This window comes from Paenibacillus sp. LC231, from assembly GCF_001860525.1.
Taxonomy (GTDB): Bacteria; Bacillota; Bacilli; order Paenibacillales; family Paenibacillaceae; genus Paenibacillus_AQ.
In genome coordinates this window covers 1-85,681 of record NZ_JFOM01000020.1, presented here as the reverse complement: position 1 = coordinate 85,681, position 85,681 = coordinate 1, and the positions used below count along the sequence as shown (strand labels likewise).

The following is an 85,681-nucleotide window of genomic DNA, read 5'->3' as shown; positions in this document are numbered from 1 at the left end:
TCACTATATCGATTAAAAGTTTGACCTTTCTTCGCTGGCATAACAAAAATCCCCTCCGGTATCCAGTGTTTGAGTTCATTGTAACATGTCCTCTTTTTTCACTGTCTACCATCAGGGGATAATACCAGGATGGGGCATACAGCGCGCTTTTATTCAAGATATCAGAAAGTATAAACTTCGAAGCTAGTGACTTCCTGATATCGCAAGAAAAACCTCATCTAACCGCGGTCTGTCATCTGTGAAAGTACGTCGATCGACGTTTTTCTTATAGATAGCAGAAAGCATAAACTTCGAAGCTAGTGACTTCCTGATATCGCAAGAAAAACCTCATCTAACCGCGGTCTGTCATCTGTGAAAGTACGTCGATCGACGTTTTTCTTATGATTTACTTACCGCTGCTGCTTCGGCAGCATGCTTGCCTGCCGTATAACCGGTTGCAAAGGCGGCTGTAATATTGTAACCGCCGGTGTATCCGTGAATATCCAGAATTTCACCGCAGAAGAAGAGGCCGGGCATCAGCTTGGATTCCATGCTTTTGGGCTGGATTTCCTTGAGGCTGACGCCGCCGCCTGTCACGAAGGCCTCCTTCAGCGAACGGGTGCCCGACGCGCGGAACATGAACTTTTTTAGAATCGAGATAAAGGTTGTCAGCGCCGGTTTGGAGATACCGCTGCAGATCATGTCGCTGTCGATGGAGGATTTGGATAGCAGCAGGGGGATCATTCGTTCCGGCAGCATGCCCTTGAGCACGTTTTTGATGCTTTTTCTCGGCTCATCCTCCAGCCGTCCTTTGAGTTCGGCCTCAAGCTCCGCTTGGGAGCGATCGGGGAACATATCGATGGCAATGTCCACATTTACGATATCAAACTTCCGCTGCACCTGGCGGATGAATTGACTGCAACGCAGCGCGATCGGACCGGACACCCCGAAATGGGTGAACAGCATATCTCCCCGGTGGGCAATCACTTTTTTTCCTTTCGGATTCCAGACGGAGAGCTCAACATCCCGCAGTGACAAACCTTGCAGCTCTTTAGAGGCAATAAAAGGCTCGGTGGAGACGATAGGCACTTCGGTTGGATACAGCTCCGTAATCGTATGTCCTGCCGCCTCAGCCCAAGGATACCCGTCCCCCGTTGAACCGGTTTGCGGCACAGACTGCCCGCCGGTTGCAATGATCACGCAGGAAGACTTGATCACTTCCCCGGATTTCAGTTCGATCCCGGCCGTCCGGCCGTTCTCATAGAGAACTTTTTTCACCGGACTGTTTGTCCGGATGTCGGTACCGAGCTCCTTCACTTTACCAATCAAGGCATTCACGACACTGGAGGCTTTATCCGTCACAGGAAACATGCGCCCATTGTCTTCTTCTTTGAGGCGAATGCCAAGGCCCTCGAAAAAAGACATGATATCCTTATTGTTCCAATGCTGAAAAGCACTATATAGAAAACGGCCGTTTCCCGGGATGTTGGCAATCAATTCATCCTGTTCTTTGGCATTCGTCACATTGCATCTTCCGCCGCCCGATATGCCAAGTTTACGGCCTAGTTTATCTCCTTTGTCAATCAGCAGAACGGAAGCTCCTCTTTCCCCTGCAGCAACACAGGACATCAATCCGGAAGGTCCGCCGCCGACGACAATAATATCATATTCAAGCATGTTTGCTCATAGCTCCTTTGGGGGTATATCAATTAATAGATGAATCTTATTATATAGGATTTTTGCGAATTATCCCAAACCTCATGAATAGGACATAGGATGTAGTTTACCCGGGCTTCGAAAGAGAAATTACAAGATATTGTAATATGATGTCGCCTATGCTTTAATCAGAAATATTAGATGCGTCGTCCAATTGAGGTGATCGATCACTGTGCTGAGCCTATGGAAAGATATTTTGCTGCAAGTTTTGCTGTCTGGTACACTCATCTTTCATCTGCCGCTTCTCCTCGACAGACATCTAAAGTGCCTGAACAAGAAGAATCCGGATGATCTGCTTCGATTTCGCAAACATATTGTCATTGCATGCGGAATCAGCACTGTATTATGTGTTTTGATCTCGGCCATGAACGATTATTACGTACCGATCAACCTTGGCGTAATTCCGTTATTTTTAGGCATATTATATGGAGGTCGTCGTTCAGGGCTATTTCTTGCAGCTGTGTATATCACAGGCCAAGGGCTGATTAATGGCTGGTCCACGATCGGCCTCATTCTGAATATGCTGGTTCTGGGGTATTCGCTATTACCTTGGATCACCTCTAATTTCAGGAAAGGCTCCATGACCGAGAAGATTTGCTGGCTGTGGAGCGCGCTTATTCCGGCCATGCTGATTATTGTAGCCTCCCACGCGATTGAAGGAAAGGTTAAGAATGATGCTCTGAATCCGGATACGATATTGGTGACCATTTTGTATATGCTGATCGGCATTTTTTATTCTGGAATGATTGTGTATTGGATCGAATTAACCAATGAGCGTCTGGGCGCGGGCCAATATGATGTGAAGAACAGAGAGTGGTCATCGTTAACCAAAATGATGGAGATGATTCCTTTAGGGATGGTCGCGGTAGATCGAAGCGGCAATATCATCGCCTTTAATCAACCGCTTATCCGCAGCTTTCGAAATGTGTTTCCCAATCTGTCGACCAAGGATGTTATCGGCAGACCGTTGTTTGACTTATTGGATGGCATGATTCAAAAAGAACATCTGCGCAGTCGGTTTCATAGAGCGATAGATGGAATCGAAAGCACCGGTGAGATTATGCGAAGCGCTACCAGGGTGTATTCCACGGGCATTTATCCGCTTATACATAACGAGAACGGCGACATCTTGGGTGCGGTAGGTATTATGGAAGATATTACGGAGCTGGAGCGGCTTCGGACGGAATTTATTAATGTAGAGCGTTTAAGTTTGGTTGGCCAAATGGCGGCGAGCATTACCCATGAAATTCGCAATCCGATGGCTGTCGTGCGTGGATTCTTGCAGCTGATGCAGGAGAAGAGTCCGGATACGCTGGACCATTATTACCGGATTGTCATGGAGGAGCTCGATCGGGCCAACGGTATCATCAGCGATTTTTTATCCCTCGCCCAAAACCGGGTTGCAGAGAAAGAAGAGTGTCACCTACATGACATTATACATGAGCTCAGTCCCCTCTTGTGGGCTGACGCGAATTTGCGCGGCCAGAGCATTGAGCTGAAACTCGGAACCGAAATTCCCCATCTGCAACTGAATGCCAAGGAGATGAAACAGCTGATTCTGAACCTGTGCCGAAACGGGATGGAGGCTATGGACGACAAGGGGACGTTGACGTTCGAAACCAGGCTCGAAGGGGATCAGGTCCAGCTTTATGTTGCGGATACCGGGATTGGCATCTCCGAGAATGAGCTGGAGCGTTTGTTTGAGCCTTTCTTTACGACGAAGAGCAAGGGAACGGGGCTGGGACTTGCCCTGTGCATGAGCATTGTACAGCGTCATCACGGGACCATTGATGTGAAGTCGCGGCTAGGGGAAGGAACGGTTTTCATTATTTCCTTTCCTGTCCGCTCGTTCCCGCAAAGCTTACCGGAAACCGAGAGTGCTGCCGCTTCCGAATAAACGGATTGGTAATTAGGCATTCTAAGGTAGAGCTTAGGGTAAAGGAGGGATTCGGATGAGTAAAAATGATTCCAAACAACAGGAGCAGCAGGAGCGTGAAAACAAAGAGCGCCGTGGCGAGCCCATCGTTGACAAGAAAAAAGATGGGGTAAACTATCCTGCTACCTAGTTCAAAGAATGAAACAATGAAAGACGGGCGGTATCCTATTTTGTGATGCTGCTCGTTTTGTATTTTCTTGCTTTCACTCTTTAGGATTGTATAATATAGATATCGATGAGCTGTTATAATTCGAACAATCTTGTTTATATAAGGAGTGAAGCAGTTATGGGTATGTCTTTTGACCGATATATGCGCGATATGGTTCAACCGATGCGGGATGAGCTGACTAGCTTGGGAATCAAGGAGCTGACAACACCTGAAGAGGTGGAGGAAGTGCTTCCGGCAGCGAAAGGCACAACGCTGGTCGTTGTAAACTCCGTATGCGGATGCGCAGCTGGGCAAGCACGTCCTGGTGTAGCTATAGCGCTTGAGAACCAGGTGAAGCCGGATCATTTGTATACCGTGTTCGCAGGACAGGATAAGGAAGCAACGGCGAAAGCCCGCGAGTATTTTGCTCCGTATCCTCCATCCTCCCCATCGATTGCGCTGTTGAAGGACGGAGAATTAGTGCATTTTATTGAGCGCCATCAAGTGGAGAATCGTTCTGCAGAAGAAATCGCGGCGGATTTGACCGACGCATTCAATCGCTACTGCCAGTAATTCGGCAGTTACATAGGCCCCGAAGCATTCGGCATATTCCGAAGCCGCGGGGCTTTTGTTATAGAAGCACTTCATAAAAGAGAGAACATACTGAAAGGAGTCATCTATCATGAGCCTACAAGAACAAATTATCGCCGAACTGGGTGTCAAACCTACCATTAATGTGGAGGAAGAGGTGCGCAAGCGCGTTGATTTTCTGAAAACCTATGTGAAGAACTCGGGTACTTCCGGATTGCTGATCGCCATTAGCGGCGGGATTGATTCGGCGGTGGCTGCCGGTCTGTGCAAACGGGCTACTGACGAGCTTACGGAGGAGACCGGTAAGGAATACAAGACACTAGGGGTGTTCCAGCCATACGGCGAGCAGGCTGATATTTCCGACAGCTACGCCACGGCGAAGGCCTTCGATTTGAAATATACCGTCGAGACCAATATCGAGGAAGCCGTGAACGAGGTTGCACTGGAGGTAGAGCATGGCCTGAAGAATATCGGCGTCCATAAACATATGAGCATTCCCGGCAAAGGTAATGTGAAAGCAAGGGTGCGTATGGTGGTACAATATGCGCTGGCATTCGAACAGAATTTGATCGTTGTCGGCACGGATCATGCTTCCGAGGCGATTACCGGCTTCTATACCAAGTGGGGCGATGGAGCAGTGGACATTACGCCGCTGAGTTCCCTGAACAAGCGTCAGGTTCGTATGCTCGCATCCTATTTGGGGGTTCCGCAATCGATTCTGGACAAAGCGCCTTCTGCCGGCCTTTGGGAAGGTCAGACAGACGAGAAAGAGCTCGGAATCAGCTACGAGGATAACAGCGATTATCTGGAAGGCAAGACGATCAACCCTGATGTTCAGCAGAAGCTCGAGAGCTATTACAACAAAACCGCGCACAAGCGCAATACGATTCCAGGCATCTAACATACGAATACCCAGCAAATAGCCTTCCGGAGAAATACCCTCCGGAAGGCTATTTATTTAGCGAGGCACTAGGTTAGGTATACATGATGTTGTAGGTCGGTTTGAGAACGCCGTTGGCATATTGCTTCATATCGACCAGTTCGAGTCTTAGCCGGGGTTTGACACTGCCGAACAACGGAACGCCGTCGCCAACGATTACCGGGTTGACCTTTAATACAAGCTGATCGATCAGTTGATGCTGAAGCAGGCTTCCTGCCAATTCCCCGCCGCCGCACAGCCAGAGCTTACCGTCTGTCCGTTGTTTGAGATTATGGATGTACGGGATGGCGTCCTCCTTGACTAACTCAACTTCATCATTGGATTCGAATTCTAATGACCGTGAGAATATATAATGTTTGAGTCCTTTGTAACCAGGCTCACCCGGCTTAGCCCCCATCTTAAATCCAAACTGATAGGTTTTACCGCCCATCAGCACAGCCTCAAACTCCTGAATCTCTGCCAAGAAGTCCGGAACATGATCCCCATCGAATAAAAAGAGAGTGCGGTCGATCCTCCCATCCATCATGGCTTGATCTGCGATAAAATAGTCAAGCGAAACGGCAACGTGATAAATCAATGAGCCCATAATATGCTTCCCCCTCACATCATGCTATTTTGTACAGTCTATATGGATAAAATTTGAAACACAACAATTTTATTTAATTCATTTTGTTGTAACACCGTTGGTCTCGCGTTGAGGTACATCGACTGATACAATAAGTAGGAGTATATTTTTTTGGACAGGAAGACTGGATCCATGAAGGAGAGCGGACGATTGTGATCTACGGAATCGGACATGACGTGCTGGACATGAAGCGAATGGAGATGTTAATGACAGGCCCGCATGGAGAGAGGTTCATGCAGCGCGTGCTTACGCAGGGCGAGCAGGTCATTGCCGCCAGCAAGGGGGCGAAACGCACGGAGTTTGTTGCCGGGCGCTTTGCTGCCAAAGAGGCGATATCCAAAGCCTTTGGCTCCGGAATCGGGGGTGTAATCGGGTTTCGTGACATCGAAGTGCTGCCGGGTGCTCTTGGCAGGCCTGAGGCATGTTTATCCCGGGAAGCCTGGGACCGCCTTGGAATGGAGGAGTCCGCCCATTATGCGATTCATTTGACGATTTCGCATCAGGCCACGCTGGCTTCCGCTTTTGCCGTGGTTGAGAAGATAAAGTAAGGTTAACGAAGGAGATTACTTATAGATGTATAACAAGGAACACAAACAATACTTCAGCCACGAGCTGCTGGATTGGTATGAGATCAACAAAAGGGATTTGCCTTGGCGCAGGCACCGCGATCCCTACTATATATGGGTATCTGAGATCATGCTGCAGCAGACCCGGGTGGACACGGTAATTCCTTACTTCCACCGGTTTATCGAACGGTTTCCAACGATTCAGTCGCTTGCGGATGCGCCGGAGGACGATGTATTGAAATGCTGGGAGGGCCTCGGCTATTATTCCCGGGCACGCAACCTTCAGGCTGCCGCCAGGCAGGTGACAGAGCAGTATGGTGGCGTTATGCCGAGCGGCAAAGAAGAAGTGTCGGGACTTAAAGGCATTGGTCCATATACCTCGGGTGCCATTCGCAGCATTGCCTTCAACATTCCTGCCGCCGCAGTGGACGGTAACGTCATGCGTGTGCTGTCCCGCTATTTTTTGATTGAAGAAGATATTATGAAGGTGAAAACCCGGACCAAGATGGAGGAGCTGGTGCTGACGCTGGTTCCGGATGGGCGAGCATCGGATTTCACCCAGGCGCTGATGGAACTGGGGGCGTTGATCTGTACGCCGAAGTCTCCTAAATGTCTGGTATGTCCGGTGATGGAGCATTGTACAGCGCGGTTTGAGGGCAAAGAGGAGTCCCTTCCTATTAAGACGAAGGCCAAGCCGCCGCGTCCTGAATACCGCCTTACGGCGATTGTAGAGGGCACCGGCGTGCACGAAGGGAAGATTCTGATCCGCAAGCGTCCATCCACCGGTTTATTGGCAGGGATGTGGGAGCTGCCGCATGTAATTGTATCCACCGAGGGGAGCGGCTTACCTACCGCGATGTCCGAGGAGACAACGATGAGCCGATTGAGGGATGCCCTACTGGAAGAAGGGGTTCCGGTTCTGCCGATCGGCCATGTGATGGACGCTGAGCATACCTTTAGCCATATTCAATGGAATATGGGCGTGTACCGCTGTAAGTGGCACGAGGTGCCGCCAGCAGCCCTGCAAGCAGCAGAGAGTGCAGCGGCTTATGAGACAGGCGAAGAGAACTTTCGCTGGATTCACGTGCATGACATGGAACGCTACGCATTTCCGAATGTGTTCATTCGGATTTTGAACTCGTATTTCTCATCTTGAAGCCGAAAATACCCTTGGAATGTAACAGCATGATATCGATATAAAAAGGCTGCTTTCGCGGTAGACAGGGTCTACAGCTGAAAGCAGCCTTTTTTTGGTATGATATCGGTTTTTAGTTAAGCGATATTATTTCGCGTTATCGTAACGTTTGCCGACTTCTTCCCAGTTTACTACATTCCAGAATGCAGAAATGTAATCAGGGCGTTTGTTTTGATACTTCAGGTAATAAGCATGCTCCCAAACGTCCAGGCCGAGGAGAGGAGTTTGACCTTCCATGATCGGGCTGTCTTGGTTTGGTGTGCTGGTTACTGCCAGTTTGCCGTCTTTAACAACGAGCCAAGCCCAGCCGCTGCCAAAACGGGTTGTAGCCGCTTTTGCGAAATCTTCTTTGAATTTATCGAAGCCGCCGAGCTCGCTGTTGATGGCATCAGCCAATGCGCCAGTCGGTTGTCCGCCGCCGTTTGGTCCGATAACTTCCCAGAACAGGGAGTGGTTAGCATGGCCGCCGCCGTTGTTGCGAACCGCTGTGCGGATGCTTTCCGGTACAGCGTCAAGGTTAGCGATCAGTTCCTCAAGGGATTTGCCTTGAAGCTCAGGAGCGTTCTCAAGAGCAGCGTTCAAGTTGGTTACGTAGGTATTATGGTGGCGATCATGGTGGATCTCCATCGTTTGTGCGTCGATATGAGGCTCGAGCGCGTCGTTTGCGTAAGGAAGTGCTGGTAATTGAAATGCCATAGTAAAAACCTCCTGTAAATTTAGTTTTTGGTTATGATGAAAGGGTCTTCCTTCATCAGGAAGTCTTTATCATCCCGGAGAAACGTAATATGTAATCCGGCTACACTACATATATTAAACCGTTTTGGGTGATTAAATCAACTTTTATGTTTGAAAAGTCGACAGAGGGCTAATTTTTTGCACGATGGAACGTTGTTTCAGCGCAATGAATATTAATGGAAAACTTTTCTTTGAAATTTGTCGTTATATATATAGTCTTGAACAAATCTATGATTAAACGTCGATATAGAAGGGATATGTCGAGGTAGAAAGGGGTCGGTACATAACATGAATAGTACAAAGCTCAGAGTGACTGCCATTCTGATGGCTGCCATTCTGGCTGCGGCACCGCAAGTGGAAGCTGCAGCATCTAAGACGCAGCCATCGCAAATCACGAAGTCGACTGCGCAGAAGGGTGCAGCGCTCGCCTGGAGCGTGAAACTTGGCAACTACGTCACGGCAAAGCTTGACCATGCCGACGTATGGCAGCAAACCGGCACGAATGTGGCGGTATTTACACTGACTTATAAAAACGGAGGGAAAAGCGCAGCGCGCCTGGTATCTTATTTTCCCAAGGTGGTGCTTCCCGGCGGTTCGGTGACGGCAGCCAATCCCATTTCCAAGGATCTAACCAAGAAGAAGGTAGAACCTGGGCAAAGCCTGAGTGTAACCTACTATGCGAAGACCGATAGCAGCTCCTTGTCCGGCATGAAGCTGGTGATGGACGTATGGAATCCGCAGGTCAAAGGCTACCTGCAGCGTGTCGGAACGTACAGGATGCCGGCCAACTATTCAGCCGCCGTACCATCCGGTTCGAGCTCCAAGCTGCAACTGGGCGGCAGTCCGGTTACCGTACAGGCTGAATCACTGGAGATCATCAAGTACGACGGGAAAGTCATCGCCAAAGTCGGGATGTATATGACGAACCATGGCGGAAAGGTATGGAATGACCGCGGGTTCGAACCGTATTTGGTGACGGGAAGCGGCAGTTCATTCCTTCTGCGTCATGAGGCAGGGGCCGAGGGTGTGCCTGTTCAGCCGAAAGAAAAGAAACTGGTTTATTACATAACGGAAGTTCCCTCCTATCTTAAAACGACCGGTTTGCGTTTCTTGTGGACCGAAAACGATGAAACGCTGAAGCTGTCGTTGCCGGTCGCATCCTTCAAGCTGCCTGCGGCAACAGCTCCAAAGTGGGATGTCGCGGCTGGCGCGGCCAAGAAGTTGACCATCAAGGGTATTCCGGTCGATGCCAGAATCCGCCAGGCTTCGCTGCGCGCCGCCGGGGGACAGGGCATATGGAGTATCGAGATGGCCTTCAAGAACAAAGGAAAAAAATCGGTGGAGGTTCCGGCCTACGAGTATGCGATTAAAGCATCCGAAGGCTCCTTCCATCCTTACACTCCGGATAACAAGGCGGGTTTGACACTCCGTCCCGGGGAAGAGAAAACGATGGTGATGGAAATAACACTTCCGCTTGATCTCAAGCAGGACCGGTTGAAGCTGCAAATGATCGGGGCATCTGGCCCTGTCAGCTCATCCAATCCGCCGGCGGGCTCGGGTGAACCGGGCAGTGAGACGACCACCGAGGTCCAGGAGTCATTGACCCTGCCGATTGCATATTTTGCCATCCCTTACCAAACGGAACGCAAATCATCGATCGGCGTGGAGTACGACGCGCAGACGGCCAAAGGATTTGCGTACACGCTGGAATCCATGCAGCGTCTGCCATGGCAGGATCAGGATCTGATCGTTGCGAAGCTGCGTCTGCGGAATACCCAGGAATCCAAATCGCTGCCGCTGCCTGAGCTTAAAGTAAACGTCACAGCGGACGAAAAAACGACGCTGGCCGGTTCGGAGGTTATTGCGGAGGAGCAGGGTTCCCTGATTCCCCCGGGCTCATCAACCGAGGTATATGTCATGGCGCGAATCCCTTATACCAAGGATATCCGTTCGCTCCGCTTCGAGCTGTTCTCGCAGCAGGATACAGCCAAAACGTCGTTCCTTACCATGACCACGTCCGGCATGACGCAGTCGATCAGCACCTTGGAGAAAGGGAAGCCGTATACGGTTACCGCGATTGGTAAGCGCGCAGAGGCGCAGGAACGGCGGACGGTCATCTATGAAGGCGTGGACTCCGATATTGTCTATTCCGAGTTCTTGCTGACCAGCAATGAACAGCGCCGCGTTCAAGCAGCAGTGCTGAAGGGGTATTTCCAAAGCACGGATGGCAAGATCTACGAAGCGGAAACCATTCAGCCGGAAGCCTCGCTTCAGCCGGGATCCAAGCAATCGATCGTCTTTTGGGCCAGAGTGCCGAAGGGGGCTGCAAGCGAATTGGGGCTTGCTCTGGGTACGGCAATGACCGGAGGCAAGCTTGCGGAGACGGGGAAAGACGCTACCGGTGTCATGGGCGTGAAAAAATTGATGCTGAATCCGATCAGACCAGCCGTAAGCTCCGGACTGACGAATCTCGATTGGTATCCTTACCACGTTTCGGTTACGAAAGCGGTAGGACATCTGCAGGAGGGCAGTTCTTCCATTCCGCTGAATATCACGTTTGATGTAAAGCGCAGCGAGAGCATCGTTGCGGCGGACTCCGGCCACAAGCTGATTCTAATCATCAAAGACAGCCTCGGACAGACACAGGAGCGTACGCTCACGCCAGGTACCGATATCCAGGTGCCGGGCACCCGGTCGGTGTCGATGGAGCTGTCGGATGAGCAATACAAAAAACTTCGCGGCGGTTGGTTTAACTTAACCCTGGTGGACGAATTCCAGAATGAGCGGATCACGCTCGGCAGCCAAAGCTACAATCTGATATTCACGCCTACTGCAGTCCCCGACGAGGAGAGTTAAATTAAGAACCGGAAAGGAATAGCGAACATGTTGCGTTTGGAAAATGTATCGCACAGCTTTAAGAACGGTAACGAAGTGTTGAAGGTGCTCCATAATATCCAGTTCGAAGTCCAGAAGGGAGAGATGATTGCCCTGCTGGGCAGTTCCGGGTCGGGCAAGTCCACGCTGCTCAACTTAATGGCAGGACTGATGAAGCCGACGGAAGGCCATATTTATATTGCCGATCAGGATATTGTCAAATACGGGGAAAACAAGCTTGCTGTCTTCCGCCGCAAGCATATCGGATTTATTTTTCAGGCCTATGAGCTGATCCCGACGCTCACGGTTCGGGAGAACGTGGAGCTTCCACTGGTCTTTCAATCCGTTTCTCCGTCCAAGCGCCGCAAGAAAGCGATGGAGCTGCTGGAGATGACGGGGATCGGCGATAAGGCTTCGTTGTACCCGTCCCAGCTGTCAGGCGGACAGCAGCAGCGCGTCAGTATTGCGCGCTCGTTGATTACCGAGCCTTCCGTAATTTTTGCGGACGAGCCGACGGGCAACCTGGACACCAAGACGGAAGAAGAAATTATCCGAATCATGATGGCGTTGAATGAGTCCATGAAAACGACGTTTGTCATCGTTACCCATGAGATGGAAGTTGCTGCTCAAATGAAAAAAACGATTATGCTCCGTGACGGTTATTTGGTTCAGCCGGAGGACTATACAACGCCAGCAGCAGGTCAACGGGGGCCAAACGCCCCCTCGTCCCTGCCTGGGGTCCCGGTTCATGCGGAGGAGGCAGGTGAGGTCAGCTGATAATTTTAGACAGCATACGGCTGGCATGGGGACAGATCAAACGCCGTAAAGTGGTGACAGCCCTGTGCATGACCGGTATTTCGATTGGATGCGCGGCTATTATCGTAGCGATCAGCATTGGCAACGGCGCCCAGAATTATTTGGAGACGGAAATTATTGGCGGCATGAAGCTTGACGAAATTACGGTGACTCCGCAGGGCTCAAGCGGGCAAGGTGAAGGCAGCGGCCCCACGGTCGGAGCTGACCGGGGATTGCTTACGGATGATAAGGTTCAGGTGATTCAGGGCTTTGATCATGTCAAATCCGTTATAGCCACCAAGCAGCTCGGGTATTTTAGAGCCATTTCGTCCGACAACCTGATCAACGACGGCTTCAACGTTGTGGCCGTGGACCTGTCAAAGCTCAAAGAGCAGGGTAACAGGTTCAAGGAAGGCGGCCCGCTTGATCAGATCGGTGCTATGGTGCTCAATTACGGAGCAACAACCGGATGGAAGGATGCAGAGACGAGCGAAAGATTAATGAATATGATCAATAGCGATCCCAACAATCCGAAGATATGGGAAGAATATCAGATGTATGAGAGCACCGTATCGGAAATGAACGGGAAAAATATTCAGCTGGAGCAGATGGACGGTGACAAGAAACAGCTTAGCCCGCAGCTTTATGTTGGAGGCGTGCTGGACGTGCCTACGGGAAGAGATGCCCAGTTTGCGATCTACGATCGTCAGGCCTATATTTCCTTTGATACGGCGGAATGGCTAACAAACAGTTTGAAACTGCAAAATGGGACAGCTTCCAAACAGCGGGTATACGATAATCTAACCGTCAAAGTGGATGATCTGCAGCATATTAAACCGCTCGAGGATTTGATCTCAAAGCTTGCGCTGAATGCGAGCGACAATTTGGCTATGCGTGATCAGGTCGCTTCCCAATTGGATACATTCAAAGCGATCGCTCTCGGCATCGGCGTATTTATCCTGTTATTGGCCTCGATATCGATCATCGTAGCGATGACGATGTCTACGCATCAGCGCCGCAGACAAATCGGCATCATGAAGGTTCTGGGGGCGAATATGCCGCAAATCCGCAACATGTTCATCGTAGAAGCCAGCCTGCTCGGTTTGCTTGGCGGATTGCTTGGCATCGTATTCGCATTTTTGATCATCAAGGGACTAAATTCATTCATTATGGCTTCGGCGGGCATGTCTGGGCTGCAAATTGCGGTTACGCTGGAGACGCTGCCGATCGGCATTGCATTCGCCGTGATGACCGGAATCTTCTCGGGGATCTATCCGGCGATCAGTGCAGCAAGAACGAACGCACTTCTGGCCATCAAGCGGGATTAGGATAATGAGTTTCGGAAAGGAAGCTAAATCGGTATGATAAAAAAAATCATAAAATGGACGGTTATCGTTGCCGTGCTGGGCTTGGTGGGATATTGGGGATATGGACAGGTGAAACCGAAAGAACCCGAGATTCCCATGATGGAAGAGCCGCAGGTCATCTCATTTCCCGTAACCGAGGAAAGCATCGTCTCGACCGTGCAGGTCAAGGGAACGTCCGAATACGGGCGGGAGACCAATGTGTACGCACCTTTTGAAGCGAAAGTGGAGTCTTGGAACGTAGAGAACGGCCAGCAGATCAAGAAAGGCGATGCGCTTTTTAAATTGGAGCAAACGGCCATTCGCCAGCAGCTTCAGCAGAAGGAAGCCGAGCTGCAGAAGCGGAAGCTGGAGCAGGAGCTGAAGGAGTTCACGTTAAATCAGGACCTCGATAACGCCCCGGCGTTAGCAACGGAGGCCGAGCGCCTTAAAATGCTCGCAGACCAGGAAAATGCTCGGCTGAGCAGTCAGCTGGACGAGGTTACCAACGATATTGAACGCCAGACGCTGGCCGACTTGAATGACAGGCTGAAGAAAGCTACATATCTATCACCTGCAACAGGCCTGTTTCTGTTCGATCCGACGCAGCAGCGGCCGCAATCGGTGACGGCGAACCAGTATATCGGCAAAATCGTCGACCTGGATTCTCTTCGATTAGTGGCATATGTCGGGGAAAACGATATATTCAGCATTAAGCAGGACATGGCGGTTGAAGTAAAGCTGCCGTCCATCAAGGATCTAAAGCTGAAGGGAAAGGTGCTGGAAGTGGCCAAATTTGCCGAGACGACGGCTCAGGAGAAGCAAACCTCCCAGACACCACAGTTTAAGGTAATCATCTCGCTGCCGAAGGAAGATCGTTTGATCGGCGGGCTGACGCTAAACGGAGACATTGTAACCAAACGAAAGGATAAGGCGGTTGTGGTTCCTAAACTTGCCGTTATGACGGACGGAGGCACCTCCTATGTCATGGTGGACAAGGGAGGCAGTCAGATTGAACGGCAGGATATCGAGACCGGCTTGCAGACGCTGGATAAAGTCGAGGTTGTGTCAGGGCTGAAAGTGGGCGACACCGTCGTTCTCCAGTAAATATGATGAACGTAAACACAGCGTTGCTCAAAGGCACATAGCCTAGAGAACGCTGTTGTTTTTTTACTTGCCTATATCAACGATAGGACTGGGAAAGTCCGGTTATTTTATTAAAATATAGATCTCAATCAGAAAGAAAAGGCTTGGAAATTCATGGGTGTAATTTTAACAGTGAGCTAATGGTTTAACAGCAGGAAACAAACCTGTTATTCAACAAAAATATGGAATATTATCCAGCCAAAAAGATGAAAACGCTTCATATAAAGCGCTTTCAGAAGAAAACTCGTGAATTTACGAGAAAGATGTGGTTTAATGGACAAGGAAAGAGGATTTTCGGGTTTTTTGTAGTAACATAAATGTCAGGTTTGCGTTAACGGAATACTAGATTTTTGTAAACCGGGTAAACCGCATCATGCTAACGAAAAGGGAGATTTTGAAATGCATGTTCGTTCCTTTCAGTTGAGTGACTGTAACCCCGTAACCGAGCTTCTGCAGATTGCTTTATCGGAAGAATGCTACGAAAACACGATGGAGCCCTTCTCCAGACAGCTTGCTTGGGACTCCGATCTGATTATGGTGGCTGAAGAAAACGGTGAAATCGTTGGTGCCTTAATCGGTACGATCGAACGCAATCATGGTTGTTATTACCGCATTGCCATTCATCCCGACTACCGCAGAAAAGGGATTGGCAAAGCATTGATTTCGGCAATGGAACAGCGTTTTCAATCACGGAAAGTCAGTCGGATCATGGTAGCCGGAGACGAGCACAACGCCGCAGCCATGCCATTTTATGAAGCTATGGGATACGGTGCCAGCCAAATCCTGCGGTCGTTCCAGAAGCTCAGTATCCTTGGTCAATAGTAGTCATGACGAGAGCGGTACATACGAGCGGGCGCAAACGGCGGCCTTAAGCTTCGACAGAGATAAGAAACGACATTTTTTCGATATGAAGCATATCTTTCAGCCGTTGCAAATGGGTGGGAGATATGCTTTTCTATTAATGTACCTTTTTGAAGGTGCCGCCTTTGGTACCCGAAGGCGAAATCGAAGTAAAGTAGGTGTAGCATGGGACAAGTGATTTCTCCGGATTCAACTGAGCATGGCGAGAACAACGGACCTCAGAATCAACCTGGCAAGAAGAACAGCTGGGCTGCCGAGCTTTGGGATTGGGTAAAGACGATTGCGATTGCATTTGTTATTATGGTGCTTCTAAATATGTTTGTGTTCAACCTTTCTATGGTTAAAGGTGAATCTATGCAGCCGACACTGGTAGCATCGGAGCGGCTATTTATTAATAAAGTGGTATATCGCTTTGCCGAACCGAGCCATGGCGATGTCATTGTGCTTAAGGACCCGAGTGATGGCCCGGATAAGAAGGAGTTTCTTGTAAAGCGTGTCGTTGGCGTACCTGGGGACACCATTGAGGTAAAGGACCAGAAGCTGTACGTAAACGGAGTTGCACAGCAGGAAGGATATACCGATGTCCCGATCGAGGACCCGGGCTTTGAGCCTATAACCCTGGAAGAGGGCCGCTACTTCGTTATGGGAGATAACCGCCATCTTGGAAAGAGCAAGGACAGCCGCATGTTCGGCAGCGTGAAGGAAAGCGACATCGTGGGCAGGGCTGAATTTATTTTCTGGCCGTTGTCCGAGATCAAAAAGCTGTAGCTGAAAAGACAGAACATCATCCCAGGAAAGGAGGCGCTGGAGAATGACCTACACACTCGGCTCGTATGCTCCTCCGCCTTCGGTATGGGAGGAGCTTAAGCAGGAGCTTAAGACCGTTGCACCGGAGCTTGGCATTGATGATATCGGCTTTGCTTCGGCGGAGCCGTTCGAATCCTTGAAGGGAATATTGCAAAACCATCGGGATAAAGGGTATGAGTCGGGCTTTGAGGAGTCCGATCTGGATAAGCGGGTTACTCCAGCCCTTCCCGGTACGGAGCCGAAGTCCCTGATCGCCATTGCCATAACGTACCACTCCAAGATGGAGAACCCGCCTAAATCAGAGCCTGGCAAGTACAGGGGGATTATGGCGCGGTCTGCATGGGGAAGGGATTATCATCAGGTTCTCCGGGAGGCCATGAGCCGCCTGGAGGAATACATTAAAGAACGCGTGCCGGATGCAAAGCTTGAAAGCATGGTGGACACGGGCGCGCTTGTTGACCGGGCGGTTTCGCAGCGAGCCGGGATTGGCTTTAGCGCTAAGAACTGCGCCATCATCTCTCCGAAGTTCGGTTCCTGGATATTCCTCGGCGAAATGGTGACCAATATTCCGTTTCCGCCGGATACGCCGGTAACCGAGGACTGCGGGGAGTGCACCAAGTGCATTGACGCTTGCCCAACCGGCGCGCTTGTCGGTCCCGGGCAGCTGAATGCCCAGCGCTGCGTTTCTTTTCTAACCCAGACCAAAGGGTTTCTGGACGAAGAAGCCATGCGCAAGATCGGTAACCGGCTGTACGGCTGTGATACCTGTCAAATTGTTTGTCCGAAGAACCGGGGCAAGAATTGGACTCATCAAGAAGACTTTAAGCCCGATCCCGAAAAAGCCAAGCCGCTGCTCCTGCCCATCCTGGATATGACCAACCGGGAATTCAAGGAGGCATTTGGAGATACTTCGGCCGCTTGGCGCGGCCGAAAGCCGATTCAGCGCAATGCTGTCATCGCGCTTGGCAACTTTAAAGATATTTCAGCCGTACCGAAGCTGAGCGAGGTACTGCTGAAAGACCCGCGCCCGGAGCTGCGGGGAACCGCTGCATGGGCTCTGGGCCGCATTGGAGGCGAAGAAGCGTTGAACAACTTAGAGAAAAGCATGAAATCAGAAGGGGATTCCCAAGTACGAGATATGCTGCAGCAAGCCTTGAATAAACTGAATACACCGAGTGAGAAAGAAGCGCCTGCCGGAGCTGCGGCTGATGCTTCTTCCGCTGGCACTCCTGCTGCGGGTTCCTCTAATGGGGACAAGCCGGAACAGGAGAGTCCTGTTATTCAGGGAGTTGAGCCGATGGCCATCCCTGAAGGAGGACCGGAAATGTTGTATTACGATGAACTTCAATCTCCGATTGGACCGCTGACGGTCTGCGCAACGGAGAAGGGATTATGTCTTATTGAATTTGGCAGCTTCTATGTGAAGGAAGCGGTCATCCAGCAGTGGTCACGGACCTGGGCCGGTAACGGCGGCTACCAGCGTGACGAGGCAAGATTAGCTCCTGCGATCACGCAGTTGAAGCAGTATTTTGCAGGGGAGCTAAAGGCGTTCGACGTACAGCTGGACATGCGCGGAACTTCGTTCCAATTGCAGGTGTGGGAAGCGCTGAAGTCCATTCCTTATGGAACGGTGTGTTCCTATAAGGATGTGGCGGAATCCATCGGGCGTCCTAAAGCGGTTCGTGCCGTAGGCGGAGCGAACAACAAGAACCCGGTCCCGATCATCGTGCCATGCCATCGTGTGGTAGGTGCTGACGGAGCACTCATCGGATATGCCGGCGGGCCGGAGATCAAACGCACTCTGTTAACAATTGAAGGAGCTATGCCAGGCCGAAAAGGGTCGTAATGGATACAATATGCATGACTAGGGCCGCTTGCTGCCATGTATCCGTTATTTTCATTTGCTGTGGCGAAAAGGACATGCTATGATAGGTTCGTATATGCGCCATTAAATGGTAAATATTAGTATAGTAGAAGGTGGTCAAGTGATGGATATAGTCATTCCGATTATTACATTGATCGTGGGTCTGGTTGGCGGATTTTTTATCGGCGTATTCTATCTCCGCAAGCAATTGGAGAAGATGCAGAACGATCCGCAAATGCTGCAGAAGATGGCAAAACAAATGGGCTATAACATGAACAGCAAGCAAATGCAGCGCGCACAGCAAATGATGAAAAATCAGCCTATGCCGGGTAAAGGGCAAGGCCGTAAACGCAAATCATAATGAAAAAAAGCCCGCTCCCGTCTAAATGAAATGACGGAGGGGCATTTCTATTTAAAAAGGCCGCTAACAGCGGCTATAAGTTAACCGTTTGGTTTTTCTATGGAACGAAAAAGGGGGATGTACCGTGGCGGGTGTAAAGGATTATGTGAACAATAAAGTAGGCGATAACCGGGAGCAGATCGAGTATCATGTTGAGCAAATATTGAAACTGATCGGTGAAGATCCCCAGCGTGAGGGACTCCTTGAGACACCGGCCCGTGTAACGCGGATGTATGAGGAGATCTTTGCGGGATACGAAGTGGATCCCAAGGATGTCCTCGGGGTTACCTTTGACGAGAATCATGAGGAATTGGTTATTGTGAAGGATATCGTATATTACAGCCAGTGCGAGCATCATATGGCGCCGTTCTTTGGTAAAGTCCATATCGGTTATGTCCCTAGCGGCAAAATCGCCGGCTTGAGCAAGCTGGCGCGTCTGGTAGAGGCGGTTACCCGCCGTCTTCAGGTGCAGGAGCGCATCACCTCGCAAATCGCGGACATTATGGTGGAGGCGCTGCAGCCAAATGGCGTGATGGTCGTTGTAGAAGGCGAGCATCTGTGCATGTGCGCGCGCGGTGTGAAGAAGCCGGGCAGCAAAACGGTCACGTCAGCTGTACGCGGTACCTTCCAGAGTGATTCTGCACAGCGTTCAGAATTTCTGTCTTTGATTAAAGACTAAGCAGGATCCAGACAATTGCAAAAGGCTTCGCCCACGGAGGCGAAGCCTTTTTTTGTGCTCAGCAACGAATGTGAGCTCATATGTTAATCGATGCAAGGCAAGGGCTCCTCAAGAGGCCCCATCCACTTGTTTCATATACCGCACATATTGGATGAGTGCGTGTTTTTGCTCCTCGATATCCCGGATGCGGCGGGACATCTCCATGAAGAAGGTTTCAATCTGATCGCGCAGCACATTGGCGGATTGTCCCTTCCAATCCTGCAGACGGGCGTACATGACCCGTGCCTCCTGTTCGTCGGCCCGAATGGCTGCCAGCAGTCCTGACAGCTCGCGTTCGGCCTGAAGCAAATCATCCAGCTCCAGCAGAATCTCTCGACTCATCTCCATCCCTCCCGGTAGTTGTCGTATTGATGTTTACCCGCTGTTGTCTGTCCGTTCAAATAAATCCGCTTTGAATTTAATATACTGAACGATGTCGGTGGTATGCTGCAGATGCCATTGACTCATCGACATGATAGATGTATCCAGCTGCTGGACAATCGGCTGCAGACGTCTGCTGTGGCTGGAGAACATGTATTTGGAGAGACGCTGCCGGATTCCTTGGATTTCGGCATCACTTTGATGGGCGTGTGCTCTCCATTTCTCGGCTACGCTTCGCAGCTCGGCAGGGGTTACCTGGATGGTACCGGAGGAGCCTCCTGCGGAGCCGCCCAGGGCTCCCAGTGAGCCGCCCAAACCTAAGCCCAAATTGCTCAACGGCCCGCCAAGACCAAACAAGAGATTGCTGTGAGCAGGGATTCTAGGCGAATCCACAGCTTTATCGGTAGCACCGTCATAAAGACGGTTCGAAACGTAGCCATCCTCGAATCGATAGCGGTCAAGCTGATGATAATTGGGGCCGCCCAGTGTATTATCAATTTTTTCTTTTATACTGAGACCGTCATTGGCGTCTTTATAACTGGAGTCTATGTAATAGGTAGAACCGACGTGGCCATCGAAGCCGCCGAGCGCGCCGCTGGCAATAATGTCGCCTGGATGGGCGAAATTAATGATTTGGGAATCGAATTCCCCGTTCTCTGCCTTTCTTCTGGCTTCAGGGGAGAGGCTTCCGATGACCGACGGAGCGCTGAAGGTGACAGCCGACATGCCCGTATAGGCGGCAGCATATTGCGCGTTGGCTCCCCCTAGGGAGTGACCCGTGAGGGTGAAATCAACACCCTTGTATTTCTCCTTCATTTCCAGCGCATAATCCTCGGCTTGATACAACTGGTTGGTTCCCAATATATCCGTTTTTTTATCGATCTGCCGCGATTGTTCACCGAACCAATCCGTGACATCGTTAATCCCCGTGGCTTCTTTGACTTTGTCTACATGGTCCGCCCAAGGTGGCCGAAATTCCGGGATTTTTCTTTTGATCTCTTCAATGCCAATGTCCGCATCGGCCAAATAATCGGGGAGAGCATGGGATAAGTCTTTGCCTGCCTCGGTGCCCCGGTATGCGATAACGGCCTGATTCGTTTCCTTGTTGTAAAAAGTTACCGCATCAAAACCAGATATGCTGTTGCTCTTATAGTCCTCAAGGACCTCCCACCCAGGCAAGTCCTCAACGGTATCTTCTTTTTTCAGATCGAGATAAGCCGCTTCTGACATCAATCGGTACGTCTCGTCATCCACTTGCGGTGAACTCAAATATACTCCCTCCTTAACATGACTCAGCAGGATCAGAACCTTTAGTTACAGCCAAAAGGCAGCACAACCCATCACTCGCCCTTAATCGCTTTTCTGAGCTCCGGGTTCATTACGAAATTAGATGTCTCGCCTGTGTTGAAATCGACGGATATTTTAAAGGTTTGTTCCGGATGATCTACTACAAACCCTTCAAGGTTGACCTTGTCCGCTACAATAGAAGGCATCATCTCTTCTTTGGTAATCTCGACATCCAAGTTGTATTTCTCTTTAAAATGCTCAACGGCTGTGGTCTTAGCTTTCGTTATGACTTCGTCCGAGCTGTCGTCTGTATTGGCTTGGTTATTGTTCACTGGCTGGCATCCTCCAACAATTAAAATGATAAGCACAAAAGCAAAAATGAAAACACGTGATTTGAAACTACTGTTCACACTGACCCATCCCTTCAGTGGTGATGTTCTGCTCTTACAGGCATGCTGCATCTTGCAGTACTGGTTTGGAACGCATCGTTTCTCTTCGTTTCGCCTTAGGCAATGTAGTTGTGGCGCACCAAGCTTACTGTCATATCATAATCCAGCATATGGTAGCGTTCAACCGAATAAATAACCAGATATGTAGTAAAAAAGACCTAACAATAGGCTCGGATTATTCCTTAGTTTTAATAATCTTGTCCAATTCTGGACTCATGACCAAGTGCCCGGTTTCAAGGGTCTTGTAGTTTACAGATAAATTGAAAGTCTGATCGGGATGCCCTATGACAAAACCTCCAACATCAATTTCATCGGCGACATATGTAGGTAATTTATTTTGGCTCGTTATTTGGACCTCCATATCGTACGTTTCCTTAAAGTATTGAATTGCAGCATTGCTTGCTGCAACGATGGATTCATTGCCATGGCGATTGTTATTGTTGATGGAAGACGGATGGCCGCATCCTACGGATACAAAAAAAAGGATGAGTAAGGTAAGCAATCCCGACCCCTTTATCCAATGTGCTCCAGTGTACAGAGAATCACCCCTTTGAATAAGGATAAGCCCTCCTTAAACTCCATAATGAAGTAAGGAGGGCTATAGACAACATACCCAATATTAACCAATGTGAAGCAACCCAGCAAGGCTTTGAATTAAAAAGGCTTCCATTTCAGCTCACTGGCATGCTTGAAACGCTCCGCAACCGCCGGCCAGTAGACCACGTTCCACCAATCCTTGATGTAATCCTTGCGTTTACTTTGATGTTTGAGGTAGTAGGCGTGCTCCCATACATCCAGTGCCAGAAGAGGTACGACGTCCCACTGGGAGAGGTTCTGATGCTTCTCGGCTTGTAGAATTTCCAGTCGATGGCTGCGCGGACTCCAGACGAGGATCGCCCAGCCGCCGCCTTCCACTTTGTCTGCCGCTTCCGAGAAGTGCTTTTTAAAGCGATCGAAGCTTCCGAAATCCTTCTTGATCTGCTGGGCAAGCTCCCCGCCCGGTTCCCCACCGCCCTGCGGGTTCATAATGTCCCAGAAGATCGTGTGCAAATAGTGGCCGGCACCGTGAAAAGCCAGCTCGCGTTCCCAATGCTTCACCAGCTCGAAATCGCCGCTTTTTCTGGCCGCCTCCAGTTTTTTCTCTGCTTTGTTTAAACCGTCGACGTAGCTTTGGTGATGGATATCGTGATGAATCCGCATGGTTTTCTCGTCGATATGAGGCTCCAGCGCATTATATGCGTAAGGCAGCGGAGGAAGGCGATGTCCGCCAATCGGTACGGCCTTGCCGCTGTCTCCCATGCCTTGAATGGACAGATCAGCCTCAGAGCGAGATGGCGGTGGGGAGGAGGCCTCGTGAAGCTTCATGGATTGCACCGGCATCTCCACATCCATAAATCTCTCCAGCGCTCCAGCGGAGTTGAGCGTCTCCAGCGCGTTCAGGAAGTATTCGGACTCCCGAATCACATGGTGCAGCACCGTGCTGGCAAGCGGCACTTTCCGAACAGCCTCACTATGCTCCTTCAAGCCATGCAGTTGGCGGATGAGCTCTCTGGATTGCTCGCAGGAAGCGCGCAGCAGCTGTTCAACCTGGGCCAGCACCTGCTGCGAAGGAGGCCCGTCATAACGGAGAATGTGGCGCAGAAGTTCGTCTGCTGCTTTTTCCGTGTCGGAGAATACCACGGCCCATTGATCCAGCGTTTTGACATAGTCCGGCTCCAGCTCCGGCACAACGGCTTTGATAAGGCCAGTATGCTTCCTTTCCTGATGCTTCCAATAGCGAATCTCTTCGAGTAATCGTACCGGGAGCTTTGCTCCGTAAATAAATAACATGTCCGTTCCCTCCAGTATCAGGTTCACTAAACACACTATATTCACGTGGCAGCCTGTATTATGAGGGGGAAATAAAAATACCCCCGCCGCATCCAAGCAGCAGGGGGAGGTGGATCGTATGATCAATAAAGCATCAGGATCCATCCGGTGTTTCGAGTTTTCCTAGAAAGGTGGATACTCTGCGCAGATATTCTTTAGGGTGCTCACGGAAGATAAGCTCATGATGCGCATCCTCTACAATCCAGGAATCCGAATCCGTATGGGTTTGGTTGGAAGCAATCTTCTCGGCGATCGGGTAAGGTGCCTTGTCGTCTTTCGTTCCGTGGATGAACAAGGTCGGGAACGGATAATCGTGCTTCTTCACCTCATTGTACGGGATCTGATCCAGGCTGGTGCCATTGAGCACCGGGAAGAGCAGCTCCAGAATCTCCAGGGACGGATGACGAGGAAGATTGATCTGGTTGTGAATGTTGTGGTAAAGCGTGTCCGGCTCCAATAAAAAGGCGCTGTCCAGAATCATGGCATCTACATCCTTGGTCTCAAGCCCTGCCTGCAGCGCCGTACCGGCACCCATGGAGAAGCCCCAGACGACAATTTGCTTCGCGCCGCGCTGCTTCACATGCTCAATGGCTCCAAGAAGTTGGCGTTTCTCTTCCTTGCCCCCGGTTGCCACTTCCTTGCTGGTCTGTGAGGCAAAACCGTAATCAAACATCAGCACATTAAAATTCATGTTGTGCGCGTAATGGGCGATATCGTACATCGGTACCCAGGTTTCCTCCCGGTTAGCGCCGTATCCATGGCTGAGCACGATGGTTTTGGAGGAGTTCTCGGCCGGGATATACCATCCATTTATATTTCGTTTGCCGTCAATGGAGTGGAACGTGACATTCTCGTAATTCATCTCTTTAGCAAGCTTGGGATTGGAGTACAGCGGAGCAACCGTCGGATTCGACAAAACCCAAGCAATATAGGCATGAAGCGCAATAAAACAGAAAACAAGGAAAAAAACGACAGATAATAACAACGCTAATATAATATGCTTTAAACGAACCAAGCCCGTCGACAGCTCGGCTGGCGTGTCATTTAATTGGGAGAGTGGGGCATTACTACCAGTCGTTGTGCTCATAAGTGGCCCCTCCTTACCATATAGTCTGGATATGTTTCGTTAACATGAAAGAGTTGAAATTATAATAATCGTATGCCCGGATGCCTATAAAGTCAATGCAAATCCATAGATTGTAAGACAACTGTAAAGTCCCTGTCTCCATGGTTTACTTTTGAGAAGAATTCTCATATAATTCTTGTAACCAGGTTTCATAGAATGAAACAGGAGAGGAGCTGGTCGGGATGGAAGACCGTAAATTGACGGTGCGTGCTGTAGAGCGGGCGCTTGATATATTGATGTGTTTTACGAAAGACAGTGAACTTGCCCTCACAGAGATTTCTACCCTTATCGGATTACATAAAAGTACCGTTCATCGGCTGCTAACAACGCTGGAAGACAAAGGATTCGTTGTGCGTAACAAAGAGACGGAGAAATATCGGCTCGGCTTGAAGATATGGGAGCTGTCCATGCATCTGTCTCAAAGCGACGACCCGGCGATACGCCTTCTGCCCGCGATGGAGGCCTTACGGGATCGGCTTGGGGAAACGGTGAGCTTGTATTTAAGAGACGGTTCGGATCGTCTTCGGATTCAAGCGGTTCAGAGCAACCAGGGCATTCGGCGGGTCGCCCAGGTCGGAGTGCGACTTCCGTTGTCGGTTGGCGCTTCCAGCAAGGTACTGGTGGCCTTTGCGCCACCGGCCGATCAGGAGGAGCTGCTGAATGCGCCGGATTGGCCGGAATCTGTCGACCGGATCGTTTACCGGCAGCAGCTGGCCGAAATACTGGAGAAGGGATACGCGATCAGCATCGAAGAGCGCGAGCCTGGAGCCGCTGCGGTATCGGTACCCATCTTTGACCGGAATGGTCAAGTGGCGGCAGCACTGTCGATGTCAGGGCCAGTCACCCGCCTGTCAGCGGAAACGCTTCGCGAACATGCGCCAATCCTGATGGAGGCGGCACGGGAAATGGGAATGATGATTTAATTCATTCTATTGCGAGAGTGCGGACAGCATCACTATAAGTTATTGAATGACCGGGCGGCCCCATGTGATACAGCTGCCCGGTCATTTTTATGCGGGGACGAGTGTTCGATAACGAGCAAAAAGACCGGACCCATGATCTTGGTGATCGTAGGGACGGTCCTTTTGCCGTGACGGCATCGCTATGTACAGGCAAGGGCAGCTTAAGTCAGCTTCACGTTCTTTTCCTTCATTTTCTGATTAAGGATCTCTTGAAAGGTGAGGGCTTTATCCGTCGTTTCCTCTTTCTTAGGCGCTGCCACCGGCTGCGGCCGGTGGTATTGATATTGGAACGAAGCCATCGTATGTATTTTGATCATAGATACTTTCCTCCTGGGTATGGATTTCCGGAAATGTTTTTTACCAATTAACCTTATGGGCATCGTCCGAAACGGAAAATCCAATATTCAGGAAAAAAGTACCGAAAAATAACAAAATCCCCATCATCCATAAGCGGATGATGGGGATTTGTTCCTAAGGCTAAAGCGCCTATAGGGTGTGTCTTATTGGTTCGATGCGATCATTTGACGCAGTACCGTTTGGAGGATACCTCCATTGTGGTAGTAGTCCACGTCCACCATGCTGTCGAGGCGGGCGATAGCTTGGAACTCGAATTGGGTTCCGTCTTCACGCGTAACGACAACAGTCAATTCCTGGCCTGGCTTCACATCGTTGCTGAGGCCCAGGATATCGAATGTCTCGCGGCCGTTCAGACCAAGGCTCTTCCAGCCATGACCTTCCTGGAACTGGAGCGGAAGAACGCCCATGCCCACAAGGTTGGAGCGGTGAATACGCTCGAAGCTTTCAGCCAGCACGGCTTTGACGCCGAGGAGATACGTACCTTTTGCCGCCCAGTCACGGGAGCTTCCTGTACCGTATTCTTTACCGGCGATAACGACGAGGTTCTGTCCGCCTGCTTGATAATTCATCGAAGCATCATAGATGGACATCACTTCTTCCGTTGGCAGGTAAGTCGTAACGCCGCCTTCCGTACCCGGAGCTACCTGGTTACGGATCCGGATGTTAGCGAAGGTACCGCGCATCATAACTTCGTGGTTACCACGGCGGGAGCCGTAGGAGTTGAAGTCTTTGCGTTCCACGTTGCGGTCACTCAGATATTTACCGGCCGGGCTGTTCACTGCAATGTTACCCGCTGGGGAGATATGGTCCGTTGTAACGGAATCGCCCAAGAGAGCAAGCACGCGCGCTTCCTTGATGTCCTGGATGTCGTTCAGGCCGTTGCCCAGACCTTCAAAGAATGGCGGGTTCTGGATGTAAGTGGATTGATCGTCCCACTCGTACAGCTCGCCTTCAGGAACAGGAATCTTGTTCCAACGCTCATTGGCGGTAAACACATTCTCGTACTTCTCACGGAAAGCGTCAGGGCTAACGGCTTGACCGATCGCTTCGCGGATTTCCGCACTCGTTGGCCAGATGTCTTTCAGATAGACAGGCTCATTGTTCGGATCGTAGCCGATCGGTTCGTTCTGCAGGTCGATGTTCACTGTGCCTGCCAGAGCGTAAGCAACAACCAATGGCGGCGAAGCCAGGTAGTTGGCTTTGACTTGAGCATGCACGCGGCCTTCAAAGTTACGGTTACCCGACAATACGGCGGCTACCGTCATGTCGTTGTCGGCAATCGCTTCGCTCACTTCATCCGGCAATGGACCGGAGTTACCGATACAAGTTGCGCAGCCATAGCCTGCAACATAGAAGCCGAGAGCTTCAAGGTAGTGCAAGAGACCGGACTTCTCGAGGTAGTCGGTTACGACAAGGGAACCTGGGGTCAAGCTGCTCTTCACATAGCCAGGCTTCGTCAGGCCGCGTTCAACGGCTTTCTTCGCCAGGAGACCTGCACCGAGCATAACGCTTGGGTTGGACGTGTTCGTACAGCTGGTGATGGCTGCGATAACAACCGCACCCGTTCCCATTTCACTGGTAGAGCCGTCTTTATGATTGACTTTAACGGTTTCCGCAATTTTCTCATCGCTGAGGCCGTATCCGCCTTTGTCGATTGGCGTACGGATGATATCGTTAAAGTTTTGTTTCATGTTGGTAAGCTCGATACGGTCTTGCGGACGTTTCGGTCCAGCCAAGCTCGGTACAACCGAAGCGAGATCCAATTCGATCACATCGGAGAACTCAGGGTCCGGCGTATCTGCCGTACGGAACATGTTTTGCGCTTTATAGTAGCTCTCCACGAGCTCAACCTGCTCATCGGTACGGCCCGTATTACGGAGATAAGCCAGGGTTTCGCTATCAACCGGGAAGAAGCCGATGGTAGCGCCGTATTCCGGAGCCATGTTGGCTACCGTTGCGCGGTCAGCCAGACTGATGTTCGCGAGACCAGGGCCGTAGAATTCTACGAATTTACCTACAACGCCTTTCTTGCGGAGAAGCTCGGTTACCGTGAGGGCAAGGTCAGTCGCTGTTGCGCCTTCGGCCAGGCTGCCTGTCAGCTTGAAGCCGATAACTTCAGGCGTTACAAAATACAGCGGTTGGCCGAGCATGCCGGCTTCCGCCTCGATACCGCCTACGCCCCAGCCCACAACGCCAAGACCGTTGATCATGGTTGTATGGGAGTCCGTACCTACGAGGGAATCAGGGAAGACCAGCGTTTCGCCGTCAACCGTCTTCGTAGCCGCTACGGAAGCAAGGTATTCCAGGTTAACCTGGTGAACGATCCCCGTTCCAGGAGGAACTGCGCGGAAGTTGTTGAATGCCGTTTGAGCCCAGCGGAGGAAGCGGTAACGCTCTTCGTTACGCTCAAATTCAAGCTTCATATTCGTTTCCAGAGCTTGATCGGTACCAAAAGCGTCAACCATGACGGAGTGGTCGATAACGAGGTCAACCGGAACGAGAGGGTTGATCTGTTTAGGGTCGCCGCCGGATTTTTTAACGGTGTCGCGCATAGCTGCAAGGTCTACGACAACCGGAACACCGGTGAAGTCCTGCAATACGATACGGGCAGGAATGAACGGAATTTCCTTGTTGTTGTCGCGTCCTTCATTCCACTTGGACAAGAGTTTTACATGATCTTCGGTAATTGCGCGTCCGTCGAACTGACGCACGGCTGCTTCCAGCAGCACCCGAATGGAGAAAGGAAGCTTGGATACACTTCCGTATCCTTGCTCTTCGAGAGCCTGCAGGCTGAAATAACGGTAACTTTTACCGCCCACCTCCAGGTTGCGGGAGATGGAGAATTGATCCTTTGCTGGCATTGATGAACCTCCTTAAGTCATTTCATAAATCGAATAAAGACACCTTGAGATAAATCCTCTTTCGTTTCACTAGGTGAAACCTAATTTCATAAATTAACTACTTTAAGTATACCGTTTTCAACTCGCTGCGTAAAGCATTTTTTATAGAAGAAACGTATTTCAAAAAGGTGAAAACAAGCCTGTTTTTTACCCGAATACAGTCGCTGTGATCCCGGTGTTTCTGTATTCTCTTGACCGAAGTACATAGCCCGAACATTTTCTTCATATAGTTGTGATAGGGAACAGCGTGAAAGGCAAGGTTAGAGGAGGAGAGTAGATGAACAGTCTGAAGCAAGCAGAGAAGCCTTGGAAGCAAGCTCTATATATTTACGTCAATCAATATAACCAAAATCGCGTGGACTATTCTTCAGGCCTGAAAGAACAGATTGTAGCAGATCTGAATTTCCTGGTAGAGAGAGGAGAAAGGCAGTTTCGGCTGCAGTCGTGGTATGCGCAGCGGGAGGTTACGCCGCTTAAGAGCGAGACTCGTGCCCGCCTCCTGCGCATTCTGAGGGAGACGGAGGATGATGTGGTCGCGGACGTGCGGCTTCACAGCGTATTTTATTATGAAAAAAGAGGGATGACGCACCGGGAAGATACGGTTTTTAGAGAGCGGCTGACGCTGATCCGGGACGGGGATGCCTGGTTGATCGTAGGCATCGAACGTCTGCAGGATGAACGCCATCCCCTGCAAAGAGCCGATGTTCCGGCAGCAGGCGCGGATGGGGCTGGAAGAGAGCCGTCCATTCCCTTTATGAACGGCCGCGTATACGCCGCCGGCAGCAGCCCGCGGTCCGGCCGTTACGAGCGTGAAGCCGCAGCTGCATATGCCGACCGTTGGTGGGATTCCGGGAATCCGGAGTTTGAGGAATTTGACGTGGATTGCACGAATTATATCTCCCAGTGCCTCTTTGCAGGCAAAGCCCCAATCCACTATACTGGTAAAAGAGAAACGGGATGGTGGTACAAGGGGTACGTAAACCAACGGGAATGGTGGAGCTACAGCTGGGCGGTATCGAACAGCTTTGCGCATTATTTGAACGCCAGTACCTCGGGGCTGCGGGCCGAGCGGGTGGAACGTCCCGAACAGCTGATGCTGGGGGATGTCATCGTATACGACTGGGATGGTGACGGCGCGTTTCAGCACAGCACCATCGTGACGGCGTTTGACGCGGGCGGTATGCCGCTCGTCAATGCACATACGGTGTCCAGCCGCCATCGCTATTGGGACTACCGAGATTCCTACGCTTGGAATGATAATACCGAATACCGGTTTTACCATATCCCCGATTATTTTTAAGTGACAGCATGTCGTGCTGCAATACGGACAAGAGAGAGGTTAACATGGGACAGGATAAATTGACGGTAGGTTTAGTATACGGGGGGAAATCCGGCGAGCATGAGGTGTCGTTATCCACGGCATTCGCGGTCATGAACGCTTTTGATTTTGATAAATATGAGATTGTTCCATTTTATATTTCCAAGCAGGGTAGCTGGAGAATCGGCAGCAAGCTGTCGGCTCCTTTTGCCCAGCTGGAAGAATTGAAGCTGGCTGAAGGGGAAGGCACGCAAACCGCGCTGAACGCCGTGTTCAGCAGATTGTATGGCCAAGAGAGTCAGGCGGTGGATATTATGTTTCCGCTGCTTCACGGGACGTTCGGTGAGGACGGAACGATTCAGGGACTGTTCGAAATGGCGGACATTCCTTATGTGGGAACCGGTGTGCTTGCGTCGGCAGCGGGGATGGATAAAGTCGTCATGAAGAAGCTCTTCGCCCAAGCGGGATTGCCGCAATGCGAGTACTGTTATTTCAATCGTACCCAATGGGAGCGGAGCCAACATGAAGTGCTGAAGGATATCGAGGACAAACTCGGATACCCGAGCTTCGTCAAGCCGGCTAACCTGGGTTCAAGCGTCGGCATATCCAAGGCTAAGAACCGGGAGCAGCTTAAGGCGGCGATTGAATCCGCGCTCCGGTTCGATGACAAGATCATCGTTGAAGAGTTCGTGGATGCGCGCGAAGTGGAGGTCAGCGTGCTGGGCAATGATGAGCCGATGGCATCCGTTCCGGGTGAAATTGTCTCTTCCAGTGAATACTACGACTATGCGGCCAAATATACGGATGGACAATCACAGATGCAAATTCCGGCCGAAATCGAGCCGGATACGGCTGATCGTCTGCGCGACCTCGCCATTACCGCGTTCAAAGCGATTGAAGGCGGCGGCATTACTCGGGCCGACTTCTTTGTCCGCCGCTCGGACGGCGCGATTCTGATCAATGAAGTGAACACGATGCCTGGCTTTACGCCGTTCAGCATGTACCCGCTCTTGTGGCGGGAAACGGGCGTGTCCTACCGCGAGCTGCTTGACCGGATGATCGAGCTGGGCCTTGAGCGGTACAACCGCAAGCAATCCCTGATTTATGAGAACCAGGCGTAAGCCGTCACAATAGGATATGAAACACCAGGGGGAGTCCGCGCTATTTAATACGGCTCCCCTTGAGTCTAATATTATGGGATGAAAGGAAGATACGTAGTATGGGATTTCAAACCGAGTTCAATTCCGTTTGTAAGTTTAAGAGTGAGCAGGAGCTCTATGAGCTGCTGGAATACGGCCGCGGTAAAATGCTGAAGGACGGGCTTCGGGTATTTCCGACAGGACAGAAGGTTATTGCTTATACGCCGGATAACCAGGCGGTGGCCATCGTCCTGATCACTGCATGCGTATCGGAGATTAACTTCCAGGGCCGCGAGGTCACTTCGGTCGAACTGCAGCTGATCCGCAAATTGACGGATGAGGAAGCACGCGTACAAACAGCGCTGGCTCACGAAATGTTCTTTGGAGACCATGCATGATTGTCCGTTTCGGTTATGTGGCCATGTCCACGGTCGTGCAGAATGCTTCTCCTTCCAAGACGATGACCATGAAGAGTTTTATGAAGCTGAATGACCGTGAGGCCGGCTTACACAAACTGGAGCGGATTGCGAATGAGAATCTACATAATACCCTTCGGCTTCTAAAGCATAATGCGGCTCACGATATCAAGGTGTACCGCTTCTCGTCCAAGCTGATTCCGCTGGCCACGCATCAAGATATGCAGGATTGGAATCCGTTCCCGGCTTTGCGGGAAGGCTTTCAGGCCATTGGGGAATTCGTGAAAAAGCACGGGATGCGGGTCTCCTTTCATCCGGATCATTTCACGGTGCTGAGCACGCCGCGTCCCGAAGTGCTGGCCAACTCGATCCGTGATCTGGAGTCGCACGTCCATATGCTGCGGGCGATGGAGCTGCCTGCTTCGATGAAGAACAACATCCACATCGGGGGAGCTTATGGGGACAAGCCCTCGGCAGCGGCGCGATTCGTTGAACATTTTCATGAGCTTGAGCCGCACATCAAGGAACGATTGACCCTTGAAAATGACGATAAAACCTTTACCGCCCAGGAAACGTTGGACGTATGCAAGCAGACCGGGCTGCCGATGGTACTGGACATCCATCATCAGTGGGTCAATAACGACGGCGAGGCTCCCTGGGAGCTGTGGCCGGATATCCTTCGCACCTGGGAGACGCCGCTTGCGCAGGCCGATTCGGACCGGGCGCAGCCGCTGCCGCCCAAGATTCACGTATCCAGTCCCAAGAGCCCTACCGATATCCGCAGCCATGCGGATGGGGTGGATGTCGTGCCATTGCTGGCGTTTTTACGGAATATTGCGGGGGCTACGCCGAAGGTGGACGTCATGATTGAAGCGAAGATGAAGGACGGCGCCTTGTTTGATCTGATGAAGGATTTGGGAGATTATACGGAAGAGGGCGTAACCATTCTCGACGGTGCTTCCATCGAAGTAAACCCATAACCCGATAAGATGAGCTTGTTAAACACTTGCAAGTTGATGGATTTTGGGTTACGTTGGAAGTATCCAAACAGAGATTCCCCTTAACACATGACATCGGATAAAAAAGTTCGTTCTCGCCAAGCATTCAGGTGCACAGCATAGGACGGACTTTTATTGAAATAGGCGGAATTTTCCCTTGATTGCCCTTTCGATTACCGCCATGACTGAATAGGATGTAGGGATTGTCAATAATCACTAGATTTATATAGAAAGTAGAGTGAGTGCTTTGAACGAGAATGAAAAGATTCCTTATGTTGTCAGCAGTAAGAGCTACACCGCCGTTGCGATTAATTGCGCCGCCAAAGCGGGAGAGTGGATTAAGAGCAAACTCGGTACCGTCAAGCAGTTGAGCACCAAGTCTTCGGCACAGGATATCGTAACCGAGGTGGACAAAGGCGCGGAGCAGATGATCCGCAAACTGATTTTGACCCACTTTCCGGATCATGCGATCCTCGGAGAAGAAGGGGTTGCCCCGGGTACCGATGCCTACAATAAGGCACTCGAGGACGCCAAGGACGAAGAGTATCTCTGGATTATTGACCCTGTGGACGGAACGACGAACTATGTTCATGGATTTCCGTTTTATTCCGTGTCGATTGCACTGGCTCATCATGGAGAAGTCATTGTCGGCGTTATTTACGACCCTTCCCGGGACGAGTTGTTTGTTGCGGAAAAAGGAAAAGGGGCCTACGTTCACGGCAACCCTACCTATGTTTCCAAGGAAGATCAATTGTCGGACAGCTTGCTGGCCACGGGCTTCCCGCTGGACAGCACGGTCAACCTGCCGCTGAATATGGCGGAGCTGCAGGCGCTGCTGCCGATGGTCCGCAATGTAAGAGCAGGCGGCTCCGCTGCGCTTCATCTTGCTTATGTGGCTGCCGGCCGGCTAAGCGGATACTGGGAGCACGGCTTGAGCGCTTGGGATGTTGCTGCAGGCGCACTATTGGTTCAGGAATCCGGCGGTAAAGTAACCGATACGGAAGGAAAGCCATATGATCTGTCGGTGCGTCATTTGGCGGCTACCAACGGGCTGATTCATCAGCGTTTTCTGGATACACTAAAAGACGCCGGCGAAGCTTTGGTTCGCTAAACGGCCAGGGACGACAGAGAAATGCAGGTCACTTACAACCGCTTGATAAAGGAGTGTGCTTACGATGAATGAGAAGTCGGATCAGGATTTGGAGCGCCAGCTCAGCGAGATGTTAACGGACGGTGAAATGCAGAAGAAGGATCGGGAGAAGGAGGAGCGCAGGCTTCTCTCTCCGAAATACGAGATCCGAATTCAGACGCAGCTCGATCCTATTGTGGAAGAGACGCAGAAGTACCGCAGCATGGCGAAGGAAGTGGATGATCGCTATGACAAGTACATGGATAAGGCAGTTAAGAAGGATAAGCCTGAGGATTCAGGTGAAGAAGCTTGATAGCGCTTTAAGGGATGGGATGTTTAGAGAAGCGGGACATCTTCGTTAAAGGCCCGAACCAGGAATGGACAGCATAGAGCGTGCTGTCCATTTTTTTATGATGGCTGGCCAAGATAATACTGTTCAAGGCTAGATCAAGTTGGTGTGACTATGATTACCTTGTCCACATAGGGGGGGAGATCGGTGCGAGTTCGGCTTCAAATATGTCATGTCCTGGGAGCCGCATCAGGGGCAGCCTCCATGATGTTATGGTGCATCCTTATATTCTTCAACCCTTATTCCGATGAGACCAGCTGGAAACCAGCCTTAACTACGTATATTATGCTGTTTCTTCCAGCCAGCTTGGCGATGCTCGGGGTGCTTTATTCCTACCGGTTGCTGCTGCTGGTTGCTTTTGGATGGTCGATATTGCCAAGCCTGTATCTGGCAGCCACGCCTGGGATATTTGCTTGGTTTGGAGCTGCATCCCTTGGCTATTTATTCGCTTATCTTCTCATGAAACCTTATCGTCCTGGTTGAGTTCAGTACCATTCACAGATTGCTGGTGGTAAAATAAGGCTGTACTAAGATATTGACGTTGAGGGAGTGAAGGCATGTTCAAACAATGGAAGAAGGGGCTGGCGGCAGTAACCGGCACCTTGACGCTCGCGGTGGCACTGGTTGGACCAGGCGTTGCGCCGGCTTATGCCGATGAGGTTACAGCCAAGGATACATATCATATTGTAGCGTTGGGGGACTCGTTGACCGTCGGGTATGAGCCGGGAATGGATCTGAAAAGCAAGCTTTACGGTTTTGTTGACCGGCTGTATGAGCAAGGTTTGTTCCACGGCAGGACCGAGATAACGAATTTGGGGATCGGCGGCCTGAAAACCGATGGGCTGAACCATTACGTCAAGGCCGTCTTGGATGAACGCCCAATTACGGCGGAAGAGCTGCAACCAGGGCTAAGCGGCATCGATCCGCGCACGAAGCAGATTGGCGCTGAAGCAGCGAAAGCCAAGCCGATTATCGCGGGTGCGGATCTGATAACCATTACGATCGGCGGCAATGACATGATGAGTCTGGTCAGTACCGTTGAAACATTAAGCGATGAACAGTTGAAAGCAAAGATGCAGGAACTGTTCAAAATTTATACCGATAATGTCTCATCCGTCATTACCAACTTGCACGCCATCAATCCGGATGCCGCAATTGTGGTGGCGGACCAGTATAATCCGGTGCCCAAAGTCGCTGACGAGGTCGCATATGCTAAACTGCTGGCAGCATCCGGAGAGTTTACGAAGCTGGTGGAAGGCGTAGCTGACAGTTTTGCCACTCAGGGCGTGAATATTAAGGTAGCCCATGTGGCGAAGAAGTTCGTGGGCTCCGAGCTGACGATGACCCATATCCTGAAAGACGATATTCATCCGAACCAATATGGATATGAGACGATGGCCGGTGTGTTCGCAGAGACGATCTGGGGCAGCTACAAGAATCCCGCTGTTCAAGAACAGGGGCAGCCGATGCGCATCATCGTGAAGGGGCAGGAGCTGAACACGCCGTATAAGCCGATTCTTCGCGATAATCTGAATTACGTAGCGATACAGGATATCGTAGATGCAGTGGGGGCGACGACCACATGGGAAAATAAAACGTCCAGTGCAACGATTACGTTTGGAGATCAGACGGTGGTAGTGAAGATCGGTGCCAAAACCGTTCAAGTTAACGGAACGGCTGTACCGATCGATACGCCGGCTTTCCTGCAAAAAGTAGGAAAAGAGGATAAAACCTACGTCCCGCTCGCGGTGATTGCATCCGGTCTTGGTTTTGACGTTCAATACAGCACCAAATTGCGTACCGCATTCATTAATTTGTAATCCCATAAGCAAGCTGCATCGGCTGGAAGGAGCCGATGCAGCTTTTTTTGTCATTAGCGTTTTTGTGATGTTTTTAACATAAGTAACTCCAGGCAGATGGTACAATACGACATCATTTCCTTTCATGGGTGGTTTGACATCAGATCAGATTTTGAACCCCTTTCCTGACATATGGAAAGTGCAGATGCGTGAAAGCGGTAGGGAAAGGGTTGCCGAATGTCGAATCTTGGAAGAAACATAGATAGGGCATGATAGGGGGAACAAGGAATGAATGGACCGATGATCGTTACGTTGTCTGTTTTGGCCGTGGCATCCGCATTGTTCATGTCGGGAAAAGTGCGGTCGGATTTGGTCGCGATCGGCGTGTTGATGGTACTTATGTTAACGGACATTTTAAGTCCGGCTGAAGCCCTTTCGGGCTTTTCCAATTCGGTTGTCATCATGATGATCGGTTTGTTTGTTGTGGGCGGGGGGATTTTTCAGACCGGGCTGGCCAAGATGGCAAGCGGAAAGCTGCTGAAGCTTGGAGGGGGAAGCGAGACCCGGCTCTTGATTATGATCATGCTGGTAACGTCGCTCATTGGCGGATTCGTCAGCAATACCGGCACGGTAGCGGTCATGCTGCCCATTGTTGTCAGTCTGGCGTTCAGCGCCGAGATTAATCCGGGGCGGCTGCTGATGCCCCTTGCTTTTGCCAGCAGCTTGGGGGGCATGCTCACGTTAATTGGCACACCGCCAAATCTCGTGATTCAGGAGACGCTGATTAACGCAGGATACGAACGGCTGTCGTTCTTTGCTTTTTTGCCGATCGGACTTGTGTGTTTGGCAACGGGGATCATCGCGATATTGTTCCTTCGCCGTTTTCTTCCCAGCAATGAAGAAGGGGGCGCAGGTAAACAGGGCGGGCGCTCGCTTCGAGAGCTGGCCAAACAGTATCGGCTGACCCAGAACCTGTATCGGATTCAGGTTAGTGCCGATTCCTCCATTCGATCCAAAACATTGCGGGAGCTGGACATTCCGGCGAAGTTCGAAGTGAACGTCATTGAAATCCGCCGTAAAATGTCGGCCAAGAATCAATTCTTCAAAACGATTAACCAGGAAATCGCCGGTCCCGAGACCGTGATTGAGGAAGACGATATTCTGTATGTGAACGGCCCGTTCGAGCGGGCCTCGGAGTTTGCGGAGACGTATGGGCTTGTCATGCTGGACCAGCGTGTACCCGAGCATCGAAAACGTACGGAGGAGTCGCAATACGCCACGAGTGACGTCGGCATTGCCGAGGTGATGCTGACTCCGTCCTCGCGCCTGATTGGCCGGCTCGTCAAGCACTCGGGTTTCCGCGAGAAATATCGGGTGAACATATTGGGGATTCAGCGAAAAGAACAGTATCTTCTGCATCATCTGAAGGAAGAGAAAATGCGCTTTGGCGACGCACTGCTCGTTCAGGGAACATGGAAGGATATAGCCCTTCTGGCGGCCGAACAAACGGATGTCGTGGTGGTGGGGCAGCCCGTGGAGGAGTCGCGCAAAGTGACGATGGACCACAAAGCGCCGATTGCGGCCGGGATTATGCTCTTGATGGTGATCCTGCTGGTGACCGAATGGATTCCGGCGGTGGCCTCCGTGATGATTGCCGCGGTGTTGATGGTGGTGTTCGGATGCGTGCGCAACATGGAGGAGGCCTATAAGACGGTCAACTGGGAGAGCATCGTGCTCATTGGCGGCATGATACCGATGTCCATTGCTATCGAGAAAACGGGAGCCGCCACGCTGATCTCGGATATGCTGGTCCATTCGCTGGGCAGCTATGGATCGCTTGCCCTGCTGGCAGGGGTGTATTTCACCACTTCGCTACTGACCCTGTTTATCAGCAATACGGCTTGCGCCGTATTATTCGCGCCAATTGCGTTATCGGCTGCGATCCAGATGGGAGCCAGTCCGTATCCGTTTCTGTTCGCCGTCTCCATCGGAGCGAGTATGTGCTTTGCGTCACCGTTCTCCACGCCGCCGAACGCGCTCGTTATGTCGGCTGGCCGTTATAAATTCAGCCATTATGTGAAGGTCGGATTGCCGCTTCAACTGGTGATCGGCCTGGTCATGATGGCGGTACTGCCGCTGTTCTTTCCGTTCTAAAGGAGAACCGGCACATAACACCCGCATGTTCCATCCGATGAGGATTGCGCATGCGGGTGTTATTCCATTTTGGGGATAGCATATCGTGAAGACTTGTCCGATCAGTACCCCCTCACTCCTCGATCGATCGACTCCCGGGCCAGACACGCCCGCCGCTTTTGCAGGAAATCGCCTGTCGTAAGGCTAATACATCCACTTAGGACTTTCTGCCTGATCGTAAAAATACGCATCATTTCCGTAGAAATGACTACGCTGATGCCGCTGGATTGTTGCTATGCTTGAGAAAGCCGGAGGTGCAAGGGCCGATGAAGAACCGCTTCAAAAATCCGCTGGGCCGCATGAATATCAAGCAGCAGATGATTCTGCTGTTCCTGGTGCTGGTCATTCCGTTGTTTGCGCTGAACGCCTACGGGAATTCCATGGCCGGTCAAATCCTGAAGCGCCATGTGACCAATGCTTATATCGAACTGAACAAGCAGAACTTTAAGCTGATTAACCGTGATATTGAAACCGTTAACAAAGTGACCTCCACGGTCATTCAAAATTCGCAGATCCAGCAGCTGGATCCCTTTGCCGAGGACACCGTTCTCGCTCGCGTCAAAAACTACGAGCGGCTGGAAAAGATGCTGCTGTCCTTCTCCCAAGAGACGGATGAACGCGAACCGGTTTATTACTCGCTCTATGTCTATGATCCTGACAACAGCTACTTCTTTGCTCCCTATTACCCTGACCGCAGAAAAGCGGGGGTATATTTTTTCTCCGATGAGAAGGAGAAGCCGTCATGGTTCGATGAAGCCGTGGCGATGAAAGGGAACGGGTATCTCAAGCGCATAGCGAATCTGTCGCCGCCGGTACAAGGGCGGCAGGATCAAGAGACCTTAAGCTATGTGAGGGCCGTGAACAATATTTATAAGGGTGGGACCATCGGCGTTCTGGTGGTCACGAATTTAGACGCGCGGATCGGCGAGTCGTTATCGACGGTCTCGATTCCGGATGGGGAGCTGTATTTTACGGATGGGAACGACCATATCCTGACTTCGTCGGTACAAGGCATGGCAGGAAGGCTTGAATTGCCCCCTGAAGCGGATCCGGGCCAATCCACGATCGGCGTCATGGACGTGATCACGTCGGATTTTATCTATGTCATTGATTATAACTACGTGCTCAATCAGAAGCTGGTCTACAAGGTGCCCGTCAAAACGCTGCTCGCCCAGCAAAGCGAGATGAAGCGTGTTATCCAGGTCATCTCCATCGCTTACTTTGCCGTGGGTCTCATTATCGTTTTTTATTTCTGGCAGTCCCTGATGACGCCGCTCCAGAAGCTGGCGCATTTTGTGAGAAGGTATGAACCGGGGAACGTCGTGCCGGAAACCCCCTATCGGCGCAGAAAAGATGAAGTCAGTGTCCTCATCTCCACGATCTATGACATGGCCCGCCGATTGAATGATCTGATCCACTACAAATACCGTATGGATCTGAAGCAGAAGGAAGCGCAGCTGCAGCTGCTGTATCAGCAGATTAACCCCCATTTGCTGTATAACACCTTGGAAAGCATCTATTGGAAGAGCACGATGGAGGGCAATACCGAGTCCGCCGAGATGATCAAGGATTTGTCCAAATTGATGAAGATCAGTCTCAGTCGTGGGCGGGATCTCATCACGCTTGGGGAAGAGCTTGAGCACGCGGGGGCTTATATCAATCTGCAGCTGAACCGTTATGATTATCAGTTTACCGTCCACTGGGAAGTGCCCGAGTCCTTGCTGGTGAACCATGTGCCGAAGATTACGCTGCAGCCGCTGCTGGAGAACGCGATTATTCATGGCATTAAAAATATGGGCGAGGACGGAATCATCCGGATTTCAGGCCATCTGGAGGAGGGGCAATGCCGGATCGTCATTGAAGATAACGGCTTCCGCCCCGTAAACTACGAGTCCATCCACAGGCTGCTCCATGATGAAGCGCCGGACCCTTCGCTGGGCTACGGCATCCGCAATATCCAGGAGCGGCTCCAGCTGCATTTTGGAAGCGGCTGCGGTCTGCAATATAAACCAAGAGAAGAAGGGGGAACCTGCGTGACGATCACGATTCCCCGAATAGAAGAAACAACCATTACCGCAACCGGACAGGAGGTTTCCTGATGTATAACATTTTGGTGGTAGATGACGAGCCTTTGATCTGCAAGGGCTTGGCCGGGCTGTTAACGTCCTCGGGCCTAGCCATCGATGGGATTGCTACGGCATACAGCGGGCAGGAAGCGCTGGATTACATCCGGATGGGAGATATCGACCTGCTGGTCACCGATATCCAGATGGGCGAGATGAACGGCATCGAGCTGATGCAGCAGGCCAAGATCGTGAAGCCGTGGGTTCAGACGATCATTATTTCAGCCCATGAAACATTTCAATATGCGCAGCGGGCGCTCCAGCTCGGAGCCAAGGATTATTTGATCAAACCGCTGAACAGCGAGCAGTTTCTGGATTCGGTTCGCAGCGTTCTGCTCAAGATGGATCGACCGGCGCCTCAGATGGAGCCATTTCTCATGGCCGATAACGAGCATTTTCGGATGGAGGAGCCTCCCTCCGAACGAATAGAGCGGCTGAATCAGCGGCTCTCCACGGAGCGGGATCAGCCGCAACTGGCCGGCCTAGACGATTCGGAGCTGGGCTTGATCGGTCCTTATTTTGCCGTTATCAAGATGAAGCTGGGCTTAAGGGAAGACAGCAGCGCTTCTTTTTCCAGGCAAGATATAAACCTGATTCAATATGCCGCGCTGAATATCGCCAAGGAGCTGCTGGAGCAGGAGCCGCACGCCTTCGTATTCTATTCGCCGGAGCGGGACATCAACATCATCCTCCAATGGAGCGAGCAGGAGATGGAGGAGAATGCGAGCGGCAAGATCCATCATCTGGAGATGATCGGCCGGAGCCTGTACCACCATGTGGAGCTGTACTTGAAACGAAGCTGTACCGTTGGGATCAGCCAAATATTGAGGGGGCCCGAATTTTTGAGTGTGCTCAGCCGTCAGGCGGACAAAGCGATGCTGTGGAGCGAGCAGCTGCAGGACTTTCACGTGTTTTATTACGGGGATTTCAATTGGCACAACTATGCCCAGGAGACGTCGCATGAGGTGCTCTCGAGCCAGGGCAACCGGATCGTGGAGAATACGAGGCAATATATCGAGGAGCATTACCGCCAGAAGGGATTGACGATTCACGAGATAGCCAAGAACAATCACGTAAGCCCGAACTATTTGAGTTATCTGTTCAAAAAATATACAGGCAGCAGCCTGTGGGAGTATGTCGTGAAGCTGCGGATGGAGGAGAGCAGGTCCCTGATTCTGAGCACGGATCTCCGCCGCTACGAAATCGCGGAGCGAGTCGGCTATGAATCTCCGGAGCATTTCAGCAAAATCTTCAAAAAATACTACGGCGTCAGCCCCAGCGAGCTAAAGAAGTAAGAACGGCTATACTTCACATAGTTTTAGACATGTTCGAAGACTCCCTGTCTTTTTAAAATTAAAGCTGGACATTTAATTAAGGAATGAGGGAGTTTAGATGGAAGAAACGGCCATGCCGCAAGGCCAGGCTCGGATAGAGCCCGGTCATCGCACCCGACAGGAGCACAAGCGCAAGCCGCTGTGGAAGAAGTACATATGGGGGTATATGTTCCTCGTTCCGGCCATTGCGATCTTTATCGTCTTTTTGTGGGTACCGATCTTGAAAGGGATCTTTTACAGCTTTTTTCATATCGATTTCGTAAAAGGAAACACCTTCGTCGGGTTCGATAATTATGCCAAGGTTCTCAGCAATCCCGATCTGCTGCTTTCCGTTCGAAATACATTGTATTTCATGCTGTTAACGCTGGTCATCGGCTTCTGGGTGCCCATCGCGGCCTCTATCGCCATCTCGGAGCTGAAGCTGTTCCAGGGCTTTGCCCGGATTGCGGCGTATCTACCGTTTGTCGTACCCGGCGTCGTGCTTTACGGCATGTGGAGGTGGATGTATGACCCGGTAGGTCCGATCAACGCCCTGTTCGGCTTCTTTGGGGCAGAACCGGTATCCTTTATTTCGGATAGCCGTTTCTCCATGGTGTCGCTGGTCGTGATGGAGACATGGCAGCAATTCGGCTCGGCGATGCTAATCTATCTGGCCGGCGTGCTCAGCATACCGAAGGATTGGTATGAAGCCGCGGAGATCGACGGTGCGGGCGTATGGGCCCGGATTAAATACATTACGCTCCCCTCGATGCGCAATTTGATTATGCTCATGCTGATCCTGCAGCTGATCGGCACTTCGCAGGCGTATCAGTCGCAGCTTGCGATGCTGGACGGCGGACCGAACAAGGCCACGCTTACCTATGCGCTTCTAACCGTAAAATACGCGTTTAACCAGCTGGATTACGGGGCAGGAACCGCGATGGGCATCTTGATGTTTCTGGTGCTGAGTTTGCTGGGCATCCTGCAATTCAAGATGAACAGGGAGGAGTACTAGGATGAAAGAGAGAGGCATACTGTCCGCTTCGGATCTGAGAAAACCGTGGAACAGGGCGATATACGGGTTTATGGTGCTGTGCATCGCGGTGATGGTCTTTACGATGCTGTATCCGATCGGCATGACGATGTTTAACGGGCTGAAGAGCAATCAGGAGATCAATACGTTTCCGCCGCGCTTTTTCCCGTCGGAATGGCATTGGGATAACTTCCCGAAGGGGTGGGAATACATCGATCTGCCGATGTTTCTGAAGAATACGCTGCTTATTTTTGGCGGCAATCTGCTGGTGACAATTCTGGTACTGGGCTTGGCGGCATTCAGCATTTCCCGTATCCGGGTTCCCTATCACCGCGTCATCTATTTCTTCATTCTCATGACCTTGTTTATACCTGCGTCGAGTTACATGATTCCGAACTTCGTCAATTTGAAGGAGCTGGGGCTGCTGAATTCCTACTGGGCCTTCTGGCTGCCGGCCGGAGCGAATGCGTACTTCTTCCTGCTGATCAAAAACTTCTTCGATGGCATTCATCCGGAGATCTTCGAGGCGGCACGCATCGATGGCGCTTCGGAGTTGAGCAGCTTCCTGCGAATTGCCGTGCCGCTGTCCGTCCCGATTTTTGCAACGCTGGCGATTTTTATCTTCTCCACGGCATGGAATGACTGGTTCTGGCCGTCGCTGGTCATGCAGACGCAGGACAAGTACACGCTGGCCACGGCCATCTACAAGTATGTCATCAACGCTAGGAGCCTGGACAGCAGCATAAAATTCGCGATCCTGTTCATGGTTATGGTGCCGCCGATCTTCGTATTTCTGGTGTTCCAGAAATTCATTATGCGCAGCGTCAGTCTCTCGGCTGTTAAAGGGTAGGGCAGCGTGTACACCATCGTAGCCCTGCACATGATCGTCATATGAATGCACATCGTCCTTTCCGAGTTTCAATTTTATGATGGAGATAAGAAAGAACATTATCAATTCAATCAGGAAAAGGGGAGTATCCATGCGCAAGTTCTCAGCATTACTGATCTGCCTTATGCTGTTCAGCTCCTTGCTCGCCGCTTGCGGCGGAGGCAAAGCAGCGCCGGAGGCCGGCAATAAAGACGGAGGGACTGCCAATTCGGGTGGAACGACTGCAACGCAGACGGATGAACCGAAACAGGATATCGCGGATCAAAAGATAACGATCAAGATCCACTATCCGCTGCCGGATGATACAACGCTGCGTCAGCAGGAGGATGATAAAATCGCCCGTTTCCAGGCGAAATATCCGAACGTGACCATCGTGAAGGACGACTGGCAGTACAGCGTCAACGAAATTGGGGTCAAGATGGCTTCGAACGAAGCGCCGACATTTTATAACACTTGGGCTACGGAAGCACAGCTGCTCGTAGAGCGGGGCTGGGTGGCCGACATCACGGAGTTCTGGAACGAGTGGGAATACAAGGACGACATGAATCCCGTGCTCCAGGATCAATTCATCGTGGACGGCAAGGTGTATGGCGTTACGCAGAACGGGTATATCACGTCCACGATCGTGAACAAGAAGCTGCTGGATGCGAAGGGCGTACCGGTTCCGCCGATGGATTGGACTTGGGACGACATGTACAACACGGCGAAAGGGGCAGCAGATCCGAAGGCCGGCATATCCGGCATCGCGCCGATGGGCAAAGGTAATGAAGCGGGCTGGAACTGGACCAACTTCCTGTTCGAAGCCGGCGGGGATATCGAAGTGAACGAGGGTGGCAAAGTGAAGGCCGTGTTTAACTCGGAAGCCGGCGTGAAGGCGCTGGATTTCTATAAAAAGCTGAGATGGGAAGCGAATGCCATTCCGCAGGACTGGGCTCTCGGTTGGGGCGATGCCGTCAGCTCGTTCCAGCAGGGACGTACGGCGATGGTCATTGCAGGCGCATTTGACGTGATCCAGCCGGCATTGAATGAGGGCGGCATGAAGCCTGAGGATGTGCTGGCATATCCGATGCCTGCCATGGAGAAAGGCGGAGCTCACCACGGCATTCTAGGCGGCAATTATCTGGTCATCAACCCGAATGCCACGAAGGAAGAGCAGGAAATGGCTTTCCGTTACATCACGTTTGATTATTTTACGGATGATGCGCTGAAATCGGTGGAAGATACGATTAATGCCCGCAAAGCCGAAGGCAAATACTTTGTACCAACGCCGCTGGAATATTTCAGCGATGATTCCGAGTATGCCGCGAAGGTAAAAGCCATCTACGATAAGTACGACAACGTCTACAAATACGATCCGCAGCTCTTCAGCCTGTTGGAAGGCAAACCGGAAGCGCAATTCGGCACGCAGGATTATTATGCGGCGATGTCCAACGTTGTACAGGAGTCGTTCTCGAAGGAAGGCACGGATTCCAAGAAACAGCTGGACGAAACAGCCAAGCTGGTTCAGGAGAACTTCTTCGATAAGATCGAGCAGAAGTAAAAGGAGCTGCTGTCCCGGATGGGATTGGGGAGAATTCTGCAGCACAGTAAAGAGAGACGCCGGAGCGGCGTCTCTCTTTGCTTTTTCATATCCTTGGAACTAGTTGCTCAAGCCGGGCGAAAGGTCAGCCCTTCTTAAACACGGTCGCCTGATTCGTGTCCGGATCCCGAAACTGCCACAGGCGACTTTTTATATTGTTATAATGATTGCTATTATGACAGCCCTAAGCCAAGTGACATCACGCTGCTTACTTGGAATCCGTCTTCGGAATGATTGTCTTGGCAATGCGGATCAGCTCTTCGGCAGCGATGTCACCCGTGGTAGAGTTGAGCGAAAGCATGTAGTGATGTCCGGTGGTTGGTTCTTCATAGACCCAGTCCAGCTGCGCCAGTTGCGCCGAGTTTCCGCCGCTCCACGTTTTTTGCAGCACGTCCTGCCCGTTGATCTCGATTTTCCGGCTGGTCATGCCCGTGCTCTCGTCCCAGTAGGAGGTCACGCTTCCGTGGTCCCCGTTATTCAGAATGGTAAGGGAGACTTTTTTATTGCCGCTGGCATAATATACCGTCGAAAGCCAGAATTGATCGGTGAACTTCACCGGCATCAGGGCGTAGTCCTTCCCGGAGGCTTTGGCTTTTTCAAGCAGCTTTTTGGCGATGTCGGCTTTTTCCTGCTCGGTCAGCGGGGTCACATCAGTCTCGCGTTCCATGTGCACACTGGCGTTTTTGAACGTATATGTGCCCGAACCGGACAGTTCCTTGGCCAGCGGCAAACCGGGCACGTTCACCATGCTTTGCAGCTTGGCGAAATCCTTGACGGCATGCGGAGTGGATTTGATGTCGATGACATGCTTTGGATTATCCGGTACGACGTAAATGATGGCGGCTTCGCCCGGCTTGATCTGTTCGTCCCAGATGGTGTTCATGAGATGTATGCGGTTCAGTTCCTTTTTTGAATAGTTTTTTGGTGAAGGCGCCTGAGCGTCCGATTTCTCCTCATAGAGAACTTCCCCTTTGCTGTTGGTTAAGGAATGGTACTGTACGGCGGCAAATCCGGTCGATGCGGTAAGCAGCATGCCGGCCATTAAGAGAATGCTAACTTTGTATTTCACAAAAAATCGCTCCCTTTTAAGTTGTTTTTCCCGAATTTGGTTCATGACGCGTTCCTGGAGGGCTGTCCCGATCGGCTCAACCCTCTGAAAGAGTGGTTTCAGGTCCTGGTCGTTGTCCATGCTCATTCGTTTCTTCCCCCTCGGCCATGGCATAATGTTTGCGGAACTTGGCTGCGGCTCGCTGAAATTTTTTCCTAAGATAGGTCGTGCTTTGTTGCAAAATAAGGCTGATCTCATGATAGCTCTTGTCCTCGACGCAGCGCAGGATGAGCAGGCTTCGTTCCTCGGCGGTCAGCCTGGCCAGCGCCCGGAGCACGGACGGATTGTAGTATTTGTGCTCGATGACCTGATCGACATGCCGGTTATCCTGATCCTTCTGATACAGAAAGGGGAGGAATCGGGATAGCTTTCGCTTGCGGAGGTAGTCGATGCACTGGTTGGAGGCGATGCGGTACAGCCAGGCTTCGAAAGGCTTGTCCGGTTCGAATTTAGATAGATTGCGATAAGCTTTCAAAAAAGCTTCCTGGGTGCAATCTTCGGCTTCGGCATAGTCGCCAAGCATGTGATAGCAATAGTTGAAGATGGCTTTGTGGCAGCGGTTCATGATCAGCTCATATTTGTCGATCTCTCCCTTCAAAACATCAGCAACGATCTGATGGAATGCTGGTTCATCCAAGTGGTTTCACCCCTTTACAATTTGTATTACGTTTGGGCAAAGCACAAATGTGACAAATGGATTCAATAAATTTTGTTTGCAGGAGAGCGCAGTCACCAAAATCGGGTTGAAGTAAAGGAGCGGCTGTCCCGGATGGGATTGGGGAGAATTCTGCAACAAAAAGAGAGACGCCGGAGCGGCGTCTCTCTTTGCTGATTCATATTCTTAGCAATCGTGGCTTCACTGGGACCAGTGGTTAATCCGCTTTGAGCCCGGCTGCTTGGGTTCGATATTTGGAATCAAGGGAACCGCAGCTTCCCGCAATCTTAATAGATCGCCTTGGCATCCGCCGGCAGCTGCCGGACATGCTGCAGGAAGGAGGTAACGCGCTGATCCTGCCCCATATCGTATTCGAAGCCCAGCTGTTCAGCGACATAAAGCGCGGTTCTGCGGAACAGCGCTCCCATCGTAAACAGCGCCTCCCATACCTCTTCGTAGGTTCCGCGAGGGTAGGTGGACATCAGCTCGTTCCAGCTGTCCGATGACAGGTAGTTTTTCAAGTACTTGCCGTTCTTGCCTATGCTGAGCGAGAAACCGGTCTGGGTACCTACCTGCCACCCCAGCATTTTCATCAGCATCGGACGCATGATGTTGTGAAAGTGGTCTTGGGCATACAGTATTTCTTCCCGCCACAAGCCCTTGGCTACATACGTGGATACCCACCAGAATTCATTGCAGCAATCCTCGAAAAAGGCTGCCGACGGGCACTTTACCCAGAAATCCGCGTCGGAGGGAGCAGGAATATTGGGAAAGGCCTGATCTTTATCCATTAAGATCTGGATCAGTTTGTCTTCCCTGCAGTATTTCTCCTTCTCCTCAATGGGAATCAGGGTCATGTCAATCCGGTTGCCGTCGGTAAATAGCATCAGGTACGAGAACCAGCCTCCAAGATCCGGAGGGAACATGGCCATGTTTTCGGGCGTCTGCAGTATAATTCGTTCGCCGAAGACGTCGATCCAGTTCGGATCCTGAATAAAGCTGTCCATGTCCGTTACGTGAAAGCTGATATCGTAATCCTGGAAAATATCCTTCGGCACGTTGGGATTCGTTCGGGAGCCCTCCAGGGTCACGGCCCGAACCCGTTCGTCGCGGGCTGCGTAGCCCAATACCAAATCCATCATTTCTTGCTCGCTTCTCATGTTATCCAGCCTCCGCATTCATATTTAGATGACTCATGATTTGAATCGGACAGGTCTGGAGGTCCACGGATCCGGACCGTTGAAGCATGGCATGGATCTGGAGCATGTTATAACTTGTTCAACCGCTTTTTCATGAGGAGTTCTCCTTTCGCGGGTTATGCATTTATCTATATTAATTCTTCATGGCCTTAAAAGATTCCTCCGCAGCCTCAAGCGTAGCCTCAATGTCGGCATCCGTATGGGCAGTGGTCATAAACCAGGCCTCGTACTTGGAAGGAGCCAGGTTTACGCCGCGGTCCAGCATATGGCGGAAGAATGCGGCGAAGGCTTCGCCGTCGGTGTCCTGCGCTTCGTCATAATTCGTGACCGGGTGATCGCAGAAGTGAGTGGAGAAGGAACCCCGGATGCGGTTGATTGTGAGCGGAATGCCGTGGCGGTCGGCGGATGCCTGTAAGCCTTCCGTCAGCTTGATGGTCAAGCGCTCCATTTCTTCGTATACGCCTTCACCCTGCAGAACCTCCAAGCAAGCGATTCCGGCGGCGATGGAGGCTGGATTACCCGCCATGGTTCCTGCCTGATAAGCAGGACCGAGCGGTGCGACCTGTTCCATCACATGTTTACGGCCGCCATAGGCACCGATCGGCAGACCGCCGCCGATGATTTTGCCAAGAGCCGTAAGATCCGGCTGAATTGCCTCGTGATTGGCCAGACCGGCGTAGGTTTGGGTAGATCCGTAGTGGAAGCGGAAAGCGCTGATGACTTCGTCATAGATGACCAGCGAGCCGTTGTCGTGCGTCATCTGGCATAAGCCTTCGAGAAATCCCGGCTTCGGCATCACCATGCCGAAGTTGCCGACGATCGGCTCCACCATAACGGCAGCCACATCATCGCCCCATGCGTCGAGGGCAGCGCGCAGGCCTTCCAGATCGTTGAACGGAACGGTAATGACTTCCGTCGCAATGCTGGCCGGGATCCCGGCGCTGTCCGGAATGCCGAGCGTGGAAGGACCGGAGCCTGCTGCCACGAGGACAAGATCGGAATGGCCATGGTAGCAGCCGGCGAACTTGATGATTTTGTTACGCTTGGTGTAGGCGCGGGCGACCCGGATCGTGGTCATGACCGCCTCGGTGCCGGAATTGACGAAACGCACTTTATCCATGGACGGGATGGCGGCTTTCAGCATTTTGGCCAAAGTGATCTCAAGCTCCGTTGGCGTCCCGTAGAGGGTGCCGTTTTGAGCGGCTGCCGTGATTGCGGCCGTAATATGCGGATGGGCATGTCCGGTAATGATTGGGCCATAGGCTGCCAAATAATCGATATAGCGATTGCCGTCCTCGTCCCAGAAGTGAGCTCCATTCGCGCGTTTCATGAAAACGGGGGCGCCGCCGCCTACGGCTTTGAACGAACGGGAGGGGCTGTTTACGCCGCCTACGATATGCTGCAGCGCTTCTTGATATAGAGTTTCTGAACGGTTTCTTGATGTTGTCATCATCATTAACTTCCTTTCTTCATGAAGCAGGACAGGCAGCTAAAATGACATAGCTCCTGTCCTGCTTGCTGTAAGTGTATTAGTTACGATCCGTTGTTGCAGATGGAACAGTAGAGCTATCCGATTGACCATTCTCAGAATCGTTATTCTCGGAACCAGTGGTTTCAGAATTGCTTTCCGTACCTTCGCTGCCTTCTGTCTCAGGGTCAGGCGTTGGCGGATTTAAGATGTCCTGGATATACTGTTTCAGCGTATCTGAATTGCCGACCGTTAGAACGGCTGCCCCGCCGATATGTTCTTCTTTCAGGAGCTTCATCGGAGGCACCTGTTCGCTGCCGCTCATTTTACTCTTGTAGGCAACGTTCGCCAGCTTCCACATATCCTCAACATCGAGATTGGTATCGATATACGGGCTGACGGACTTCAGAATGTCCGGAAGCTTCATGATGGAAGTGGTGGTCTGCATTTTCTTGGCTACGGCCTTCAAGAGCTCGCGCTGACGCTCGGTGCGGGTAAAGTCGCCCATCGCATCATAGCGGAACCGGACATATTGCAGCGCCGCATTGCCATCCAGATGCTGCATGCCTTGCTTCAGTTCGATGTCGTATTCGTTTTTGTCTGCTTTGCTGGAATAATTCATGTCCTTCTCAACATAGAAATCAACCCCGCCAACGGAATCAACCAGCTTCATGAAACCCTGGAAATCCGTATAGACGTAGTATTGAACCGGAATGCCCAGCAGATCGCCAACAGCCTTCATGGCCGTATTCGGGCCGTGTGTAATGGCCGTATTGATTCGGTTTCGGTCATATCCGGGTATTTCTACGTAAGTATCGCGCAAAATAGAGAATAAGTGCATTTTCTTCTTCACGGGATCAATCGAGGCAACAAGCATACTGTCGGAACGAGGAATTTCGCCTTCCTCAAAACCGCGCGCATCCACGCCCATCAGCAGAATGTTAACCGTCTCCGTTCCTTCCCACTCGGGTGGCGCTGGTACTTTGGCATCTACCTTTTCAATTTCACGAAAAGGGGAGGACTCACCTGATTTCTGAAGACTTTGCAAGCCGTCGTAGAACGATGCCGCATAATAAATGCCGTAACCAATAATAGCGGCAAGGATGAGGCTGACACTCCATATAATCGTCTTCTTTGTTTTTTTGGTCATTGTGTTCTTCCTTTCGGATTACGCTGATGAATGAATTCGATAGAACATTTGAACATTCGACATTCATTCTATTATAATTTTTTTCGAAAAGACAATCAATTTTCGGGACTAAAGTCTGTATTTTAGGAGTTGAGCCTTATCGCAGATCAAACGCAGTTGACAGTTGGAAGCCAGGTGCCGGATTTTTCACTTCCGGCTTCGAACGGGGAGAAGGTAGCTTTAAGCGATTTTCGTGGACGTAAAGTCGTGCTGTTCTTCTATCCGAAAAATATGACCCCAACCTGCACGGAAGAGGCTTGCAGCTTCCGGGACCATTATGGAAGCTTGGAGCAGGCAGGGGCAGTCGTGATCGGGATAAGCCCGGATCCCCTTAAATCCCATGCCAAATTCATCGATAAGCATAGCCTGCCCTACTTGCTCTTGTCTGATGAGGAGCATAAGGTAAGCGAAATGTTTGACGTGTGGCAGATGAAGAAGATGTTCGGCCGCGAATATATGGGTATTGTACGCTCGACCTTCCTAATTGATGAGCAGGGAAAGCTGGCCGCCGAGTGGCGAAAAGTGAAAGTAAAAGGCCATGTCGAAGCGGTTCTCGCAGCCGTGCTGTCATAGCTATATGAAGAACGGTCCCTCAGCATGCCTGAACAGGCATGATAAGGGACCTTTTTTTAAATAAATAAGACCAGAGGTATAGGTCGGCGAAGGGAGAGTAGGGGGCCACCGGCTCTCGCAGCGGCTCGCCCGCGTTTGGCTATTTACCGAAAACGAGCTGTTTCGGGCCGGCAGACATAGGATCCTCTGTATGCTGTAAAAACGAGCTGTTTTTGAGCCCATTTGGACACTCGATCCGCTATTTACCGAAAACCGATCCATTTGGTAGGCCATTCGGACAGAGGATCCGTTAATGCACCCAAAATCACGAATTTAGCCCGCAATATCTTGCAATAGCGCATCTCATGTCCTCATACCTCCATTAAAGGGCAGAAAACAAAGGAATAGCGGAACCACAGTCCTCGAATATCATCAAATACTGCTAATCCAGGAGAATCGAGCTGTTTGGGAGTACCATGCGCTGTTGCCCGTCATTCGCTTGGTTCTCCGTCGATTCCAGGACCCAGCCACAACACCTGGCTTTTAGCGCGTTCACGGCATTGCCCCAAGAAGGTTCCGCTCCCCTCAAGGGTGGCGGATACGACATTTCCGGAAGAACCGGAGAAGATTCGCACGACCGCACCATTTTCTTGTCTGACCGGATGTTCTATCATCCCTTCCGGTTGTAAAATATCAAATCCTAGTCTTTTTTTGAAACGCCCTCCATATAATCTATCAGGAAGCCGAACTCATAGAAACGATGGAGGTAGAGTTGATAATGAAAAATATGGTGCGGGTAACATCAATTGCGGTATTTTTCGGCGTGTTGGCATTGCTGATCATGATCGGTATGGGGCTTGAGGTCCAGCGGCCGATAGACATATATGTGGAACAGGCTCCTCTGGCATCGGCGCCAATGACTGTAACTCGGCAGGATGTACAGGTGAAGCCCGAAGAGGCCAGCCTGCCAATCGTCACGACTGCATTCAAGAATACACCGGCCGTGAACGCCGCACCTGTTCAATATAAGAAACAAAATGACAAAACGGTATACCTGACATTTGACGACGGGCCATCGGATCTGACGCTGGATGTTCTGGATATTTTGAAGCGCGAAGGAATTAAAGGCACATTTTTTGTACTGGGCAAGGAGGCGGAGACCCGTCCCGAAATTATCAACCGCATCTATGAGGAAGGCCATGTGATCGGGAATCATACATATGATCATCGTTATGACGAGCTCTACGGGCATTTTCAGGATTTCTGGGGGCAGATTAAGAGAACGGAGGAAATCATTCGTTTAATTACGGGTGAACGGCCGCAGCTGGTCAGAGCTCCCGGGGGGACGGCCGGACATTTTGACGAAGCCTATTTTCAATACATGAAGCAGGGGGGATATCAAGTATTCGATTGGAACGTCGACAGCGGCGATTCCAGGTATCGAGGTGTTCCGGTTAAAGACATCGTCAAAGGGGCAACCACCAAAGTGAACGGCAATGAGGCGATCGTGCTTCTTCATGACGGTAAAGGGCATGCTGAGAGCGTCAAGGCCCTGCCGGAGATTATTTCCTATTATAAAAAGCAAGGTTATGCCTTTGACGTATTGTCTACTGAAGTCCAGCCTGTTCAATTTCGTGCACAGCAGAGTGCACGTAAGGCTTCGCAGCCTTCAAAGCAGTGGATTCGCGAACATGTCACAGCCAATGCCGCGCTATTTGAGACCGGGAGAACGCTTGCTGTGGAATTTGGAGGAATGGAGACTGCATTCGCGGCAGGTGAATACAAAATGGTGGACGGCCGGTTGATGGTACCGCTGCGATCCCTGGTGGAGCGGCTCGGCGGAAGCGTGACCTGGAAGTCTCACAACAAGACCGTACAGGTGACGCTTGCAGGGAATCGCTGGGAAGCCGACCCAGTGGGTGGCTTGTTATTCCCCATGCAAACAGGGGGCAAACCGGTGTCTTCGGATGTTCATTTAATCGGCGGTACCGCTTGGATTCCGCTTCGGGAAGCGCTTGACTTTTCCGGCCGCCCTGTTACAAGAGTTACATATGAAGAAAGCGAGTATCGCGTTCTAACTTTGTAGTCGAAAATTGCATTTTATGTTTGTAATTATGCTTCACAAGTTATAGACTAGTACTTAGAGATATTTATCACAATCCCTAAGATTGTTTCCGAATAAAGGAGGGGGAAGTTTCCCCCTGCTTTATTTTTGGCGATAGTGAGTCACCCATAAGTTCGCACTTTTGTAAGTGATGCATAATAGATACCGGTTATCCCAAAATTAAAGCTAGCCGGTTCGATCGTCGCCAAGTTCATCTTGGGAATTCACTTAAAGAAAAGGAGGCAATTCTTTATGACAGAAACATCTTCTCCACAGCCGTCCGAAACTCCGGAAAATGTTGTAGGAAACCAAGAAGCTGCGGCGTCCAGCCGTCCTGATGTGCTGCTCGAACAACTGCTCAAGCCCGAGGTTCAGGAATCCCTCACAACTCTCGTGGACAATCTTCCAAAACTTACGGAAATGCTGACCGTCATGACTAAAGCTTATGACTTCGGTAAATCCGTAGCTACGGATCCCGTGCTTGCGGAAGACACCATGGCTTCCCTTAGCGGATTCGCGAAGCCAATCACGACAGCAGCAAAAAGCGTTGCATCTGCAGCCATCGAAGCCGGAGACCGTGTACACGCTCAAGGCGACCAAGCTCAGATCGGCGTATTTGGTCTGATGAAAATGCTGAAAGATCCTCAGGTTCAAAAGGGTCTTCGCTATGCTCAGGCTTTTTTGGACGTTCTTAACGATCGCGACCAACAAAACAAGCGTTAATCCATAATCATACGAAGAACGGAGGATGGTCATGTCTAAACATATTTTAATTTTGGGCGGAGGCTATGGCGGCTTGCTTAGTGCGCTTTCTGCACGCGAGCATTTTGGTGCTGCTGCAAAAATCACGCTGATCAACCGTTTCCCAACCCATCAGATCATTACGGAATTGCACCGTCTGGCAGCAGGCAACATCGCAGAGAAAGCAGTAGCTTTGCCGCTCGACAAGCTTCTGCGCGGCGCGAACGTTGACCTGCGCATCGGCAACGTTAAGGAAATCAAGCCGGATGAGCGTTCGGTTTCCCTCGATGACGGCGGAAACTTCACCTATGATGCCCTGGTTATCGCACTGGGCAGCGAAACGGCATTCTTCGGCATTCCGGGACTGCAAGAGAACAGCTTCATTCTGAAGTCCGTGAACGATGCTAATCGTCTGCGCGCTCATGTGGAGTCCCGCATTGCGGAATACAGCAAAACGAAAAACAAAGCGGACGCTACCATCGTGGTTGGCGGCGGCGGCTTGACTGGCGTTGAGCTTGTTGGTGAATATGCCGATATGAGAAGCGAGCTGGCTCGCAAATACGGTATCGACCCACAAGAAATCACGCTTTATTGTGTTGAAGCAGCTCCTTCGATTCTGCCGGGCTTCCCTGCTGAATTGGTTGACCGCGCGACAACAAGCCTGCAGAAACGCGGCGTGAACTTCCTGACCGGATTGCCGATTACCAAAATGGACGGTACAACCGTTGAACTGAAAGACGGCAGCACGATCGAAACCAGCACATTGGTATGGACTGGCGGCGTACAGGGCAACTCCGTTGTGGCTAACTGCGGCATCGAAGTCAATCGCGGACGTGCGGTTGTTAACGAATTCCTGCAATCCGCATCTCACCCTGATGTATACGTTGCAGGCGACAGCGCGGTGGTTATGGGACCTGAAGGTCGTCCATACCCGCCAACGGCACAGCTCGCATGGCAAATGGGCGAGCTGATCGGCTACAACATCTTCGCTCAATTGAACGGCGGCGCACCAGCTTCGTTCACACCGGTATTCTCCGGTACGCTCGGCAGCTTGGGACGTAAAGATGCCATCGGTACCATTGGCGCTAACAAGACCCAATTGAAAGGTCTGCCTGCAACCTTGATGAAAGAAGCAAGTAACATGCGTTACCTGTCTCACATCAACGGTTTGTTTACACTGGCTTACTAAGCCTAGAAGGCGGCATTATATCCACATATAAAGAGATGGACCCGAGATTTTCGGGTCCATCTCTTTTTTATTTGCGCAGCCCAAACATAAGCAGATGGACTTAGGGACATCGACATGAAAACATAATACGATGATTACACCCGGGAGCGAGGGATACAACAGGTTCTTCATGGTGCTCCGGAGCGGGATGTTAGAGAAGGAGGTAAGGGAAAGGCAGAAGGTGAAGAGGAAGAAGAAAGAAGGTCAAACAGTTATGTAAGCGCTATCGTAAAAGGTTCGCAGTTTTCATTTTATGAAACGGAGGGAGCTTGTATGCGGGGATATCATCGTCTTCATTCCATTGTCACTCAACTGTTTTTGTTTTTTTTCATCGGCACAACACTCCCGGTTCTCATTATGGGGTTCCTGTCGTATAACAAATCGGCCTCGATCGTGGAGGAACAGGTCAGTAAAGTGGCTTCCCTCACCATCACCCAAGTCAGTGACAAGCTGAACATGTTCTTCAAGAAGCTGGACGACTCCTCGATGATGGTGCTGAACAGCAAGGTGGTTCACGGCATACTAGAGGATCAGAATATCAGTAAGTATGACCTGACCTTGAAGGTGAAGGAGGGGAAGGACCTGCTGACCTCCATCATGATTAACTCGCCGGAGATATTGGACGTGTACGTGTTTGACGTGCAGCGGAACAATTCGGTCCTCAGTGCCGATTCCTTGATGTCCATCCCGGACCAGTGGGATTCTCCATGGTATCGATCGATTCTGGAGGCGAACGGACAGGCGGTATGGTTCGGCTTGTCGGATACCTCCTACCTGAAGCAAACGGGAATGGGATTTCCGGTCTTCGGACTAGGTCGGGCGATTCGGAGCTGGGATACAGGGGAGATTGTCGGAGTCATGTTTATCGAGATTATGGGGGATGTCCTGATCGATGAATTAAACCACGTCCAGTTCGGGGACACGGGGTATATGTACGTGGCCAATGACGAGAATCGTTATTTCTATCATCCGGATCCTTCGATGTACGGGAGGCAGTCCCGGATCAAGCTGCCCTCGGATATGACGGAATATAACTTGAACAACAACAAAACGCTGATGATCCCCTCGCGCCTGAACAACGGCTGGCATGTGGTAGGCATGGTGCCGCTGAAGGAACTAACGGCCGATTCCGCCAGCATCCGGAGTTTCACGGTCTGGATTGTATTCGGATCGATTCTGGCAGCGATCGGCATGGGTTATTTCATGACGCGGAGAATCGGCAATCCGCTCGTTCACCTGAGCCGCTTGATGCGCAGAAGCGAGGCAGGCGATTTATCGGTCCGCAGCAAGAATGTAGGACCCAGCGAGATCGGTCAGTTGGGCAGAAGCTTCAACAAAATGATAGAGCAGATCGACCTCCTGATCCGGCGCATCGCCGCGGAGGAGTCCGAGAAGAAAAAAGCCGAAATCCGCGCGCTGCGGTATCAGATCAATCCCCATTTTCTCTATAATACGCTGAACTCGATCCGCTGGATGGCCAAGCTGAACCGGACGAATGACGTGGATCAATCGGTTACGGCTCTTGTTCATCTGCTGGAGGGGAGCCTGGAGCGCAATGGGGTGTTCATACGCCTTGGCGATGAACTGGAGCTGCTTCGCAAATATATGATCATCCAGAATTACCGCTATGACCACCAAATCGAGTTAAGGATCGATTGCCCCGAGGAGATGGAGGGCCTTTATGTTCCCCGGATGCTGCTGCAGCCGATCGTGGAGAATGCGATCTTTCACGGAATTGCCCCGCTTGATGAAAGGGGCGTCATTCAGATCCGGATTACATCGCAGCAGCAGGATGTCATGGTGCGGATCGAGGACAATGGAATCGGCATTAAGCCTGAACGAATAAAAGGACTGCTGTCCTATGAGCAGGATCACTCCAAGCATGGCATGACCCATATCGGCCTGCGTCATGTTCACCAAACGGTTCAGCTGTATTACGGCAGCAGATATGGGGTATGGGTGGAAAGCCCGAAAGGCGGAGGAACGCGGGTCACAATCACGTTTGCGAGACAAAGGGGGGACGATTATGTACAGAGTGCTGCTCGTGGATGACGAAGCGATCGCGCGTACAGGTCTGCGCTCAACCTTCGACTGGGAGAAGCACGGTTACCGGCTTGTGGGCGAGGCCTCGAATGGACAGCGGGCCATGAAGTGGATCGTAAACGGGGATTTGGACATTCTGATCACGGATATCGCGATGCCGGTCATGGACGGGTTGGAACTGACCCGTCGGACAAGGGAGCTTTGTCCTTGGGTAAAGGTACTGCTGCTCAGCTGTCATAGCGATTTCGAATACGTGCGCGAGGGCATCAGGCTTGGCGCTTCCGATTACATTCTCAAGCCGACGCTCGATGCGGACTCTCTGGTTGCCGTGCTTGATCACATGCGTCTGAAGCTGGAAGAGGAGAAGCAGATGCAGCGGATTCTGACCGAGCATGAGCAGCAGCAGCGGCTGAATAAGAAGAAGGCCGCCGAGAAAACGCTCTTTCAGGCGCTTTCCGGAGAGCCGGGCGCAATCGCCAGCCTGGAAGCACGAAATCTTAACGGCGCTTATATGCTGGCCGTGCTCCAGCTTGATTCTGATCCAGGGGCTGGCACGGCCGGGGTGCAGCACAAGGATTGGCATGACGAGATCGAGCGATTAATGGAACAGCTGTATGACCAGGTGCCGGAGGCGCTGGCAGTTCGGCTGGAGACGGACCGGATCGCTGTATGCTTGCCGTTAGGGGACGAAGCAAATCGGCAGGTTTTAGAGCACGAAGCGGCTATCCATCTGCCGATCCGATGCACCATGGGGCTCAGCAGGAGATATAACGGCATGGATAAGCTGCAGGAAGCGTTTCGAGAAGCTAGCGAGAGCCTGGAGGGCCTCTTCTTCCATCGAGATCAACAGATTCTTCGGGCAGAGGAGCTCCCTCTTACCGATGCCGATTTGGCCCAGAAGACGTCTGCTTCCGAGATGCATGCCCTTAGAGCCGCCCTGGCGGTCGGAAACATGGTCAAAACCGAAGAGCGGCTGCAGTCGGTCATGCAGCGCTGGCAGCCCGGACGGATGAAGAAGCAGGAGGTTCTCCGGGAAGCAGAGGAACTTCTGAGCTTGCTCGCTATGTTTCATCTTCCCGGCGGCCCGCCGCTTCCGCAGATCGGGGAAGTGGGCAAGCTTCGTTCGGTGGAGGAAGTGAAAGAGCTGGTGCTCCAAGGCTTCCATACCTTGCGTGAGGAGGCTATGCGGCACCCCTTACCGGAATCCACGCTGCATGAGCGGATCGTGCTGCAGGCCGTTCAATATATTAAGGCCCACTTTGCCGAGCCGATCTCCTTGCAGGAGGTGGCGGACGAAGTGGCCGTAAGCCGCAACTATTTTAGCGAAATGTTTAAGCGCGTCACCGGACATAACTTCATTGACTATGTGATTGATCTGCGGCTGAAACGGGCCAAGGAGCTGCTCTCCACAACATCGCTGCGCGTGTATGAGGTGGCGGATCGCTCCGGATTTAATGACGTGAAATACTTCAGCAAACTGTTCAAGAAGATGGTAGGCATGACGCCCGCGGAATACCAGGGACAGCATCGAAAATAATGGGAATTTCATAGGATCGGAAAAGAATCCACTTTTTCGGAACAAAATCCGTTCAAAAGCTTTTTGTCAAAATTTTATAATTAAAGCGTTTACAAGAGCTTGCCAGCGAGTCCAAATCTGGTTTGAATGGAGGAAATGAAATGACAAGGAAACAGGTGAGAGGGTCATTGCTTGCAATCATTCTTCTACTATCATCCATACTCCAAGCGTGTGGAGGCGGTGGAACATCAGAAGGTGGGGAGTCCGGAAGCGGTGAGAAGGTCAAGATCAAATGGGCGACCTGGGGAAATCCCGGCGAGCTTACCCGCTTTCAGGAGCTCACGAAGGACTTTAATAAGAAGCACTCGGACATTGAGGTCGAATTTATTCCGATTCCGGGCGAATATGATCAGAAAATATTAACCCAATTAACAGGAGGGACCGCCCCGGATATCTTCTATGCAGGGGACGCCCTGGTCGTGAAACTGATCGAGAACCAGAGCATTGAGAATTTGACGCCGTATATGGACGCACCGGAAAGCGTGATCAAGAAGGAGGATTATTTTGAAGGCTTGTGGGGCGCAGCCGTGCGGGATGGTCAGACCTTTGGGGTGCCGGTGGACTGTAATCCGATGGTGCTGTGGTACAACAAGAAGGTGCTGAAGGAAGCAGGGATCACCGAGATGCCGGCCGATCTTCAGGCGAACGGACAGTGGACCTGGGACAAATTCAAGGAAATGTCGGACAAGATCCGAGACAGTAAAAAGTACGGCTACGTGCTGGATAACTCCTGGAACAGCTATCACAGCTGGGTTACTTCCAACGGCGGCCGAGTATACGACGACGAAGGGAACTTCGTAGCGGCTTCGGATCCGAAGGCGATGGAGGCGTTCCGCTTCCTGTACGACAACGTGAAATCCAAAAACATCACCTTCTCCGGCACGCTTCCCAAAGGGCAGGGCGGGGATGCCATGTTTATGTCCAACCAGGTTGGATTCGTTGCTGCAGGCCGCTGGTACCTGCCGCTGTTCAAGAAGAATCAAGGACTTGAATATGACGTGGTCACATGGCCAACCAATACCGGCAATAAAATCGAGCCGGCCGGTATCCCGACCGCATACATGGTGATGAACAAGGCATCGAAGAATAAGGAAGCGGCATACACCTTCTTCTCCGAGTACGTAAGCAAAGAGGGTCAACGTTTCCGCCTGCAGGGCGGCGGCAATGCTGTCCCGTCGGTACAGGGAACGGATGAAGTGGTGCTGGAAGGCAATCTGCCGGAGCATGCCCAGTTATTCCTGGACGCGCGTGAGATCGGGTATTCCCTGACTCCGTTCGAGGCCGGTATTCCCGGGCTTAGCCAGGATATTACGTCCAAGTTCGAGGCGTTGTGGCTGAAAGATCAGGATCTGGAAAGCTCCTTGAAGGATATTCAGGATATGGCCAACAAGAAAATTCAGGATTACAAGAGCGGCAAGAATTGATCCAGCTCTGGGGAGGAACGGTGAGATGAAATGAACACGCAGCCTGCAGGAAGCTCCGGAGCCGCTCCTTCTCCGGAGCGGATTCCGGAGAGGAGAACGACCTTAAAGAGCAAGACGTCCGACGGTTTATGGGGCTACTTTTTTATCTTTCCCCAGATGATCGGCTTGATCGCTTTTTCATTGGTCCCTCTCATCTCGGCTTTTGTCATCAGCATGATGAACTGGGACGGCATGGGAGCCAAGAAGTTTATCGGTCTCCAAAATTTCGTGTCCCAGCTTCAGGATGAGGAGTTCCACATCGCACTGGTGAACACGGTGTATTACACGATTTTGTCGGTACCGACAGGCATCGTTCTCGCCATGCTGGTAGCGGTAGGCTTGAACCGGGTTCGAGGGAAGATACTGTACCGGCTGATCTACTTCATGCCGAACATTACGATGTCCGTTGCCGTCGCCGTTGTGTTTATGTGGCTGTTCAACGCCGACTTCGGCCTTATTAACATGTACCTGCAGCAGTGGTTCGGGATAACGGGCCCCTCCTGGCTGACGGATTCCAGGTACGTGATGCCTTCGATTGCCCTGCTGAGCGTCTGGATGGGGCTGGGAGGCAACATGGTGCTGTTCCTTGCCGGGCTTCAGGGCATATCGAGAAGTTATTACGAGGCAGCCGAAATTGACGGCGCCGGCAAATGGCAGCAGTTGGTCCATATTACGATACCGCTGCTGTCCCCGACGACCTTTTTCGTAACGATCATGTCCATTATCGGTTCCTTTCAGGTGTTCGACCAGTCGTTTGTCATGACCTCCGGCGGGCCGGCGAAGGCCAGTTATACGCTTGTCTATCACATCTACGAGACCGCCTTTGCGGACTTTACCTTTGGCAAGAGCACGGCATCGGCGGTCATCCTGTTCGTCATGATTCTGTCGCTTACCTTGTTCCAGATGAAAATGTCCAAGCGATGGGTGCATTACGAAGACTGATGGTCGAACCTTTAGGAAGGAGGGAAAATGAATGTTACATCGGGGATTGAGGATGTCCACCGTGGTGCTGCATATCGTGCTGATCCTAGGCGCCTGCATGATGGCCCTGCCGTTCGTGTGGATGGTGCTAAGCTCGCTCAAGGATTTGTCGCAAGTATTCGTTGTGCCGCCCAAGTGGATTCCGGACCCGTTCATCTGGTCCAATTATAAGGATTCGCTGACGGCGCTGCCGTTCGGGCGCGCGTATTTCAACAGCTTCTACATCAATATAATCGTCGTGGTTTCACAGCTGGTTACCTGCTCCATGGCGGCTTATGCTTTTGCCAAAATCACGTTCCCGTTCCGGGAGCCGCTGTTCATTCTGTTTCTGGCAACCATGATGGTGCCGGGACAAGTGACCATTATTCCGCTTTACTTGATCATGAAAAATATCGGATGGCTGGATACGCATCTGGCGATTATCGTCCCTTCTGCGCTGCTGAACGCCTTCGGGGTGTTTCTGCTCCGGCAATTCTTCAGAGGCATTCCGAAGGAGATGGAAGAGGCTGCCATCGTGGACGGCGCGAATCGCTGGACGATCTACGCCCGGATCATGCTTCCTCTAATCAAACCGGCTTTATCGGCACTCGGGATTTTCACCTTTCTCGGGATGTGGAACAACTTCTTTAACCCGCTGATATTTCTCAGCAGCACGGATAAGTTTACCGTGCCGATGATGCTGAATTTGTACCGGGGCATGTATTCAACGGATTGGACACTGATGATGGCGGGGGCCTCCATTGCGCTCGTCCCGGTTCTCATCGTGTATATCATCGGGCAGAAATATATTATTGAAGGCGTTACTTTATCCGGAATTAAGGGGTAGGCGAGCTTAAGCAGCCCGTAAGCGGAGTTCTTGTATAGGAACCCCGCTTACGGGTTATTTGTGTTCTGACCAGGATACCAATATAAAGCAGAGGAGCTGCAGTATATTCTCACAGATATACTAGTATGGTAGTATAAGGTAAAATGAGTGCGCTTACATCTAACATATCATGAAGGGGGACGAGGGTATTGTTCAATGTACTTCTGGTGGACGATGAACCATGGGTTCTGGAAGGACTTCGAACCATGATCGATTGGAACCGGTTTGGATTTCAAATATGCGGAGAAGCTCTGAGCGCTCCGGAAGCGCTAAAGTTAATGGAACAGTTGAAGCCCGAGCTGGTGATGACGGATATCCACATGCCAGTCCTGAACGGCCTGGAATTGATTGAGCACAGCAAACGGATACTGCCTCTCCCTCCGAAATTCGTTATTTTGAGCGGATATGATGATTTTGGGTACGCGCATCAAGCCATGCGCCAACGGGTCGCCGAGTATTTGCTGAAGCCGATTGATGACGAGGAGATCGAGGCTGTGCTTGCCAAGCTCAGCCATGAGATCCAGGACGAACTAGACGCTGAACGCAGCTACCGGAAGAAAGCGGGCCTTGCCGTCCATTATTTGTTGAACCGGCTCATTCGTGACGAGTTGAGCCCTGATTTGGCCGAGCAAGCCAGCAAAGCGATGCAAATCCAGGGCGAGCCGCTGCTGCAGTGCCTATTGATTGAAATAGGGATTACTGAAACGGGAGTGGATTGGATCGAATGGATGGCCGATTACGGGCCCCCGAGCTTACTGGGATGCTTCCAGGACAATAGCGGGAGCATCGGAGTGGTGCTGCATGTCGAGCATTCGACTCCGGATGAGGTCATGGAGACTGCGCTGCAGTTACAGTCTGCTCTGGCCCGGGAGCTTGAAGGGCCGGTTATCGTAGCGTTAAGCGGCACAGGGGAGGGAATCCAGGCGATCGGAAAGCTTTACAGGCAAAGCGCGGAGGTGCGCGACGATAAGCGAAGCCAAGGCAGAAGCGGCGTGTTTTGTTACCAAGAGCCGAGAGGAGCCGAGCGGCTCCGGGGACTTCCCTTCGGATGGATGGACGAATTGCTTTCCGTGATTATGGCGGGGGAGCATGCGTCCATCGAGTCATGCTTGGCGCGGATATTTGCGGCCATGACCGATCATCTCCTCCACCTGAGGGCTTTTCAAGCCGATGTGGCCGATCTGGAATTAAAGCTGTGTCGAAGAATCGCGGAGATGAATGGAGATCCGGATCTATTCATGGACCGGCTGCAAAGGAAGCTTGGTCATCTGAGTGATGCTTGCCATAAAGCACCGTTGAAGAATTATATGCGGTTGCTCGCGTTTGAGGCCGCTTCGCAGCTGGAAGAGTTAAGCAAGCTTAACGAGCACAACACCATTTTTCAAGTGATTCAGTATGTCGACCGGGAGTATCGGAGCAGGCTTCAGCTTCAGGATTTGGCACGACATTTCCATATGAACGCCACCTATTTGGGGCAGCTGTTCAAGAAACATGCAGGCAAGCCGTTCAAGGAATACCTGAATGACAAGCGGATCGAGGAGGCCAAGCTGCTGCTGAAACGGAGCGGAATGAAGGTTTCCGAGGTTGCGCTCTATGTCGGGTTCCCGAACGCGGACTATTTTATCCATAAGTTTAAGCTGACAACCGGGATTCTGCCCTCGAATTACAAGAATCATGTTGAAAGCAAGCAGCGCTAAACCGGGAGGGTGCCTTCATGAAGAGAATGTTCAGGCTGGGGAATTTCGTCAACGATATTCCGTTGAAAACTAAATTTTTTCTTATTTTTGTCATTGGTGTACTGCTGCCTATTCTGGTGGTCAACCTCATCTTTATGGATCGGATGTCGGAGCTGATCCGGGAGAGAGAGGAGCAGAACCTCGATATCTCGATGGAGCGGGCTAGGAAGGATATTCATAATTTCATCGACGGCGGGGTGGCTGTAAGTCATGCGCTGAGTACGGATAAGACCCTTTACGAAATGCTCGATCGCGAGTATGAGTCCCAGCTGGACTTCTACGAAACCTTTGATGAGCAGCTCCGGAATCGGGTAACGAGCTACATACCGGTTAACAACCAGATTCAGCGGATTAGCATCTTCACCGAAAATTCCACCATTGTGTCCGGTGGCAATTATCATGTGATCAACGATAATGTGCTCGAGAGCGACTGGTATGCGTTGTGGAAGAGCTCGGCCCATCCGGTGCTGGTGGCGGCATACAGGGCTACGGAGGCAAGCAATTCGGCTTCGACGGTTCCGTATTTAAGCGTCATTGAGAAGATGGATTATTTTGATAGCTATTCCACTTATGAGAAGCTGCTTCGCATCGACATCGACCTGAGCAAGATCTATGACGTCATTGTACGGGAACGCGATTACCTGGATATGTATTTGGTGAACGAGAACAATGAGATTATTATGTCGGCCAGCAGCGGTTATGAAAGAGGGAAGTACAGCGCATATTCGAAGCTTGATCTGGAGCAATACGATGAAGAGGATCGGCATGTGTTCTCGATCGGAACGGCCAGGTACGTGAAGGGGTGGAAGCTGATCGGCATCAACCGGGGGAGCCGGATTACGAGCGCCATGCTGGATATGCAGCTGTTTACCGTTGTATTGGCAGCGGTTGTTACGCTGGTTGCGGCGGTCTTTATTACCGTTATGCTCCGGTCCTACAATTACCGGGTGAAGCGTTTGTCCCGTCATATGCAGAAGGTGAGCAACGAGAAATTCGACTTGATTGAACTGGACGAAGGCCGGGACGAAATCGGCGGACTCATCCGGAATTTCAATCAGATGACAGCGAAGATGAACTCCCTGATCAACAATGTGTACAAGCTGGAGATTCAGAAGAAAAGCCTGGAGATGGAGCGGGTTCGGGCTGAATTGAACTTTTTGCAGAGCCAGATGAATCCCCATTTCCTGTTCAATACCCTGAATGCGATATTGGTGGTCTGCACGAAGAATCGATACACGGATGTGACGGATATTATCAAAAGCTTGTCCAAGCTGCTTCGCAGACTGCTGAGCTGGAGAGAGGATTTGGTCTCCGTGGAGGAGGAAATCAGATTTATCGAAATGTATCTCAAAATCGAAAAATTCCGCTTTCGGGATAAATTCGAATATCAATTCAACATCGATATGGAAGCGCTTCATTATAAAATTCCGAAAATGAGCATTCAGCCGCTCGTTGAGAATGCATGCAAATATGGCCTGCAGGCGATGGATGGAGCGGGTCTGGTGACCATAAGCGCTTCGGTTGCCCGTGATTATCTTCGCATCGTCATTACGGATAGCGGTAAGGGCATTGAGCAAAGCAAGCTACGGGACATTATTCTCTCGGTTCGCAACGAGCAGTTCTCGGGCAACAGCTTCGGCATTCGAAACGTATATCGGCGGCTGGAGCTGTACTACGACGATCATGTCATTTTCAACATTGCCAGCACCCCGAATCAAGGGACAACCGTTTCATTCGAGATTCCGATCCGGCTGTTGGAGTCTCGGGAGCATGAAGGCGGAGAGGGGGAGAACCATGCCATTCAAAGTGCTGTTGATCGATGACGAACCGGGTGCGCTGGAAGGGCTGGCGCTGTGGATCGATTGGGAACGCTTGGGGTTTAGCGTCTGCGGAACCGCGGGTAACGGAGTGGAAGGCTTGAAGATGATTCATGGGCTTGCGCCGGATTTGGTCATTACCGATGTAAACATGCCGCTAATGGACGGGCTTCATATGATTGAAACCTGGCAGGAGCATCACCGGGATAGCGGTGTGAAATTTGCCATCATGAGCGGTTACAGTGAATTTGAATATGCAAGGAAAGCATTGCGGCACGGCATCCATCACTACATGCTGAAGCCTATTATTGCAGAGGAAGCCGAGGAGGAGCTCGGCAAGATTCATACTGAGCTGATGCAGGAGCATCGCAGATTGAGCCTGAGCGCGATTGCTAAGAGGGAAGAGGATGCTTCGCTGATCATGCAAACGCTTCTGGAGATGCCGCTTAGGGCTAGCGGCCTGTCGAGGCTTCAGGTTTTATCCTCCGCCCATCAAGAGTGGAACGTATGTCTGATCCAAGCAGAGTCTGCCTTGTTTCCTGACGTCAGGGAAACCGTCGCCCGCTTGTCCGCCCACGCGAATTCGGAGTATGTCATCGATCTGGAATCGAACCGGTTTGGTTTGGTGTACGGTTATTCCCCTGACAACGGGAGCGTACCCTCAGGCACGATCCGCAGGCTGGTCCGCCATTATGCAGGACAGCGGCTGTTTATGGCTGTAGGAGATGGCCAGCAGTCTCTGGTGCAGATCCGTCGCTGCTACGAAACCGCCAGGGAAGCCATCGAGCATCAATTTTACGATCCGGCGTACGTCGGGATGATTTCATATGAAGAGGTACGGGATCGGCCGTTTCATTATCGTTACCCCACGAACCTGATGGATGATGTCATCAGGTCCGTGGAACTCCTCGACAAGAAGGGATACCGCGAGGCTGCCGGATTGGCTGCGTCCAGGTTTGCGGAGCAGCGAATCGCGCCGGGGATCGTGAAGAAAATGGTGATCCATGTTTTGTATAAAATCATGGATTTGGTGAGGGAGGCGGAAGGTGCGGAAGCTCGAATCCTGGCAGCCAAATCCAATGCAGCTGGATTAACGGACGGAACCTTCCATTTGAACGACTTGATGGGAGAGCTGCTGCGCTTCGGGGAAGAGTGCATCGAGCTTCTTCTCAAGGAACAGGCCCGGCATTCGCAAGGCGTAATCCAGGAGATTAACGATTATATTCGGCAGCACTACCGCGAGAATCTGACCATTAAGCGATTGGCGGAGCTTTTTTATCTGCATCCCGTCTATCTCGGCCAGCTGCTGATGCGTAAGAATGGGATTGGCTTCAACGAACTCATACATAATTTGCGGATTGAGGAAGCGGCTACGCTGTTGAAGCAGAACAAGCTGAAGAACAGCGAAATCGCCGAAAGGGTCGGCTACACCCACTACAACCAATTCCTTAAGCATTTCGAAAAAAGATGGGGCATGGCACCGAATGAGTTCAAGAAGAGGATGTTCTAAAGTTTTTAAGGTTAATGCTTTAATTATAGTATAGTCCGTCTTTGAAAGCGCTTTTACAATAAAGGAAGGTTACATGAAGAGGCGTATCGACCAACGGTGTAACCACATTATGACGGAGGTGCTTTTATGGGGGGTAAGACAAAATCATGGCTTCGGCTCAGCACGGTGTTGCTGTTGTCGCTTTGCATCGTCCTTACGGGCTGCGGGGGCGGAAACGGGAATAGCGGGGCCCAGCCGGAAGCAAAGGACTCCGCAGAACAAACAACACCCGGGACGGACGGGGATAAGATCGAACCATTTGAGGTGAGTGTTTTTATCGGTCAGCCCGACCAGCAACCAACACCTGACAACAAGATTTATAAATTAATCAGGGAAAAGACAGGAGCATCCTTCAAATTCGAGTTCCTGGCAGGCGATATTGACCAGAAGCTCGGCGTTATGATTGCAGGCGGCGATTATCCGGACATGATGACAGCGAATCAAAAGCTGACAGCTGCCGGTGCCTTTATCCCGCTCGAGGATTTGATTGAAGAACATGCGCCAAACTTGAAGAAGCATTATGAGAAGTACTGGAACATGATGAAAGACCCGAATGACGGTCATATTTACAATCTTCCAAACTACGGTGTAACGAATGCGGACGTTAGCTCGTCTTGGTATTCGGGCCCGGCTTTCTGGATTCAGAAGGACGTGTTGGCAGAGGCGGGATATCCAGAGGTTAAAACCTTGGATCAATATTTTGACTTGATTAAACAATACAAGGAAAAGCATCCGACCATCGACGGTACGCCGACGATCGGCTTTGAAATTCTGAACTATGACTGGAAAAACTGGGGGCTGTTCAATGCTCCTCAGCATTTGATCGGTCATCCGAACGATGGCGGTGTGGTCGTTAAAGATGGCAAGGCGGAAATTTTTGCCGATAAGGACTATGCCAAACGCTATTATAAAAAGCTGAACGAGATGAATACCCTGGGCATCATCGACAAAGAAACGTTCACTCAAAACTTCGACCAGTATATGGCGAAAATCTCCAGCGGCGCAGTTCTTGGTATGTTTGACCAGCACTGGAACTTCCAAAGCGCAGAAAACGCGCTGATTACCCAGAAGAAAGATGAAAGAACATATGTTGGTCTTCCGCTTGTATTTGATGAAGGCATCCGGGATCATTACAAAGATCGTCCGGCTCTAAACCTCAATAACGGATTCGGGATTACGGTCAATGCATCCGAAGAGCAGGCTATCAGAATTATTAAACTATTGGATACGCTGATTCAAGAAGATTGGCAAAAAATCTTGGCCTGGGGGATCGAAGGGGAAGATTACATCGTCAAAGATGGCCGATTCATGAAAACGCAAGAGCAGCGCGATCAGTTTACCGATGCAACCTGGAAGCTCGCGAATAAAGCCGATTCCTTCTACGGCCAAGCCCCAAAAATGGAAGGTTTATTCTCGGACGGCAACGCTACAGATGCGGCTGCCCAGCCTGAAGAAATTCTGGCAGGCATGAAAGAGTATGACAAGAACTTCCTCGCCCAATATGGATTCAACAGCTATGTCGACTTCTTCAGTCCGGCTCCCGAGAACGACATCGCTTACCCGGCATGGTCGGTCGACCTGGTAGACGGATCTGAAGCGAAAATCGTGAATACGAAGCAAAATGAGTTGTCCACGAAGTACTTACCAAAAGCCATTCTTGCTAAACCGGAAGAATTCGACAGCGTCTGGGATGAGTACGTCACTGATATCCGCAAGCTCAACATCAAGGCTTATGAAGATCGGATTAATGAAGTGCTGCAATGGAGAAGAGACACTTGGTCTGTTAAGTAAGGCAACGGAAGGTACATGAATCGGAAACGGGAAGGCTTCATGCCTTCCTTGTTTACGAAATATGGGGTTTTGGGGAGAACAAACTTATGGAAGAGACCTTTGTCAAAGACTCTGCCGTCCGGAAGCCTAAGACAAACAAGAAAATCACCTGGGCCGTACTCAAAGAACAGAGACAGTTGATCTATATGTCGGTGCCTCTGATGGCTTACATCATCTTGTTTGCCTACGTTCCTATTTGGGGATGGACCATGGCTTTCCAGGACTACAAGCCGGCTAGAGACTTTAGTGAACAGACGTGGGTAGGATTTAAACATTTTGAATTTCTTTTTAAGGATGAAAGTTTCCTGCAAGTGCTTCGCAATACGCTCGCAATGAGTGTTATCAATATGATTCTCGGCTTTACGACTGCAATTATCCTTGCATTGTTACTGAATGAAATCCGAAAAGTATTTTGGAAAAGAACCGTACAGACGATCTCCTATCTTCCGCACTTTCTATCCTGGATCATCGTAACCGGGATTGTGGCGACGAGCTTGGCTTCGGACGGAATCATCAATGATGTCCTTATGAAGCTGCATCTCATCAAGGAGCCGATCCAATGGCTCAGTGAAGGCAAATACTTCTGGGGAATCGTCGGAGCGTCGCATGTTTGGAAAGAAGTCGGCTGGAATACGATTATATATTTGGCTGCGATGGCATCCATCGACCCGGCGCTTTATGAGGCTGCCGATATGGACGGGGCAAGCCGCTATCGGAAAATGTTCCATGTTACTTTGCCGGGCATTAAGCCAACGATCATTATTCTGTTGATCATGCAGGTCGGTCACATTCTGGAAGCAGGCTTCGAGGTTCAATACTTGCTGGGCAACGGTCTTGTTGTCGACTGGTCGCAAACGGTTGACATTTTCGTGCTGAAGTACGGGCTTGCCCAAGGCAATTACTCATTAGCAACGGCTGCCGGTATATTTAAAACGGTCGTTAGTGTGACGCTGTTATTGATTGCAAACGGAGTCGCGAAACGGCTAGGGGAAGAGAGGCTGCTATAATGGCAAATCAAACAATCAGCCCTGGGCCAGCAACTGCTGCCGCAGCGCCTAAATCCGTCAGAAAAAAAAGAGTAGAGCCGATCCTTTTTAATACATTCAATACCTTGTTTATGATTGGTCTTGTCGTTGTCACATTATATCCGTTTCTGAACACGATCGTCGTTTCCCTGAATGCGGGGAATGATACGATCCGGGGCGGAATCTATCTCTGGCCGAGGGAATTTACCTGGCAGAACTACAAGGCGGTATTTGCTTCGGGAACGATATATGACGCGTTCTGGATTTCCGTGGCACGAACGGTGCTTTCAACGCTGCTGAATCTGGTCTTGACCACGATGCTGGCGTATACGCTGAGCCGTCGGGAATATGTATTCCGCAAGCCGATTACATTGATCTTTATTCTGACGATGTACTTTAACGCAGGCTTGATTCCTGGATATTTTCTGATGAAGGACTTGCACCTGCTGAATTCGTTCTGGGTATATGTGATCCCGTCGATGATCAGCGCATTCAATATGATCGTTATCCGGACGTATATCGGAACGATTCCGGAAAGCTTGGTCGAATCGGCAAGAATTGACGGAGCCGGAGATTTTAAAATCTTCATCCGGATCATCTTCCCGCTGTGTAAGCCGGTGCTGGCAACCATTGCGCTGTTCGTGGCCGTGGGGGCTTGGAACTCCTGGTTCGATGCATTCATCTATACCTCCTCCCGCCAAGAGCTGAGCACTTTGCAGTATGAGCTGATGAAGCTGCTGTCATCCAGTATGAACGCGAACAGCAACCCGGCAGTGGCTGCAGGAGCCGGGATGACGCAGGACGCTGCGGTGAACATGGTAACGCCGATTTCGATTCGCGCTGCCGTAACGGTCGTGGCATCGGTTCCGATTCTGCTGGTTTATCCGTTCATGCAGAAATATTTCGTAGTCGGATTGAACGTGGGCAGCGTCAAGGAATAATCCAGGTTTCGCTATATGACAGACCATAAATGCAACCAATGAGGAGGCAAGCATTCCGTGTCTAAGAGAACAATCATTAGGAGGATCAGCCTGATGCTGATCGCGTTCATGCTGCTCATTCCGCCCAGCTGGAGTGCGGCGGCAGTTGAACCGACCCATACGCCCGCTGATCAGAATCTTGTGATTCACCATCATTTTGATGGCGGGACGGAAGGGTGGTTTAAGCGGGGGACGGAGACGGTGACTTCCGCTACTTATGCCTATGAAGGGACAGGGAGCCTGCTGACGGAGGGAAGAACGGCGAACTGGAACGGGCCGGGGTTTGATCTATCCGCTACGAATCGGCTGGACAAGGGAGCTACCTATGAAATTTCCGCATATGTCCATTTGAAGGAGGGCACCCAAGGGACTCAGCAGCTTCAGCTTGCCATGCAGCAAACCGGAGCCGAGCCGGAATACGTGAACTTCAGCAGTCCGGTCGATGCAACCGCCGACGGGTGGGTAGAGGTGAAGGGCCATTATAAATACGATGCTAATGCTTCGGCCCTGCAGGTGTATTTGCAGAGCCCGAGCAGTCCGGACGCCGCTTATTATATGGACGAATTCAAAGTCCGGCTGATTGAGCCGGCAACGGACCCGGGCGGTGGGACGCCGGGAGAGCATACGGTCGTATGGGATTTTGAAGACGGAACGACGATGGATTGGGGACCACGCGATTCGGAGACCGTAGAAGCTGTCCCAGAAGCAGCCCATAGCGGCGGCTACGGCTTAAAGGTCCATGAGCGGGCGAACAGTTGGAACGGACCCTGCCAAGACGTTAAAGACATCATGGTGAGCCAAAAAACGTATACGATCTCAGCCTATGCGAGGCTTGAGCAGGCACCTGCCGCTCCGGTCAAAATATCCCTTTCGATGGAGAACAAAGCAGCGGGCGCAGCAGAAACGTCCTATACAACCGTTGCCTCAGCCTCCGCGAGCGGCACGGAGTGGGTGGAGCTGAAAGGAACCTTTGGCTTCACTTCGGATATGGAAACATTGAAGCTGTATATGGAAACCTCGGATCTTTCCAATTTCTATATCGATGACATTAAGCTCGCACTGCCGGGCTCGATTCAGACGGATATTCCCGCGCTGAAGGATGTGTATGCGGATTATTTCGAGATTGGGGCAGCCGTGGAGCCCAAGCATCTGTCCGGCGTGCACAAGGAGCTTCTGGATTACCATTACAACTCGCTTGTTGCCGAGAACGTGATGAAGCCGGAATCTCTCAGTCCGAGAGAGGGAACCTATAACTTTACCAACGCGGATCTCATCAGGGATTATGCCAGGGATCATGGCATGAACCTCCGGTTCCATACGCTGCTGTGGCATCAGCAAGGCGCCGAATGGATGCTGAAGGATGATCAGGGCCAATATCTCGAAGCCACGCCGGAGAATAAAGCGCTCGTCCTTCAGAGACTGGAAGCTTATATCCATGATGTGGCCGGCCGCTACAAGGGAGATGCCCGCGATTGGGACGTCGTGAATGAGGTCATTGACGAAGGGCGTCCGGACGGCATGCGGGACAGCCAGTGGTACCGGATAACGGGACTCGACTATATCCGGACCGCCTTTCATGCGGCGCGTGACGCTGCCGGCCCCGAGGCCAAGCTCTACATCAACGATTACAGCACGCACAACCCGAAGAAACGCGATTATCTGCTGAATCTTGTAAAACAGCTGAAGGCGGAAGGCGTTCCGATCGATGGCGTGGGCCATCAAACGCACATCAATATCAGTGGGCCGTCCATCCAGCAAATCTCGGATTCCATCCGGATGTTCGGCGAGGCCGGCTTTGATAATCAGCTTACCGAGCTGGACGTTTCGGTGTACACGAACAATACCGACACCTACCAGACCGTTCCCCAGGAATTGCTCGACAAGCAAGGCTATCGGTACAAAGAGCTGTTTGAAGAATTGAAGCGGCTGGATCAAATGGGCGCCGATGCAGGTGTGGAAGGGGGCTGGATCAGTAATGTCACCCTTTGGGGGATCGCGGACGACCATACCTGGCTGCATGACCGTCCCGCGGGTACGGGACGACAGGATGCCCCGTTTCCTTTTGACAAGCAGTATCAGGCCAAGCCAGCCTATTGGGGGATGGTCGATCCTTCCAGGCTAACGATAGTGAGAAAGACCGGAACGGCCGTGGAGGGGAAGGCGGTTATTGACGGACAGCCGGATTTCGCCTGGAATCTGGTTCCGTCATTTAAGACGGAGCAGCTTGGCTCGATATCTGCCGAATTTAAGACGCTATGGGACAGGGACCATGTCTACGTCAAGGTTGACGTGTCGGACGGCTCGATATCTCCCGGAGATCAGGCCGAAATATTCGCTGTAGTGAACGGTGCTGTGCAAAAAGCCGAGATTCAGCGTGGAGCCGCCAATACGGTCGAGACCGCTGCAGGTTACGCAGGGGAAGCCCTCCTCCAGTTAAACGGAGCAGGAGCGCTGGGCGGCGAGATTTATTTCGATGTCCGAGTAACGGATTCCGGTTCGGATGATGGCTCCGAGCATGGCAAGAACGGAGCGGTGGTGTCCTGGAGCGATCCAAGGCATGCCCAGGACAGCGATCAGGAGGGACTCGGCATTCTAACGCTCACTGCTGCGCCGAAATCGGCCCAGTCCGGCTATGGCACCCCAACGGTAGACGGCGAACTCGACGGCATCTGGAAGGATGCCGGGGAACTGGCAACCGACGTGTGGGTCGAGGGAAACAGCGGCGCGACCGCTACATTCCGGACGCTATGGGATGAGAATCACCTGTACGTTTATGCCATTATTAGCGACAGCTTGTTATCGGATGCGAGTCCCAACGTATGGGAGCAGGATTCGGTAGAGATTTTTGTGGATCAGAATAATGGAAAGACGGATGTTTACCAGGAAGATGATGGACAGTACCGGATGAACTTCATCAATGCGCGTTCCTTCGGCGGTCATGCGGGCGAGGATAATTTCGTTTCCGCTGCGAAGGTTACCGAGGGCGGATATGTCGTTGAAGCAGCGATCCGCCTGGATAAGATCAAACCTGAGAAAGGGACGGTGATCGGGTTCGATTTTCAGGTGAACAACGATGAAGAAGGCCAAGGTACAAGAGACAGTGTGGCCATATGGTCGGATCCGACCGGCCAATCCTATCAGAACACGACCCGATTCGGCGTGCTGGAATTTACGAAGAGCTCCGCTCCCGGCGGAGGAAATGGAGACGGCGGAGAACATAGTGCGGGCGGTGGCGGAAGCAGTCCGAGTCCAGCACCAAGTACGTCTTCACTCGAAATCCGGAACCATGACGGGCGGATTATAGTTGGAGTCTCGAGCCGAGTGCTTCAGCAGGCAATGGAAAAGGCAGTGGCTGGAACTACCGGAACGAAGCGGGTGCTTGTTAACGTTCCGGCGCAGAAAGGAGCCCAGTCCTTTGACATTCTGCTGCCGGGTAAGTGGCTGCTGGAGAATCCGCAGGCAGTTCTCCTAGTCCAAACGGAGTTCGGTACGCTGGAAATGCCAAGCGTGTTGATTCAGGGGACCGGTGTAACGGATACGGAAACCGTAACGCTGCGTCTGGAGAAATCGTCGAGCGGCAATCTGGATGCGGCCCTTCGCGAGGAGATCGGCGATCGTCCGGTGTTCAGGGCAGAGGTTCTTGCTGGCGAGCGGGCTTTGTCCTGGAAACAGGGCAAGCATCGTCTCATCTGGTCGATGCCTTATTTCCCCACCGAGGAAGAGCTTGCACGGCCGAATCATATCATGGTTTGGCATATCGACTCTAACGGGCGCGGGGTTCCGCTTTCCAGCAGCCGGTATAACTCCGCAGATGGGATCGTTCGTGCTGCGCTGCCGCATGGCGGCACGTTTGCAGTCGTTTCCGCATTCAAGACGTTTCATGACCTGAAGCATGTGCCGTGGGCGATCGATGCAATCGAAACGATGGCATCTCGCGGGATCATTCAAGGTGAGACCGAAACAAGTTTCAATCCGTTGAAACCGATTACTCGAGCCGAATTCCTCGTTATGCTCGTACGCGCGTTGGAGCTGGAAGGCTCGGTCGAAGGCCGGGCAGCGTTCGGAGATGTTTTGCCTTCGGCATATTATTACGAAGACGTGCAGATCGCCGCAGAGCTTGGGCTCGTTCAAGGTGTCGGAGGAAACCGTTTCTTGCCGGACACGCCAATGAAACGCCAGGACATGATGGTAACGACGCAGCGTGCTCTGGAGGCAGCCGGCAAGAAGCTGGAAGGACAGAGGTCACTGGATTCTTTTGCTGATGGGGATCAGGTCGCCGAGTATGCTAAATCGAGTGCAGCAGCGCTTGCAGGTTCGGGCATCGTGAACGGAATGAACGGCAAAATCGCGCCGAAGGCATATTTTACGCGTGCTCAGGCCGCTGTGATCCTTGACCGGATCTGGAATTGGAATGATTAAGGCTGTGAAACGTTAATACGATGATCGGACTTGCACATTGAAAGCCTGAATGAAAATTATGAATGAGTTTGGAGGCCAGCCGTGAGTAACGGGCTGGCCTTTTCTGTGTAGATGCCGGATTAGGCCAGGCGGACCGTACGCTATAAATCATGCAGGACAGGCCAATGCTTTTCTAGTAAATGACGTCTATCTTCTTGCTTTCTTGGAAAACCTATTCATAGATTCAAGATTCCAAGTTACCGCTATCTAATAATCTATGAATATAGGTTGGGGGTTGATGTTCTTGTTTAGTTCATCCGTTCATGCTGAAGAAGCGAACCACCCGGAGTGGGCACCCGAGCTTCTGGGGAGGGTTACCAAACGGATCGGGAGTGTCATTGTCGGACATGAGGAGCAAATCTCGTTAACGATGATTGCCTTGCTGGCCGGAGGACATGTGCTGCTGGAGGATGTGCCGGGAGTCGGGAAGACCATGCTGGTGAAGTCGGTGGCCTCGTTAATTGGCTGCGATTTCAGCCGCATTCAGTTTACGTATGACTTGATGCCAGGGGATATTACAGGGGCGTCGGTCTATTATCCGCATACGGGAGAATTCGTATTCAGGCCAGGACCCGTGATGTCCAATATTGTGTTGGCCGATGAGATCAACCGGGCATCACCGCGGGCGCAATCCGCGCTGCTGGAGGCGATGGAAGAGGGGCGCGTCACCGTGGACGGCCATACGTATCCGCTGCCTGCCCCGTTCTTCCTGCTGGCAACGCAAAATCCGTACGAATATGAAGGCACAAGCCGCCTGCCGGAGGCGCAGTTGGACCGCTTTTTGATGAGATTATCGCTGGGATATCCCAATATGGAAGGTGAATTGGAGCTGCTGGAGCGGGGGATGGGCAGTTCCAGACTGGACGATCTGAAGCCCCTCATGATGGGATCCGAACTCATACGAATGCAGCAGATGGTTTCCCGCGTATTTGTGGATGACACCATAAAACGTTACATGGTCAGTGTGGCCGATGCATCCCGAAAACAGCAAGGTGTGTCCTTAGGGATTAGTCCGAGAGGGACATTGGCGTGGCTCCGCGCTTCACAGGCGGCCGCCTTTTTGACAGGACGAATGTATGTCATCCCTGATGACTGCCTGCGTGTTGCCGTTCCTGTCCTCACCCACCGGCTTCATCTGTCTCATGAGGCACGCGCTGCCGGCATAACTCCTTATGAAATGGTGGAGTCCATCATTACGAGGTTTGATCTGCCGCGCCAGCGAAGCCGGAAGGGGAATCCGTCATGAAACGCCGTCTGCTGGAATGGTCGAGAGGAGTGGCCATCTGGTCCGTTTCTTTGGGTCTTTATGTTTGGTTAGGCGGTGAATCGCTGCGTCTTGTATGGTGGGCAAGCACCATTCTATTGCTTGGCGGAGCTTTGACGAGTTTGCTGGGCCCAACACGAATCACCATTTCGCATACAAGCTCCCCTTCATGCATACAGGCGGGAGATTCTGCTCAGATGACGGTTCAAGTAACCTATCGTTCTCTTCTGCCCGTGCCGTGGCTTATCATAACCGACCGGATCGGCATCAGGGAATACCGTAAGCTGCTGTTCCCCGCCATGAAGCGAAGGTTCGAGTATACCTACAGACTGAACCAGGTTCCCCGCGGAGTCTGGTCTTCGATCGATAGCGAGGTGGAATGGGGCGATATGTTCGGCTGGTTCAGAACAAGCCGGAGCGTGCAAAGCGATACTGGCGGTATAATTGTGCTGCCAAGACCCGCCGAGTGGCCGGAGGCCCAAGTGCCCATGCATGGAAGCGATATGGACTTCGAAGATGAACGGGTACGCTTCCATGTTTGGAATGAAATGAGAGGATCGGGCGTGCGCGACTATGTTCCCGGTGATCCCATGAACCGGATTCATTGGAAGAATTCCGCGAAGCTGGGACGCCTGCAATCCTTCATGCCGCATGAGGGGTATGGATCAAGGCAGGGGGTTGTGCTGGATACATCGCTCCAAGGGTATGCAGGTCTTGGCGCCTTGAAACCGGAGGATGCATTTGAAGACGCGGTATCTGCGGCAGCAGGATTTGTATCCCGGCTCATCCGCTACAAAGTTCCCTATCAACTATATATCGATGGGGCTGGGATAGAGGATCGGCGAAACGAATACAAGGACGTGTTCAAGGGGCAGCAGGACACGTTAGTTCCGTTTGCCTCCGTTCAGCTAACCGGGAACGGTCCTGTAAGGGACCGAAGCTTCGAGAAGTCTCTTTCTCCCTCGCAAAAGAATAAGGATTGGGTGATTATTACGGGCGTTTTTCATGAGGGAGCGGCTGTCGTAGCAATCCACCTGCTGAATGAGGGCAGCAGAAAGGTTACCATCTTCTGTACGCAAAGTGTAACGCGTTTGAAATCGGCTGGCAACTCAGGCTTAGAGGTGAGTCCATTAGAGAATCAGGCGTTGCCTGAGTGGGCACGGGAGTTTTTCAACAAAGGCGGAAGGCTGGTTTACTTGCATGAAAAGTGGACAGAGAGGAAGCCAATGAAGATAGGAGGTGCCGACCATGAGCGGACCGGGAAGCTCGCCCGTTAGGGATGGAGGCCATCGTAAGGCCGGAATATCCGGAGCCTGGAATGTACCCTCTATTTTCGTCTCCCGATTGACGCACGGAACACTTCTTCATCGTATATTGATTACGCTGCCGGTTATGGGACTGCTGTCAGAGTGGCTATTGCCGCTTCGGGATGCAGGTGACATGGGCAGCCATCTTATGCTGCAAACCTTATTCATCTGGGCTTTATTCTTGCTGCTCCAAGGATTGTTTACGCTGCGGGGCTGGGTATGGCTGCCGCTGAACGCCGTTCTGGTGGTCTGGCTGTGTGCCCGGTTGTTTGAATATAACCATCCGCTGGCATGGCTGTCCGATTATGCTTCGGAGACACTTCCGGGTGACGTTTCGGCATTCGGAAATGCGTGGGAGTTTACTGCCTTAAGCCAGGAGACGAGAACGATCATCCTGCTTGTCGGCTGGGCAATCATGGTATCCGCGGTCCATATGCTGGCTTTGTATCGCCGAACCGTGTGGCTGTTTGGCGGCTCGACGCTGGTTTATTTGGCGGTGCTGGAATCGGCCATGGAAGAAAGCATCTATGGCGATATGCTGCGTGCGGTGCTGTACATTTTGCTGGCCCAGGGCATGATGTTGATCCTAAAGCTGAAGCAGGAAACTGTGGAGGGAACCTCTTTTGAATTGGACATCCCTGAGCCTGTTCGATCCGGCCGCTTGTCCGGGCTGCCTGTGCTTCGCTGGAGTCTGGTTGTGCTGCTTGCTTCCGGTCTGATCGCCGGTATTACCCGAGTGGGAGGAGCTATTAGCGAGCCGTCGGCCGGTGTGGGATTAACGGTGTCCGAAATGGCGGCACGTCTGACGGGATGGGGAGACCTTGTCTGGGGAAACAGGGAACCGTCGATTCCTGCCTCCCAAGTTGCCGGATATGCTTCCCAAGGAAAAGATTTGGGAGGTCCGTTAACGCTGAGTGATGCGTTGTATTTTACCGCGCAGTCGCCTGAACCGACTTATTGGCGAGGAGACACGTATAATCGGTATGATGGACGGAAGTGGGAGGCGGATCCTTCAATCCGCAAGCCCGTGAAGCTGTCCGAGGACCTGAGCGGCATCCTGCCCTATTGGGAGCGTCCTTTCGGGGACAAGCTTGTTCAGACACTGACTTTTGAACAAGATACTCCGATCCAGTCCGTGCTGTCAGGAGGCATTATTACCAGCGTAAAGGAGATCCATTTCTCCAAAGAGAGAGGTACACCGAGGCTCGCCGTTGACAGGCTGTCCGAAACGGTATCCTTGCAGGGCGAAAGGGCGGTATCCGGTTATACCATAGAAACTTTATATAGTCAGCCTGAGGAGCAATCGCTTCGCAGTGCGACTAACAACGATCCCGAATATATGAAGGAAATGTATCTGCAGCTTCCCGAGCAACTGCCCCTCAGGGTGAGCGATTTAGCAAGGGAGATCACATGGGACGCTGAGAACAGGTATGAAAAGGTGAAAGCTATCGAATCCTATTTGGAGCAGAACTATACCTATTCCCTGCAAACGTCCGTGCCTCCGGAAGGCAGGGATTTTACCGATTATTTTTTGTTTGATACGAAGGAAGGATACTGCGTTCATTTTGCTACGACGATGACCGTGCTGCTCCGATCCGAAGGCATCCCGGCACGCTACGTGACCGGATTTGCACCGGGTGAGCGGGTGGCAGGTACGGTTGACCGTTATGAGGTAGCCCAAAAGAATGCGCATGCATGGGTTGAGGTTTTTTTTCCGGGACAAGGCTGGGTGCTGTTCGATCCGACCCCGGGCTTTAGCATCGAGCAGATGTCCACGCCTTCACTGGTTGGTGATTCCGGTTCTGCCGGGCTTAAGTACTGGAACAGCCTGTGGAACTCCATGATTTACGGAGCCGTTAAAGTACTCTTTCTGATAACCGCCATCGGTCCTGTGATGTTTGGGGGCGTGCTACTATTGGTTCTTCCCATCCTGGTGGCGGTTGTTTATCAAATTCCGACCGTGCGCCAAAGTTTGGCCTTTCTGAGGATGGCCAGAACGATAGCGGTAAGCGGGCGGGAGGGACTCGTATCGATCTCGGTATGGGTTTGGGACAAGCTCCAGCGAAGGTTTGGAGATTTGGAAAAAGGGCAGACCATGCGTCAATACGTCAATGCCTTGTCGATTGCTGATGCCGAATTCAGGGCGGAGCTGGAGCAGTTTGCGCAGCGCTGGGAGCGGGCGGCATACGATGACGAACCGTGGTCCCGTACCGAAAAAGTACTCTTTTTACGCCAATGTATTCGAATTGTCAAAAAACTGGCATGAAAACAAAAGCCCCTCTTTCTTGACGGTATGAATTAGGGTTGCGTATAATTAATTTCATTAATCAAGGGAGGCCCGGTAATGAATAAGCCTAATGAAATCATCGTCGTTTTAGACTTCGGTGGACAGTACAACCAACTTATAGCACGACGCATTCGCGATCTCGGCGTTTATAGTGAGCTTCTGCCATACAACACGTCCGCTCAGAAAATTAAAGAACTTTCCCCGCGCGGCATTGTTTTCTCAGGAGGTCCTTCCAGCGTGTATTCCGAGAATGCACCGCATGTGGACCCCGCCATTTATGACCTGGGACTGCCGATCTTCGGCATTTGCTACGGCATGCAGCTGATGGCTCAACAGCTGGACGGAAAAGTAGAACGTGCTTCGAAACGTGAATACGGCAAAGCCGAATTGGAGTTTGCTCCGAACTCGACGCTTGTCAAAGGGATTGAGCAAAAACAAACGGTATGGATGAGTCATGGTGATCACGTGGTATCGCTGCCTTCCGGCTTTAAGCTGGATGCAGGAACGGAATCCGCTCCGATCGCCGCAATGAGTAACGAGGATAAGAAGCTGTACGCCGTGCAGTTCCATCCGGAAGTTCGTCACTCCGTCCACGGCAATGAAATGATCAAGAATTTCTTGTATGAAGTGTGCGAATGCGAAGGCAACTGGAGCATGGAGACTTTTATCGAGGACCAGGTCCGTGAAATCCGTGAAGTCGTTGGCGAGCAAAAAGTGCTGTGCGCGCTGAGCGGCGGCGTGGATTCCTCCGTTGTGGCCATGCTGATCCACAAGGCAATCGGCGATCAGCTGACATGCATGTTCATCGATCATGGACTGCTGCGTAAGGGCGAAGCTGAGAGCGTTATGGAAACCTTCGTCGGCAAGTTTGATATGAAGGTCGTTAAGATTGACGCTCAGGAACGTTTCATGTCCAAGCTGAAAGGCGTAGACGATCCGGAGAAAAAACGGAAAATCATCGGCAACGAGTTCATCTACGTATTCGATGAGGAGTCCAGCAAGTTTGATGATTTTGCATTCTTGGCTCAAGGCACGCTGTATACCGATATCGTGGAGAGCGGTACGGACACGGCGCATACGATCAAATCCCACCACAATGTCGGCGGGCTTCCAGAAGACATGAAATTCACGCTGATCGAGCCGTTGAAAGCTCTCTTTAAGGATGAGGTTCGTAAAGTCGGCGAGGAGCTGGGCTTACCGGATGAGATCGTTCACCGTCAGCCTTTCCCTGGCCCAGGTCTTGCGATCCGCGTACTGGGTGAAGTAACGGAGGACAAGCTGCAAATCGTTCGTGATTCCGACTACATCCTGCGTGAAGAGATCGCGAAAGCGGGATTGGATCGCGAGATCTGGCAGTATTTCACGGCGCTTCCGAACATGAAGAGTGTCGGCGTCATGGGTGATGCACGTACGTATTCCTACACCGTAGGCATCCGTGCCGTAACCTCCATTGACGGCATGACAGCGGACTGGGCACGTATCCCATGGGATGTGCTGGAGAAAATCTCCGTTCGTATCGTGAACGAAGTCGAGAACGTCAACCGTATCGTGTATGACGTGACTTCCAAACCGCCAGCAACGATCGAGTGGGAATAGTTTTTATACAGCTGTACTAAACCCCAAAACCTTCAAATCCACACCTGTGGAATTGAAGGTTTTTTTATGTGTGCTTGTACGACCAAAACCGTTCTCCTCTGGACGGGTAAATGTCATTGGTTTTATTGCATGCATCTTTTGTGAATTAAGATAAATAATACGTTAGGGTGCAAAAGTCAGGTGCGAGCGTTAAGGGAGGTTGAACCAAGACCTAAACCCGTGAGGAGGAAAAAGAATGAAAGCTATCGTCATTGATCGTTATGGGGGCAAGGAAGAACTACAGGAAAGAGAAGTGCCTACCCCTTCACCGCAAGCGCATCAGGTCTTAGTTAAGGTGGCCGCCACCTCGATAAATCCAATAGACTGGAAGCTTCGTGAGGGCTATTTAAAACAAATGATGGATTGGGAGTTTCCGATTATTTTGGGTTGGGATGTGGCTGGGACGATTTCGGAAATTGGGGACGAGGTAACGGATTGGAAGGTGGGAGACGAAGTTTTTGCCCGTCCGGAAACGACCCGTTTTGGCACATATGCCGAATATACTTTGGTGGATGATCACCTGCTGGCGCGTAAGCCTGCTGCTATCTCATGGGAGGAAGCCGCATCCGTTCCGCTCGCAGGACTGACGGCTTGGCAGGCGCTGTTTACACATGGTGAACTGACCCATGGAGAGAAGGTATTGATTCACGCAGGCGCAGGTGGCGTTGGCATGTTCGCAATCCAGTTTGCCAAACAAGCGGGCGCCTATGTGATTACGACAGCCAGTGAGCGTAATCATGAGCTGCTGGCTTCACTCGGAGCTGACCAGATTATTGATTATCGGACGACCCCTTTTGAAGATGTTTTATCGGATGTGGATGTCGTGTTCGATACGATGGGCGGTGACGTTCAGAAGAACAGCTTTAAAGTGTTGAAGAAACATACCGGGCGAATCATATCCATTGTGAGCGATTTTGATGAAGAGCTGGTAAGACAATACGACGTAACCGCTAAAAATATATGGCTGGATCCCAATGGTCAGCAGCTTCAGGAAATAGCCGCCCTGTTGGAGCAAAAAAAAGTAAGATCCATAGTTGGAGCTACGTTTCCTTTTTCGCAAAAAGGGCTCTCCGATGCCCACGCATTAAGTGAGACCCACCATGCTGTCGGTAAAATAGCTATAAGTTTCTCCTAAGGAGCACAGTGACCCCTGTTTCATCCTGCGTGTGGAAACCATCCGGTTTCGATCGCGTCTGCTGTCATCGAGTGAAATGAGAGGGCTAGGTGGGGATCGTAAGGACAGCTAAGATTTGAAAATTGAAATCGAATGTACCTCGCGAGCGGATTTGAGTGGTTATGTGCACATTGTCCCCTGTTCCGGGGGTGTATTTTGTCGTATGTAGTTCGGTTGTCCTAGAATGAATAGGTTGTGGAATATCAAATCCCGAACGTTTCTTTAAATTGACAGGTGCAATATTCGTTTTTGTTATTGACAAGGTTGGGCTTCTCGTCCTAGAATATGTGTAGAAACTGACATGACAACTACAAATAACGAGCTTTTTCGTATAATCCCGGGAATGGGCCCGGGAGTCTCTACAGGTCACCGTAATGATCTCGCTACGAAAAGAAGAGCGGCAATATAATGATGCGGACTCGTCCAGCATTCGAGATATCGGCCAGCAAGATGGAGCAGCGTTCCATTAAGCAGCAGCCGGTTATTCGATAAGGATGCTGCCCTGCAGCATGCGAATGATTGTTTTGCGGCTCTTTTTTCAAGCGACGGCCCTGGGGATTTATCCTTAGGGTCTTTTTTGTATGTTGCCGGTCATTAATTTTAAGGGGGATATCTCTACAATGGAGCGTTTCTTTAAACTAAAGGAACACGGAACAAATGTAAGAACCGAGATTATCGCAGGCTTGACGACCTTTATGACCATGGCTTACATCCTGCTGGTCAACAATCTGTTCCTGGGACCTGATGGCGCAGGTATTCCGCAGGAAGGCGTATTTTTCGCTACTGCAGTAGGTGCCGGTCTCGTGACGATGGCCATGGGCTTCTTCGTTAACATTCCGGTTGCGTTGGCACCAGGTATGGGTTTGAACGCGTATTTCATGACGGTGGTATTAAGCTCGAACGGTGCGATTACTTGGCAGGCCGCACTCGGTGCAGTATTCATCTCGGGTATTGTCTTCATCATTCTCACGGTAACCAAAGTCCGCCAAATGCTGCTGACTGCAGTTCCGAACAACTTAAAGATTGCTATTACCGTCGGCATCGGCTTGTTCATTACCATCGTAGGTCTTAAGCTGGGCAACATTGTGACGGCTTCCATTAACCCGGGAACGGATATTACTCATCCGGTACCAGGCGGTGCCTTCAATCTTGGCCTTGGGAATTTCGTTGAGAACAAGGATACGCTGCTTGCGATCATCGGGCTGTTCCTGATCGCCATCCTGATGGTCCTGAAACTGAAAGGCGCTCTGCTTATTGGTATCGTGCTCACGACGCTGATTGGTATTCCGATGGGAGTAACCGATCTGTCAGGTCTAAGCACTGCAAGCTGGATTCCTTCATTTGATAATCTGGCTGTCGGACAGATGGACTTGAAGGGCGCGCTTGGCATTGGTCTTATCGAAGTTATTTTCATCTTTACATTCGTTGAACTATTCGATACGTTCGGTACATTGGTTGGTACCGCAGGTCGTGCGGGACTCCTCAAGAACAAAGAGGAAGGCGAGAAGAAGCTTGGTAAAGCGATGCTCGTGGATGCCGGCGGCGTAAGCGCAGGCGCATTCCTTGGAACAAGTACGATCACAGCTTTCGTAGAAAGTACTTCGGGTGTCGCCGAGGGTGGACGTACAGGCTTGACCGCTGTTACTACTGGCGTACTCTTTATACTGGCATTGTTCTTGGCTCCGATTGCTCTGGTTGTTCCTTCGGCTGCTACCGCGCCGGCACTCGTAATTGTCGGTGTGCTGATGATGAGTCAGGTTCGGGATATCGAGTGGGATGATTTCATGCAGGCATTCCCGGCATTCTTGACCATCATCCTGATGCCATTCACTGGCGGTATCGCTAACGGCATCTCTGCTGGTATCATTGCTTATGTCATCCTTGCAGTATTCGGCAAGTTGATTGGACGCACAGATACTAAGGTGCATTGGCTGATGTGGATCTTGTTTGTGATCATCCTGATCCGATACGCTTTCCTCGGTGCCGAGTAGTTTCGGAATACTACTATATAAATGAATAAATAAGTGAAGGCTTCGGGTATCTATCCGGAGCCTTCACTTTTTATGTCTGCCAATGCAGGTATGGGTAATTGCTAAAATAACAGGATGTTGGGGAAGCTAGGGTTAAGTTAGTCATATTACTATAGAAAGGTTTTGTCACCGAGTAGACGTGTCATCAAGAGCATTATATTAATAGAGAGCATTCTATGAAAAAACTTTTCGAAAAAGACTTGTATTCTTGATCTGCACATGGTATATTATATTTCCGGCCAAGAAATACGGTCGAAACAAACGCTTGGAACAACAAGCCGAAATGAATTTGAAAAATTAAATTCAAGAAAAGCTTGCAATGAACGAGCGGATGTGATAAGATATAAGAGTTGCTAACGAGATAAACTGTTGGCGACAAACGAAGAAGTTGATCTTTGAAAACTGAACAACGAGTGAGTAAAACGAACCACTTTGGTGGGGAGTTGAAATAGAGAATTGAACAAATTCTCGTCAGTTAAGAAATGAGCAAGTCAAACACTTTATTGGAGAGTTTGATCCTGGCTCAGGACGAACGCTGGCGGCGTGCCTAATACATGCAAGTCGAGCGG

At 51.3% G+C, this 85,681-nt stretch carries 68 protein-coding genes, 1 rRNA gene and 1 riboswitch; of the genes, 52 read left to right on the top strand and 17 right to left on the bottom strand.

The features are described from left to right. Positions 1–378: 378 nt before the first annotated feature. Positions 379–1,656 carry a BaiN/RdsA family NAD(P)/FAD-dependent oxidoreductase gene (locus AK95_RS15660; RefSeq protein ID WP_071220895.1) on the bottom strand — a complete coding sequence of 426 codons (1,278 nt, stop codon included), beginning with the start codon at positions 1,654–1,656 and terminating at the stop codon, positions 379–381. A 211-nt stretch (positions 1,657–1,867) separates the two neighbouring features. Between AK95_RS15660 and AK95_RS15655 the strand changes: the two genes are divergently transcribed. The 3 genes from AK95_RS15655 (at position 1,868) to nadE (ending at position 5,271) form a co-directional block, all read left to right on the top strand. Further along, positions 1,868–3,592 carry a two-component system sensor histidine kinase NtrB gene (locus AK95_RS15655; RefSeq protein ID WP_071220894.1) on the top strand — a complete coding sequence of 575 codons (1,725 nt, stop codon included), beginning with the start codon at positions 1,868–1,870 and terminating at the stop codon, positions 3,590–3,592. A gap of 325 nt (positions 3,593–3,917) precedes the next feature. Then, a complete protein-coding gene (locus tag AK95_RS15650) occupies positions 3,918–4,352 on the top strand; it encodes a BrxA/BrxB family bacilliredoxin (protein WP_071220893.1) in 435 nt (144 codons plus the stop codon). A 109-nt stretch (positions 4,353–4,461) separates the two neighbouring features. Continuing rightward, on the top strand, positions 4,462–5,271 hold the full coding sequence (gene nadE, locus AK95_RS15645) for an ammonia-dependent NAD(+) synthetase (RefSeq protein ID WP_071220892.1): 810 nt from the start codon (positions 4,462–4,464) through the stop codon (positions 5,269–5,271). A 73-nt stretch (positions 5,272–5,344) separates the two neighbouring features. Here the strand turns inward: nadE and AK95_RS15640 are convergent, their stop codons facing one another. Then, on the bottom strand, positions 5,345–5,896 hold the full coding sequence (locus tag AK95_RS15640) for a dihydrofolate reductase family protein (protein ID WP_071220891.1): 552 nt from the start codon (positions 5,894–5,896) through the stop codon (positions 5,345–5,347). Between the two features lie 191 nt (positions 5,897–6,087). Between AK95_RS15640 and acpS the strand changes: the two genes are divergently transcribed. Further along, positions 6,088–6,483, top strand: a complete 396-nt coding sequence (acpS, locus tag AK95_RS15635) for a holo-ACP synthase (RefSeq protein ID WP_071220890.1) — start codon at positions 6,088–6,090, stop codon at positions 6,481–6,483. A gap of 25 nt (positions 6,484–6,508) precedes the next feature. Next, positions 6,509–7,657, top strand: a complete 1,149-nt coding sequence (mutY, locus tag AK95_RS15630; protein WP_071220889.1) for an A/G-specific adenine glycosylase — start codon at positions 6,509–6,511, stop codon at positions 7,655–7,657. 126 nt (positions 7,658–7,783) lie between these two features. On the opposite strand, the gene AK95_RS15625 is transcribed toward mutY, so the two are convergent. After that, positions 7,784–8,392, bottom strand: a complete 609-nt coding sequence (locus AK95_RS15625; protein WP_071220888.1) for a superoxide dismutase — start codon at positions 8,390–8,392, stop codon at positions 7,784–7,786. A gap of 327 nt (positions 8,393–8,719) precedes the next feature. Here AK95_RS15625 and AK95_RS15620 point away from each other — a divergent pair, with 327 nt between their 5' ends. The 9 genes from AK95_RS15620 to folE all read left to right on the top strand — a co-directional run bounded on the left by AK95_RS15620 (position 8,720) and on the right by folE (position 19,200). Further along, positions 8,720–11,287: a hypothetical protein gene (locus AK95_RS15620; protein WP_071220887.1), complete on the top strand. Its 2,568-nt coding sequence runs from the start codon at positions 8,720–8,722 to the stop codon at positions 11,285–11,287. A 27-nt stretch (positions 11,288–11,314) separates the two neighbouring features. Beyond that, positions 11,315–12,082, top strand: coding sequence for an ABC transporter ATP-binding protein (locus tag AK95_RS15615; RefSeq protein WP_071220886.1), 768 nt, complete (start codon positions 11,315–11,317; stop codon positions 12,080–12,082). A 50-nt stretch (positions 12,083–12,132) separates the two neighbouring features. Next, entirely contained in the window at positions 12,133–13,428 is a 1,296-nt protein-coding gene (locus tag AK95_RS15610) for an ABC transporter permease (RefSeq protein ID WP_071220885.1), read from the top strand. Positions 13,429–13,461: 33 nt separating this feature from the next. Next, positions 13,462–14,550 carry an efflux RND transporter periplasmic adaptor subunit gene (locus AK95_RS15605; RefSeq protein WP_071220884.1) on the top strand — a complete coding sequence of 363 codons (1,089 nt, stop codon included), beginning with the start codon at positions 13,462–13,464 and terminating at the stop codon, positions 14,548–14,550. 438 nt (positions 14,551–14,988) lie between these two features. Further along, the gene (locus AK95_RS15600) at positions 14,989–15,411 is read left to right on the top strand and encodes a GNAT family N-acetyltransferase (RefSeq protein ID WP_012819018.1); all 423 of its coding nucleotides are present in this window, start codon (positions 14,989–14,991) and stop codon (positions 15,409–15,411) included. Positions 15,412–15,615: 204 nt separating this feature from the next. Continuing rightward, positions 15,616–16,218, top strand: a complete 603-nt coding sequence (gene lepB / locus AK95_RS15590; RefSeq protein WP_071220882.1) for a signal peptidase I — start codon at positions 15,616–15,618, stop codon at positions 16,216–16,218. Between the two features lie 43 nt (positions 16,219–16,261). Beyond that, entirely contained in the window at positions 16,262–18,103 is a 1,842-nt protein-coding gene (queG, locus tag AK95_RS15585; RefSeq protein WP_071220881.1) for a tRNA epoxyqueuosine(34) reductase QueG, read from the top strand. 142 nt (positions 18,104–18,245) lie between these two features. Beyond that, positions 18,246–18,482, top strand: coding sequence for a YneF family protein (locus AK95_RS15580; RefSeq protein ID WP_009594912.1), 237 nt, complete (start codon positions 18,246–18,248; stop codon positions 18,480–18,482). Between the two features lie 124 nt (positions 18,483–18,606). Then, positions 18,607–19,200 (top strand): GTP cyclohydrolase I FolE, encoded by a 594-nt coding sequence (gene folE, locus AK95_RS15575; protein WP_071220880.1) that lies wholly within the window; start codon positions 18,607–18,609, stop codon positions 19,198–19,200. 108 nt (positions 19,201–19,308) lie between these two features. On the opposite strand, the gene AK95_RS15570 is transcribed toward folE, so the two are convergent. The 6 genes from AK95_RS15570 to AK95_RS15545 all read right to left on the bottom strand — a co-directional run bounded on the left by AK95_RS15570 (position 19,309) and on the right by AK95_RS15545 (position 24,312). After that, positions 19,309–19,581 (bottom strand): hypothetical protein, encoded by a 273-nt coding sequence (locus tag AK95_RS15570; RefSeq protein WP_071220879.1) that lies wholly within the window; start codon positions 19,579–19,581, stop codon positions 19,309–19,311. A gap of 33 nt (positions 19,582–19,614) precedes the next feature. Next, entirely contained in the window at positions 19,615–20,889 is a 1,275-nt protein-coding gene (locus tag AK95_RS15565; protein WP_071220878.1) for a Tle-like phospholipase domain-containing protein, read from the bottom strand. A 71-nt stretch (positions 20,890–20,960) separates the two neighbouring features. Next, the gene (locus tag AK95_RS15560) at positions 20,961–21,239 is read right to left on the bottom strand and encodes a hypothetical protein (RefSeq protein WP_071220877.1); all 279 of its coding nucleotides are present in this window, start codon (positions 21,237–21,239) and stop codon (positions 20,961–20,963) included. 292 nt (positions 21,240–21,531) lie between these two features. Then, positions 21,532–21,858: a hypothetical protein gene (locus AK95_RS15555; protein WP_201259391.1), complete on the bottom strand. Its 327-nt coding sequence runs from the start codon at positions 21,856–21,858 to the stop codon at positions 21,532–21,534. Between the two features lie 152 nt (positions 21,859–22,010). Continuing rightward, positions 22,011–23,186 carry a Fe-Mn family superoxide dismutase gene (locus tag AK95_RS15550; RefSeq protein ID WP_071220876.1) on the bottom strand — a complete coding sequence of 392 codons (1,176 nt, stop codon included), beginning with the start codon at positions 23,184–23,186 and terminating at the stop codon, positions 22,011–22,013. A 133-nt stretch (positions 23,187–23,319) separates the two neighbouring features. Further along, positions 23,320–24,312 carry an alpha/beta fold hydrolase gene (locus AK95_RS15545; protein WP_071220875.1) on the bottom strand — a complete coding sequence of 331 codons (993 nt, stop codon included), beginning with the start codon at positions 24,310–24,312 and terminating at the stop codon, positions 23,320–23,322. Between the two features lie 221 nt (positions 24,313–24,533). Here AK95_RS15545 and AK95_RS15540 point away from each other — a divergent pair, with 221 nt between their 5' ends. Next, positions 24,534–25,274 (top strand): IclR family transcriptional regulator, encoded by a 741-nt coding sequence (locus AK95_RS15540; protein ID WP_071220874.1) that lies wholly within the window; start codon positions 24,534–24,536, stop codon positions 25,272–25,274. Between the two features lie 200 nt (positions 25,275–25,474). Here the strand turns inward: AK95_RS15540 and AK95_RS34525 are convergent, their stop codons facing one another. Both AK95_RS34525 and acnA read right to left on the bottom strand, forming a co-directional pair. Continuing rightward, entirely contained in the window at positions 25,475–25,630 is a 156-nt protein-coding gene (locus tag AK95_RS34525; RefSeq protein ID WP_201259390.1) for a hypothetical protein, read from the bottom strand. Between the two features lie 183 nt (positions 25,631–25,813). Then, entirely contained in the window at positions 25,814–28,531 is a 2,718-nt protein-coding gene (gene acnA / locus AK95_RS15535) for an aconitate hydratase AcnA (protein WP_071220873.1), read from the bottom strand. Positions 28,532–28,847: 316 nt separating this feature from the next. Between acnA and AK95_RS15530 the strand changes: the two genes are divergently transcribed. The 14 genes from AK95_RS15530 to AK95_RS15465 all read left to right on the top strand — a co-directional run bounded on the left by AK95_RS15530 (position 28,848) and on the right by AK95_RS15465 (position 44,809). Beyond that, on the top strand, positions 28,848–29,870 hold the full coding sequence (locus tag AK95_RS15530; RefSeq protein ID WP_071220872.1) for an amidase domain-containing protein: 1,023 nt from the start codon (positions 28,848–28,850) through the stop codon (positions 29,868–29,870). Between the two features lie 44 nt (positions 29,871–29,914). Next, entirely contained in the window at positions 29,915–31,009 is a 1,095-nt protein-coding gene (locus AK95_RS15525) for a D-alanine--D-alanine ligase (protein WP_071220871.1), read from the top strand. A 98-nt stretch (positions 31,010–31,107) separates the two neighbouring features. Next, on the top strand, positions 31,108–31,425 hold the full coding sequence (locus tag AK95_RS15520) for a hypothetical protein (RefSeq protein ID WP_006208215.1): 318 nt from the start codon (positions 31,108–31,110) through the stop codon (positions 31,423–31,425). Beyond that, positions 31,422–32,423 (top strand): UV DNA damage repair endonuclease UvsE, encoded by a 1,002-nt coding sequence (uvsE, locus tag AK95_RS15515; RefSeq protein ID WP_071220870.1) that lies wholly within the window; start codon positions 31,422–31,424, stop codon positions 32,421–32,423. Before AK95_RS15520 ends, uvsE begins: the two co-directional genes overlap by 4 nt. 265 nt (positions 32,424–32,688) lie before the next feature. Beyond that, positions 32,689–33,552, top strand: coding sequence for an inositol monophosphatase family protein (locus AK95_RS15510; protein WP_071220869.1), 864 nt, complete (start codon positions 32,689–32,691; stop codon positions 33,550–33,552). Between the two features lie 64 nt (positions 33,553–33,616). After that, positions 33,617–33,883: a hypothetical protein gene (locus AK95_RS15505; RefSeq protein WP_071220868.1), complete on the top strand. Its 267-nt coding sequence runs from the start codon at positions 33,617–33,619 to the stop codon at positions 33,881–33,883. A 183-nt stretch (positions 33,884–34,066) separates the two neighbouring features. Beyond that, positions 34,067–34,402 (top strand): hypothetical protein, encoded by a 336-nt coding sequence (locus AK95_RS15500; protein WP_071220867.1) that lies wholly within the window; start codon positions 34,067–34,069, stop codon positions 34,400–34,402. 74 nt (positions 34,403–34,476) lie between these two features. Further along, a complete protein-coding gene (locus AK95_RS15495) occupies positions 34,477–35,739 on the top strand; it encodes an SGNH/GDSL hydrolase family protein (protein WP_071220866.1) in 1,263 nt (420 codons plus the stop codon). Positions 35,740–36,006: 267 nt separating this feature from the next. After that, a complete protein-coding gene (locus AK95_RS15490) occupies positions 36,007–37,872 on the top strand; it encodes an SLC13 family permease (RefSeq protein ID WP_083397643.1) in 1,866 nt (621 codons plus the stop codon). Positions 37,873–38,177: 305 nt separating this feature from the next. Beyond that, positions 38,178–40,010, top strand: a complete 1,833-nt coding sequence (locus AK95_RS15485; protein ID WP_071220865.1) for a cache domain-containing sensor histidine kinase — start codon at positions 38,178–38,180, stop codon at positions 40,008–40,010. Continuing rightward, entirely contained in the window at positions 40,010–41,329 is a 1,320-nt protein-coding gene (locus tag AK95_RS15480; RefSeq protein WP_071220864.1) for a response regulator, read from the top strand. Before AK95_RS15485 ends, AK95_RS15480 begins: the two co-directional genes overlap by 1 nt. 97 nt (positions 41,330–41,426) lie before the next feature. Beyond that, positions 41,427–42,362, top strand: coding sequence for a carbohydrate ABC transporter permease (locus AK95_RS15475; protein WP_071220863.1), 936 nt, complete (start codon positions 41,427–41,429; stop codon positions 42,360–42,362). A 1-nt stretch (position 42,363) separates the two neighbouring features. Continuing rightward, entirely contained in the window at positions 42,364–43,230 is an 867-nt protein-coding gene (locus tag AK95_RS15470) for a carbohydrate ABC transporter permease (protein ID WP_071220862.1), read from the top strand. Positions 43,231–43,360: 130 nt separating this feature from the next. Continuing rightward, entirely contained in the window at positions 43,361–44,809 is a 1,449-nt protein-coding gene (locus AK95_RS15465; protein ID WP_071220861.1) for an ABC transporter substrate-binding protein, read from the top strand. A gap of 247 nt (positions 44,810–45,056) precedes the next feature. On the opposite strand, the gene AK95_RS15460 is transcribed toward AK95_RS15465, so the two are convergent. The 5 genes from AK95_RS15460 to AK95_RS15440 all read right to left on the bottom strand — a co-directional run bounded on the left by AK95_RS15460 (position 45,057) and on the right by AK95_RS15440 (position 50,428). Next, a complete protein-coding gene (locus AK95_RS15460; RefSeq protein WP_071220860.1) occupies positions 45,057–46,043 on the bottom strand; it encodes a DUF4367 domain-containing protein in 987 nt (328 codons plus the stop codon). Then, the gene (locus AK95_RS15455) at positions 45,994–46,593 is read right to left on the bottom strand and encodes an RNA polymerase sigma factor (RefSeq protein WP_071220859.1); all 600 of its coding nucleotides are present in this window, start codon (positions 46,591–46,593) and stop codon (positions 45,994–45,996) included. Before AK95_RS15455 ends, AK95_RS15460 begins: the two co-directional genes overlap by 50 nt. A gap of 305 nt (positions 46,594–46,898) precedes the next feature. After that, positions 46,899–47,771, bottom strand: coding sequence for an aminoglycoside 6-adenylyltransferase (locus tag AK95_RS15450; RefSeq protein ID WP_071220858.1), 873 nt, complete (start codon positions 47,769–47,771; stop codon positions 46,899–46,901). A 172-nt stretch (positions 47,772–47,943) separates the two neighbouring features. After that, complete coding sequence (locus AK95_RS15445) at positions 47,944–49,260, bottom strand: glutamate-1-semialdehyde 2,1-aminomutase (RefSeq protein ID WP_071220897.1); 1,317 nt, start codon at positions 49,258–49,260, stop codon at positions 47,944–47,946. Between the two features lie 79 nt (positions 49,261–49,339). Next, positions 49,340–50,428 carry an LCP family protein gene (locus AK95_RS15440; protein WP_071220857.1) on the bottom strand — a complete coding sequence of 363 codons (1,089 nt, stop codon included), beginning with the start codon at positions 50,426–50,428 and terminating at the stop codon, positions 49,340–49,342. Positions 50,429–50,557: 129 nt separating this feature from the next. Between AK95_RS15440 and bcp the strand changes: the two genes are divergently transcribed. Next, complete coding sequence (gene bcp / locus AK95_RS15435) at positions 50,558–51,040, top strand: thioredoxin-dependent thiol peroxidase (RefSeq protein ID WP_071220856.1); 483 nt, start codon at positions 50,558–50,560, stop codon at positions 51,038–51,040. A gap of 470 nt (positions 51,041–51,510) precedes the next feature. On the opposite strand, the gene AK95_RS33845 is transcribed toward bcp, so the two are convergent. Continuing rightward, on the bottom strand, positions 51,511–51,693 hold the full coding sequence (locus AK95_RS33845; RefSeq protein ID WP_235613127.1) for a hypothetical protein: 183 nt from the start codon (positions 51,691–51,693) through the stop codon (positions 51,511–51,513). A gap of 104 nt (positions 51,694–51,797) precedes the next feature. Here AK95_RS33845 and AK95_RS15430 point away from each other — a divergent pair, with 104 nt between their 5' ends. From AK95_RS15430 to AK95_RS15325, 22 genes are all read left to right on the top strand, one after another. Then, positions 51,798–53,105 (top strand): polysaccharide deacetylase family protein, encoded by a 1,308-nt coding sequence (locus tag AK95_RS15430; protein ID WP_071220855.1) that lies wholly within the window; start codon positions 51,798–51,800, stop codon positions 53,103–53,105. Positions 53,106–53,375: 270 nt separating this feature from the next. Continuing rightward, positions 53,376–53,846, top strand: a complete 471-nt coding sequence (locus tag AK95_RS15425) for a DUF1641 domain-containing protein (protein ID WP_071220854.1) — start codon at positions 53,376–53,378, stop codon at positions 53,844–53,846. 31 nt (positions 53,847–53,877) lie between these two features. After that, positions 53,878–55,053, top strand: coding sequence for an NAD(P)/FAD-dependent oxidoreductase (locus AK95_RS15420; RefSeq protein WP_071220853.1), 1,176 nt, complete (start codon positions 53,878–53,880; stop codon positions 55,051–55,053). Between the two features lie 312 nt (positions 55,054–55,365). Continuing rightward, complete coding sequence (locus AK95_RS15415; protein ID WP_071220852.1) at positions 55,366–57,144, top strand: cache domain-containing sensor histidine kinase; 1,779 nt, start codon at positions 55,366–55,368, stop codon at positions 57,142–57,144. Beyond that, complete coding sequence (locus AK95_RS15410; protein ID WP_071220851.1) at positions 57,119–58,672, top strand: response regulator; 1,554 nt, start codon at positions 57,119–57,121, stop codon at positions 58,670–58,672. The genes AK95_RS15415 and AK95_RS15410 overlap by 26 nt, the downstream gene beginning before the upstream one ends. Before the next feature lie 140 nt (positions 58,673–58,812). Next, a complete protein-coding gene (locus AK95_RS15405) occupies positions 58,813–60,135 on the top strand; it encodes an ABC transporter substrate-binding protein (protein WP_071220850.1) in 1,323 nt (440 codons plus the stop codon). A 30-nt stretch (positions 60,136–60,165) separates the two neighbouring features. After that, on the top strand, positions 60,166–61,116 hold the full coding sequence (locus AK95_RS15400; protein ID WP_083397642.1) for a carbohydrate ABC transporter permease: 951 nt from the start codon (positions 60,166–60,168) through the stop codon (positions 61,114–61,116). 31 nt (positions 61,117–61,147) lie between these two features. Next, positions 61,148–61,981: a carbohydrate ABC transporter permease gene (locus AK95_RS15395; RefSeq protein ID WP_071220849.1), complete on the top strand. Its 834-nt coding sequence runs from the start codon at positions 61,148–61,150 to the stop codon at positions 61,979–61,981. A gap of 188 nt (positions 61,982–62,169) precedes the next feature. Further along, positions 62,170–63,717 (top strand): helix-turn-helix domain-containing protein, encoded by a 1,548-nt coding sequence (locus tag AK95_RS15390; RefSeq protein WP_071220848.1) that lies wholly within the window; start codon positions 62,170–62,172, stop codon positions 63,715–63,717. Positions 63,718–63,734: 17 nt separating this feature from the next. Continuing rightward, positions 63,735–65,579: a sensor histidine kinase gene (locus tag AK95_RS15385; protein WP_071220847.1), complete on the top strand. Its 1,845-nt coding sequence runs from the start codon at positions 63,735–63,737 to the stop codon at positions 65,577–65,579. Further along, entirely contained in the window at positions 65,551–67,083 is a 1,533-nt protein-coding gene (locus AK95_RS15380; RefSeq protein WP_071220846.1) for a response regulator, read from the top strand. The genes AK95_RS15385 and AK95_RS15380 overlap by 29 nt, the downstream gene beginning before the upstream one ends. Before the next feature lie 126 nt (positions 67,084–67,209). After that, on the top strand, positions 67,210–68,913 hold the full coding sequence (locus tag AK95_RS15375) for an extracellular solute-binding protein (protein ID WP_071220845.1): 1,704 nt from the start codon (positions 67,210–67,212) through the stop codon (positions 68,911–68,913). A gap of 86 nt (positions 68,914–68,999) precedes the next feature. Further along, positions 69,000–69,959 (top strand): ABC transporter permease, encoded by a 960-nt coding sequence (locus AK95_RS15370; protein WP_071220844.1) that lies wholly within the window; start codon positions 69,000–69,002, stop codon positions 69,957–69,959. Continuing rightward, positions 69,959–70,918, top strand: coding sequence for a carbohydrate ABC transporter permease (locus AK95_RS15365; protein WP_007127858.1), 960 nt, complete (start codon positions 69,959–69,961; stop codon positions 70,916–70,918). Before AK95_RS15370 ends, AK95_RS15365 begins: the two co-directional genes overlap by 1 nt. Positions 70,919–70,975: 57 nt before the next feature. Then, a complete protein-coding gene (locus AK95_RS15360) occupies positions 70,976–75,376 on the top strand; it encodes an endo-1,4-beta-xylanase (RefSeq protein WP_235613126.1) in 4,401 nt (1,466 codons plus the stop codon). 277 nt (positions 75,377–75,653) lie between these two features. Beyond that, positions 75,654–76,661: an AAA family ATPase gene (locus tag AK95_RS15355; RefSeq protein WP_071220842.1), complete on the top strand. Its 1,008-nt coding sequence runs from the start codon at positions 75,654–75,656 to the stop codon at positions 76,659–76,661. After that, positions 76,658–77,956, top strand: coding sequence for a DUF58 domain-containing protein (locus AK95_RS15350; RefSeq protein ID WP_071220841.1), 1,299 nt, complete (start codon positions 76,658–76,660; stop codon positions 77,954–77,956). Before AK95_RS15355 ends, AK95_RS15350 begins: the two co-directional genes overlap by 4 nt. Beyond that, the gene (locus tag AK95_RS15345; protein ID WP_071220840.1) at positions 77,928–80,252 is read left to right on the top strand and encodes a transglutaminase TgpA family protein; all 2,325 of its coding nucleotides are present in this window, start codon (positions 77,928–77,930) and stop codon (positions 80,250–80,252) included. Before AK95_RS15350 ends, AK95_RS15345 begins: the two co-directional genes overlap by 29 nt. Before the next feature lie 78 nt (positions 80,253–80,330). Beyond that, a complete protein-coding gene (gene guaA / locus AK95_RS15340; protein ID WP_071220839.1) occupies positions 80,331–81,869 on the top strand; it encodes a glutamine-hydrolyzing GMP synthase in 1,539 nt (512 codons plus the stop codon). Positions 81,870–82,104: 235 nt separating this feature from the next. Beyond that, positions 82,105–83,043, top strand: coding sequence for an NADP-dependent oxidoreductase (locus AK95_RS15335; protein WP_071220838.1), 939 nt, complete (start codon positions 82,105–82,107; stop codon positions 83,041–83,043). A gap of 346 nt (positions 83,044–83,389) precedes the next feature. Further along, positions 83,390–83,488: riboswitch (purine riboswitch) on the top strand. Between the two features lie 214 nt (positions 83,489–83,702). After that, positions 83,703–85,073 carry an NCS2 family permease gene (locus AK95_RS15330; protein WP_071220837.1) on the top strand — a complete coding sequence of 457 codons (1,371 nt, stop codon included), beginning with the start codon at positions 83,703–83,705 and terminating at the stop codon, positions 85,071–85,073. A gap of 539 nt (positions 85,074–85,612) precedes the next feature. Further along, positions 85,613–85,681, top strand: a 16S ribosomal RNA gene (locus AK95_RS15325); the annotation flags it as partial.

What these genes read in the sequence shown, in the direction of transcription:
- AK95_RS15660 (WP_071220895.1), bottom strand. Translation starts at nt 1,656, where the DNA reads ATGCTTGAATATGATATTATTGTCGTCGGCGGCGGACCTTCCGGATTG.
- AK95_RS15650 (WP_071220893.1), top strand. Translation starts at nt 3,918, where the DNA reads ATGGGTATGTCTTTTGACCGATATATGCGCGATATGGTTCAACCGATG.
- nadE (WP_071220892.1), top strand. Translation starts at nt 4,462, where the DNA reads ATGAGCCTACAAGAACAAATTATCGCCGAACTGGGTGTCAAACCTACC.
- AK95_RS15640 (WP_071220891.1), bottom strand. Translation starts at nt 5,896, where the DNA reads ATGGGCTCATTGATTTATCACGTTGCCGTTTCGCTTGACTATTTTATC.
- mutY (WP_071220889.1), top strand. Translation starts at nt 6,509, where the DNA reads ATGTATAACAAGGAACACAAACAATACTTCAGCCACGAGCTGCTGGAT.
- AK95_RS15625 (WP_071220888.1), bottom strand. Translation starts at nt 8,392, where the DNA reads ATGGCATTTCAATTACCAGCACTTCCTTACGCAAACGACGCGCTCGAG.
- AK95_RS15620 (WP_071220887.1), top strand. Translation starts at nt 8,720, where the DNA reads ATGAATAGTACAAAGCTCAGAGTGACTGCCATTCTGATGGCTGCCATT.
- AK95_RS15615 (WP_071220886.1), top strand. Translation starts at nt 11,315, where the DNA reads ATGTTGCGTTTGGAAAATGTATCGCACAGCTTTAAGAACGGTAACGAA.
- AK95_RS15605 (WP_071220884.1), top strand. Translation starts at nt 13,462, where the DNA reads ATGATAAAAAAAATCATAAAATGGACGGTTATCGTTGCCGTGCTGGGC.
- AK95_RS15600 (WP_012819018.1), top strand. Translation starts at nt 14,989, where the DNA reads ATGCATGTTCGTTCCTTTCAGTTGAGTGACTGTAACCCCGTAACCGAG.
- lepB (WP_071220882.1), top strand. Translation starts at nt 15,616, where the DNA reads ATGGGACAAGTGATTTCTCCGGATTCAACTGAGCATGGCGAGAACAAC.
- queG (WP_071220881.1), top strand. Translation starts at nt 16,262, where the DNA reads ATGACCTACACACTCGGCTCGTATGCTCCTCCGCCTTCGGTATGGGAG.
- AK95_RS15580 (WP_009594912.1), top strand. Translation starts at nt 18,246, where the DNA reads ATGGATATAGTCATTCCGATTATTACATTGATCGTGGGTCTGGTTGGC.
- AK95_RS15570 (WP_071220879.1), bottom strand. Translation starts at nt 19,581, where the DNA reads ATGAGTCGAGAGATTCTGCTGGAGCTGGATGATTTGCTTCAGGCCGAA.
- AK95_RS15550 (WP_071220876.1), bottom strand. Translation starts at nt 23,186, where the DNA reads ATGTTATTTATTTACGGAGCAAAGCTCCCGGTACGATTACTCGAAGAG.
- AK95_RS15545 (WP_071220875.1), bottom strand. Translation starts at nt 24,312, where the DNA reads ATGAGCACAACGACTGGTAGTAATGCCCCACTCTCCCAATTAAATGAC.
- AK95_RS15540 (WP_071220874.1), top strand. Translation starts at nt 24,534, where the DNA reads ATGGAAGACCGTAAATTGACGGTGCGTGCTGTAGAGCGGGCGCTTGAT.
- AK95_RS34525 (WP_201259390.1), bottom strand. Translation starts at nt 25,630, where the DNA reads ATGATCAAAATACATACGATGGCTTCGTTCCAATATCAATACCACCGG.
- acnA (WP_071220873.1), bottom strand. Translation starts at nt 28,531, where the DNA reads ATGCCAGCAAAGGATCAATTCTCCATCTCCCGCAACCTGGAGGTGGGC.
- AK95_RS15530 (WP_071220872.1), top strand. Translation starts at nt 28,848, where the DNA reads ATGAACAGTCTGAAGCAAGCAGAGAAGCCTTGGAAGCAAGCTCTATAT.
- AK95_RS15525 (WP_071220871.1), top strand. Translation starts at nt 29,915, where the DNA reads ATGGGACAGGATAAATTGACGGTAGGTTTAGTATACGGGGGGAAATCC.
- AK95_RS15520 (WP_006208215.1), top strand. Translation starts at nt 31,108, where the DNA reads ATGGGATTTCAAACCGAGTTCAATTCCGTTTGTAAGTTTAAGAGTGAG.
- uvsE (WP_071220870.1), top strand. Translation starts at nt 31,422, where the DNA reads ATGATTGTCCGTTTCGGTTATGTGGCCATGTCCACGGTCGTGCAGAAT.
- AK95_RS15505 (WP_071220868.1), top strand. Translation starts at nt 33,617, where the DNA reads ATGAATGAGAAGTCGGATCAGGATTTGGAGCGCCAGCTCAGCGAGATG.
- AK95_RS15495 (WP_071220866.1), top strand. Translation starts at nt 34,477, where the DNA reads ATGTTCAAACAATGGAAGAAGGGGCTGGCGGCAGTAACCGGCACCTTG.
- AK95_RS15490 (WP_083397643.1), top strand. Translation starts at nt 36,007, where the DNA reads ATGAATGGACCGATGATCGTTACGTTGTCTGTTTTGGCCGTGGCATCC.
- AK95_RS15485 (WP_071220865.1), top strand. Translation starts at nt 38,178, where the DNA reads ATGAAGAACCGCTTCAAAAATCCGCTGGGCCGCATGAATATCAAGCAG.
- AK95_RS15480 (WP_071220864.1), top strand. Translation starts at nt 40,010, where the DNA reads ATGTATAACATTTTGGTGGTAGATGACGAGCCTTTGATCTGCAAGGGC.
- AK95_RS15475 (WP_071220863.1), top strand. Translation starts at nt 41,427, where the DNA reads ATGGAAGAAACGGCCATGCCGCAAGGCCAGGCTCGGATAGAGCCCGGT.
- AK95_RS15470 (WP_071220862.1), top strand. Translation starts at nt 42,364, where the DNA reads ATGAAAGAGAGAGGCATACTGTCCGCTTCGGATCTGAGAAAACCGTGG.
- AK95_RS15465 (WP_071220861.1), top strand. Translation starts at nt 43,361, where the DNA reads ATGCGCAAGTTCTCAGCATTACTGATCTGCCTTATGCTGTTCAGCTCC.
- AK95_RS15460 (WP_071220860.1), bottom strand. Translation starts at nt 46,043, where the DNA reads ATGAGCATGGACAACGACCAGGACCTGAAACCACTCTTTCAGAGGGTT.
- AK95_RS15450 (WP_071220858.1), bottom strand. Translation starts at nt 47,771, where the DNA reads ATGAGAAGCGAGCAAGAAATGATGGATTTGGTATTGGGCTACGCAGCC.
- AK95_RS15445 (WP_071220897.1), bottom strand. Translation starts at nt 49,260, where the DNA reads ATGACAACATCAAGAAACCGTTCAGAAACTCTATATCAAGAAGCGCTG.
- AK95_RS15440 (WP_071220857.1), bottom strand. Translation starts at nt 50,428, where the DNA reads ATGACCAAAAAAACAAAGAAGACGATTATATGGAGTGTCAGCCTCATC.
- AK95_RS33845 (WP_235613127.1), bottom strand. Translation starts at nt 51,693, where the DNA reads ATGATAGAACATCCGGTCAGACAAGAAAATGGTGCGGTCGTGCGAATC.
- AK95_RS15430 (WP_071220855.1), top strand. Translation starts at nt 51,798, where the DNA reads ATGAAAAATATGGTGCGGGTAACATCAATTGCGGTATTTTTCGGCGTG.
- AK95_RS15425 (WP_071220854.1), top strand. Translation starts at nt 53,376, where the DNA reads ATGACAGAAACATCTTCTCCACAGCCGTCCGAAACTCCGGAAAATGTT.
- AK95_RS15420 (WP_071220853.1), top strand. Translation starts at nt 53,878, where the DNA reads ATGTCTAAACATATTTTAATTTTGGGCGGAGGCTATGGCGGCTTGCTT.
- AK95_RS15415 (WP_071220852.1), top strand. Translation starts at nt 55,366, where the DNA reads ATGCGGGGATATCATCGTCTTCATTCCATTGTCACTCAACTGTTTTTG.
- AK95_RS15410 (WP_071220851.1), top strand. Translation starts at nt 57,119, where the DNA reads ATGTACAGAGTGCTGCTCGTGGATGACGAAGCGATCGCGCGTACAGGT.
- AK95_RS15405 (WP_071220850.1), top strand. Translation starts at nt 58,813, where the DNA reads ATGACAAGGAAACAGGTGAGAGGGTCATTGCTTGCAATCATTCTTCTA.
- AK95_RS15400 (WP_083397642.1), top strand. Translation starts at nt 60,166, where the DNA reads ATGAACACGCAGCCTGCAGGAAGCTCCGGAGCCGCTCCTTCTCCGGAG.
- AK95_RS15395 (WP_071220849.1), top strand. Translation starts at nt 61,148, where the DNA reads ATGTTACATCGGGGATTGAGGATGTCCACCGTGGTGCTGCATATCGTG.
- AK95_RS15385 (WP_071220847.1), top strand. Translation starts at nt 63,735, where the DNA reads ATGAAGAGAATGTTCAGGCTGGGGAATTTCGTCAACGATATTCCGTTG.
- AK95_RS15380 (WP_071220846.1), top strand. Translation starts at nt 65,551, where the DNA reads ATGCCATTCAAAGTGCTGTTGATCGATGACGAACCGGGTGCGCTGGAA.
- AK95_RS15375 (WP_071220845.1), top strand. Translation starts at nt 67,210, where the DNA reads ATGGGGGGTAAGACAAAATCATGGCTTCGGCTCAGCACGGTGTTGCTG.
- AK95_RS15370 (WP_071220844.1), top strand. Translation starts at nt 69,000, where the DNA reads ATGGAAGAGACCTTTGTCAAAGACTCTGCCGTCCGGAAGCCTAAGACA.
- AK95_RS15365 (WP_007127858.1), top strand. Translation starts at nt 69,959, where the DNA reads ATGGCAAATCAAACAATCAGCCCTGGGCCAGCAACTGCTGCCGCAGCG.
- AK95_RS15355 (WP_071220842.1), top strand. Translation starts at nt 75,654, where the DNA reads ATGTTCTTGTTTAGTTCATCCGTTCATGCTGAAGAAGCGAACCACCCG.
- AK95_RS15350 (WP_071220841.1), top strand. Translation starts at nt 76,658, where the DNA reads ATGAAACGCCGTCTGCTGGAATGGTCGAGAGGAGTGGCCATCTGGTCC.
- AK95_RS15345 (WP_071220840.1), top strand. Translation starts at nt 77,928, where the DNA reads ATGAGCGGACCGGGAAGCTCGCCCGTTAGGGATGGAGGCCATCGTAAG.
- guaA (WP_071220839.1), top strand. Translation starts at nt 80,331, where the DNA reads ATGAATAAGCCTAATGAAATCATCGTCGTTTTAGACTTCGGTGGACAG.
- AK95_RS15335 (WP_071220838.1), top strand. Translation starts at nt 82,105, where the DNA reads ATGAAAGCTATCGTCATTGATCGTTATGGGGGCAAGGAAGAACTACAG.
- AK95_RS15330 (WP_071220837.1), top strand. Translation starts at nt 83,703, where the DNA reads ATGGAGCGTTTCTTTAAACTAAAGGAACACGGAACAAATGTAAGAACC.